The organism is Actinomadura atramentaria DSM 43919, from assembly GCF_000381885.1.
In the GTDB taxonomy this organism is placed as follows: Bacteria; Actinomycetota; Actinomycetes; order Streptosporangiales; family Streptosporangiaceae; genus Spirillospora; species Spirillospora atramentaria.
Genome location: NZ_KB907209.1, coordinates 222,478 through 336,744, shown reverse-complemented (window position 1 = coordinate 336,744; position 114,267 = coordinate 222,478). Strand labels below are relative to the sequence as shown.

Annotated in this window: 110 protein-coding genes and 1 CRISPR repeat array (1 of these 111 only partly in view); of the genes, 49 read left to right on the top strand and 61 right to left on the bottom strand. The window is 72.0% G+C overall.

Annotation, left to right across the window (positions count from 1 at the left end; translation table 11 throughout):
* The 5 genes from G339_RS0105520 to G339_RS0105500 all read left to right on the top strand — a co-directional run.
* Positions 1–458: the 3' end of a S9 family peptidase gene (locus G339_RS0105520; protein WP_019630084.1), read on the top strand. 1,621 nt of this gene lie to the left of the window's left edge; the window shows 458 of its 2,079 coding nt (coding positions 1,622–2,079); its start codon lies off the left edge, out of view; its stop codon occupies positions 456–458.
* A 218-nt stretch (positions 459–676) separates the two neighbouring features.
* Complete coding sequence (locus tag G339_RS0105515; RefSeq protein WP_019630083.1) at positions 677–1,942, top strand: PP2C family protein-serine/threonine phosphatase; 1,266 nt, start codon at positions 677–679, stop codon at positions 1,940–1,942.
* A gap of 188 nt (positions 1,943–2,130) precedes the next feature.
* Positions 2,131–2,820, top strand: a complete 690-nt coding sequence (locus tag G339_RS0105510; RefSeq protein ID WP_026341162.1) for a succinate dehydrogenase cytochrome b subunit — start codon at positions 2,131–2,133, stop codon at positions 2,818–2,820.
* Positions 2,821–2,822: 2 nt separating this feature from the next.
* The gene (locus tag G339_RS0105505; protein WP_019630081.1) at positions 2,823–4,763 is read left to right on the top strand and encodes a fumarate reductase/succinate dehydrogenase flavoprotein subunit; all 1,941 of its coding nucleotides are present in this window, start codon (positions 2,823–2,825) and stop codon (positions 4,761–4,763) included.
* Positions 4,764–5,516, top strand: a complete 753-nt coding sequence (locus tag G339_RS0105500; RefSeq protein WP_019630080.1) for a succinate dehydrogenase/fumarate reductase iron-sulfur subunit — start codon at positions 4,764–4,766, stop codon at positions 5,514–5,516.
* Positions 5,517–5,568: 52 nt separating this feature from the next.
* On the opposite strand, the gene G339_RS0105495 is transcribed toward G339_RS0105500, so the two are convergent.
* Positions 5,569–6,582: a LysR family transcriptional regulator gene (locus G339_RS0105495; protein WP_026341161.1), complete on the bottom strand. Its 1,014-nt coding sequence runs from the start codon at positions 6,580–6,582 to the stop codon at positions 5,569–5,571.
* A gap of 209 nt (positions 6,583–6,791) precedes the next feature.
* Here G339_RS0105495 and G339_RS0105490 point away from each other — a divergent pair, with 209 nt between their 5' ends.
* Complete coding sequence (locus tag G339_RS0105490; RefSeq protein ID WP_033322326.1) at positions 6,792–7,559, top strand: hypothetical protein; 768 nt, start codon at positions 6,792–6,794, stop codon at positions 7,557–7,559.
* Between the two features lie 267 nt (positions 7,560–7,826).
* Here G339_RS0105490 and G339_RS0105485 read toward each other — a convergent pair whose 3' ends face one another.
* The 5 genes from G339_RS0105485 to G339_RS36440 all read right to left on the bottom strand — a co-directional run bounded on the left by G339_RS0105485 (position 7,827) and on the right by G339_RS36440 (position 14,345).
* A complete protein-coding gene (locus tag G339_RS0105485; RefSeq protein ID WP_019630077.1) occupies positions 7,827–8,510 on the bottom strand; it encodes a Crp/Fnr family transcriptional regulator in 684 nt (227 codons plus the stop codon).
* Positions 8,511–8,839: 329 nt separating this feature from the next.
* On the bottom strand, positions 8,840–9,610 hold the full coding sequence (locus G339_RS0105480; protein WP_019630076.1) for a succinate dehydrogenase/fumarate reductase iron-sulfur subunit: 771 nt from the start codon (positions 9,608–9,610) through the stop codon (positions 8,840–8,842).
* Positions 9,607–11,523 carry a fumarate reductase/succinate dehydrogenase flavoprotein subunit gene (locus tag G339_RS0105475; RefSeq protein ID WP_019630075.1) on the bottom strand — a complete coding sequence of 639 codons (1,917 nt, stop codon included), beginning with the start codon at positions 11,521–11,523 and terminating at the stop codon, positions 9,607–9,609. The genes G339_RS0105480 and G339_RS0105475 overlap by 4 nt, the downstream gene beginning before the upstream one ends.
* Before the next feature lie 16 nt (positions 11,524–11,539).
* Positions 11,540–12,370, bottom strand: coding sequence for a hypothetical protein (locus tag G339_RS0105470; RefSeq protein WP_019630074.1), 831 nt, complete (start codon positions 12,368–12,370; stop codon positions 11,540–11,542).
* 592 nt (positions 12,371–12,962) lie between these two features.
* On the bottom strand, positions 12,963–14,345 hold the full coding sequence (locus G339_RS36440) for a glycosyltransferase 87 family protein (RefSeq protein ID WP_019630073.1): 1,383 nt from the start codon (positions 14,343–14,345) through the stop codon (positions 12,963–12,965).
* 155 nt (positions 14,346–14,500) lie between these two features.
* On the opposite strand from G339_RS36440, the gene G339_RS0105460 reads away from it, so the two are divergent.
* The 8 genes from G339_RS0105460 (at position 14,501) to G339_RS32650 (ending at position 22,519) form a co-directional block, all read left to right on the top strand.
* Complete coding sequence (locus G339_RS0105460) at positions 14,501–15,658, top strand: sensor histidine kinase (RefSeq protein WP_019630072.1); 1,158 nt, start codon at positions 14,501–14,503, stop codon at positions 15,656–15,658.
* Entirely contained in the window at positions 15,655–16,305 is a 651-nt protein-coding gene (locus G339_RS0105455) for a response regulator (RefSeq protein WP_019630071.1), read from the top strand. The genes G339_RS0105460 and G339_RS0105455 overlap by 4 nt, the downstream gene beginning before the upstream one ends.
* Positions 16,306–16,371: 66 nt before the next feature.
* Positions 16,372–18,237, top strand: coding sequence for a hypothetical protein (locus tag G339_RS36435; protein ID WP_026341160.1), 1,866 nt, complete (start codon positions 16,372–16,374; stop codon positions 18,235–18,237).
* Positions 18,238–18,253: 16 nt separating this feature from the next.
* Positions 18,254–19,285 carry a hypothetical protein gene (locus G339_RS0105445; protein WP_019630070.1) on the top strand — a complete coding sequence of 344 codons (1,032 nt, stop codon included), beginning with the start codon at positions 18,254–18,256 and terminating at the stop codon, positions 19,283–19,285.
* A 60-nt stretch (positions 19,286–19,345) separates the two neighbouring features.
* Positions 19,346–19,867 (top strand): DUF2243 domain-containing protein, encoded by a 522-nt coding sequence (locus tag G339_RS0105440; RefSeq protein WP_019630069.1) that lies wholly within the window; start codon positions 19,346–19,348, stop codon positions 19,865–19,867.
* A complete protein-coding gene (locus tag G339_RS0105435; RefSeq protein ID WP_019630068.1) occupies positions 19,864–20,631 on the top strand; it encodes a cytochrome c oxidase assembly protein in 768 nt (255 codons plus the stop codon). The genes G339_RS0105440 and G339_RS0105435 overlap by 4 nt, the downstream gene beginning before the upstream one ends.
* Positions 20,632–20,702: 71 nt before the next feature.
* Positions 20,703–21,365 (top strand): TetR/AcrR family transcriptional regulator, encoded by a 663-nt coding sequence (locus G339_RS32655; RefSeq protein ID WP_051107776.1) that lies wholly within the window; start codon positions 20,703–20,705, stop codon positions 21,363–21,365.
* Positions 21,362–22,519: a serine hydrolase domain-containing protein gene (locus tag G339_RS32650; protein WP_019630066.1), complete on the top strand. Its 1,158-nt coding sequence runs from the start codon at positions 21,362–21,364 to the stop codon at positions 22,517–22,519. The genes G339_RS32655 and G339_RS32650 overlap by 4 nt, the downstream gene beginning before the upstream one ends.
* 65 nt (positions 22,520–22,584) lie before the next feature.
* On the opposite strand, the gene G339_RS0105420 is transcribed toward G339_RS32650, so the two are convergent.
* The 21 genes from G339_RS0105420 to G339_RS0105320 all read right to left on the bottom strand — a co-directional run bounded on the left by G339_RS0105420 (position 22,585) and on the right by G339_RS0105320 (position 43,771).
* On the bottom strand, positions 22,585–23,142 hold the full coding sequence (locus G339_RS0105420) for a hypothetical protein (protein ID WP_019630065.1): 558 nt from the start codon (positions 23,140–23,142) through the stop codon (positions 22,585–22,587).
* Between the two features lie 156 nt (positions 23,143–23,298).
* Entirely contained in the window at positions 23,299–24,006 is a 708-nt protein-coding gene (locus G339_RS0105415; protein WP_240489748.1) for a hypothetical protein, read from the bottom strand.
* 183 nt (positions 24,007–24,189) lie between these two features.
* Positions 24,190–24,993 carry a hypothetical protein gene (locus tag G339_RS36430; RefSeq protein ID WP_019630063.1) on the bottom strand — a complete coding sequence of 268 codons (804 nt, stop codon included), beginning with the start codon at positions 24,991–24,993 and terminating at the stop codon, positions 24,190–24,192.
* Positions 24,994–25,097: 104 nt separating this feature from the next.
* On the bottom strand, positions 25,098–25,919 hold the full coding sequence (locus G339_RS0105405; RefSeq protein ID WP_019630062.1) for a hypothetical protein: 822 nt from the start codon (positions 25,917–25,919) through the stop codon (positions 25,098–25,100).
* A gap of 199 nt (positions 25,920–26,118) precedes the next feature.
* The gene (locus G339_RS36425) at positions 26,119–26,940 is read right to left on the bottom strand and encodes a hypothetical protein (protein WP_019630061.1); all 822 of its coding nucleotides are present in this window, start codon (positions 26,938–26,940) and stop codon (positions 26,119–26,121) included.
* A gap of 84 nt (positions 26,941–27,024) precedes the next feature.
* Positions 27,025–28,962 carry a DUF6801 domain-containing protein gene (locus G339_RS0105395; RefSeq protein ID WP_157407362.1) on the bottom strand — a complete coding sequence of 646 codons (1,938 nt, stop codon included), beginning with the start codon at positions 28,960–28,962 and terminating at the stop codon, positions 27,025–27,027.
* Between the two features lie 222 nt (positions 28,963–29,184).
* A complete protein-coding gene (locus tag G339_RS0105390; protein ID WP_019630059.1) occupies positions 29,185–29,820 on the bottom strand; it encodes a hypothetical protein in 636 nt (211 codons plus the stop codon).
* A gap of 720 nt (positions 29,821–30,540) precedes the next feature.
* Positions 30,541–31,173, bottom strand: a complete 633-nt coding sequence (locus G339_RS38560) for a hypothetical protein (protein ID WP_157407361.1) — start codon at positions 31,171–31,173, stop codon at positions 30,541–30,543.
* A gap of 269 nt (positions 31,174–31,442) precedes the next feature.
* Positions 31,443–31,994 (bottom strand): hypothetical protein, encoded by a 552-nt coding sequence (locus G339_RS32635; RefSeq protein ID WP_019630056.1) that lies wholly within the window; start codon positions 31,992–31,994, stop codon positions 31,443–31,445.
* A gap of 15 nt (positions 31,995–32,009) precedes the next feature.
* Positions 32,010–32,753: a nuclear transport factor 2 family protein gene (locus tag G339_RS0105375; RefSeq protein WP_019630055.1), complete on the bottom strand. Its 744-nt coding sequence runs from the start codon at positions 32,751–32,753 to the stop codon at positions 32,010–32,012.
* 18 nt (positions 32,754–32,771) lie between these two features.
* Positions 32,772–33,380 (bottom strand): hypothetical protein, encoded by a 609-nt coding sequence (locus G339_RS0105370; protein ID WP_019630054.1) that lies wholly within the window; start codon positions 33,378–33,380, stop codon positions 32,772–32,774.
* Positions 33,377–34,018, bottom strand: a complete 642-nt coding sequence (locus tag G339_RS36420; RefSeq protein WP_019630053.1) for a hypothetical protein — start codon at positions 34,016–34,018, stop codon at positions 33,377–33,379. Before G339_RS36420 ends, G339_RS0105370 begins: the two co-directional genes overlap by 4 nt.
* The gene (locus G339_RS0105360; RefSeq protein WP_019630052.1) at positions 34,015–35,256 is read right to left on the bottom strand and encodes an MCE family protein; all 1,242 of its coding nucleotides are present in this window, start codon (positions 35,254–35,256) and stop codon (positions 34,015–34,017) included. Before G339_RS0105360 ends, G339_RS36420 begins: the two co-directional genes overlap by 4 nt.
* Positions 35,256–36,515, bottom strand: a complete 1,260-nt coding sequence (locus G339_RS32625) for an MCE family protein (protein ID WP_084693118.1) — start codon at positions 36,513–36,515, stop codon at positions 35,256–35,258. Before G339_RS32625 ends, G339_RS0105360 begins: the two co-directional genes overlap by 1 nt.
* Entirely contained in the window at positions 36,515–37,705 is a 1,191-nt protein-coding gene (locus G339_RS0105350) for an MCE family protein (protein ID WP_019630050.1), read from the bottom strand. Before G339_RS0105350 ends, G339_RS32625 begins: the two co-directional genes overlap by 1 nt.
* On the bottom strand, positions 37,705–38,799 hold the full coding sequence (locus G339_RS0105345; RefSeq protein WP_019630049.1) for an MCE family protein: 1,095 nt from the start codon (positions 38,797–38,799) through the stop codon (positions 37,705–37,707). The genes G339_RS0105350 and G339_RS0105345 overlap by 1 nt, the downstream gene beginning before the upstream one ends.
* Positions 38,796–39,857 (bottom strand): MCE family protein, encoded by a 1,062-nt coding sequence (locus G339_RS0105340; RefSeq protein ID WP_019630048.1) that lies wholly within the window; start codon positions 39,855–39,857, stop codon positions 38,796–38,798. Before G339_RS0105340 ends, G339_RS0105345 begins: the two co-directional genes overlap by 4 nt.
* Complete coding sequence (locus G339_RS0105335; RefSeq protein ID WP_019630047.1) at positions 39,854–41,155, bottom strand: MCE family protein; 1,302 nt, start codon at positions 41,153–41,155, stop codon at positions 39,854–39,856. The genes G339_RS0105340 and G339_RS0105335 overlap by 4 nt, the downstream gene beginning before the upstream one ends.
* Position 41,156: 1 nt before the next feature.
* Complete coding sequence (locus tag G339_RS0105330; RefSeq protein ID WP_019630046.1) at positions 41,157–41,993, bottom strand: MlaE family ABC transporter permease; 837 nt, start codon at positions 41,991–41,993, stop codon at positions 41,157–41,159.
* 3 nt (positions 41,994–41,996) lie between these two features.
* Positions 41,997–42,785 carry an MlaE family ABC transporter permease gene (locus G339_RS0105325; protein WP_019630045.1) on the bottom strand — a complete coding sequence of 263 codons (789 nt, stop codon included), beginning with the start codon at positions 42,783–42,785 and terminating at the stop codon, positions 41,997–41,999.
* Positions 42,782–43,771: an ABC transporter ATP-binding protein gene (locus G339_RS0105320; RefSeq protein WP_026341154.1), complete on the bottom strand. Its 990-nt coding sequence runs from the start codon at positions 43,769–43,771 to the stop codon at positions 42,782–42,784. The genes G339_RS0105325 and G339_RS0105320 overlap by 4 nt, the downstream gene beginning before the upstream one ends.
* Positions 43,772–44,367: 596 nt before the next feature.
* On the opposite strand from G339_RS0105320, the gene G339_RS0105315 reads away from it, so the two are divergent.
* Complete coding sequence (locus tag G339_RS0105315; RefSeq protein ID WP_019630043.1) at positions 44,368–45,588, top strand: PucR-like N-terminal domain-containing protein; 1,221 nt, start codon at positions 44,368–44,370, stop codon at positions 45,586–45,588.
* A gap of 158 nt (positions 45,589–45,746) precedes the next feature.
* Complete coding sequence (locus G339_RS0105310) at positions 45,747–46,409, top strand: TetR/AcrR family transcriptional regulator (RefSeq protein WP_019630042.1); 663 nt, start codon at positions 45,747–45,749, stop codon at positions 46,407–46,409.
* Positions 46,410–46,449: 40 nt separating this feature from the next.
* Here the strand turns inward: G339_RS0105310 and G339_RS0105305 are convergent, their stop codons facing one another.
* The 3 genes from G339_RS0105305 to G339_RS0105295 form a co-directional block, all read right to left on the bottom strand.
* Positions 46,450–46,929, bottom strand: coding sequence for a VOC family protein (locus G339_RS0105305; protein WP_019630041.1), 480 nt, complete (start codon positions 46,927–46,929; stop codon positions 46,450–46,452).
* Positions 46,930–47,056: 127 nt separating this feature from the next.
* Positions 47,057–47,449 (bottom strand): nitroreductase family deazaflavin-dependent oxidoreductase, encoded by a 393-nt coding sequence (locus G339_RS32620; protein ID WP_205625486.1) that lies wholly within the window; start codon positions 47,447–47,449, stop codon positions 47,057–47,059.
* Between the two features lie 1,039 nt (positions 47,450–48,488).
* On the bottom strand, positions 48,489–49,952 hold the full coding sequence (locus tag G339_RS0105295) for a flavin-containing monooxygenase (RefSeq protein WP_019630039.1): 1,464 nt from the start codon (positions 49,950–49,952) through the stop codon (positions 48,489–48,491).
* A gap of 87 nt (positions 49,953–50,039) precedes the next feature.
* Between G339_RS0105295 and G339_RS0105290 the strand changes: the two genes are divergently transcribed.
* A complete protein-coding gene (locus G339_RS0105290; RefSeq protein ID WP_240489747.1) occupies positions 50,040–50,660 on the top strand; it encodes a TetR/AcrR family transcriptional regulator in 621 nt (206 codons plus the stop codon).
* Here the strand turns inward: G339_RS0105290 and G339_RS0105285 are convergent.
* The gene (locus tag G339_RS0105285; RefSeq protein WP_019630037.1) at positions 50,648–51,316 is read right to left on the bottom strand and encodes a TetR/AcrR family transcriptional regulator; all 669 of its coding nucleotides are present in this window, start codon (positions 51,314–51,316) and stop codon (positions 50,648–50,650) included. The genes G339_RS0105290 and G339_RS0105285 overlap by 13 nt on opposite strands.
* Positions 51,317–51,421: 105 nt before the next feature.
* Between G339_RS0105285 and G339_RS0105280 the strand changes: the two genes are divergently transcribed.
* Genes G339_RS0105280 through G339_RS0105270 form a run of 3 tightly spaced genes read left to right on the top strand, consistent with a single transcriptional unit; the run spans position 51,422 to position 54,364 of the window.
* On the top strand, positions 51,422–52,531 hold the full coding sequence (locus G339_RS0105280; protein ID WP_019630036.1) for a ferritin-like domain-containing protein: 1,110 nt from the start codon (positions 51,422–51,424) through the stop codon (positions 52,529–52,531).
* A 2-nt stretch (positions 52,532–52,533) separates the two neighbouring features.
* On the top strand, positions 52,534–53,373 hold the full coding sequence (locus tag G339_RS32615; RefSeq protein ID WP_019630035.1) for an SDR family NAD(P)-dependent oxidoreductase: 840 nt from the start codon (positions 52,534–52,536) through the stop codon (positions 53,371–53,373).
* Positions 53,374–53,404: 31 nt separating this feature from the next.
* Entirely contained in the window at positions 53,405–54,364 is a 960-nt protein-coding gene (locus G339_RS0105270; RefSeq protein WP_019630034.1) for an AurF N-oxygenase family protein, read from the top strand.
* Here G339_RS0105270 and G339_RS0105265 read toward each other — a convergent pair.
* Positions 54,342–55,019 (bottom strand): 4'-phosphopantetheinyl transferase family protein, encoded by a 678-nt coding sequence (locus G339_RS0105265; protein WP_019630033.1) that lies wholly within the window; start codon positions 55,017–55,019, stop codon positions 54,342–54,344. The two genes, G339_RS0105270 and G339_RS0105265, sit on opposite strands and share 23 nt — an antisense overlap.
* 353 nt (positions 55,020–55,372) lie before the next feature.
* Complete coding sequence (locus G339_RS0105260; RefSeq protein ID WP_157407358.1) at positions 55,373–56,089, bottom strand: hypothetical protein; 717 nt, start codon at positions 56,087–56,089, stop codon at positions 55,373–55,375.
* A 131-nt stretch (positions 56,090–56,220) separates the two neighbouring features.
* Between G339_RS0105260 and G339_RS0105255 the strand changes: the two genes are divergently transcribed.
* From G339_RS0105255 to G339_RS0105235, 5 genes are all read left to right on the top strand, one after another.
* Entirely contained in the window at positions 56,221–57,741 is a 1,521-nt protein-coding gene (locus tag G339_RS0105255) for an ATP-dependent DNA ligase (RefSeq protein ID WP_019630031.1), read from the top strand.
* A gap of 45 nt (positions 57,742–57,786) precedes the next feature.
* A complete protein-coding gene (gene cds1, locus G339_RS0105250) occupies positions 57,787–58,893 on the top strand; it encodes an L-cysteine desulfhydrase Cds1 (protein ID WP_019630030.1) in 1,107 nt (368 codons plus the stop codon).
* A gap of 84 nt (positions 58,894–58,977) precedes the next feature.
* Positions 58,978–59,895, top strand: a complete 918-nt coding sequence (locus tag G339_RS38555; protein WP_157407357.1) for a TolB family protein — start codon at positions 58,978–58,980, stop codon at positions 59,893–59,895.
* A gap of 262 nt (positions 59,896–60,157) precedes the next feature.
* The gene (locus tag G339_RS0105240; protein ID WP_019630028.1) at positions 60,158–60,514 is read left to right on the top strand and encodes a VOC family protein; all 357 of its coding nucleotides are present in this window, start codon (positions 60,158–60,160) and stop codon (positions 60,512–60,514) included.
* A gap of 156 nt (positions 60,515–60,670) precedes the next feature.
* Positions 60,671–61,687, top strand: coding sequence for an aldo/keto reductase (locus G339_RS0105235; protein WP_019630027.1), 1,017 nt, complete (start codon positions 60,671–60,673; stop codon positions 61,685–61,687).
* A gap of 164 nt (positions 61,688–61,851) precedes the next feature.
* Positions 61,852–62,345: a CRISPR direct-repeat array (repeat unit 30 nt; unit sequence CCTGCTCATCACCCTGCGAGGGTTCGCAAC).
* A gap of 56 nt (positions 62,346–62,401) precedes the next feature.
* On the opposite strand, the gene G339_RS0105230 is transcribed toward G339_RS0105235, so the two are convergent.
* Positions 62,402–62,833, bottom strand: a complete 432-nt coding sequence (locus G339_RS0105230) for a PPOX class F420-dependent oxidoreductase (protein WP_019630026.1) — start codon at positions 62,831–62,833, stop codon at positions 62,402–62,404.
* A 139-nt stretch (positions 62,834–62,972) separates the two neighbouring features.
* On the opposite strand from G339_RS0105230, the gene G339_RS0105225 reads away from it, so the two are divergent.
* Positions 62,973–63,671 (top strand): TetR/AcrR family transcriptional regulator, encoded by a 699-nt coding sequence (locus G339_RS0105225; RefSeq protein WP_019630025.1) that lies wholly within the window; start codon positions 62,973–62,975, stop codon positions 63,669–63,671.
* Here G339_RS0105225 and G339_RS0105220 read toward each other — a convergent pair.
* Together G339_RS0105220 and G339_RS0105215 are read right to left on the bottom strand one after the other, a co-directional pair.
* Entirely contained in the window at positions 63,668–64,972 is a 1,305-nt protein-coding gene (locus tag G339_RS0105220) for a M50 family metallopeptidase (protein ID WP_019630024.1), read from the bottom strand. The two genes, G339_RS0105225 and G339_RS0105220, sit on opposite strands and share 4 nt — an antisense overlap.
* Before the next feature lie 66 nt (positions 64,973–65,038).
* Complete coding sequence (locus G339_RS0105215; protein WP_019630023.1) at positions 65,039–65,803, bottom strand: FadR/GntR family transcriptional regulator; 765 nt, start codon at positions 65,801–65,803, stop codon at positions 65,039–65,041.
* Between the two features lie 255 nt (positions 65,804–66,058).
* On the opposite strand from G339_RS0105215, the gene G339_RS38550 reads away from it, so the two are divergent.
* A complete protein-coding gene (locus G339_RS38550; RefSeq protein ID WP_019630022.1) occupies positions 66,059–66,421 on the top strand; it encodes a hypothetical protein in 363 nt (120 codons plus the stop codon).
* Positions 66,422–66,515: 94 nt separating this feature from the next.
* A complete protein-coding gene (locus G339_RS0105205) occupies positions 66,516–66,992 on the top strand; it encodes a pyridoxamine 5'-phosphate oxidase family protein (protein WP_019630021.1) in 477 nt (158 codons plus the stop codon).
* A gap of 84 nt (positions 66,993–67,076) precedes the next feature.
* Here G339_RS0105205 and G339_RS0105200 read toward each other — a convergent pair whose 3' ends face one another.
* Together G339_RS0105200 and mca are read right to left on the bottom strand one after the other, a co-directional pair.
* The gene (locus G339_RS0105200; protein ID WP_157407356.1) at positions 67,077–67,325 is read right to left on the bottom strand and encodes a hypothetical protein; all 249 of its coding nucleotides are present in this window, start codon (positions 67,323–67,325) and stop codon (positions 67,077–67,079) included.
* Positions 67,316–68,173, bottom strand: coding sequence for a mycothiol conjugate amidase Mca (gene mca, locus G339_RS0105195; protein ID WP_026341152.1), 858 nt, complete (start codon positions 68,171–68,173; stop codon positions 67,316–67,318). The genes G339_RS0105200 and mca overlap by 10 nt, the downstream gene beginning before the upstream one ends.
* A gap of 197 nt (positions 68,174–68,370) precedes the next feature.
* On the opposite strand from mca, the gene G339_RS0105190 reads away from it, so the two are divergent.
* Both G339_RS0105190 and greA read left to right on the top strand, forming a co-directional pair.
* Positions 68,371–68,817 carry a DUF4307 domain-containing protein gene (locus tag G339_RS0105190; RefSeq protein ID WP_019630018.1) on the top strand — a complete coding sequence of 149 codons (447 nt, stop codon included), beginning with the start codon at positions 68,371–68,373 and terminating at the stop codon, positions 68,815–68,817.
* A gap of 203 nt (positions 68,818–69,020) precedes the next feature.
* Positions 69,021–69,518 carry a transcription elongation factor GreA gene (greA, locus tag G339_RS0105185; protein ID WP_019630017.1) on the top strand — a complete coding sequence of 166 codons (498 nt, stop codon included), beginning with the start codon at positions 69,021–69,023 and terminating at the stop codon, positions 69,516–69,518.
* A 62-nt stretch (positions 69,519–69,580) separates the two neighbouring features.
* Here the strand turns inward: greA and G339_RS0105180 are convergent, their stop codons facing one another.
* Positions 69,581–70,057: an Lrp/AsnC family transcriptional regulator gene (locus tag G339_RS0105180; protein WP_019630016.1), complete on the bottom strand. Its 477-nt coding sequence runs from the start codon at positions 70,055–70,057 to the stop codon at positions 69,581–69,583.
* Between the two features lie 118 nt (positions 70,058–70,175).
* On the opposite strand from G339_RS0105180, the gene hppD reads away from it, so the two are divergent.
* The 6 genes from hppD to G339_RS0105150 all read left to right on the top strand — a co-directional run bounded on the left by hppD (position 70,176) and on the right by G339_RS0105150 (position 77,374).
* Entirely contained in the window at positions 70,176–71,267 is a 1,092-nt protein-coding gene (gene hppD / locus G339_RS0105175) for a 4-hydroxyphenylpyruvate dioxygenase (RefSeq protein ID WP_019630015.1), read from the top strand.
* 81 nt (positions 71,268–71,348) lie between these two features.
* Positions 71,349–71,945, top strand: coding sequence for a DUF4190 domain-containing protein (locus G339_RS32610; RefSeq protein WP_019630014.1), 597 nt, complete (start codon positions 71,349–71,351; stop codon positions 71,943–71,945).
* 63 nt (positions 71,946–72,008) lie between these two features.
* Positions 72,009–73,541, top strand: a complete 1,533-nt coding sequence (locus G339_RS0105165; protein WP_019630013.1) for a M1 family metallopeptidase — start codon at positions 72,009–72,011, stop codon at positions 73,539–73,541.
* Between the two features lie 127 nt (positions 73,542–73,668).
* Positions 73,669–75,057, top strand: coding sequence for a M1 family metallopeptidase (locus G339_RS0105160; protein ID WP_033322421.1), 1,389 nt, complete (start codon positions 73,669–73,671; stop codon positions 75,055–75,057).
* 88 nt (positions 75,058–75,145) lie between these two features.
* On the top strand, positions 75,146–76,570 hold the full coding sequence (locus G339_RS0105155) for a M1 family metallopeptidase (protein WP_026341150.1): 1,425 nt from the start codon (positions 75,146–75,148) through the stop codon (positions 76,568–76,570).
* A gap of 84 nt (positions 76,571–76,654) precedes the next feature.
* On the top strand, positions 76,655–77,374 hold the full coding sequence (locus tag G339_RS0105150; RefSeq protein ID WP_026341149.1) for a cellulose binding domain-containing protein: 720 nt from the start codon (positions 76,655–76,657) through the stop codon (positions 77,372–77,374).
* Positions 77,375–77,386: 12 nt separating this feature from the next.
* Here G339_RS0105150 and G339_RS0105145 read toward each other — a convergent pair whose 3' ends face one another.
* The 3 genes from G339_RS0105145 to G339_RS0105135 are packed head-to-tail and all read right to left on the bottom strand — an operon-like array spanning position 77,387 to position 80,452.
* On the bottom strand, positions 77,387–78,475 hold the full coding sequence (locus G339_RS0105145) for an alcohol dehydrogenase catalytic domain-containing protein (protein WP_033322419.1): 1,089 nt from the start codon (positions 78,473–78,475) through the stop codon (positions 77,387–77,389).
* Positions 78,476–78,497: 22 nt separating this feature from the next.
* Positions 78,498–79,490, bottom strand: coding sequence for a hypothetical protein (locus tag G339_RS0105140; RefSeq protein ID WP_019630009.1), 993 nt, complete (start codon positions 79,488–79,490; stop codon positions 78,498–78,500).
* Between the two features lie 17 nt (positions 79,491–79,507).
* Positions 79,508–80,452: a TAXI family TRAP transporter solute-binding subunit gene (locus G339_RS0105135; protein WP_019630008.1), complete on the bottom strand. Its 945-nt coding sequence runs from the start codon at positions 80,450–80,452 to the stop codon at positions 79,508–79,510.
* A 225-nt stretch (positions 80,453–80,677) separates the two neighbouring features.
* Here G339_RS0105135 and G339_RS0105130 point away from each other — a divergent pair, with 225 nt between their 5' ends.
* Both G339_RS0105130 and G339_RS0105125 read left to right on the top strand, forming a co-directional pair.
* Complete coding sequence (locus G339_RS0105130; RefSeq protein WP_019630007.1) at positions 80,678–81,760, top strand: quinone oxidoreductase family protein; 1,083 nt, start codon at positions 80,678–80,680, stop codon at positions 81,758–81,760.
* 112 nt (positions 81,761–81,872) lie between these two features.
* The gene (locus G339_RS0105125) at positions 81,873–82,151 is read left to right on the top strand and encodes a hypothetical protein (protein WP_157407354.1); all 279 of its coding nucleotides are present in this window, start codon (positions 81,873–81,875) and stop codon (positions 82,149–82,151) included.
* 34 nt (positions 82,152–82,185) lie between these two features.
* Here the strand turns inward: G339_RS0105125 and ilvA are convergent, their stop codons facing one another.
* Positions 82,186–83,409, bottom strand: coding sequence for a threonine ammonia-lyase (gene ilvA, locus G339_RS0105120; RefSeq protein WP_019630005.1), 1,224 nt, complete (start codon positions 83,407–83,409; stop codon positions 82,186–82,188).
* 415 nt (positions 83,410–83,824) lie between these two features.
* On the opposite strand from ilvA, the gene G339_RS0105115 reads away from it, so the two are divergent.
* Both G339_RS0105115 and G339_RS0105110 read left to right on the top strand, forming a co-directional pair.
* Entirely contained in the window at positions 83,825–84,061 is a 237-nt protein-coding gene (locus tag G339_RS0105115) for a hypothetical protein (RefSeq protein ID WP_019630004.1), read from the top strand.
* A gap of 472 nt (positions 84,062–84,533) precedes the next feature.
* Entirely contained in the window at positions 84,534–85,625 is a 1,092-nt protein-coding gene (locus G339_RS0105110) for an MFS transporter (RefSeq protein ID WP_019630003.1), read from the top strand.
* Positions 85,626–85,638: 13 nt separating this feature from the next.
* Here the strand turns inward: G339_RS0105110 and G339_RS0105105 are convergent, their stop codons facing one another.
* Together G339_RS0105105 and G339_RS0105100 are read right to left on the bottom strand one after the other, a co-directional pair.
* Positions 85,639–86,586, bottom strand: coding sequence for an ROK family protein (locus tag G339_RS0105105; protein ID WP_019630002.1), 948 nt, complete (start codon positions 86,584–86,586; stop codon positions 85,639–85,641).
* Positions 86,583–87,752 carry an FIST signal transduction protein gene (locus G339_RS0105100; RefSeq protein WP_019630001.1) on the bottom strand — a complete coding sequence of 390 codons (1,170 nt, stop codon included), beginning with the start codon at positions 87,750–87,752 and terminating at the stop codon, positions 86,583–86,585. The genes G339_RS0105105 and G339_RS0105100 overlap by 4 nt, the downstream gene beginning before the upstream one ends.
* 157 nt (positions 87,753–87,909) lie before the next feature.
* Here G339_RS0105100 and G339_RS0105095 point away from each other — a divergent pair, with 157 nt between their 5' ends.
* From G339_RS0105095 to G339_RS0105085, 3 genes are read left to right on the top strand one after another with little or no spacing between them, the layout of a single operon-like run.
* A complete protein-coding gene (locus G339_RS0105095) occupies positions 87,910–89,319 on the top strand; it encodes a sigma 54-interacting transcriptional regulator (protein ID WP_026341148.1) in 1,410 nt (469 codons plus the stop codon).
* 39 nt (positions 89,320–89,358) lie between these two features.
* Positions 89,359–91,344: a vWA domain-containing protein gene (locus G339_RS0105090; protein WP_019629999.1), complete on the top strand. Its 1,986-nt coding sequence runs from the start codon at positions 89,359–89,361 to the stop codon at positions 91,342–91,344.
* Positions 91,345–91,353: 9 nt separating this feature from the next.
* A complete protein-coding gene (locus G339_RS0105085; protein WP_019629998.1) occupies positions 91,354–91,815 on the top strand; it encodes a hypothetical protein in 462 nt (153 codons plus the stop codon).
* A gap of 40 nt (positions 91,816–91,855) precedes the next feature.
* Here the strand turns inward: G339_RS0105085 and G339_RS0105080 are convergent, their stop codons facing one another.
* The gene (locus G339_RS0105080) at positions 91,856–92,929 is read right to left on the bottom strand and encodes an alpha/beta hydrolase (RefSeq protein ID WP_240489746.1); all 1,074 of its coding nucleotides are present in this window, start codon (positions 92,927–92,929) and stop codon (positions 91,856–91,858) included.
* Between the two features lie 115 nt (positions 92,930–93,044).
* Complete coding sequence (locus tag G339_RS0105075) at positions 93,045–94,193, bottom strand: cystathionine gamma-synthase (RefSeq protein ID WP_019629995.1); 1,149 nt, start codon at positions 94,191–94,193, stop codon at positions 93,045–93,047.
* Positions 94,194–94,363: 170 nt separating this feature from the next.
* Here G339_RS0105075 and G339_RS0105070 point away from each other — a divergent pair, with 170 nt between their 5' ends.
* Positions 94,364–96,523, top strand: a complete 2,160-nt coding sequence (locus G339_RS0105070; RefSeq protein ID WP_019629994.1) for an MMPL family transporter — start codon at positions 94,364–94,366, stop codon at positions 96,521–96,523.
* A gap of 159 nt (positions 96,524–96,682) precedes the next feature.
* Here G339_RS0105070 and G339_RS0105065 read toward each other — a convergent pair whose 3' ends face one another.
* Positions 96,683–97,276 (bottom strand): HD domain-containing protein, encoded by a 594-nt coding sequence (locus G339_RS0105065; RefSeq protein ID WP_019629993.1) that lies wholly within the window; start codon positions 97,274–97,276, stop codon positions 96,683–96,685.
* Between the two features lie 194 nt (positions 97,277–97,470).
* Positions 97,471–97,797, bottom strand: coding sequence for a hypothetical protein (locus G339_RS0105060; RefSeq protein ID WP_026341146.1), 327 nt, complete (start codon positions 97,795–97,797; stop codon positions 97,471–97,473).
* Positions 97,798–98,106: 309 nt separating this feature from the next.
* Between G339_RS0105060 and G339_RS36100 the strand changes: the two genes are divergently transcribed.
* Genes G339_RS36100 through G339_RS0105050 form a run of 3 tightly spaced genes read left to right on the top strand, consistent with a single transcriptional unit; the run spans position 98,107 to position 98,829 of the window.
* Positions 98,107–98,505, top strand: a complete 399-nt coding sequence (locus tag G339_RS36100; RefSeq protein WP_051107775.1) for a dihydrofolate reductase family protein — start codon at positions 98,107–98,109, stop codon at positions 98,503–98,505.
* On the top strand, positions 98,486–98,644 hold the full coding sequence (locus G339_RS38545; RefSeq protein ID WP_157407353.1) for a hypothetical protein: 159 nt from the start codon (positions 98,486–98,488) through the stop codon (positions 98,642–98,644). The genes G339_RS36100 and G339_RS38545 overlap by 20 nt, the downstream gene beginning before the upstream one ends.
* Positions 98,641–98,829, top strand: coding sequence for a hypothetical protein (locus G339_RS0105050; protein ID WP_019629991.1), 189 nt, complete (start codon positions 98,641–98,643; stop codon positions 98,827–98,829). Before G339_RS38545 ends, G339_RS0105050 begins: the two co-directional genes overlap by 4 nt.
* A 2-nt stretch (positions 98,830–98,831) precedes the next feature.
* On the opposite strand, the gene G339_RS0105045 is transcribed toward G339_RS0105050, so the two are convergent.
* Complete coding sequence (locus tag G339_RS0105045) at positions 98,832–100,208, bottom strand: cystathionine beta-synthase (protein ID WP_019629990.1); 1,377 nt, start codon at positions 100,206–100,208, stop codon at positions 98,832–98,834.
* A 200-nt stretch (positions 100,209–100,408) separates the two neighbouring features.
* Between G339_RS0105045 and G339_RS32600 the strand changes: the two genes are divergently transcribed.
* Positions 100,409–101,410: an SGNH/GDSL hydrolase family protein gene (locus G339_RS32600; protein WP_019629989.1), complete on the top strand. Its 1,002-nt coding sequence runs from the start codon at positions 100,409–100,411 to the stop codon at positions 101,408–101,410.
* Between the two features lie 142 nt (positions 101,411–101,552).
* Positions 101,553–102,773, top strand: coding sequence for an acetyl-CoA C-acetyltransferase (locus G339_RS0105035; RefSeq protein ID WP_019629988.1), 1,221 nt, complete (start codon positions 101,553–101,555; stop codon positions 102,771–102,773).
* A gap of 434 nt (positions 102,774–103,207) precedes the next feature.
* Here the strand turns inward: G339_RS0105035 and G339_RS0105030 are convergent, their stop codons facing one another.
* The 11 genes from G339_RS0105030 to G339_RS0104980 form a co-directional block, all read right to left on the bottom strand.
* A complete protein-coding gene (locus tag G339_RS0105030) occupies positions 103,208–103,954 on the bottom strand; it encodes an ABC transporter permease (RefSeq protein WP_019629987.1) in 747 nt (248 codons plus the stop codon).
* Positions 103,955–104,097: 143 nt separating this feature from the next.
* Positions 104,098–105,027 carry a daunorubicin resistance protein DrrA family ABC transporter ATP-binding protein gene (locus G339_RS0105025; protein WP_019629986.1) on the bottom strand — a complete coding sequence of 310 codons (930 nt, stop codon included), beginning with the start codon at positions 105,025–105,027 and terminating at the stop codon, positions 104,098–104,100.
* A complete protein-coding gene (locus G339_RS0105020; RefSeq protein WP_026341144.1) occupies positions 105,024–106,640 on the bottom strand; it encodes a MauE/DoxX family redox-associated membrane protein in 1,617 nt (538 codons plus the stop codon). The genes G339_RS0105025 and G339_RS0105020 overlap by 4 nt, the downstream gene beginning before the upstream one ends.
* A complete protein-coding gene (locus G339_RS39730) occupies positions 106,637–107,620 on the bottom strand; it encodes a lasso peptide biosynthesis B2 protein (RefSeq protein WP_205625499.1) in 984 nt (327 codons plus the stop codon). The genes G339_RS0105020 and G339_RS39730 overlap by 4 nt, the downstream gene beginning before the upstream one ends.
* Positions 107,621–107,622: 2 nt before the next feature.
* A complete protein-coding gene (locus G339_RS0105010; RefSeq protein ID WP_019629984.1) occupies positions 107,623–107,874 on the bottom strand; it encodes a lasso peptide biosynthesis PqqD family chaperone in 252 nt (83 codons plus the stop codon).
* Positions 107,871–109,697: an asparagine synthase-related protein gene (locus G339_RS32590; protein WP_019629983.1), complete on the bottom strand. Its 1,827-nt coding sequence runs from the start codon at positions 109,695–109,697 to the stop codon at positions 107,871–107,873. The genes G339_RS0105010 and G339_RS32590 overlap by 4 nt, the downstream gene beginning before the upstream one ends.
* Positions 109,698–109,784: 87 nt before the next feature.
* Positions 109,785–109,904, bottom strand: coding sequence for a lasso RiPP family leader peptide-containing protein (locus tag G339_RS38540; RefSeq protein ID WP_019629982.1), 120 nt, complete (start codon positions 109,902–109,904; stop codon positions 109,785–109,787).
* Between the two features lie 161 nt (positions 109,905–110,065).
* Complete coding sequence (locus tag G339_RS40820; protein ID WP_019629981.1) at positions 110,066–110,731, bottom strand: response regulator; 666 nt, start codon at positions 110,729–110,731, stop codon at positions 110,066–110,068.
* A complete protein-coding gene (locus G339_RS36415; protein ID WP_157407352.1) occupies positions 110,707–111,819 on the bottom strand; it encodes a hypothetical protein in 1,113 nt (370 codons plus the stop codon). Before G339_RS36415 ends, G339_RS40820 begins: the two co-directional genes overlap by 25 nt.
* Positions 111,816–112,979 carry a sensor histidine kinase gene (locus tag G339_RS32580; RefSeq protein ID WP_019629979.1) on the bottom strand — a complete coding sequence of 388 codons (1,164 nt, stop codon included), beginning with the start codon at positions 112,977–112,979 and terminating at the stop codon, positions 111,816–111,818. The genes G339_RS36415 and G339_RS32580 overlap by 4 nt, the downstream gene beginning before the upstream one ends.
* A gap of 161 nt (positions 112,980–113,140) precedes the next feature.
* Positions 113,141–113,917, bottom strand: a complete 777-nt coding sequence (locus G339_RS0104980) for a Bax inhibitor-1/YccA family protein (RefSeq protein WP_026341142.1) — start codon at positions 113,915–113,917, stop codon at positions 113,141–113,143.
* Positions 113,918–114,267 lie beyond the last annotated feature (350 nt).

Sequence of the window (114,267 nt, the reverse complement as noted above, 5' to 3'; positions counted from 1 at the left end):
AGGCGGCGCGGCGGCACCCCGGCGCGCTCGACCTGGACCGCGTCGGCATCCGCGGCTGGTCGTTCGGCGGCTGGCTGGCGGCGCTCGCCGTGCTGGCCCGGCCGGACGTGTTCCACGCGGGCATCGCGGGCGCGCCCGTCACCGACTGGCGCCTGTACGACACCCACTACACCGAGCGGTATCTGGGACATCCCGACGAGGAGCCCGAGGCGTACGCCGCGCAGTCCCTCATCGACCGCGCGGCCGACCTGGCGCGTCCGCTCATGCTCATCCACGGCCTCGCGGACGACAACGTCGTCGTGGCCCACACGCTGCGGCTCTCCGCGGCGCTGCTGGCGGCGGGCCGCCCGCACACCGTGCTGCCGCTGTCGGGCGTGACGCACATGACGCCGCAGGAGGAGGTCGCGGAGAACCTGCTCCTGGTCCAGGTGGACTTTCTGAAGCGCAATCTGGGCTAGGTTTCCGGCCCGTGTTACGGCCCGTCCGCAGGTGGGAAAACGGGTGTCCCGAGATGCGCGTCCGCGCGCCGAGACGCTAGGGTCGGGGACCGGAGCGATGATCGACTCCGCTCCCCGAGCCGGGTCCGGCGGCCGCCGCGCGCCCGGCGCGGACCCGCCCGCGAGCGGGTCCGGCCCGACGCCCGCGCGCCACTCGCCGACAGTCCGGAAACCATTCTGTGAGCACGCTCAGCCGACAGCCGCACCCGTCCGGTCCGCCGCCCGCCGCCGCCCGGCCGGGCCGGGCCGCCGGGTCGGGCCCCGGCGCGGACGCGGCCGTCGAACTGCTGCTGATCGGGGACGATCCCGCCGACGCGTTCCTGGTCGAGAACGCGCTCGCCGACAGCGGCCTGGACGTCCGGCTGACCGTCGCCCCGGACCTCGACGGCGCGCGCGGCCGCCTCACCCGCCGCACCCGGTGCATCCTGGTGGACCTGTCCGCCCCCGGCATCGACCGGATCGAGGCGCTGCGCGACGTCATCGCGCTGTCGGGCTCCACGGCCGTCGTCGTGCTCACCACCCAGGACGACCAGGACCTCGGCGTCCGCGCCGTCGCGACCGGCGCCGCCGACCACCTGGTCAAACAGGACGTGGACGGCCCGCTGCTGGCCCGCGCGATCCGCTACGCCATCGAGCGCAAGCGCGCCGAGGACACCGAGCGGCGGCTGGTGGAGGCCCGCATCCTCGGCCGCGAGAACGCGCGGCTGGAGCGCGGCCTGCTGCCCGTCCCGCTCATCGACGACCGGGTGCTGCGCCACCACACCCGCTACCGGCCGGGCCGCCGCCGCGCGCTGCTGGGCGGCGACTTCTACGACACCGTCCAGACCGGCGACGGCACCGTCCACCTCATGATCGGCGACGTGTGCGGGCACGGGCCGGACGAGGCGGCGCTGGGCGTGCAGCTCCGCATGGCGTGGCGGACGCTCGTCCTCGCCGGGCACACCGGCGACCAGCTCCTCGCGACGCTCGACACCGTCCTCGGCCACGAGCGCCGCAGCGAGGAGATCTTCACGACGCTCTGCCAGGTCACGGTCGCCCCGTCGCGCCGCACCGCGCGGATGCACCTGGCGGGGCACCCCGCGCCGCTGCTGTTCCGCGAGGGCCCGGACGGCGCGGTGGACGTCGCCGCGCTCCCCGACTACGCGCACGGCCCCGCGCTCGGCCTGGTGCCCGGCGCGGAGTGGCCGACCACCGACGTCGACCTCGGCGAGGCGTGGAGCCTGATGCTCTACACCGACGGCCTCATCGAGGGCCGCGTCGGCGCGGGCCCGGACCGGCTCGGCTCGGACGGCCTCGTCCGGCTGGCGCGCGCCGCCCGCGAGCGCGGCGCGACGGGCCGCGCCCTCATCGACGCGCTCGTCGCGGAGGTCGAGGAGCTGAACGGCGACGCCCTCACCGACGACCTCGCGGTGCTGCTGCTCTCCCACCGCGTGACCTCGGCGTGATCAGAACGTTCTCCCGGCGAAACCCCAGATAGGGGCAAGGTTCCACCGGGACATGTGAAGTCGATCACTCGCCGGGCTCGACGGGGCGTAGGAAAACGCCGTGCTGCACGGCTCATAGCCTCCGGCTATCGAAACGAGTGCTCTCATGACTTGGTGTTCTCGTACCCGCGCGACCTACCGTTCGGGCCGTGGCTATAGCGATACCCAAGGTCTATCGATCGACCGTCGGCAAGAAGGCCGTCATGGCGGTCAGCGGCGCGGTGCTGGTGCTCTTCCTCATCGGGCACATGGTCGGAAACCTCAAGATCTTCTTGGGCGCGGACGACTTCAACCACTACGCGCACTGGCTCCGCACGATGGGCGAGCCGGCCGTCCCCCGCCGGACGCTGCTGACGATCCTGGAGGTCGTCATCTCCGTCGCGGTCGTCCTGCACATCTGGTCGGCGGTCTCCCTCGGGAAGCGCGCCCGCGCGGCCCGCCCGGTCAAGTACCAGGCGCGCAAGAAGTCGCACGCGCAGGGATACGCCGTCCATACGATGCGCTACGGCGGCGTCATCATCCTGCTGTTCGTCATCTGGCACCTGCTGGACCTGACGTTCCTCGTGGTGAACCCGAAGGGCGACGGCTTCACGCCGTACGAGCGCGTCGTCGCCGACTTCGACGCGTCCCGCTGGTACATCACCGTCTGGTACGTCCTCGCGGTGCTGCTGGTCGGCCTGCACCTGCGCCACGGCGTCTGGAGCGCCTTCAACTCCCTCGGCTGGCGCACCCCCCGCAACGACCGCACGCTGCGCGGCCTGGCGTTCGCCGTCGCCGGGGTCGTCACCCTCGGGTTCGTCTCCGTGCCCCTCTCTGTCACGTTCGGATGGGTGAGCTGACCATGAGCGACACCTCCTTCTTCACGCAGGGCGACCCGATCGCCGACGCCAAGGCCCCCGGCGGCCCCATCGAGCAGCGGTGGACGACCCGCAAGTTCGAGGCCAAGCTGGTCAACCCGGCCAACAAGCGCAAGAAGACGATCATCATCATCGGGACGGGCCTGGCGGGCGGCTCCGCCGGCGCCACCCTCGGTGAGGCCGGGTACAAGGTCATCCAGTTCTGCTTCCAGGACAGCCCGCGCCGCGCCCACTCGATCGCCGCGCAGGGCGGCATCAACGCCGCGAAGAACTACCGCAACGACGGCGACAGCGTCCACCGGCTGTTCTACGACACGGTGAAGGGCGGCGACTACCGCTCGCGCGAGTCCAACGTCCACCGCCTCGCGGAGATCTCCACGCAGATCATCGACCAGTGCGTCGCGCAGGGCGTCCCGTTCGCCCGCGAGTACGGCGGCCTGCTCGACAACCGCTCGTTCGGCGGCGCGCAGGTCTCCCGGACGTTCTACGCCCGCGGGCAGACGGGCCAGCAGCTCCTCCTCGGCGCGTACCAGGCGCTGATGCGCCAGGTCGACGCCGGGAACGTCGAGCTGCACCCGCGCCACGAGATGCTCGACCTGATCATGGAGGACGGGCGGGCGCGCGGCGTCGTCGTCCGCAACCTGCTGAACGGCGAGATCAAGCACTACACCGCCGACGCGGTCGTGCTGGCCAGCGGCGGCTACGGCAACGTCTACTTCCTGTCGACGAACGCGATGGGCTCCAACGTCACCGCGACGTGGCGCGCCCACAAGCACGGGGCCTACTTCGCGAACCCCTGCTACACGCAGATCCACCCGACGTGCATCCCCGTCAGCGGCGACCACCAGTCCAAGCTGACGCTGATGTCGGAGTCCCTGCGCAACGACGGCCGCGTCTGGGTGCCGAAGAAGGCCGGCGACACCCGCCGCCCCGCCGACATCCCCGAGGACGAGCGCGACTACTACCTGGAGCGCATCTACCCGGCGTTCGGCAACCTGGTGCCGCGCGACATCGCGTCCCGCGCCGCCAAGAACGTCTGCGACGAGGGCCGCGGCGTCGGCCCCGGCGGGCTCGGCGTCTACCTGGACTTCTCCGGGGCGATCGAGCGGCTGGGCCGCAAGTCCATCGAGGCCAAGTACGGCAACCTGTTCGAGATGTACGAGCGGATCACGGGCGAGAACCCGTACGAGACGCCGATGCGCATCTACCCGGCCGTCCACTACACGATGGGCGGGCTGTGGGTCGACTACGACCTGTCGTCCAACATCCCGGGCCTGTTCGTGACGGGCGAGGCGAACTTCTCCGACCACGGGGCCAACCGGCTCGGCGCGTCCGCGCTGATGCAGGGCCTCGCGGACGGTTACTTCGTCCTGCCGAACACGATCGGCGACTACATCGCGCAGACCAAGCTCCCGCCGGTCGCCGAGTCGGCGATCACGGAGGCCGAGCAGCGCGTCCGCTCGCAGATCGAGACGTTCCTGTCGATCGACGGCGACCGCTCCGTGGACTCCTTCCACCGCGAACTCGGCCACATCATGTGGGAGTACTGCGGCATGGAGCGCACCGAGGAGGGCCTGAAGAAGGCGCTGGAGCTGATCCCCGCGCTCCGCAAGGAGTTCTGGGAGCGCGTCAAGGTCACGGGCAAGGGCGAGGAGCTGAACCAGCAGCTCGAGAAGGCGGGCCGCGTCGCGGACTTCCTGGAGCTGGCCGAGCTCATGGTGATCGACGCCCTGCACCGCACCGAGTCCTGCGGCGGCCACTTCCGCGCCGAGAGCCAGGACGAGGAGGGCGAGGCCAAGCGCGACGACGCGAACTTCTCCTACGTCGCCGCCTGGGAGTGGGCCGGGGAGGGCGAGAAGCCGATCCTCCACAAGGAAGCCCTCGAATTCGAATACGTTCACCCGACGCAGAGGTCGTACAAGTAAATGAAGCTCACACTGCGCGTCTGGCGGCAGAGCGGACCGGACGACAAGGGCAGGATGGTCGAGTATCCCGTCGACGGGATCTCGGAGGACGCGTCGTTCCTGGAGATGCTCGACGTCCTCAACGAGGAGCTGATCGCCAGGGGCGAGGAGCCCGTCGCGTTCGACCACGACTGCCGCGAGGGCATCTGCGGCATGTGCTCGCTGGTCATCAACGGGACGCCGCACGGCCCCGAGCGCAACACGACCACGTGCCAGCTCCACATGCGCAAGTTCAAGGACGGCGAGGTCATCGACGTCGAGCCGTGGCGCGCGAAGGCGTTCCCGGTCGTCAAGGACCTCGTGGTGGACCGCAGCGCGTTCGACCGGATCATCAAGTCCGGCGGCTACATCTCCGCGCCGACCGGCGCCGCGCCGGAGGCGCACTCGGTGCCCGTCCCCAAGCCGGACGCGGACCGCGCGTTCGAGGCGGCGGAGTGCATCGGCTGCGGCGCGTGCGTCGCGGCGTGCCCGAACGGGTCGGCGTCGCTGTTCCTCGGCGCGAAGGTCACCCACCTCGGCCTGCTGCCGCAGGGCCAGCCCGAGCGCTGGGACCGGGTCGTGTCGATGCTCGAGACGCACGACTCCGAGGGCTTCGGCGGCTGCACCAACACCGGGGAATGCACGGTGGCGTGCCCGAAGGGCATTCCGCTGGACGTCATCGGACGGCTGAACCACGACTACATCAAGGCCACCGCGGGCGGGGCCAAGAAGTAGCAATCCGGTATCAACCGGACAGACCGGGCGGTCCTTCGGGGCCGCCCGGCCTTCACCGTTCCAGCAGCGTCTCCACGCCCGCCGGGAGGCTGTCGGCCAGCGCCGCCTCCACCAGGAACGTCATCAGCGTGTCCTGGAACGCGCGCGCCGCATGCGTCAGGCTGACGTCCTTGCGGTGCGCGAGCGCGATCGTCCGCAGCAGCGACGGGTGCCCGCCCTCCCCGTCCCGCAGGACGAGCGGCGTGCCGCGCAGCATCGGCCGCCCCGCCAGCACCATGCTCGGCACGACCGCGATGCCGAGGCCCGCCTCGACGAACCGCAGCACGGCGTCCATCTCGCCGCCCTCCACCGCGAAGCGCGGCTCGAAGCCCTCCGCGCGGCACGCGCTGATCGTCGCCTCCCGCAGGTCGTAGCCGGAGCGGAACATCACCATCGGCCGGTTGCGCAGGTCCGCGATGCGCAGCGTCGCACGGCGGGGAACGCCGGTCGCCGGGCGGCGCGGCGGCATCCGCCCGCCCGGCGGCGCGGGCGCCGGCCGCTCGTCGGCCGCCACGGGCGACGCGACGACGAGCCGTTCCCGCAGGATCGGGGTCGTGTCCAGCGGCGGGTCGCCGTGCAGCGGCAGGATCACCAGCGCCAGGTCCAGCGAGCCGCGCGTCAGCTCCCGGACGAGGTCGCGCGAGCCGCCCTCCTCGACCAGGATCTCGATGCCCGCGTACGCGTCGTGGAAGCGGCGCAGCACGTCCCCGAGCAGCCCCGCGCACAGCGACGGCGTCGCGCCGAGCCGCACCCGGCCGCGCCGCAGCCCGGCGAGTTCCTGCACCTCGTGCCGCGCGGTGTCGACGTCGGCGAGGATGCGCTTGGCCAGCGGCAGCAGCGCCTCCCCGGCGGGCGTCAGCGTGATGTTGCCGCGCGCGCGGCTGAACAGCGACGCGCCCAGCTCGGTCTCCAGCGCGCGGATCTGCTTGGACAGCGAGGGCTGGGCGACGCGCAGCAGCTCGGCGGCCTGGGTGAAGTGCCGGACCTCGGCGACGGCCACGAAGTAGGCGAGCTGCTGCAACTGCACCCGACCCAGGTTACGGCGCGCCCGAAACGTGACCGGGCGCGGCCCTCGCCCCCACGTTCTGTCACGTTCCAGCGGACGCTCGCATTTCTTGTCACTCCCGGATGAAAGCGTGCGCCACCATCCTGAACTTTTCTCATGAAGTGCGCTAGATCACCAGGTGAGGCGGTCATTACGGTGAGCCGACCCGCCCACCCCTCTTTGGAGCCCGTATGAAGCGTGTGTTCCGCCGCGCCCGCGTCACGGCCGGCCTCGGCGCGCTGGCGCTGACCGCCGGTCTCGCCGCGACCGCCCCCGCCGCGAGCGCCGGCACCGGCTACCAGCCGAGCGCCGCCGACTTCGCGAACTGCCCGAAGCTGCCGTCCGGCGCCAGTTCCCTCCTGTGGAACTGCCTGGCCATCGTCATCACCGGCGGCGAGATGAAACTCGGCGGCCTGACGCAGCAGATCACCAAGCCCATCACCATTCCGGTGGCCGTGGGCCTCCAGGACTGGAAGATCCAGCTCCGCACGCCGGACGGCGGCTTCAGGAGCGACCCGCTGGACGTCCCCCCGGAGGCGCTGCCGCTGCCGCTGCCCGGCGTCACCGCGCAGGTCGAGCAGGCCGGCGACATCGCGCCCGGCAAGCTCCTCATCCCCGACGTGCTGCCGATCAAGATCAAGGTGAACAGCCTCCTGTTCGGCAACGACTGCTACATCGGGAGCGACGCCGAGCCGATCGCCCTCAAGCCGGGCCTCGGCGACCTCGGCCTCGCCACCGTGAACGGCCAGTTCGTCATCAAGACGACGATCAGCGACAAGACCTTCGCGGTCCCCGCCGCGAAGAACTGCAGCCTGCTGACGGGCGTCCTCAACAACCTCACGAAGCTCCCGAGCCCCTCCGGCGCCAACAGCGCGACGCTGAACACCGTGATCCGCGTCAAGAACTACGCCTTCGGCGAGGACACGAAGTCCTTCGCAAAAGACCAGGGAATCCACTGACCGACCCCAGCACGCGACCCGTCGACACGACGCGAATGCATTGACGACGGCCCCGACCGGAGTCCACGACCGACCAGCCAGCGGACACGTGCGGCTACACGCGAACGCGCGACCTGACGACCTCGACCACAGCGCGAGTGCGTTAACTGCCGGGCGGGGCGACGCCGGAGGCGAGCTTCGCCCGGCAGATCGCGAAGCGATGCCGCACTCGCACGCAGTCCAGGTAAGCCGCGAGCCGCCAGGCGAGCGGCTTGGCCTGGAGTGCAATTAACGCGCGTGTTTGCGTAGGGCTGCGAGGTCTCGGACGACGAAGCGGCGGCGGCCCGTCTCGATCAGCCCGTGCCGCCGCAGTGTGCCGAGGGCTTTGCTGACGGCTTCGCGGGACGCGCCGACCCAGCCCGCGAGTTCCTCCTGGGAGAGGTTGAGGGTGATGCGGACGCCCCGGCCGCCGGGCTCGCCGTCGGGGACGCCGAAGCGTTCCGCGAGTTCGACGAGCCGCTGCGCGACCCGCCCGGTGGCGTCGAACATGCCGAATTCGACGCGTTTGCGGTCGGCGTCGCGGAACCGCTCGGACAGCGTCCGCATGATGAGCACGGACGCCGCGCCGTGGGTGCGCAGGAACTCCATGAACTGGTCGCCGGTGAACGTCAGCAGCCGCACCGACTCCAGTGCCGCGACGGTCGCGGACCGGGGCTCCCCGTCGATGGCGGCGAGTTCGCCGAGCAGCGCGCCGGGCCCGCGCACGGCGAGCAGCGCCTCGCCGCCCTGCTCCCGGTCGGAGTACGCCTTCACCCGGCCGGCGGTGAGGACCGCGACCCAGGTGGACAGCTCCCCCTCGCGGAAGATCGTCTCGCCGCGCCGGAACGTGCGCGGGTGGCCGATCCGCTCCAGGTCGGCGCGGTCGTCCGGGGACAGTTCGGCGAGGAACGATCCCTTCTCGTAGGGGGGCATGGCACCACGCTAAGGGCCGCGGGCCCGCGCCGCGCACGGCGGGCAATCACGAAAACATCACGCGTTGTGTGAACTTCTCCCTGTTCACACGGTCCAATCCGCGCGACGGTGGGCGTTCGCGGGGAGCGGCGGCGGTGGGCGGCGGTGTCGCGGGGGCACGGCCGCCCGCCCCGGAACGCGCCGCGCTCGTCGGGACCCGGTGCCAGCACCGGTCGTCGGCGGGGGAGCCTGTTACGGCGTTATCTTGCAGAATCCCGAGGCTCTCGTCCTCCTGGACCCCTCCACGCTCGACCGGGGCCGCGACCGTCAGGCCGCGGCCCCGGTCCCGCTCACGCGGGCGGCGTGTCGTGCGGTTTCCGGACGATGCCGAGCTTGCTGCCGAGCCAGACCACCGGGTCGTACTTGCGGCCCGCGACGCGCTCCTTCATCGGGATCAGCGCGTTGTCGGTGATCTTGATGTGCTCCGGACAGACCTCTGTGCAGCACTTGGTGATGTTGCAGAACCCGAGCCCCGCATCGTCCTGCGCGATCTCGCGCCGGTCCAGGACGTCCGCCGGGTTCATCTCCAATTCCGCGATCCGCATCAGGAACCGCGGCCCGGAGAACTTCGGCTTGTTCTCGTCATGGTCGCGGATGACGTGGCACACGTTGTTGCACAGGAAGCACTCGATGCACTTGCGGAACTCCTGCGAGCGCTGGACGTCCACCTGCTTCATGCGGATGTCGCCGGGCGCGACGTCGCCCGGGTCGAACGCGGGGATCTCCCGGGCCTTCTCGTAGTTGAACGACACGTCGGTGACGAGGTCGCGGATCACCGGGAACGTCCGCACGGGCGTGACGGTGATCGTCTCGTCCTCGGTGAACGTGGACATCCGCGTCATGCACATCAGCCGCGGCATCCCGTTGATCTCCGCCGAGCACGACCCGCACTTGCCCGCCTTGCAGTTCCACCGGACGGCCAGGTCGGGGGCCTGGGTCGCCTGCAGCCGGTGGATGATGTCGAGGACGACCTCGCCCTCGTTCACCTCGACGGTGTAGTCGCGCAGCTCGCCGTCCCCGTCGTCGCCGCGCCACACCCGGAACTTCGCGTCGTAGCTCACTGGACCTCCTCCGGCAGTTCCTCGGCGGTGAGGTACTTCTTCAGCTCGGAACTCTCGAACAGCCGGAGGAGGTCGGGGTGCATGGGCTCCATCGGCTGCCGTCTCAGCTCGACGCGCGGGTCGTCGGGGTCGCCGACGAGTCGGCACACCAGGTTCACCTTGCGCCACTCGGCCGACATCTGTGGATGGTCGTCGCGGGTGTGCCCGCCCCGGCTCTCCTCGCGCTCCAGCGCGGACTTGGCGATGGCCTCCGCGACGAGGAGCATGTTGCGCAGGTCGAGCGCGAGGTGCCAGGCCGGGTGGTAGCCGCGTCCGCCGTCGCCCACCGCGACCGGTTCGACGGACACGTTGCGGACGCGTTCGCGCAGCTTGTCGAGCGCTTCGAGCGCCTGCCGCAGCTCGCTCTCCTTGCGGATGATGCCGACGAGGTCGTTCATCGTCTGCTGCAGCTCGGAGTGGACGGCGTACGGGCTCTCGCCGCCCGTCCGGTCCAGCGGCGCGAGCGCCTCGGCGACGGCCTTGTCGACCTCGTCCTGCGCGACGGCGGGCCGCTCGTCGAGGTTGTCGAGGTACTCGGCCGCGCCGATCCCGCAGCGGCGGCCGAACACCAGCAGGTCCGTCAGGGAGTTCCCGCCGAGCCGGTTGGACCCGTGCATCCCGCCGGAGCACTCCCCCGCCGCGAACAGGCCGGGGACGAGCGCCGCGCCGGTGTCCGGGTCGACCTCGACGCCGCCCATGACGTAGTGGCAGGTCGGGCCGACCTCCATCGGCTCGGCGGTGATGTCGACGTCCGCCAGTTCCTTGAACTGATGGTGCATCGCGGGCAGCCGCCGCCGGATCTCCTCCGCGCCGCCGGGCATCCGGCCGACGACGGTGAGGAACACGCCGCCGTGCGGCGACCCGCGTCCGGCCTTGACCTCGGCGTTGATGGCGCGGGCGACCTCGTCGCGGGGCAGCAGCTCGGGCGGGCGGCGGTTGTTGTCGGGGTCGTCGTACCAGCGGTCGGCCTCCTCCTCGGTGGTCGCGTACTGGTTCTTGAAGACCTCGGGGATGTACTCGAACATGAACCGCTTGTCCTCGGAGTTCTTGAGGATGCCGCGGTCGCCGCGCACCGACTCGGTGACGAGGATGCCCTTCACCGAGGGCGGCCAGACCATGCCGGTCGGGTGGAACTGGACGAACTCCATGTTCAGCAGCGTCGCGCCCGCGAGCAGGGCGAGCGCGTGCCCGTCGCCGGTGTACTCCCAGGAGTTGGACGTGACCTTGAACGTCTTGCCGATGCCGCCGGTGGCGAGGATGACGGCGGGCGCCTCGAACACCACGAACTTCCCGGTCTCGCGGACGTAGGCGAAGACGCCCGCGATCCGGTCGCCGTCCAGGAGCAGCCGGGTGACGGTCGTCTCCGCCCAGACCTTGAGCCGGGCCTCGTAGTCGCCGTGCTCGCGGTGGTCCTCCTGCTGGAGGGCGACGATCTTCTGCTGGGTGGTGCGGATCAGCTCCAGGCCGGTGCGGTCGCCGACGTGGGCGAGGCGCGGGTACTCGTGGCCGCCGAAGTTCCGCTGGCTGATCTTGCCGTCCTTGGTGCGGTCGAACAGCGCGCCCCAGTGCTCCAGCTCCCAGACGCGGTCGGGGGCCTCCTTGGCGTGCAGTTCGGCCATCCGCCAGTTGTTGAGGAACTTCCCGCCGCGCATGGTGTCGCGGAAGTGGACCATCCAGTTGTCGTTGGGATTGACGTTCCCCATCGACGCCGCCGCGCCGCCCTCGGCCATCACCGTGTGCGCCTTGCCGAACAGCGACTTGGAGATGACCGCCGTCTTCTTTCCCTGGAGCCGGGCCTCGATCGCGGCGCGCAGCCCGGCGCCCCCGGCGCCGATCACCACGACGTCGTACCGGTGCCGTTCGATCTCCGTCATGAGTCTGTGGCTCCCTCTAGTTGAACAGCCGGGGGTCGGAGAAGGCGCCGCTCGCGACCAGCGCCACGTACAGGTCGGCGACGACGAGCGAGCCGAGCGTGATCAGCGCGAACTGCCCGTGCCGCTGGTTGATCTTGGAGACCTGCTCCCAGAGCCAGTACCGGACGGGGTGCTTGGAGAAGTGCTTGAGGCGGCCGCCGACGATGTGGCGGCACGAGTGGCACGACAGCGTGTACGCCCAGAGCAGGACGACGTTGGCGACCAGGATGATCGTGCCGAGGCCGATGCCGATCCCGCCGTCCGCGCCGTGGAAGGCGCGGATCGCGTCCCAGGTGTTGACGAGCGAGATGAGGACGGCGAGCAGCCAGAAGTACCGGTGCAGGTTCTGGCCGATGAGGGGGAACCGGCGCTCGCCGGTGTACTTCTTGTGGGGCTCGGAGACCGCGCACGCGGGCGGGGACGCCCAGTAGGAGCGGTAGTACGCCTTGCGGTAGTAGTAGCACGTCAGCCGGAACAGCAGCAGGAACGGCAGCGAGATGACGGCGAACGGAATCCAGCCGCGCGTCCCGGCCGGGAGGAAGGTGCCGAATTCCGCGGCGCTGCCGTGGTGCTCGCCCATCGTGACGTTGTTGCAGATCTCGTTGAAGCACGGCGAGTAGAACGGCGTCAGGTAATGGTACTGGGGGACGTAGAAGGCCGATCCCCAGAATGCGCGGATGGTCGCGTAGACCACCCACGCCGTGAAGATGACGAGCGTGGTGACGGGGTAGACGCGCCAGTCGTCCTTGCGGAGCGTCCGTGCCTTGATTCGGGCGCGCGACCGGTCCGGCGCCTCCAGTGTGCTCATTGATCGCCCTCCTGGGCCTCGGGTCTTGACGGTCCCCGTTTCCTGGGCGGTCGCGCGCACGGCCGTCGCGCCGCGGCCCGGAGGCGGCACCGCGTGAGGGGCGGTGACGCCTCGTGTGCGCTACCAGCGAAGCGACCTTACGCCAGGACGCCTCGACTGTGACATACATAACAGCCGGGGATCGGTGTGACTCCGGCCACAGATACACCCGGACCGCTTTGCCCGTGGAACACCGTTTCGGTCATAACCACCGCCTATGGCCGCTGTCTATTGACACGAGCGCTCCGGGGAATGAGCGGGCGCGCCGGGCCGGTCCGTGCCCCGGCCCGGTCCGTCACCGATCCGCGCCCGGCGAAACCTCCCAGCGGTCGATCACCTCCGGCGTGGCCCGCTCCGGGCCGCACCGCATTCCCGGGATCGGGGCCGCCTTTTTCCGCACGCGGCCATTCGCGGCGCCCGGAGATCGCCCGGAGAACCGGGATTCCCGGTTCGCCGCCCGCCGGGCAATGGTGCGGACGCGTCGTTCGGCCCGGGCCGCTCGTCCGCTGCCGGCGGGGCGGGGCGGCGGGGACCGGCTTCGTACCGATCTCGTTTATTCGGCCACGATGTCGGCGGTGTGTGGCATTCTCGACCCTGTCATGACCGACACGATCGAGATCCAGACCCCGGCCGCCGCGTGGCGGCCCCCCTCCGCGACCGGCCCGCTGTGCCTGACGTGCCTCGGCGCGCGGGTCGTCATCACGCCCGGCGCGCGCGGGCGCGTCCGCGCGCCCGCGGTGAACGCGCCCGTGGTCAACCCGCCCGTGGTGACTCCGTGCCCCTCGTGCGCGCCCGCTCCGGCGGCGTGCGCCCGCGCCTGAGCGCGCCCTCCGTTCCCTCGCCCGCGATCCCGCCGTCCGGCGGGGCGCGGGCTTCTCAGTCGCGCGGCCATGTAGCCGACGAACAGCGGCCCGGCGGCGAGATAGGCGTTCGCGGCGAGCGTCGGCACTCCGTGGAACCCGTACTCGGACGGCCCGCCGCCGTGCGGCGTCCACCACGGGACGGCGAGAACGAACAGCGCATATCCGGCGAATGCCAGGCGGTACGCGCCGTCGCGGAGCAGGACGGCGAGCGCGGGCACGACCCACACCCAGTGGTGCGCCCACGAGACGGGCGAGACGAGCAGCCCGGTCACGCCGGTCACCGCCACCGCCGCGAGCCGGTCGCCGCGCCGCGCCCACCGGGCGGCGACGGCGATCCCGGCCGCGCCGAGCAGCGGCGGGACGGCGCCGAACCACGCGCCGACGTCCCCGTGCATGATCCGGACGGCCGCGCCGTACGGCGACTGGTTGCTGATGTAGGGAATGCCGACGCGCGTGGTGTCGTAGAAGACGTCCCGCCAGTAGAGCCAGGACGCGTCGGGCGCGACCGCGAATGCGAGCCCCGTGCAGATCAGGAACGCGGCCGTCGCCGTCACGGCCGCCCGGATGCGTCCGGTGGCCAGGAGCAGCACGACGAAAATGGCGGGCGTCAGTTTGATGGCGGCCGCGATGCCGATTCCCGCCCCGCGCCGGAAATCCGCGAGGACGAGCGCCATCAGGAGAATATTCACCTGCCCGAGAAAGAACGAGTGCCACACGGGTTCGAGCAGGAGTCCGGCCGCGACGGCGGCGGCGAGGTTCGTCCGCGTGACGCGGCGGCCCGCGAGCCGGAGCGTCGACGCGCACGCCCACGCGAACGCGGCGACCGCTCCGACCTGCCAGATCGGCCGCGCCAATGTCAGCGGCAGCGCCGCCAGCGGGACGAACGCCGCCCCGAGGAACGGCGTGTTGGTGTACCAGAGCCCGACGAGCCGTTCCCGGTACAGCCGCGTCCCCTGCGTCACGACCCGGCCGCCCTCCCAATAGATGTGGAAGTCGAGCGAGTCGTAGAACAGCGAGAAAACGACGACCGCCGTGATTTCGACGGCCAGGACGGCATACGCCCAACGGGCCACGGGAACCATTCCTCGGATCGGGGATTCCCACGGTCCCGACCGCGCCGGGCCGAGCGCATCGGGCCGGCGGCGGCATTTCCCTGAACGCGGGTGGCCGTGGGGCGTACGCCTCGCGGCCAATGGGAGGAACGGCGACGGATCGTTACGATCAACGTATGTCGACCTCGTCAGCGCGCCGAGTCGCGGGCACGGCGCTCGCCTGGGGCGGCGCCGCGCTGTACCCGTTCGTCCTGTATCTGACGATGTTCCACGGCAGCCACGGGTTCCAGAGCTACGAAGTCCTGGCCTCGGTCGTGCTCACGCTCGTCACCGCGTCCCTGCTGCGCCGCGCACCGCTGCCCGCCCTCGCGGTGCTGCTGCTGGCGTGGGTCGCGGCCGCGCTCGCGCACCGGCAGACGTACGTCGCGGGCCTGCAGATCGTGGTGGCCGACGCCGCCGTCGCCTACATCGCGGCGACGCGGCGGCGCTGGACCGCGGCGGTCGCCGCCCTGCTGACGCTCGTCACGCAACTGCTCTCGGCGGCGGCGTTCCCGACCGGCCCCGACCTGGCCACGCACGCGCTGCTCGTCGTCGTCCTGCTCGGCGCGGCGTGGACGGCGGGCCGCTCCGTCCACGACCGCCGCGCGCACGAGCGCGAGCTGCGCGCGCGGGCGACCGAGCGGGCCGTGGACGCCGAGCGGCTGCGCATCGCCCGCGAACTGCACGACATGGTCGCGCACAGCATCGGGATCATCGCGATCCAGGCGGGCGTCGGCGGCCGCGTCATCGAGACGCAGCCCGCCGAGGCGCGGCGCGCGCTGAACGCGATCGAGGACACCAGCCGGGAGACGCTGGCCGGGCTGCGCCGGATGCTCGGCGCGCTGCGCCGCACCGAGCCCGCGCCGCTCGACCCCGCGCCGCTCGACCCCGCGCCGCTCGACCCCGCACCGGGCGTCGCGGACCTGGCGCGGCTCGCGGCGGCGACGGCGGACGCGGGCGTCCGGGTGGACCTGCGGTGGCGCGGCGAGCGGCGTCCGCTGCCGCCGGACCTGGACGTGTCGGCGTACCGGATCGTGCAGGAGGCCGTCACCAACGTCGTCCGGCACGCGGGCGTCGCGAGCTGCCGGGTGACGGTCTCGTACGGCCCGGCGGCGCTGTCGGTGGAGGTCGAGGACGACGGGCGCGGCGCGGCCCGCGGCGGCCCCGGCGGCTACGGCCTCACCGGGATGCGCGAGCGCGCCGGGCTGCTCGGCGGGACGCTCGCGGCGGGGCCGCGTCCCGGCGGCGGGTTCCGGGTCGCGGCGCGGCTGCCGCTCCCGGAGGCGGCGGCGTGACCGTCCGCGTCCTGCTGGCCGACGACCAGCCGCTGATCCGCGCGGGCCTGCGCGTCCTCATCGCCGACACCCCGGACCTCGCCGTCGTCGGGGAGGCCGGGACGGGCCGGGAGGCGGTGCGGCTCGCGGCCGAGACCGCGCCCGACGTCGTCGTCATGGACATCCGGATGCCGGACATGGACGGCATCGAGGCCGCCCGCCGCGTCGCGGGCCGCGCCGGGCCGCGCGTGCTGATGCTGACGACGTTCGACGACGACGAGTACGTGTACGCCTCGCTGCGCGCGGGCGCGAGCGGCTTCCTCGTCAAGGACATGGCGCTGGAGGAGATCCTGGGCGCGATCCGCGTCGTCGCGGCCGGGGACGCGCTGCTCGCGCCGGGCGTGACGCGCCGCCTGATCGCGGACTTCGCGGCCCGCCCCGCGGCTCCGCCGCCCGCCCGGCTCTCCCTCGACGGCGTCACCGCGCGCGAGCGGGAGGTCCTTGCCCTCGTCGGCCGCGGAATGTCCAACGCGGAGATCGCCGCCGAGCTGACGATCAGCGCCGCGACGGCGAAGGCGCACGTCGCCCGCCTCCTGGCGAAACTCGCCGCCCGCGACCGCGTCCAACTCGTCATCGCGGCCTACGAAACCGGCCTCGCCACCCCCTGACTACCCGCCCGATTCGCCCCCGATAGGCGATGATCTCCCTAATGCGCGGCGGCGAGAGGAGAGGGTATGGCGGACGATCCCCCGCTGCTGGTCCGAATGGCGTCCCGCCTACGCGGCGAGATCCGCGCCGACACCCTGGAGTCCTTCCGCCGCGCGGGCGGCGTCGCGTACGGCGAGATCCACGCGGCCGAGGAACTGCGCCGCGAGCTGTCAACCGCGGACGCCGACCTGTGGAGGCTGCCGCCCGGCGTCGCGAGCCAACTGCTCTGCGCGTGGAACGCCTTCGTCCTGCAGTCCGTCGGCGAACACCTTCTGGACGCCGACTACGCCGCCGAACCCCGGACGGCCGGGTATGTCCCCGCCGTGACTCACGCACAGGTCGCCGCGTGTTTCGACCGTGTCGAGACGTGGACGTCACGGGCACGCCAGGCGGCGGGCAACCGCGCCTTCGACGTTCGCGACCTCGCCGCGCTCCCGGACGACCTGCCCGCCTGGGCCGAAGCCTCGCCGTGCCCGCTCCCCCACCTGCACGGCATGCTCGCCGCCGCCCGCGCCGTCCGAGGCCACGCCGAAGTCGCCCTCGGCGTCTTCCTCCAGACGGCGGGAACCGGGCACGAGTCCGACCTCGGCCTGCTCCGCCAGCTCGCCGCCGACGCCTCAACCGCCGCCGACTACGCGGAAGGGCTCCTCGAAGCCGACCCCGACCCGGGCCTACACGAAGCCGTCGAAGCCCGCCTCCAGCGAGCGCTGGAGACCTACTACCACCTGGGTCAGCTCGTCGCGATGCCCGCGCTCATCGCCGCCTACCGCAACGACGACCTCGGCATGCGGCCCCCCACCGCCGCACCGCCTGCGCCCACCGCGCCGCGAGCGTCGTTGCCGTCCACCCCGCACCGCGAACCCGCGGCACCGCCCCGCGCGCCCGGGCCGCGCCCCGACCCCGCCGCACCGCACATCTACCCGCCGCCCACTGGTGGCCCGGCGCGCGGGCCCACCGCGCGGCGGCTCCTTTCGCCGTCCGCCGGTGCTCCGGTGCGCCAGGCCGCCGCGCCGGAAGCCCGTTCAGCCGTGTCGCCGACCGCCGATCCGTGGCACCTCACCGCGTCGGACGAGGTCGCGCGGCTCCGCGCCGACCCCGCCGCGTGCGAGGCCGTCCGCGAGATGTGGCGGCACGCCCGGAAGGCGGCGCTCGCCGTGCAGGCCGACGTCGACGCGGCGCTGTGCGCGGGCGCGGTCGAGTACACCGACGACGCCGCGGGACGACCGTTCGGCGCGTACGACGAGTGTCCGTGGACGCCCGTCTACACGGTCGCGCGGCCCGCCGTGATCGGCGGCCGACGCCTGCGCCGCGGCCGCCGGTTCGCCCTGCGGTTCGCCGACGCGCCGGGCGTCGGCCCGCGCCTGGAACTCGTCGTCGGCCGCTTCGAGCCCGGCCCCGACCGGTCGCGCCTCACGGAACCCGCGACGTTCCCCCGCGCCGACGACGACGCCGCGCTGCTCCGGGCCGCGCCCCTGCTCGACGCCGAATCCGATCCCTGGTGCCTGACGTCGCCCCACCTCCTCCCGGCGCTGCTCGACGACCCGTCGCGGAACTACGAGATCGAACGGCTGTGGGCGCGCCACCCCGGCGTCCGGACGACCCTGCGCGTCCAGGCGCTGATCGACACCGCCTGGGAGGCGGGAGCCGTCGACCACGCCGCGACGGACGACGGCGAACTCATCGGCGGCCACGCCGATTGCCCGTGGGGCGCGGTGTACGCGGCGCGGCGCGCGCTGCGGATCTACGGCCGCGACCTGCGCCCGGACCGGACGTTCGTCTTCCGCGTCGGCGTGCGCCCCGACTCCGGCCGCTTCGAACGCGCGATCTCGACCGGCCCCTTCACGCGAGGCGACAGGCTGGGCGGCCTGCTCACCGTCCGGTCCGCCTTCTGACCCCGAGGAGACCCCCATGCCCGGCAAAGCGGACGAGCCTTCCTTCCTGACGCGGGTCGCGTCCCGGTTGAAAGGCGAGGTCCGCGCGGACACCCTCGAATCCTTCCGCCGGGCGGGCGGCGTCGCCTACGGCGAAATCCACGCCGCCGAAGAACTCCGCCGCCGCCTCGCCGCCGAGAACGCCGACCTGTGGACCCTCCCGCCCGGCACCGCGAGCCAACTCCTGTGCGCGTGGAACGCCTTCGTCCTGCAATCCATCGGCGAACACCTCCTGGACGCCGACTACACCGCCGACCCGCGCACGGCCGGGTACGTCCCGGCCGTCACCCACGCGCAGGTCATCGCGTGTTTCGACCGTGTCGAGGAGTGGACGTCGCGGGCGCGGCAGGCGGCGGGCAATCCCGCCCTCGACGTCCGGGACGTCGCCGCGCTCCCCGACGACCTGCCGGAATGGGCCGAGGGACTCCTGGAAGCGGACGCCGAACCCGCCTTGCACGAGGCCGTCGAAACCCGCCTGCAACGCGCGCTGGAGACCTACTACCACCTGGGCCAGCTCGTCGCGATGCCCGCGCTCATCGCCGCGTACGCCAACGAGGGCCTCGGCATGTCGCCGGTCCTGGACCTGCCCGCCCTGGACTCGTCCGCGTTCGACCAGTGGTGCCTGACGTCGCCGCGCGAACGCCAGCACTGGCGGAACGATCTCCGCGCGCGGCGGGCCGTCGAGGAACTGTGGAAACACGATCCCGATCCGCGCCGCACACTCCGCGTCCAGGCCGAGATCGACGCGGCATTCGAGGCCGGGCTGATCGACTACGCGCGCGGGAACGGCACCTACCTCGGCGCGCACTACGCGTGCCCGTGGGGCGCGGTGTACGTCGTCCTGCGCGCCGTGACGATCGACGGCCGCCGCCTGCCGGCGGGCCGCCAGTTCACGTTCGAGGTGAGCGCCGAGGCCGTGCCGCGCGGGGGCCGGTTCGTCCGCAGGCTCTCGGTCGGCTCCTTCACGCCGACGCGCGAGATCGGCTACTCCGGCGGCCCGCGCCGCTGAGGGTTGGGACGCGGAAACGCGGGCACGCCTGCCTTCAAGATCATTTCGGAGGGAGGCGGCATGGCCGCTGTGGACCGCGTCCGCGTGCCGCGCCGCGACATCCGGCTGCCGGGCGTCCTGCTGGGGGTCGGGCTCGGCGGGTTCGTCGACGGCATCCTGCTGCACCAGCTCCTGCAGTGGCACCACATGCTCAGCAGCACCAACACCGACCGCATCGGCGTGAAGTACTACAACCCGCACACGGTGTCGGGGCTGGAGATGAACACGGTGTGGGACGGGCTGTTCCACGTCGTGTGCTGGCTGGCGGTGCTGGGCGGGCTGGCCGTCCTGTACGCGCGCGTCACGCACGACCGGCGGCGGGTGTGGGGGTCGCGGGTGCTGTGGGGCTGGGTGCTCGTCGGGTGGGGGCTGTTCAACCTGGTCGAGGGCGTCATCGACCACGAAATCCTGGGCATCCACCATGTTCGGTCCGGCCCGCACCAGATGTGGTGGGACATCGGGTTCCTGGTCGTCGGCGCGCTGCTCGTCGGCCTCGGTCACCTGGTCCAGCGCGGCGGCCGGGCCGCCGAGGACGCGACGTGACGCACCACGCCGCCGGCCCGCTGGACGCGCTGGCGCCCGGCGCGGCGGTGCTCGTGCTCGCCGCCGCCTATCTGGCGGCCGCCGTCCGCGTCCGCCGCCGCGACCCGGCGCGGCCGTGGAGCACGCCGCGCACGGCCGCGTTCCTCACCGGCTGCGCGCTGCTCGTCCTGGCGGCCGCCGTCCCGGACGCGCACCACGACTTCCGCGCGCACATGCTCCAGCACCTGCTCCTCGGCATGTACGCGCCGCTCGCGCTCGTGCTCGGCGCGCCCGTCACGCTCGCGCTGCGCGCCCTGCCGCCCGCCCGCGCGCGGCGGCTCGTCGCGGTGCTGCGCTCCCGTCCGGCGCGGGCGTTCGCCAACCCGCCGGTCGCGCTGCTGCTCAGCACCGGGTCACTCGCCGTCGTGTACTTCACGCCGCTCTACAACGCGACGGCGGAGCGCCCCGCGCTGCACTTGCTGCTGCACGTCCACTTCGTGCTGTCGGGCTGCCTGTTCGCGTGGGTCGTCGCCGGGCCGGACCCCGCGCCCGCGCGGCCCGGCGTCCCGGCGCGGCTGGTCGTCGTCGGCGTGGCCGTCGCCGCGCACGGCGTGGTCGCCCAGCTCATGTACGGCGGGGTGTTCGTGGACGTCCACGCGCCCGTCGACCAGGTGCGCGGCGGCGCGGAGATCATGTACTACGGCGGGGACGTCGCCGAACTGCTGCTGGCCGCCGCGCTCGTCGCCACCTGGCGGCCCGTCCGCCGGGCGGCGGCCCGCGCGTAGGCACCACGGCCCTTTCGTCGACACGTTCCACCCCTGGACATCAAGTCACCACTGGTGACACCATTGATGACATGAAGGAGCGGTTGACGCGCGAGCGCATCGTGGACGCCGCCGTGGCCATCGCCGCGCGCGGCGAGCCGGACGGCCTCACCGGCCGCGCGCTCGGCGCGGAGCTGGGCGTGGACCGCTCGGCGGTCTGGCGGCACTTCCCCGACAAGGACGCGCTGCTGCTCGCCGTCGGGGACCGGCTGCTCGGCATGGCGGCCGACCGCGCGGCCGACCGCGTCCCGGCGGGGTTCGGCCCGCGCGAGCGGCTGTCCGCACTGGCCCGCGAGGTCGTGCGGGTCTACGTCGCGCACCCGTACGTCGGCGCGGCCGTCGCGTCGCGGACGACGCGCGGTCCCGGCGAGTTCCGGATCGTCGAGGCGATGCTGGCGGCGCTCGCCGAGGTCGGCCTGGCCGAGGCGGACGTCGTCCGCTACTACCGGATGCTCGCGGACACCGTCCTGGCGTACGCGGGCAACCGCGCGCAGTACGCGGTGCTGCCGCCGGACGTCCGGTCGGGCGATGAGCGCGCGTGGCTCGCGGAGTACGCCGCACTGAACCCGGCGGAATTCCCCGAGATCACCGCGCGCGCCCGGCGGCTCGCGGAGGTCACCGACGACACGGTTTTGGACACGTTGCTTGAGGGCCTTTGGCTGGCCGTGAGCGCGAGGGCGGAGGGACGGTCATGAGGTGGCGTCGGATCGCGATCGCTTCGGCGGCCGCCGTGGCGGTGGTCGTCGGCGGCTCGTACGCGGGGACGTCGCTGCTGGCGGTGCCGCCGCCGCACACGCTGTACCGGCTGCTGACGACGCCGACGTCGCAGGTCGGCGGGCTGTATCCGGCGCGGCGCGTGCCCGCGTCGGCGCATCCGCTGCCGTTCGCGGAACGTCCTGGAACGCTCCCGGCGACGGTGCCGTGGAAGGGCCGCCAGATCACGGTCGCGCAGTTCCTGGAGACGACGAAGTCGCGCGCGTTCCTGGTCGTCCGCGACGGCGCGCTCGTCCACGAGTGGTACGCGGACGGCGTGCGGCCGACGGACCGCATGGCGTCCTGGTCGGTGGCGAAGTCGATCGTCTCTCTGCTGGTCGGGCAGGCGATCGGCGAAGGGAGACTGCGCGAGGACGACCGCGTCGCGGACCTGATTCCAGCGGAGCACGTGAATCCGGCCGTCCGCGTCCGGGACCTGCTCGACATGGCGAGCGGCATCGACGTCCCCGAGAACTACCGCGAGTACTGGCCGTTCACCGGCACGGCCCGCATGTACCTGACGCAGGACCTGCCGGGTTTCGTCCGCGACCACAACGGCCTGGAGTTCACGCCCGGCTCGAAGGGCGAATACCGCAGCGTCAACACGCAGATCCTCGGCATGATCCTCGCGAAGGTCGAGGGAAAACCCCTCTCAGAGCTGCTGGGCGAACGGCTGTGGGGACCGATCGGCGCCCAGGACGACGCGACCTGGAACCTCGACCACGACGGCGGAATCGAGAAGGCGTTCTGCTGCGTCAACGCAACAGCGCGCGACTTCGCGAAGATCGGCCGCCTGGTCCTCGACAACGGCCGCGCGGCCGACCATCAGATCGTCCCCGCAGCCTGGATCAAACGAATCTCGACACCAGCCCCGCACCGCGTCTCCGAATGGCAGTACTCGGCCCAATGGTGGCACCCCGGCCACGGCGCCCACTCGGCCCTGGGCGTCTACGGCCAGTACGTCTACACGGACCCGGCCACCAACACGGTGATCGTCAAACTAAGCGACTACGGCGACGAACAGGACGAACAACAAACCTTCGACGTCCTCCACACGATCTCCACCACCGACCTCACAACCCGCCCCGCCTCCTGAAAAAATTGTGCCCTGGCGGTCCCCCCACCCCCCAGGGCCGTGATGGCAGAACCGTCACGGGCGTGTCAGCCCTGAAAACTGCTGTCGACGAGAAACGGGTCGCCGTTTGCGACCATCGTCGGATCGCAGCTCGACGAGACGTTCGTCGCCGCCAGACCGCTCCCGCTGATGTCCAGCGTCATCGCGGCGCCGTCGTACGACGCGGCCGGGGAACCCTCAAGGTCGAAACTGCAGCCCGCGGAGTCATGGACGTGAACGTCGAAACCGGCGAACTCCCCCTGAGCGACGCCGCCGACCGTGCTCGTCACGTTGAACGCCCAGGACGAGATGTTGGTGATGGTCATGACACTTCCCGGAGCAAGGCAACCAACGGGTACTGACGAGTCACTGAACGTCGCGGAGGTGATCATGAGAGGGGGCGGCGTCGGGGAATCGCTTCCCGCGAGGTCGACCGTGTCGCAGGCGAGGGCGATCCCCGTAGACGTGTCGTACAGGACGAACGGGCCCGTACTGGCAAAGAACACCGTGTTGGCAGGTCGCGCGGGCGCGGCCACCGCGACGGACGCCGACGCGCCGACGACCGCGAGCGCCGCCGCGCAGACGGTGAAGAGACGTTCGACCACCGTTCCTCCTCGATCGTGAAGCACGGGACGGCCGCGCCGCCCGGTCGGGTCACCGCCGCGGCGCGGTCGCCGCGGTGGGGCCGTGCCCGCCGGGGTGGCTGAGCGGGCACGGCCCGGTCCGGGGTCACCGCGCCGATCTGGCGCGGCTTCGTCGCGTCAGGAGCCGAGCGCCGTGTACGGCTTCGACGCGATGTACTCGTTGAAGATCATCGTGTTCTTGCCCGCGGCGGACGGCGTCCCCGCGACCTGGTTCACGAACCAGTCGGTGACGCCGGCGCCGAACGCGCAGCCGTTGGCCCCGCCGACGCCGAAGGCGTTGTCGACGTGCTGCGCGGACCGGACGGCGAGCGGCGGCTGCGACAGGACGATCTCGGCGGCCTGGCCCGTGATCGGGGTGTTCGGCGGGGGCGGGCTGGTCGTCCCGGTGCTCAGGTTGAGCGTGATCGGGTCGCTGTTGCTCGCGATGTAGCAGTTGTTGCCGAGCACCGGGTTGATCAGCTTGATCTTGAGCCCGAGCTTGATCTTGAAGTCCGTGCTCGTCGGCTGGTCGAACACGCCCGCGAACTCCGGCTGCGCGTAGACCGCGGTAACGACCGGGTCGCCGAAGAGCCCGGGCTGGACGAGCATCTTGTCGGCGTGCATCGCCCCGAACACGGGGGTGATCTTGCGGGTCGTGACGTTGAACTGGCTGCCGAACGTCATCCGGATCGGCGACGTGATCGACTGGTTGAAGTTGCCGACCTGGAAGGTTCCGCTCGTGACGACGACCGTGACGCACGTCGAACCGGCCGCCTGGTACCCGGGAAGCAGGGCGGGGCAGTCGGAGAAGTCGAAGGAGCTCGGCATCGGGTCCGGGTTCGTCATGGGCAGAGCGGGCGCCGCCTGGGCGCCGCTCGCGGCCACGGCCAGGGCGGCGCCAGCGCCGGCGAAGGGCAGCGCCACGCGCGAGAGCAGGCGGGATTTTCTTCTTGACTTCACGGTTCGGTCCTTTCCAGGGGGAGACAGGAGGCCGGTCGGCCTCCACACGATCCGTAGTCAGGTCAGCCGTCAGGAGCCGAGAGCGCTGTACGAGATATGGGCCGCGTAACCGTTGGCGATCACGGTGTTCCGACCGGCGGCGCTGGGCAGTCCGACCGCCTGGTTCACGGCCGTGTCGAGCGCACCGCCCGTTCCACATCCGGAAGCGCCGTCCACGGCGAACGCGTTGTCGACCTCGGTAATCGAGTAGACGCCGTAGGACGGGTCGGGCGACGTGACGGAGACGGGGAGCGAGCCGCTGATCGGGGTGTTCGGCGGCGGCGGGTTCGTCGTTCCGGTCGTCATGTGCAGCGAGATGGGCGAGCCGTCGCTACCGATATAGCAGTCGTCGCCCAACGCCGGGTTGATCAGCTTGACCTTCAACCCGATGTCCACCGAGCCGCTTCCGCCGTTCGGCATGCCGATCCCGCCCGCATATTCGAGGCGCGCGTAGACCGGACCCGTGACCGACCCTCCGAAAACACTGGAGGGCAGTTGGACGTCGGCGGCGTCGATACCGCCGAACGAGTACACCTGCTTGCGCAGTATGCGATCGTAATAATTGTTCCAGGTGAACGCGACCGGTGACGAGATCGAGTAATCGACGTTTCCGACCTGCACCGATCCGCTCGTGACCACGAGGTTGATGCACAACCCGTTGAGTGTTCCGGCCGGGAGGGCGGGGCAATCGGAGAAGTCGAAGGACGTCGGCATCGGGTCCGAATGGGCGGGCACCGCATTCGCCGTACCCGCTGACAGCGTCAGGGCCGCTGCGGAGACGGCGACCGGCAGGGTCTTCCACGCATTGCGGCGAACGATCTTCGGGAACTGCATTCCAGCCTCCGGTCGATGAAATGTCGATCGTACGGAGTGGTGCTTTCGGTCGGCCGTGCCCGCAGGCAGGTGGACGCCCGCGGGCACGGCCCGTCATCGAGGGGTCAGGACCCCAGCGCGGTGTACGGCTTCGACGCGATGTACTCGTTGTAGACCATCGCGTTGTTGCCGGCAGCGGCGGGCGTTCCGCCGATCTGGTTCACGAGCCAGTCGGCCAGGCCGAGACCGAAGAGGCATCCGTGGGCGCCGGGCACGGCGAAGGCGTTGTCGACGTGCTTGGCCGAGCGGACCGCCAGCGGCGGCTGGGACAGGACGACCGTCGCGGCCTCACCCGAGATCGGCGTGTTCGGCGGCGGCGGATTCGTCGTCCCGGTGCTCAGGTTCAACGTGATCGGATCGCTGTCGCTGCCGAGATAGCAGTTTTCCCCGAGAACCGGATTGACAAGTTTGATCTTGAGACCGATCTTGATCTTAAAGTCGGTACTCGTCGGCTGGTCGAACACCCCGGCGTACTCCGGCTGCGCGTAGACCGCGGTCAGCCCGGTGTCGCCGAACAGGCCGGGAATGACGGGCATCTTGTCGGCGCGGAGCTTCCCGAACACGGGCGTGATCTTGCGCGTCGTCTTGTTGAACTGGCTCGCGAACGTCATGCGGATCGGCGAGGTGAAAGCCTGGTCGAAGTTGCCGAGCTTGAATGTTCCACTCGTCACCACGACCGACACACACGTCGAACCCGCGGCCTGGTACCCGTCCTGCAGCGCCGGGCAATCCGAGAAGTCGAACGAGCTCGGCATCGGATCCGGGTTCAACGCCGGCGCCACCGGTGCGGCCTGGGCGCCGCTCGCGGCAACGGCCAGCGCGGCGCCTCCCCCGGCCAACGGCAGGATCACGCGGGACAGCAGCCGGGAATTCTTGCTGAGTTTCACGGTCGATCCTTTCGGAGTGCGATACAGGAGCCTGAAACGGTTTCCTTCGATCCGTGATGCGGTTTCACGACGGGCCCCCTCGGGGGTCCGTTTCCTCCGGTGAAAGCCTGCAGCGGGGGTGGCCGGACGAGGAGCGGTTCGTGATCGGCCGTGCCCACGGGCGGGTGGATGCGCGCGGGCACGGCCTGTCATCGAGGGGTCAGGACCCCAGGGCGGTGTAGGGCTTCGAGGCGATGTACTCGTTGTAGATCATCGTGTTCTTGCCCGCGGCCGCCGGCGTGCCGGCGATCTCGTTCACGATCCAGTCGGCCACTCCGAGGCCGAACAGGCAGCCGTTCGCGCCCGGCACGGAGAACGCGTTGTCGACGTGCTTGGCGGAGCGGACCGCCAGCGGCGGCTGCGACAGCACGACCGTCGCGGCCTCACCCGAGATCGGCGTGTTCGGGGCCGGCGGGTTCGTCGTGCCCGTGCTGAGGTTCAGCGTGATCGGGTTGCTGTTGCTGCCGAGGTAGCAGTTGTTCCCGAGAACCGGGTTGATCAGCTTGATCTTGAGACCGATCTTGATTTTGAAGTCCGTGCTCGTCGGCTGGTCGAACACCCCGGCGTACTCCGGCTGCGCCTGCACCGAAGTCAGGCCGTACTTGAAGATCAGCCCGGACTGGATGAGCATCTTGTCGGCGCGGAGCTTCCCGAACACCGGCGTGATCTTGCGCGTCGTCTTGTTGAACTGGCTCGCGAACGTCATCCGGATCGGCGAGGTGACCTGCTGGTCGAAGTTGCCGACGGAGAACGTTCCGCTGGTGATCACGACGCTGATGCACGTCGAACCCGCCGCCTGGTACCCGTCCTGCAGCGCCGGACAGTCGGAGAAGTCGAACGAACTCGGCATCGGGTCCGGGTTCAGCGCCGGCAGCGCCGGCGCGGCCTGGGCGCCGCCCGCCGCCATCGCGAGCGCCACACCGGCCCCCGCGAGCGGGAGCGCGACACGGGAGAGCAGGCGATTGCCCTTGGTTGACTTCACAGTGGTTCCTTCCGATATGGGGTGGGTTGAATCACCGGTATGGCGACGCCACGGCGTCGTCAATGGCGATCCTCGGCCGGAAAGTCACGGGCTGGTGATCCTCTGAATCGGGTTGAACGCGAACTTCGCGCTTACATTGTGCACCGCGAAATTGTTCGTGAACCCGGGGATCGAATTGGTGGGACAGCTCGAGTCCGGAGTCGAGTAGAGGTAAGACGGACTGGGGCTCATGATCCCGGTTTCGGGATCGTACTTGCCATTGAACGCGGCGTCGGAGACATCAGTGCGCGGGGGCGGGGGCAGCGGCACCCTGCGCGTCAGACCGAAGCCGATAGTGCAACCGTCGGGCGCCTTCGCCGAAAGCCGCACTCCGTTGATGGTCACATCCCCGCCGGTCGCATAAGTACCGCTGGTGCTGCCGAACACGACATCCGCGAGCGCCGTCACCGTGATCGGCTGCCCCGAAGGCTGGCTCACGCAGCCGTCGAAGGCCATGTCGCCCGTCGCGAGTCCTGCCTGCGGATGCCAACGGCCAGCCCTGAACTTCAACCGCACCGTCGCCGAGTCGCACTCGATGGACCCGCCGGTTCCCGGGATGACGAACGGTTCGGCCTTCGCGACGGATACTCCGCCCGGCGACACCGAAACGGTGCTTACGTCGTACTTCTGGTCGCTGCAGTCCGTCGACGGGGAGCACCAGGCGCCGCTGATCGCACGGACGGTGTTCCCCTCGCCCGACGCGACCGCGTCCAGAAGCGGCGACAGATCCTCGTCGACGCCGCATCCTGCGAACTTCGGAATCGTCAAGGCGATGTCCTTGTCCGTCGTGTACTCACCGCCGTAGGGCAGCTGGGAGTGACCGACGTGCGCGTTGCCCAGGAACCCGTTGAGCTGAAGGAATGCCCGGCCGCTCTCGCACTTGTCACCGAGCGGGACGGCGACTCCGTTGACTCGCGCGCCGACGGCCTGCACCCTGACGAATCCGCGCACCCAGCCCAGGTCATCGCCGTTGCGTGGCAGATTAAAAGCCTGGATCGTGTCACCGCGCAGGTTCGCGACATCGCTTCCCTCAGATTCCGGGCCGGCCACCTGGACGACGCGGGAGACCATGCTGGTCGGCATGAAACCGAATCCAAGCGCGGATCCGCGCGAATCCTTCGTTTCCGCCTTGAGGTAGCCCTCAGACCCGATGTAGTTCTCGCTCTTCGAGGTCCACGAGTACGGATTCATGCGAATATTCGCACTCGCCGCGATGGGAACCGATGCGCCGAGTTTCTTGATGGTCGCGAAGCCAGTCATTTTCGCGCACTCGGGCTGGCCGTCCCCGGCCGCGCCCGGCACGGCGTCGGCCGGCCTTCCCTGGAGGTCGCCCATGCTTAGCTTCGGGTCGGGATTCATACCGCGAAGACGCGTGGCCGGCTGCAGCGCCTCGCAGTTGTACCGAGCCTCCGCCTCGGGCTCGGCCGAGTCGGCGGCGGACACGGCGCGAGCCTGCTCCGAACCCGCGAAGCCGATCGACCCGAGCCGACCGCTTCCGCTCGGGGTGCAGACGAGTTTGGCGATGCCCCCCGCCGCGCCCGCCGGGTCGACATTCAGACTCAGCTCTATCGCGCCTACCGAAAGGGCGACCTCTGCCGGGCGATCGACCGTGAGCGGGGATGGACGCACCGTTCCGACGATGCGCAGCGAGTCGCCGTCAGTGCTCTTCACCCCTGCTACCGAGAACGGCGACCAGTCCAGGCTATCGTCGCCTTCTCCCGTCTGGGCAAGAACACTGAGCCGAGCACTGCCCGTCACGGACGAAAGGTCCTGAGAATGCGATGAGCCATCCTGGACGACGGTCAGCGGAACCGTGACGGCGACCTTGAAGTCGTTCAGTTCGACAGGGTTGCCGATGCTTCCCCTTTTCGGCAGCCGGCCGGAGAGTTCAACGGTCGCTTCATGGGGTCCCGTGGCGGTCGAGCAGGCGTATACGGAATGGGAGTCCACGTCGGCCAGCGCGGAGGGCAGTCCAGTACTCAACGCGAACATTGTCGAAAATCCTGTGAACGCGGCCGCCACTGACAAGGAACGCGGAGTCCAACGCATCTGCCAAGATCCTTCATTTCATAGTGTTCACAGCACGCCCCGACCGATTCCGACCGAGCGCCTGCTCAATGGATTCCCGAGAACCCGATCGATGGCCCCGTGCCCCCACCGGTTCCGGTGGGGGCACGGTTTCTGCGGATCAGTCCGCGGAAATGATCACGCCTTGGAAATGGTCAGCGTCGGGTCGATGACGTAGGCGCCGTCCAGGAAGATGGTGTCGCCGTTGTTTGCCACCGTCGAGTCGCAGTTGTTGGTGTTCGAGATGGTGAGGTCGTTGCCGGAGACGGCCAGCGTCGCGGTCGAGTTGTCGTACGTGCCGTCGATGTTGCCGGTCACGTCGGCCGTGCAGCCGTCGCTGTTGGCGAGGTGGACCTTGACGTTCTGCAGCGTGCCGTAGACGACGCCGCTGGTGACGTGGTCGCCGACGAACGTGAAGGCGTTGGTGCCCGAGTAGTCCGGCGTCATGGTGACGGTGAAGCCGGCGCTGGCCGGGCAGCCGCCGCCGGGCACCGAGGTGTCGGAGAACGTCACGCTGGTGAGCGTGCCGAGCAGGTTGCTCGCGTGCGTGCCGAGGTTCGCGGTGCCGGCCGCGGTGGACGTGTCGCAGGTCACGACGACGTTGGTCTGCTCCTCCAGCGCGTAGAGCGTGTACGCCGGGGTGCCGGTGATCGAAGAGCTGCTGCCGGAGACCGTCCAGTCGCCGGGGCCCGCGAAGGCCGGGGCGGCCATCACGCCGAGGGCGGCGGTGGCGGTGGCGGTGGCGATTCCGGCGGTGCGCATGAACTTACGCATGTCAGTCTGCGTCCCTTCAGGGGGTGGCAAGTGTTGTGAGTCGTAGGAACACTTCGCTAGTAGGGATACTGACCGCGGTACTGCAGAAGCGACTCCTTCAAAATCCGAGAACGGGGCGGGTTCCGGATCGAACCGACTTCTTCAGCCGGTTCATCCTCGGCGCCGGCGGCTCGCTCCCCGGCGTGCCGTCACCAGGAAGATACGACGGCCGCAACCTCGGAATCAATAGCGCATCGACAGTTTTTTCGCGTTTCTGGAACCATCTTGCACCGTTGTCATCAACTTAATTTTTGATCACCGCCATATTGTCACCGGCTTATAACGTCGTTATCGACACGCCCGGCGTCCATGACGTTACCCAGCGGTACCGGGCACTGATCCGCCGCCGGGACGGGCAGTGTTGCCTCTGGTCAGCATGTGCTTGCGCGAGGGAAACTGTGAATTTGCGCCGACGAACACATTCCAACGGTCATCACCGACACGTGAATCGGACGCGTTGGCGTTCTTCCAGTAGGCGGCCGTGGCCGGGTTCAGCCCACACGGCCTTACGGCGACGTGCGACCAGCGCGGTCAGCCCCGGCGGAGCACGCAGTCAATAGGCGAGCCTCGCGCACGGTGTCTCTGCCGACCGGGCGTTCCACGGCGCAGTCCTCGCCCTTCCACGCACGCGAAGCTTTGCGCCGATCGGACCGCCTCGAGCGAACGTGTCCGGACGGCCTATCAGGGACTGGTAACGGTTTGAACCGGATTCACCATGAAGGCGCCATCGACCGTGAACGTGTCACCCACATTGGCGATGGTCCGATCACAATTCGTACTTTCGATTACAGCACCGGTATCAGCGGCGGGTACAACCGTCCCCGTAGAATTCTCATATGTAACCGGAATTCCGCCCGGAAAACCAATATCCGCCACACAGCCGTCACTGAGGTTCGTCACCCGCAGCGAAATTCCCGTGATCCTGCCTTCGACCTTCCCCGATCCGGCGTCATAAGAAGATGCCTGGTATTTCCACGGCAAGTGGAGCGGAGTCAACTGCGCGGTGGATCCGGCGCTTGCTGGGCACCCTACCGACCGGGACGAATCCGCGAATGAGATGGAGTCGATGGAGAGCAGGTCATCGCCGGACAGACCTGAGCCGGCGTGGGCCGTCGAGGATGAAGTCACCGTGTCACAGGTGACGACGATCCCGGTCTGATTCTCCATCACATAAAGCGTATAGGCCTCTGTGGCGTGAATTGTTCCGCCGGGTAGGAATTTCCAGGTCCCGGCCACTCCCGAGGCTGCGGTGGCGAGGATGCTTGCGGTGACGAGGACAGCGGTGGACAGGGCGGTCTTCTTCGTGCCTCTCACTACGGACTCCGATCGCGACGGCTGAGCGGATTCGCACCCTCCGGCGAACCGCCTATATGGAGATGGTATATCAGAATCAACATTTTGGTGCGCGCGGTATTCAAGCTCGAAGTGTCCAGTCTGGAGTATTGGCGGCACTGCGCTTCCACGCGGAGCCGGATTGTCATTCGCCGTGCCGGATTTGGTGTCTAACGCTCCGTCTTCCTGAAAACGTGAGGACCACAGCTGTCGCGGAGGCGGCGACGCGGTCGGCGTCCTCGGCGCGTAGGTCAGGCGTCGAAGGTGTCGATGTTGTTGATCTTCCAGGTTTTGTGGACGTAGAGGGCGTCGATGGCGAAGACCGTGGCGGAGTAGCTCGACTTGTTCTTGTCGGTGCGGGTGTTGGTCTGGTCGGCGAAGATGAGGACTCGGGCGTGGTCGCCGTCGAGGTTGGTGACCGCGGAGTCGGTGACCGTCGTCGTGAGAATCGTCTTCTGCTGCGGGGCCTGCTGGCGGACCAGGGCGAAGAGCTTGTCGTACTGGCGGACCGCGTCGCCGGTGAGGACTTCCTTCGCCGCCTTCTCCGTCTTGGAGACGTCGGCGTAGTTGTAGGAGAAGACCGTGTTCACGGCGGTGGTCATCTGGCCTTTGACCTCGCTGGTGCGGCCGTTGTCGCTTAGGGCGCCGTTCTTCGCGGCGGCGTCGCCGGTCCATTCGTCGGCTTCGGCGGCCGACCAGGCGGCCAGCGAGCCGAAGGCGATCGTCAGGACGCCGAGGAAGGTGACCAGGCGCATCCGGCCCGTCGCGGGAATCACGCGGGTGAGCGCGGAGGGGAGTTTCATGTCGTCAGTTCTCCCTCACTCGCCGACGCCGGTCGGGGCCTGCTGGAGCGCTGAGAGCTTCCAGCCGGTCGGGGTCTTGGTGAGCTGGCCGAGCATGCGCGAGGTGCGGGTGGAACTGCGGCCGCCGTCCGCGGTCACGGTCACGCGGACCGCCGCCATGACGGCCGCCTTGCCCGCGTGCGAGTCCAGTTCCGTCAGCGCGGATTCGAGGATTTTCGCGGAGCTGTTCGTCTTGCCCTTTTGGATACTCGCCCGCATCTCGTCGCGGCCTTGGACGATCTGGTCGTACAGGTCCGCGGTCGTCGAGTCCTGCCAGACCTTCAGGCCGGCGTCGACGCTGCGGTAGTCGAGCGTGTTGAGGTTGATGATGCCCTGGTCCGCGGCGCGCAGGACCTCGTCGCGCGTCCGCGCGTAGGCGATCGTGTCGTCATGCGAGGCCGAGTAATACGACCAGCCGAACCACGCCGCCGCGACGGCCGCGATCACCGTGACCGTGAGCGCGACCAGGACGAGCGGGTCGCGACCGCGCCTCGGCTCCGCCTCTTTCTTTACGGCGGGCTTTTCCTTCTCGGACCCGGCGCGCTCTGCGGCCTCGTCGGTCGCCGCCTCCTTTTCGGGCTCCGCTTCCGTTTCCGCGTCCGCCTCGTCGACATCGGCCACCGCCTCGGGCTCGCGCTCCGGCTCCTCGGCCGCCGTCTCCGCGGCGGGCTTCTCGTCGGCCTCAGGGTCCGACGTCTTCTTCTCCTGCGTTCTGGTCACCTGAATTCCACCCTTTCTTCAGGCGGCCCGAATGTCGCTGATGCGCCATCCGTGGTCGTCGCGGGCGGTGACGACGAGCTGGGCCGCGACCGGCGAACCGGCCGCCTTTCCAGCGCGCGTCGCCTGCTGGTCGAGGAACACGACCAGCACCGCCTCGCCGTCGCGGGTCAATCTGACGAGTCCCGCCCTCGACACCCGCGTGGTGAGGGCGAGTTTCTGGGCCGGGGCCTGCGCGCGGACCTGGCCGAACAGCGTCCGGTACTGGCCCGCGGCGGCCCCGACGAGCACGTCGGTCGCGGCCTGTTCGGTCGCGCCCGGATTCGTGTACGAGTAGGTGAAAATGCGGGCGACGGCGTTCGACACGTCCGCGACGACCTTGTCCGTCGCGCCCTTGTCCACCAGCGCGCGATTCGCCTCGGGGGATTTCTCGACGCGCGCGTCCTTCCAATGCGCGACGCCGAATCCGCCCACCGCGACGGCCACCGCCAGGAGCGCGGGCCAGGCGTGCCGCAGGAACCCGCCGATTGCGGCGGCGATAACCCGCCGACGCGGTTCGCGCCGCTTCTTGCGCTTCTTCGGCGCGGCCTCCGGCGCGTTCTCGTCCGTCTCTTGCTCGGCGATGCTCATCGGCCGCCCTCCCGAGTCGCCTTCCGGGTCGTCTTCGGGCTCGTCTTCGGATGCGTCGTGCGGTGCGGCGTCGGCGCGGCCTTCGGTCCCGCCGTGCCGGCGGTCGGGGTCAGCGCCGTCAGGGAGTTGACCTTCCACGTCCCCGACACCCGCTGCATCCCGACCTCGTACCGTTTGCGCTGCTCGGTCGTCGCCGGGTCACCCGCCTTCGGCGACATGAAGATGCGGACGGACGCGAGCAGCGTCGCGTTGCCCGACGCCGCGTCGAGCTTGGTGATCGCGAGCGCGGTGACGTCGCCGCGCGCCACGCTCTTCTGCTTGCTGAAGATCTGCCGCGCGTTGGCGAGGTCGGCCTGGAGCGCGTCGTGGAACGGGCCGGTGGAGACCTCCACCCAGTGGCCCATGTCGAGGTCGGCGCGCTTGGGGTCGACGCTGTTGAGCAGGGCGACGTCGGCGCGGGCGACCCGGGTCAGCTCGTCGCGCTGCGCGGCGAGGTCGTGCTCCTCGCCGCCGCGCGTCTTCAACAGGCTCCACGTCTGCGCGCCGAGGTAGACGAGCGCGAGGACGAGCAGGACGTATCCGGCGGGCCGCGCCCAGCGGAGCGGCCGCGCCGCCCGGATCAGTCCCGCCGCCGTCACCGTCCGCCTCCCAGGCCGAGCAGCCCGGCCATGTCGGTGGGCTGGCCGCCCGTCAGGTCCGGCAGGCCGAACGCTCCGAGCAGCCGCGAGACCTCGGTGGACGCGGCGGGCTTGACGGCCGCCGGGACGCCCTTGCGCGGGGCGTTCGCGCTGCCGCGCACGTTGATCCCGGACGACGCGGGCTCGGCGCAGTGCGCGGCGGTGTTCCACTTCGGCCCCTTGGACGTGTCCAGGCCGTTGCGGTACTGCGTCCCGCCGTAGCCGCGCGTGCAGGGCTGCGGGTTGAAGAACGTGTTGACGAGCCCGAGCCGCAGCGTCCCGGACGACACGATCGTCGAGCCCATGCCCGCGACCTGCGGCAACCGGACGAACACTTCCTCCAGCGCCGCCTGCCGCGAGTCGAACACGCGCGACGTGGTGAGCAGGTTCGCGACGAGCGGCCCGAAGCCCGGCTCGATGTCGTCCAGCAGCTTGGACATCTCGTCGGCCGCGCCCGGCGTGACCGCGATGAGCCGCCGCAGGTCCGCGTCGGACATCTTGAGCTGCCCGGCGAGCAGCTTGGAGCTGCGTGCGAACGACGTGAACGCGGCGGCCTCCTCGTTCTGCGTCCGCAGCGCGACCGAGCCGTTGTCGAGCAGGCCCTTGGTCTCGGGGAAGTTCTCGTCCGACGCGGTGAGGAACTTGCCGCTGGTGTCGAGGAGCTGCTGGAGGTGCGGGCCCTGCCCGGCGAACGCCAGGCCGAGTTCGTCGATGACCGTCTTGAGGTCGTTGAGCGGCAGCGACGCGGCGAGGTCGTTCACGCTCTTCAACGTCTCGGAGACCGGCGCGGGCGTCGTGGTGACGCTGCGCGGGATCGTGGAGCCCGCCGCGAGGTACGGGCCGGCCGCCGCGTTCGGCTCCAGGTCGACGTACTGCTCGCCGACCGCCGACCGGTCCGCGACGACCGCCTTCAGGTCGCGCGGGATCTTGGGCGCCGAGTTGTCGATCCACAGGTCCGCGATGACGCCGTCGCGCGTGAGGTGCAGCTTGCCGACCTTGCCGACCGTGATGCCCCGGTAGGAGACCGCGGACCCCTCGAACAGGCCGCCGGTCGTGGCCAGGTCGAGCTTAACGGTGTAGGTGCCGCGCATCCCGACGAACCGGCCGAGGTCGGCGTACCGGATTCCGGTGTAGGCGATCACCACGACGGCGATCACCAGGAACAGGACGAGTTTGACGCGGGCGCTGAGCGTCAGCATCAGTTGCCTCCCCCGAGGGTCGGGAGCGGCAGCGCGGGCGCGTCGCCCTGCCTGCCGCCGGGCGGGGTGGACGGGGTGGTCGGGAGACCCGGGGTGGAGGGCGTGGTGGCCGCGGAGTTGACGTCCGTCGCCTTGCCCGTGTTGGGGTCGCTGTCCGGGCAGGGCGTCGGCAGGGGCTCCTGCGGATCGTTGGGGTTGTCGGCGGCGAGCGCTCTGGCGCTCATCTTGGGCACGTCGTCAGCCTTCGTGACACTCGCCGGAATGACGCAGTTCATGTTCGGATCTGCGACCACCGTCAGATACCCGTTCAGGTAATCCCCCTTGATCGCCTTGGTCGCCTCGTCCGTGAACGGATACGTCAGCAGCACCTCAAGCGACTTAGGCAGATCCCGCCCCGAGTCCGCGAGCTTGTCGAGCACGGTCGACAGCGACCGCAGGTCGGCGGCCGTGTTCGCCTCGCTCTTGTTGATCACCTTGACGGCCACGTCGGACAGGTCGTCCAGCTTCCGCAGCATGTCCACGAGCTGCCCGCGCTGCTGCTCCATCACCTTGAGCCCCGGCGACAGGTCGGTCAGGACGGTCGAGACCTGCCCGTCCCGCGCCGCGACGGTGGACGACAGCCGGTTCATGCCGTCGAGCGCGTCGGTGATCGCGGTCCGGTTCTTGTCCAGCGTGGACGTGAGTTTGTTGAGGTTCTCCAGCGCGGACCGGACCTTGTCCTCCCGCCCGTTCAACGCGGAATTCAATTCCTGGTTGATGGTGCGGATCTGCGGCAGCCCGCCCCCGGAAAGCAGCATCGACAGCGCGCCGAAGACCTCTTCCGTGTCCGCGTTGCGCGTGGTGCGGGCGAGGGGGATGGTCGCGCCGTCCGTCAGCGGCTCCGCCGAGGCGTTCACCGGCGGCGCCGCCAGCTTGATGTACTTCTCCCCCAGCAGGCTGGACTGCTCAAGGTTGGCGGTGGCGTTGGCCGGCAGGTGGACGTCGCCGTTGACGATCAGCGTCGCCTGCGCGTGCCACGACCCGCGCGGCAGCGAGATCTTCTTGACCCGGCCGACCGGGACGTCGTTGACCCGCACCGACGCCTGCGGCACGAGGTTGATGACGTCCTCGAACTGGACGTTCACCTCGTACGGGTGCGACCCGAGGTTCGCCCCGCCCGGCAGCGGCAACTGCTCGACGGAAACCTGGGAACACCCGGCCGCGAACGTCGCCGCCACGGCGAGCGTCCCCGCGGCGAGGGCGGTTCTCCTCCTGCGCATCAGCGTTCTCCCTTGCCGGTGTAGACCGTCCCGGCCGGCGGGAACGGCAGCGCCGGAGTGTCGGACGACCCGGTGGACGGCGCGGCCGTCAGCCCGGAGGCCCGCAGCTTGCTGCACTCGGCCCGCAGCTCGCGGGACGCCGAGCTGGCCGTCGCGCACACCGGCCGGGTGTCGGCGGCGGTCGGCGTGAACCCCGGCTGCGCCTTGCCGTACACCTTGGTGATCTCCAGCAGGTTGCCGCGGCTCATCAGCGACCGCGTCTGCGGGTCGTAGGCGTTGAGCGCGTTCTGCGTGAGCAGCGGCGCGGTGTCGAGGACGTCCGCGAGCGCGGCGCGCTGGTCCACGAGCACCTGCGTGATGTCCGCGAGTTTGTCGACGTTCTTGACGAGCTTCGTCCGGTTGTCCTCGACGAGTCCCTTGACCGCGGCGAGCGCGATGGCGAGGTTGCGCAGCGCCCCCGCGAGGTGGTCGCGGTCGTCGGCGAGATATCCGGAGACGTCCGCGAGCTGGTTCTCCGCGTTGCGGATCTGCCCGTCGTTGGCCCGGAGCATCTTGCTGAACTCGTTGAGGTTGCCGATCGTGGCGTAGAGGTCGTCGCTGGAGTCCGCGAGGGTCTGCGACGCCTTGCCGAGGTCCGCGATGGTGTTGTTGAGCGCCTTGCCGTTGCCGCCGAGGTTGGCGGCCCCGACGCGGATGACGTCCGACAGCGCGCCCTGGGCGTTGAGCCCCTGCGGCCCGAGGTCGCCGCTGAACTTGCGGACGCTGTCGTAGAGCGCGTCGAGCTCCAGCGGCGTCGCGGTGCGGGTGACGTCGATGGACGCGCCCGCCGCCATCTTCGGCCCGCCGTTGTAGGCGGGCGCGAGCTGGACGTACCGGTCCGAGACGAGGTTCGGCGCGATGACGACGGCGCGCGCGTCCACCGGCACCGGCACCTTCTTGTCGACCTTCATCTCGACCTTGACCTGGTTGCCGACCGGCTTGATCGAGCTGATCGACCCGACCTTGACGCCGAGGACCCGCACGTCGGAGCCGGGGTAGACCCCGATCGCCGTGGCGAAGTACGCCGTGATCTTCCGGCTCGGCGTGGCCGTGACGACCGGCACGAGCGCGACGGCCACCAGGATCACGAACAGCGCGATGAACACTTCGAGCACGCGGGTCCGGTTGTCGCGCAGCGGTGACAGTGCCATTACCGCCCTCCCGTCAGGTGCGGCGGCTCGCAGCCGGTCGCGGGCGGCGTCCACGGCGGATTGTCGGTCTTCAGGTACTCCTTGGGGACGGTGCCGCACAGGTACCCGTCCACCCAGCGCCCGTTGCCCATCGAGTTGCCGACCTGCGTGATGTACGGCGAGGCGGTGGCGAGGACGCGGTCGAGGTTCTTCTGGTTGCGCTTCAGCGTGTCGGTCACCTGGTTCAGCGAGGTCAGGACGGGGTCGAGCCGCGGCCGCAGGTCGTTCACCAGCTTGATCAGCTCGGCGGACAGGTTCTCGGTGCCGACGAGCAGCGCGTGGACGGCGTCGCGCCGCCGCCGCAGCTCGGCGAGCAGCAGGTTCCCGTCCTTGAACAGCACCTCGAACTGCGCGTTCTGGCTGGACAGCGTGCCGGACAGCTTCTTGGTGCCGTCGAGGAGCTGCGCCAGCTCGGCGTCGCGGGAGGCGATCGTCTTGGAGATCGACGAGAGCCCGTCCAGCGCGGTCCGGACGTCGCCGGGCGTGTCGGCGAACGTCGTGGAGATCGTCTCCAGGCTCTGCGCGAGCTTCTGGGTGTCGACCTGCTGGAACGTGCGGCCGAGGTCCTCGAACGCGGTGGTCACGTCGTACGGCGAGACGGTCCGTTCCAGCGGGATCGGCCGCCTGGGGTCCTGCTTGCCGGACCCGAGCGGGTCCAGCGCGAGGTACTTCGACCCCAGCAGCGTCTTGATCATGATGGTCGCGGTGCTCGCGTCGCCGACCCAGGTGTGCCGCACCCGGAACGTCACCTTGACCTTGTTGCCCTCCAGCGAGACACCGGTGACCTTGCCGACGCGGACGCCCGCGACGCGGACCTCCTGCCCGCCCTTGATCCCGGCCGCCTCGGAGAAGTAGGCGCTGTAGGTGGTGCCGCCGCCGATCAGCGGCAGCCGGTCCGCCCGGTACGCGATGGCGCCGATGACCAGCAGGATCACCAGCCCGACGATCGCGACGGGGATCGGGTTGCGCTCGCGCAGCGGCTTCAGCCGGGGCCGGCCCCGGCGCGCCGCCCGGACGGCGGCCGACGGCTGCGGCTGCGGGGTGGGCGCGGTCATCCCTTGCACCTCGCGTCCTTGATCGGCAGCCCCGTCGGGTCGGCGGGCTGGTCGTCGGCGCCGGTGTCCGCGTAGTGAACGCCGACCAACTTGACCTCGCACTGGTAGAAGTTCATCCACGACCCGTACGAACCGAGGCGGCCGATGGTCGCCATCTTGTTCGGGGCGTTCTGCAGGAACCGCTCGACGAGCGGCTGGTCGCGGTTCAGGTTGTCGCTGAGCCGCCCGAGGTGGTTCACGCTGCTCGCGAGCGGGTCGCGCGTGACGTGCAGCAGGCTCGTCATCGCGGTCGCGAGGTCACCGATGCCTTCGAGCGCCTCGCCGATCGGCCGCCGGTCGGCCGCGAGGCCGGAGGTGAGCTGCCGCAGCGTGGTGACGAGGTCGACGAGCTGGTCGTCCCGGTTGTTGACGGTCCGGACGACCTTGTTGAGGTTCGCGATGACGTCCCCGATCACCTGGTCCTTCGCGGCGATCGTGGTCGTCAGCTCCCCGACCGTGCGCAGCAGGCTCTCGACCGTCCCGCCCTCGCCCTGGAGCACCTTGACGATCGACTCCGAGAGCCGGTTCGCGTCCCCCGGCGACAGCGCCTGCATCAGCGGCTGGAAACCCTGGAACAGTTGCGTCAGGTTCAGCGGCCCGACGGTCCGTTCGACGGGGATCACGCCGTTCTTGCGCAGCACCTGCCCCGGCGTCGCCGTGCCCTCGCCGAGCGCGATGTACCGGCCGCCGACGAGGTTGAGGTACTTCACCGACGCGGTGACCCCGGCGGGCAGCGTCCGGTCCCGGTCGACGGAGAACGTCACGAGCGCGAGCCGCCGGTCCGTCACCTTGATCGACTCGACCTGCCCGACGCGGACGCCCGCGATGCGGATGCCGTCCCCGGCGTGGAGCCCGGCGACGTCGGTGAACTTCGCCTTGTAGGACACGCGGTCGCCGGACGTGGTGTCGGTGATGCTGGCGGCGAGCAGGCTCGTCGCCAGCACCGTCACGACGATGAAGATGAGCGAGGTGGCCAGCGGGACGCCGAGTCCCTTGAGGCCCTGTCCGGCGCGCTTCACTTCAGGTTCACCTGCGCTCCCCGGTAGATGGGGCCGACCAGCACGCTGGACCAGCCGGGAAGCTGCTCGGGGACCTCGTTCACCGAGGGGGCGACGAGTTCGTTCACCATGTCGTTCTCCGAGGCCGAGTTGGCCGGGCCGAGCCCGCTGCCGGACTGCGATCCGGCCCGCTCGACGGTGCCCGCGACGGTCGGCACGCCCCCGGCGGGCAGGACGCGCGGCGCCGCGCCGACCGTGCCGACGTAGGGCACGCTCGGGCAGTGCGGCCCGCCGCCCGCGTTGTAGCGGGGCGTGTCCTTGCCGGGCAGGTACCGGCCCTTGTTCTGGACGGACACGACGGTCGCGTGGACGCCGTGCTCGTTCGTGCCCTTGCCGAGCGCCTTGTTCATCAGCGGGATGAACCCGGACAGCGTCCGGAACGTGCAGGGCGCGGCCGGGGCGTAGCGGGCGGTGAGTTCCAGCGAGGCCCGGCTGTCGGCCGAGAGCTGGATGATGATGTCGCCGAACCGGTTGAAGAAGTCCGTCGCGTTGACGGCCAGGCCCGACACCGACGAGTACACGTCCGCGAGCGCGGCGCGCTGCTGCACGACGGTCCGGCTCGTGGTGGTGAAGTCGGTGAGCGCGTCGAGCAGGTCCGGCGCGGAGTTCGCGAGGTTCTGCGAGAACTTCGCCAGCTCGTTGAGGTTGCGGGTGAGCTGGGGCAGTTCGGGGTTGAGCTTCTTGAGGTAGGCGTCGAGCTGTTCGAAGTTCTGTCCGAGCTGCTCGCCGCGGCCCTGCAGCGCGTACGACATCGCGTTGAGCGTCGCCTGGAGCTGCGCGGGCTGGAGCGTGTTGAGCAGGTCCATCGTGTGGTTGAGCACTTCGGACAGCTCGACGGCGTTCTTGCTGTGGTCCTCCTCGATGACGCCGCCGTCGCGGATCGGCGTCCCCGCCGAGCCCTGGGGCGGGACGAGCGAGACGTACCGCGCGCCGAACACCGTCGTCGGCAGCAACTGCGCCTGCGCGTCGGCGGGGACGAGCTTGGCGAGGTCGGGCTTGAGCGCGAGCGTCAGCTTCGCGCCCGCGCCGTCGCTGGCGATCTCGCGGACCTCGCCGACGACGACGCCGCGGACCTTCACGTCGGCCCGCCGGTGCATCTCGTGCCCGGCGGTGCCCGTCTTGAGCGTCACCATCGTCGCGTCGGTGAACTTCTTCTGGTAGATCGCGATCGACAGCCAGATCAGCAGGATCGGGACCAGCAGGAACGCCACCCCGTTGAGGCGGCGCAGGACGACGCTCGTCGTCGTGGGTTTCGCCATGTCAGCCCGTCACCTTCACGGTCGTCGTCGCGCCCCAGATCGCCAGGCTGACGAAGAAGTCGGTCAGGCTGATGACGACGATCGCGGTGCGGACCGCGCGGCCCACCGCGACGCCCACGCCCGCGGGCCCGCCGACCGCGCGGTAGCCGTAGTAGCAGTGGGCGAGGATCACCATGACGCTGAAGATCAGCACTTTGGCGAACGACAGCACGACGTCCTGTGGGGAAAGGAAGATGTTGAAGTAGTGGTCGTACGTGCCTGCGGATTGCCCGTTGAACCAGAGCGTCACCTGTCTGGACGCGAGGTACGAGCTGAGCAGGCCGACCCCGTACAGGGGGACGATCGCGATCGTCCCGGCGATGATCCGGGTCGTGACCAGGTAGGGCAGCGAGTGGATGCCCATGCCCTCGAGCGCGTCGATCTCCTCGTTGATGCGCATCGCGCCGAGCTGGGCGGTGAAGCCCGCGCCGACGGTCGCCGACAGCGCCAGGCCCGCGACGAGCGGGGCGATCTCGCGGGTGTTGAAGTACGCCGACACGAACCCGGTGAAGGCCGAGGAGCCGATCTGGTCGAGGGCCGCGTAGCCCTGCATGCCGACGACGACGCCGGTGAAGATCGTCATGCCGAACATGACGCCGACCGTGCCGCCGATGACGGCGAGCGCGCCGCTGCCGAACGCGACCTCGCCGAGCAGCCGCAGCGCCTCGGTGAAGTAGCGGCGCAGCGCGCGGGGCGTCCACAGGAGCGCCCGAACGTAGAAACCGAGCTGGTCGCCGGGCTGATCCAGCCACGACACCAGCCGCACCGGCCTGAACCGGCGCGCACCCGACAGTGCCATCGTCTAGGACCCCTTCGGCGGGACGACTTCGAGGTAGATCGCCGTCATCGTGAGGTTCACGAAGAACAGCAGGAGGAAGGTGATGACCACCGACTGGTTGACCGCGTCTCCGACGCCCTTGGGGCCGGGCGCGGGGTTGAGGCCCCGGTAGGACGCGACGATGCCCGCGATGAGGCCGAACAGCAGCGCCTTGGCCTCGCTGACGTACAGGTCGGGGAGCTGCGCGAGGGCGGAGAAGCTCGCCAGGTACGCGCCCGGCGTGCCGTCCTGCATCAGCACGTTGAAGAAGTAGCCGCCCGCGACGCCGACGACCGAGACGAGCCCGTTGAGCAGCACCGACACGCCCACGCACGCCAGCACCCGGGGGACGACGAGGCGCTGGATCGGGGAGACGCCCATGACCTCCATCGCGTCCATCTCCTCCCGGATCGTCCGGGAGCCGAGGTCGGCGCAGATCGCGCTGCCCGCCGCGCCCGAGATGATCAGCGCGACGATCATCGGGCTGGCCTGCTGGACGACCGCGAGGACGCTCGCGCCGCCGGTGAGCGACTGCGCGCCGAGCTGCGTGGCCAGCGACCCGACCTGCAGCGCGATGACGGCGCCGAAGGGGATCGAGACCAGCGCGGTCGGCAGGATCGACACCGACGCGATGAAGTAGAACTGCTGGATCAGCTCGCGGACCTGGAACGGCCTGCGGAACGTCAGCGCGACGACGCTCGCGGCGAGCGTGAACAGCCGCCCGGTCTGCCGGAGCGCGCTCGCGCCCGGCACGGACGTGTCGGGACTGGTCATGTCAGGCCCCCGGTCTGGTTCAGGTGGGCGCGGTTCTCCCGGATCGCGTGCTGGGCGGCGTGCGAGAGCGTCGGGAGGATGGCGTCCACGGCGGCGGCGTGCCGCGCCTCGGCGGCGCGGGCGGGGAGGCCGGGGCTCGGCCGGAGCTGCGGGGGGATGTGGATCGGGCGGACGGGGCCGAGGGTGTCGGCGGCGCGCGCCTCCTCCTCGAGCTTGGCCGCGTCCTTCTCCTCGGTCATGCCGATCGGGCCGTGCCGGTTGCCGCGCAGGAACTGCCCCACCACGGGCTCCTCGCTGGTCAGGAGGACTTCGCGGGGGCCGAAGGCCACGAGGTCGCGCAGGAACAGCATCCCGATGTTGTCGGGGACGGTCGAGGCGATCTCGATGTTGTGGGTGACGATCAGCATCGTCGCGTCGATGCGCGCGTTGACGTCGATGAGCAGTTGCGAGATGTAGGCGGTGCGGACGGGGTCCAGGCCCGAGTCGGGCTCGTCGCACAGGATGATCTCGGGGTCCATCACCAGGGCGCGGGCGAGGCCGGCGCGCTTGCGCATGCCGCCGGAGATCTGGCCGGGGAGCTTGCGCTCCTCGCCGAGCAGGCCGACGACGTCCATCTGCTCCAGGACGATGCGGCGGATCTCCTTCTCGGTCTTGCGCGTGTGCTCGCGGAGCGGGAAGGCGATGTTGTCGTAGAGGTTCATCGACCCGAACATCGCGCCGTCCTGGAACATCAGGCCGAACTTCTTGCGCATCGCGAAGACCTTGCGGTCCGGGTCGTTCACCATGTCGACGCCGTCGACCAGCACGCGTCCCGTCTCGGGCTTGAGCAGCCCGATCAGCGACTTCAGGAAGACGGTCTTGCCCGTGCCCGACGGGCCGAGCATCACGCTCACCTCGCCTGCCGGCAGTGTGAGGGTGACGTCCCGCCAAATGGTCTGCGGGCCGAAGGCTTTCGACAGGCCCTCGACCGTGACCTCAATTCCCAAGGAACACCCCCCAACGCCATGACAAAGCGTGGAATAAACCTGACCCGTGGTGACGGGCCGGTACGGACGCGACCAGCGGGAACCCTGCGCCACTGGTCTGTACGCGAGGACGTTACGGTCGAGTAGGGCCGGAATTCAATAGGGCTTCACAGACTGCAGGACGCAATTCGGTAAATCGCTGCGCGATATTGTCACCGGCTTAGCGTTGGATCTTGGGGGACGCTGCCTCGGTGATTACCAGCGGGTAGGATCGACCCGGGCGGCGGGTGGCGCGCGTCACGCGGACCCGCGTCCGGCCGCACAGGAGCGCCCGTCCGGTTGTCACCGGGCCAACATCGCCGGGCCGGTTTTGTCACCACCGGAGTAAGCGAACGGCGATGTACCGCTGAATCCGCACCAACCGCTTGTCAGCCTCCGGCGGTGACTTTATGTTCACGGTGTTTTCCGTATACCGCCCCGAGGGTGTGAGCTCCCCCGCTCGGACCACCCCCCTGCGACGGCGCACGGACCGCCCGGCCGGCCCGGCCGGACGGACAATGCGCCGCCGCCGCACAGCCGACCCGTTGCGGAGGTTTGCGTTCCGTATGTCGCAGGCATTGGAGCTTTCCGAGACCAGCGAGGGCCACGCCATCATCCCGGCCGAATTCGCCGAACTCCTCAGAGCGCAGCTCGGCGACGTGATCAATGACGTCATCGCCGAGATCCGCCGAACCATCCCCGAGTACAACCGTCCCGAGGATTCCGCCTACGACCAGATCCTGCGGCTCAGCGCCGAGATGCTCTTCAACGGGTTCCTCGACGCCGCCGCGGACCCGGCCGTGTCCTCGACCCAGCGCGACGAGACCTGCCGCGCCCTCGGCCACTTCGAGGCGGTCGAGGGCCGCAGCCTCGACCACCTCCAGGCCGCGTACCGCGTCGCCTTCCACATCGCCTGGCGGCGGACCGTCATCGTCGCCGAGCGCGAGGGCGTCCCGACGTCGGTGGTGTCCGACGCCGTCGACGCGATGCTCGTCTACCTGGACGAGGCCATCGCGCAGGCCCGGATCGGCCACCAGCAGGCCAGCGGCCAGGCCGACCTGCGGCGGCGCGGCGACCGGCGCCGCCTGCTGCAGCTCATCCTCCAGCAGCCCGCCGTCGTGCGGGAGGCGATCGAGGAGGCCGCCAAGACCGCGTGCTGGTGGCCGCTGCCGGAGTCCGCGACGCTCGTCGCCGTCCATCCCGACGGGCACTGCACGCGCTCGGCGCTGGACGCCGACGTGCTCGTCGACCTCGACGACGGCGAGCCGTGCCTGCTCGTCCCCGGCCCGATCACCGAGGCGCGCGCGAGCATGCTGCGCGCGGCACTGTCGGACGCGAGCTGCGTCCTCGGCCTCACGCTGCCGCTGGAGCGCGCGGCGCACTCGCTGCGCTGGGCGCGGCGCGTGCTGGCGCTCGCCGAGGAGGGCATCATCCGCGACGGGTCGCTCATCCCGTGCGAGGAACACCTCGTGACGATGTGGCTGATGTCGGACCCGGCGTTGATGGAGGAACTGGCCCGCCGCCACCTCGCGCCGCTCGACCACATGTCGGACGGGCACCGCCGCCGCCTCATCGAGACGCTGGCCGAGTCCGTCACGACGCACGCCACCGCCGTCGAGATCGGGGAGCGGCTGAAGGTCCACCCGCAGACCGTCCGGTACCGGCTGCGGCAACTGGAGGGCTACCTCGGGGACGGCCTGGAGGACCCCGACTCCCGGTTCTCCCTGGAGGCCGCGCTGCGCGCCACCGCGCTGCGCCGCCGCCGCGCGCTCGGCCGCCGCGGCACCCCGGGCGGCTGACCCGGCCGCTCCCGTCTCCCGTCCCCCCGCCTCCGGCCACGGCCCGCGCGCGATCCGCCGGGCCCGCCGGACGGGGCCGGGCGCGCCTCGCACGTCCCGGCACGGGCCGCTATCCTGACCGTCGGGTTACCGTTCCCTGACGGAAAGTCGAAGGGTCCATGCCAACCTCGACGTGGTTCCGGCTCAACGTGGCCAAGCGCGAGCGCGTGCTCGAGGTGGCCATGCGCGAATTCGGCGAGCACGGCTACTCCACCGGCAGCCTCAACACCATCGCGCGCGAGGCCGGGATCGCCAAGGGCTCCCTGTTCCAGTACTTCACCGACAAGCTGGAGTTCTTCGCGTTCGTCTGCGACGAGACGTCCCGGCGGATTCGCGAGGAGATGGAGCGGCGCATCGCCCGCGTGGACTTCGACCAGCCCTTCGACGGCTGGCTGTTCGACGTCCTGTGCGAGTGGACGGAGTACTGGGACGACCACCCGCTGGAGCGCGCCGTCACCGCCGCGACCAATTTCGAGCTGGACAACAGCGTCCGCTCCGTCGTCCGCGACACCGCCAACCAGCACTACCTCCAGGTCGTCCACCCGGCGCTGGAGCTGTGGCGGGAGCGCGGCGAGATCCGGGCCGACGCGGACGTCGACATCCTCGCGACGCTGCTGCTGATGACGCTGCCGCACCTGGCGCTGTCGCCGTACTACGACGGGCTCGACCCGGTCCTCGGGCTGCGCGGCCGCTCGCCCGCCGAGCAGCGCCCGATCATCCGCCGGATCATCGACGGCATCCGCCCCCTCTTCGAACCCGTCCCGGACGAGAAGCAGCCCTGAGCGCGACGGGGTGCGGGCCGGGCGGCCCGCACCCGGGCCGTCACTCCCCCGCGTGGGCGCGGCGGAGGGCGGCGATGTCCAGCTTGGACATGCCGAACATCGCGCGGGTCGCCCGCGCCGCCTTCTCCGGGTCGGGGTCGGTGATGAGCTCGATGAGCCCGTCCGGGATGACCTGCCACCAGACGCCGAACCGGTCGGCGATCCACCCGCACTCGGCCGCCCGCCCGCCCTCGCCGAGGACGGCCCAGTAGTGGTCGACCTCCGCCTGGTCCTCGCAGTGGATCTCGAACGACACCGCCTCGTCGATCGTGAACTGCGGGCCGCCGTTGAGGCCGACGAACCGCTGCCCGTTGATCGTGAACTCGACCGTCACCACCGACCCGGCCGGGCCGGGGCCGGCCTCGCCGTACCGGACGACCCGCTCGATCTTCCCGTCCGGGAACACCGACACGTAGAACTCGGCGGCCTCCTCGGCCGTCCCGTCGAGCCACAGGCTCGTGGTGAATCCCCGCGCGACCATTCTGGCCTCCTCACTCGTCGCGGCGCGCGCACCTCCGCGCGCGCCACCCGTCGAGAAGGACCCTCCCCACTTCTGAAACTCATCGCGCGCGGAGGAACGAACGGACGTGGGTCAGCGGGCGGACGGATCAGCGCTCTTCGACGTCCGCGACGAGCACGTCCACCCGCCGCAAGGCGGCCCGGACGAGCGGCGGCAGATCGACGTCCTCGCCCTGCTCGGCCTCGACGACGCGCGGCCGGACCACGCGCCGCAGCCGCCCGCCGTACTCGACCCCGCCCCGCTCGGCGACGAGCAGGTTCCGAACCCAGTCGCTGTCGGCCCCGTACGGCAGCGCGATGAAGACGCGCCCACCGCTGAGCAGCGCGACGACGGGCGTCCGGTACTCCCGCCCCGACCGCCGCCCCCTGTGGACGACCACCGCCCACGGCGGCAGGTAGGGCGCCCACACTCCCTGCACCCGGTTGGTGACGACCTTGTTGAACTCCGCGACCCGCCGCGGCACCAGCACCCGACCCATCATCCACCCCACCTCGAACGACCCGTCCGCCATTCCCAACAATACGGAACTTCAAACCGAACCACGGCCACCAATGCCAATAGTGACGTTTCGCGATCGCCCAAAAACAAGCCCCGCCCCACTTGCGCCCCCATTAACCACCGACATACCCTCATCCGCGAAGGAACGAGTGGACTCCCCCTTCGCACTCTCGCCGAACCCGCCGGAGCCGAGCGCCGCAACGCCGCGCCGCCCGCCTGGAACGCTCCCGAGCAAGCCCCCGTCCCCCCACGGACCACGCCGGAACGACGCCGTTCCCAGCCACCCCAGAACAGCCCGGTCACGGCGCCGCCCGACACCCGCCGCCGTGACCGGGCGCCACCCGAAAACACCGGAAACGCACCCGCCAGGCAAGAGAACCCGGCAATCCACACGCCGAACGCAACGCAAAAAAGCGAACCGCCAAGAAGCCCACCCGCCCGACCCGCACAGAAAAAGGCGCCCCCCCCCCCGCGGAGAACCCCCGAAGCGAAGCAAAGCCAGCAAGGGCACCCCACAAACGGCGACCAGCCCAGGGGAAACCCAGGCTCCCCCAAACAGATACACACAACCACCGAGCGGCACCCGCACGCGAACGGCGACCAACCCCCAGGTACGACCACCTCCGCACAGGCAGGAACCACCCGGCTTCCCCAACAGCTCCACACAACCGCCGAGCAGCACCCCGCACACGAACGGCGAGCAACCCCAAGGTGCGACCACCCCCGCGCAGGGCGGGAAACCCAGGGCTCCCCCAACAGCTCCCCACAACCACCGAGCAGTACCCCCGCACGCGAACGGCGAGCAACCCCAGGGGGTGACCACCCCCAAGCGGCGGGCACCCCGGGGGGTCTACACCCAAACAAAGGCGGAAACCCCAGGGGGTGCCCCGCGCGCGCACGGCCGCGAGCCGCCAGGCGAGCGGCCGGGCGCGCGCAGCGCGGAGGATGCACCGGAACGGAGCGCCAGCGGAGTGAGGATGCATGCTCCGCGCCGCGGGGGGCCGTGGGGGGTCGCCCCCCCACTAGTAACTAAGGGTGTAGTCCTCTTCCTTCGCCTTCCGCGTGGACGCCCAGAACTCGAACGTGTGCCCCGGCCACAGCGTCCGGTTGACCCCGTTCTCGTCGAGGTACCAGGACTGGCAGCCGCCTTCGCTCCAGACGGCGCGGCGGAGCCGCCGGTGCATCTTGTCGTTGAAGCTGCGGAGCGCTTCGGGCTTGGGTTCGATGGCGTCGGCGCCCTTGTCCTGGATGAGGCGGAGGCAGCTCAGGACGTGCTGGATCTGCGTCTCGATCATGAAGACGACGGAGTTGTGGCCGAGTCCGGTGTTGGGCCCGAGGAGCATGAAGAGGTTGGGGAATCCGGGAATGGTGGTGCCCCGGTAGACCTCGATCCCGTTCGCGAAGGCTTCCTGGATCTTGAGTCCGTCGCGGCCGACGATGCGCTGTTCGGCGAGTGCGTCGGTGACCTTGAATCCGGTGCCGTAGATGATGCAGTCGACCTCGTATTCGCGGCCGTCCTCGGTGACGATGGAGTGCTCGCGGATCTCGGCGATGGACGACGTCTCGACTTCGACGTTCGGCCGGGCCAGCGCCGGATAGTAGTCGTTGGACAGCAGCACCCGCTTGCACCCGATGGTGTAGTCGGGGGTGACCTTGGCGCGCAGCTCGGGGTCCTTGATCTGCCGGTTGATGTGCCAGCGCGCGAGCTTCTCCATCGGCACGGAGAGGCGCGGGTCGATGGTGAAGCCGACGGCGCGGGCTTCGAGCGTCCAGTAGATGGAGGCGCGGAAGGCGCGGGCCGCGCCGGGGACCTTGGCGAACGCGGCGCGGACGGGTGCGGGGATCGAGCGGTCCGGCTTGGGCTGGATCCACGGCGGCGTCCGCTGGAAGAGCGTGAGGCTCGCGGCCTGCTTGGCGACGCGGGGGACGAACTGGATCGCCGACGCGCCGGTGCCGATGACGGCGACGCGCTTTCCGGTGAGGTCGTAGTCGTGGTTCCACTCGGCGGAGTGGAACGCGGTGCCCTGGAACGTCTCCATGCCGGGCAGGTCCGGGAAGGACGGGATGTGCAGGGCGCCGATGCCGGACACGACGGCCTTGGGCGTGAACACGGTCCCGTCGGAGAGGGTCACGTTCCACCGCTTGGCGGCGTCGTCGTATTCGGCGGACTCGACGGCGCTGTCGAACCGGATGTGGTCGCGGACGCCGTACTTGTCGGCGGTCCGCTCCATGTAGTCGCGGATCTCCGGCTGCGGCGCGAACATCCGCGACCAGTGCGGGTTCAGCTCGAAGGAGAAGGAGTACATGTGCGAGGGGACGTCGCAGGCGCAGCCCGGATAGGTGTTGTCGTGCCAGGTCCCGCCGAGTCCCTTGCTCTTCTCCAGGACGACGAAGTCGTGGAAGTTCGCCTTCTTGAGCTGGATCGCCATGCCGAGCCCGGCGAAGCCCGAGCCGATGATCACGATGGCCGGAGCGCGCTCGCTCATGTCTGCCTACCTTCTCCCGGTAACCTACTCCCGGTAAGTTACCTGGAGTAGGTTACTGACGGTAGGTCCAACAGTTAGGATTTTCGTGTGAGCAGCGCCACGCCCCCGACCCCCCGGACCCGGCGGCGTCGCATGTCGCGCGCCGAACGCGAGCGGCAGATGCTCGACGTCGCCGAAGAGGTCTTCGGCGAGCGCGGCTACCAGGCCACCTCGATGGACGAGATCGCCGAGCGCTGCGGCGTCTCCAAGCCGATGATCTACGAGTACTTCGGCTCCAAGGAGGGCCTGCTCACCGCGTGCATCGCCCGGTCCCGCGCGGAGCTGTACGAGGTCACGCTGAAGGCGATGGCCGGGGTCACCGACCCGCGCGAGATCCTGGAGCGCGGTATGACCGCCTACTTCGAGTTCGTCGGCTCGCACAGCCGCTCGTTCACGATGCTGCTGACCGACCCGCACGGCGGCCCGCCCGCGGGCGCGGCCGCGATCCAGGAGACGCGCCGCCAGCAGAGCGAGCTGATCGCGGGCGTGCTGCGCACGTTCGCCGCGGGCCTCCCCGAGCCGGACCTGGCCGCGTTCACCGAGATCATCATGGGCGCGAGCGAGCGCCTGAGCCTGTGGCAGACCGGCCGCCCGGAGGTCGGCGCCCGCGACGCCGCCCGCTACATGACCGACTTCTGCTGGAACGGCCTCTCGCCCTACGTCACCTGACGCGGCAGCGCGTCGACCGCGCCGAGCAGCAGGTCGAGCCCGAACTCGAAGTCGCCCTCGGGGTCGCTGCGCGCCAGCTCGTCGCCCGCCGCGAGGACGTTCGGGAACCGCGTCGGGTCGAGTTCCCGCGCGGCGAACAGCCCGTCCGGATGCCGGTCGAGGACCTCGGCCATCCCCGCGTCCCGCAGTTGCGCGCCGAGCGTGTACGCCATGAGCGCGCGGGTGATGCGCACGGCGGTGGGTGCGTCGAACCCGGCGTCGTGCGCGATGGCGAACGCGCTCTCGGCCATCCGCAGCCCGACCGTGCCGTCCACCTTGTGCGTGAGGACGATCGTCATGCAGCGCGGGTAGTCGTGCGCGGTCTTGCGGAACGCGCGCGCGAGGGCGCGGGCGCGGTCGGTCCAGTGCTCGGCGGGGTCGCCGGTGAGGTCCATCCCCGCGACGACGTGCTCGGCGACGCCCTCCAGCAGCGCCGCCTTGTTGGGGACGTGGTTGTAGAGCGACATCACCGCGACGCCGAGTTCGGCGGCGACGGCGCGCATCGACAGCGCCCTGGTCCCGTCCCGCTCGATCAGGTCCACGGCGGCCCGGACGACGCGGTCGCGGGTGAGCGCCGGCCGCGGCTCGGGTGTGCCGGACGTCACGCGCCTCGTCATCGCCCGCTCCCTCCGTTCTCGTTGACATGGTAAGTGGGCCGTGACACGGTACGTACAATGTACGCCGGACGTACATCGTACGTAACCGCCCCCTGGAGGCCCCACGTGTCCACCAGAGACCTTTACACCAGTTCCGTCTCCCCCACGACCCACGAGATCCCGCTCGTCGGGGACACCCGGTTCACCTGGGAGTACGACGACGGCCGCGACAAGCTCCTCGCCCTGTACCAGAAGGGCAAGGACCGCCAGTGGGACTCGGTCAAGCGCATCGACTGGGACCTGGAGGTCGACCCGCACGACGTCCTCGGCGTCCCGGACCAGTCGCTCGCGGTCTACGGAACGCGCCACTGGGAGCGCATGAGCGAGCGCGAGCGCGGCGAGCTGCGCCGCCACTCGGTGTCGTGGCAGTTCAGCCAGTTCGTCCACGGCGAGCAGGGCGCGATGATCACGGCGGCGCGGATCGTCGAGACCGTCCCGGACCTGGACTCCAAGTTCTACTCCGCGACGCAGACGATGGACGAGGCCCGCCACGTCGAGGTGTTCTCGCGTTTCCTGCAAGAGAAGATCGGGATGGTCTACCCGATCAACACCAAGCTCCAGGACCTGCTGAACGAGACCCTCACCGACGGCCGCTGGGACATGCCTTACCTCGGCATGCAGGTGCTCATCGAGGGCCTGGCGCTCGCCGCGTTCGGCGTGATGCGCGACGTCACGACCAAGCCGCTGCCCAAGCAGATCCTCGCGTACGTGATGCAGGACGAGGCGCGGCACGTCGCGTTCGGCCGCCTCGCACTGCGCGACTACTACAAGGACCTGTCCGCGTCCGAGATGCGGGAGCGCGAGGAGTTCGTGATCGAGGGCTGCTACCTGATGCGCGACCGCATCCGGGGCCGCGAGATCTGGGAGAACTTCGGGATCGACGCGCGGGAGGTGGACGAGATGGTGGAGAACTCCCCGTACATGCGAATGTTCCAGAGCCTGCTGTTCAGCCGGATCGTCCCCTGCGTCAAGGACATCGGCCTGTGGAGCCCGCGCATCCGGGAGACGTTCGAGGAGATGGGCGTGCTGGACGCGTCCAAGGCCGACCTCGACGCCCTCATGCGCGGCGACGAGGAGATCGCCGAACGCCTGGACGCCGAGCGGTTCGCCGCCGAGGAGGCCGACCGCAAGGCCGAGGTGGACGCGGTGATCGCCGCCGAAGCCGCCGTGTCCTGAGCATGGGCGTCCGACCGTTCGACGGGGCGCTCGCGGTGGTGACCGGCGCGGGCGGCGGCCTCGGCCGCGCGACCGCGCTCGCCCTCGCGGAGCGCGGCGCGCGCGTCGTCGCCGCCGACCTGGACCTGCCGTCCGCCGAGCGCACCGCGGAACTCGTCGGCGGCCCGGCGGCCGCGTACCGGGTGGACGTGTCCGACGCGACCGCGATGGCCGCGTTCGCCGAGACCGTCCGCGCCGACCACCGCGTCCCGGACATCGTCGTGAACAACGCGGGCGTCGCCGCGAGCGGCCCGCTGCTCGACACGCCCGACGCCGTCTGGGAGAAGACGCTCGGCGTGAACCTGTACGGCGTCGTGAACGGCTGCCGCCTGTTCGGGCGGCAGATGGCCGACCGCGTCGCCGCCCTGCCCGCGAGACCGGAGAAACCGAACTTCGGCGGACACATCGTGAACATCGCGTCGATCGCGGCGTTCACCCCGAGCCGCAACCTGCCCGCCTACTGCACGTCCAAGGCGGCCGTGCTGACGCTCAGCGCGTGCCTGCGCGCCGAGCTGGCGTCGTCGCGCATCGGCGTGACGGCCGTCTGCCCCGGCGTGACGCGGACCGGCATCCTCGCCGGCGCCGACCTGCGCCTGCCCCGACACCTGCACGACCGCGCGGACCGGCTGGTCCAGGCGTTCGGGCAGCCGCCCGAGAAGGTCGCGGAGCGGATCGCCGACGCGATCGTCCGCAACCGCGCCGTGGTGCCCGTCGGCCCGGACGCGCGCCTGCTGCGCGTCCTGTCGCGGGCGACGCCGGGCGCGCTGCGGCTGCTGGCCCGCGTGCCCGCCCCCGCGCCGTAGCGGACGCGCCATCCGCAAGGAGGAACCAGACATGTCCACCGCCACCCCCGAGCGCCTCCACCGCGAGACGGCCGTCGTCCGCTGCCTGGACGGCGACCACACGCTCGTCCTGACCGACCGCGAGACCGTCGCGGAGCGGCTGCTGCGGACGTCCCGCAAGCACTCGTTCGACCCCGACACCGACGTGGACTGGGCCGCGCCGCAGGACCCGGACGTCTTCTACCTGCCGCCCGTCCTCGCGTCGCTGTACGAGACGCCGCTGTGGGAGGGCCTGACGCACCGGCAGCGCGTCGAGCTGACCAGGCGGGAGCTGTGCAGCATCGCGTCGTTCGGCATCTGGTCGGAGATGCTGCTGATGCAGGCGCTCGTCCAGCACGCCTACCGGCAGCGCTTCGACAGCGGCCACGTCGCGTACGCGCTCACCGAGATCGCGGACGAGTGCCGCCACTCGGTGATGTTCGGCCGGATGGTGCGCACCTGCGGGCTGCGCACGACGCGCCCGAACGCGCTCCAGTACGGCCTCGGCAAATTCGCCAACACGGTCTACGACCCGCTGGTGAAGTTCGCGGGGACGCTCGTCGTGGAGGAGTTCACCGACTCCTTCCAGCGGCTGACGTTCCCGGACGAGTCGTTGCAGCCGATGGTCCGCCAGGTCACGCGCATCCACGTCATCGAGGAGGCGCGGCACATCAAGTACGCGCGCGAGGAGCTGAAGCGCCTGGTCGCGACCGCGTCCGCGCCGCGCCGCAGGTTCGCGGCGGCGGGTCTGGCGCACGCGACGAAGCTGATGGCGTCGCAGGTCGTCCACCCGTCAGCGTACGCGGCGGTGGGCCTGGACCCGCGCGTCGCGCGGCGCGCGGCGGCGGCGAGCCCGCACCGCCGGGCGACGATGGCGTGGGCGTTCCGCAAATGCACGGCGTTCTTCGAGGAGGTCGGGTTCCTGGACGGCCGGGCGCGCGGGATCTGGGTCAACGCGGGGCTGCTGGAGTGAACTCGCGCTGCTCCACGGGCACGTCGGCGGGATGGTCGAGCAGGGCCAGGCAGGCGGCGTGCCCGGGGCCCGGGTCGAGGCGGCGCAGGGTGAAGCGCTCGGCCAGGCCGGGGCGGCCGGACCACTCCAGCAACCGGGGGGTTTCGGTGGGACCGGAAACCCGCAGGCGCGTCATCGGCTCGCGGAGTCCGTCGCCGGTCGCCTTGAGCAGCGCCTCCTTGCGCGTCCAGTAGGCGAGCAGCTCGGCCTCGCCGGACGCGGCCTCGCCGGGGGCGAGCAGGTGCGCGGCGAGGTCGTCCCCGAGCCGGCCGCTGGCGGCCTCGACGTCCACGCCGAGCGGGCCGTGCGCGGAGACGGCGAGCGCGACGCGGTCGCCGGAGTGCGAAACCGAGAGGTGGAGCGGTCCCGGGACGCGCGGGCGGCCGTGCGGCGCGCCGCAGTCGGGGCAGGTCCGGTCGACCTGAACGCGTTCCGGTTCGACGCCGAGCCGGGCGGCGGCGGTGAGCCGGACCAGGGCCGCGCCGAGCGTGAAGCGGTCCCGGTCGGCGGGCCGCAGATACCGTTCCCGGCGGGCTTTCTCGACGTCGTCCAGGAGTGCGGCGTACTCGGGCCGAACCGCGTCGAGCGCGGCCCACCAGACGGTAACCGGTTCCACCCTGACTCCCTTTCCGGCGGGTCGCGCCGCCCATTCCGCGCCGTTCGTCGGCGACATCCCCGACTATTTCGTATATATCGGACCGGTGGGAAGCACCGGGGCCGCCGAGCCCTCGTGCGCCCGGCGGCCCCGCGGCGGAGTACCCGCCCCTTCACCTGGGGTTATCTACACCCAGGACACTCCTGCCCGCTTCGCGCTCACCACGACGACTCCTCCTCCCCTGACGTGCGTGCGCCGGACCGTCCGTCGACGCGGGGCGGCGGACCGGCGCTTCCCTCCCCTTTACAGGAAACAACCTTAGAAGCGAGAGAGTTCTTATATGCCATGATCGGCCGATTGAGGTCAGAAATGGTTCACCGAAAACCCGCCAGAACGTCCCGTGCCGCCCGCTCCGCGTCCGCGAGGCAGGCCGCCCGCGCGGAGTCCGCGGCGCCGCCGGGGGCCTCCTCGCTGTAGCGGATCTGGACGACCGCGTTGCGGAGGCGGAAGCCGACCGTGGCCGTCACCGTGCCGCCGTGCTCGTCGGGCTCGAACGTCCGGAACGCCTCGTCCCCGAGGCCCCCGAACCGCTGCGGTGCGCGCGCCGAGCCGGGCGCGTGGACGGCCTTCTCCTGGATCGACGCCGCGAGGATGCGCCGGGCGTCGGCCTCGCCCGCCGGGAACAGCATCGCGTCCACCCGCAGCCACCGGTAGTGCTTCTTGGTGACGGTGAACGTGCAGGTCAGGTCGGTCGAACCGGACGACGAGGCGTCCTGCCGCGCGCCCGGGACGAGCCGGTCGAGCGTCCCGCGCGCGACCGCCTTGCACGGGTCGGGCAGCGCGGTGAACGGCGCTTTCCGGGTGGGCGTCGCGGTGGGCGTCGCGGTGGGAGTCGTTATGGGCGGTCTGCCCGGGGACCCGCCGGGCAGCAGCAGGAACACCGCGCCGCCCGCCAGGACGAACGCCAGCGCCCCGACGAAGAGCACGACGCCGCGCGGGCGGCGCGCCATGCGCGGCCGCTCGGGCGGGGAGTACACCCGCTCGAAGCGTTCGGCCGGGCGTTTCGGCCCGATCCCCGGTCCTTTTGCCACCGTCACCCCTTTTGGCGATCCTTACCGGGTTTTTCCCATTGCCATACCCACCGAAAAGGTAATCGGGTCACGATCCGCACGCCCCTCCCCCGCCGGAACGTCCTGTCAGACCCCGCCGACACAATGGGAACGTGCTGCTCATCGAGATCGCGCAGGCGTCCGCGACGGTCGCGGGCACCTCGTCGCGCCGCGCCAAGGCCGACGCGCTCGCCGCCTGCCTGCGCGACGCCGCGCCGGAGGAGGCCCCGGTCGTCGTCGCGTACCTGTCCGGCGAGCTGCCGCAGCGCCAGATCGGCGTGGGTTACGCGGCGCTGCGCGACCCGCCCGCGCCCGCGCCGGACGCCGTCCTGACGGTAGCCGACGTCGACGCCGCGTTCACCGTGATCGGCGCGGTCGCCGGGACGGGCGCGGTCGCCCGGCGGCGCGCGCTCGTCGGGGACCTGTTCGGCCGCGCCACCGCCGTCGAGCAGCGGTTCCTCGCCGGGCTGCTGTCCGGCGAGCTGCGCCAGGGCGCGCTGGAGGGCGTCATGGCCGACGCCATCGCGCGCGCCGCCGAGGTCCCGGCCGCCGCGGTGCGCCGCGCGGTGATGCTGCGCGGGTCGCTGGGCGCGGTCGCCGCCGCCGCGCTGGCGGACGGCGCGGCGGGGCTCGCGGCGTTCCGGCTGGAGGTGGGGCGGCCCGTCCGGCCGATGCTCGCGGCGGCCGCGCCGGACCTGCCCGCCGCGCTCGGCCGGATCGACGGGCCCGCCGCCGTCGAGTGGAAGCTCGACGGCATCCGCGCGCAGATCCACGTCGGCGGCGGCGAGGTGCGCGTGTTCACCCGCACGCTGGACGAGATCACCGTGCGGCTGCCGGAGGTCACGGCCGTCCTCGCGCGGCTGCCCGTCCGGGACGCGGTGCTGGACGGCGAGCTGATCGCGCTCCGGCCGGACGGCCGCCCGCACCCGTTCCAGGTGACGGCCGCCCGCACCGCGACGCGCAACCCGGCGGACCCGGTGCCGCTGTCGGTGTTCCTGTTCGACGTCCTGCACCTCGACGGCGACGACCTGCTGGACCTGCCCGGCGCGGAGCGGCACGCCGCGCTCGCCCGCGTCGCCCCGGAGGAGCTGCGGATGCCGCGCGTCGTCGCCGACGACGCCGAGCGCGCCGCCGACATGTTCGCCGAGGCCGTCGAACGCGGGCACGAGGGCGTGCTGGTGAAGTCGCTGGACACTCCGTACACGACGGGGCGGCGCGGCGCGGGCTGGATCAAGGTGAAGCCCCGGCACACCCTCGACCTGGTCGTCCTGGCCGCCGAGTGGGGGCACGGGCGGCGGCGCGGCTTCCTGTCGAACCTGCATCTGGGCGCGCGCGACCCGGCGACGGGCGGGTTCGTGATGCTCGGCAAGACGTTCAAGGGCCTGACCGACGAGCTGCTGGCGTGGCAGACCGAGCGGCTGCGGGAGCTGGCGGTGTCGGAGGATGCGTGGACGGTCCGGGTCCGTCCCGAACTCGTCGTGGAGATCGCGTTCGACGGCGTCCAGCGCAGCACCCGCTATCCGGGCGGGATGGCGCTGCGGTTCGCGCGCGTCCTGCGGTACCGGCCGGACAAGACGGCCGCCGAGGCGGACACCGTGGCCGCGGTCCGCGCGGTCGCCCCGCTCGTGGACTGAGGGCGGCGCTCCGCCGGGAACGGGCACGTCAGTACGCTTCCGGACATGGGGAACACCGCGGACCGCTGCGATCCGGAGCGGCGCGCGTGGATCGCCGAGGCCGTCCGCGTGGTGGACGCCGACGCGAACCGCAGCGCCGACACGCACCTGCACGTGTTCCCGCTGCCGCCGTCCTGGGGCGTGGACCTGTATCTGAAGGACGAGTCCGTCCACCCGACCGGCTCCCTCAAGCACCGCCTCGCGCGGTCGCTGTTCCTGTACGGGCTGGCGAACGGCTGGATTCGCGAGGACACGACGATCATCGAGGCGTCCAGCGGTTCGACGGCCGTCAGCGAGGCGTACTTCGCGCGGCTGCTCGGGCTGCCGTTCGTCGCGGTGATGCCCGCCTCGACGAGCCCGGAGAAGATCGCGCTGATCGAGTTCTACGGCGGGCGCTGCCATCTGGTGGACGACCCGTCCGCGATCTACGCCGAGTCGCACCGGCTGGCGCGCGAGTGCGGCGGCCACTTCATGGACCAGTTCACCTACGCCGAGCGCGCGACGGACTGGCGCGGCAACAACAACATCGCTGATTCGATCTTCGAGCAGATGCGGTTGGAGCGCTACCCGGAGCCCGCGTGGGTCGTCGTCGGCGCGGGCACCGGCGGCACCTCCGCGACGATCGGCCGCTACGCCCGCTACCGCCGCTTCGCTACCCGCGTCGCCGTCGTGGACCCGGAGGGCTCGGCGTTCTTCGACGCCTACACGCGCGGCGACCGCGACGTCACCGCGCGCGGCTCCCGCATCGAGGGCATCGGACGGCCGCGCGTGGAGCCGTCGTTCCTGCCGAGCGTCATCGACCGGATGGTCCGCGTCCCGGACGCCGCGTCGATCGCCGCGATGCGCTGGGCCGCCGACGTCACGGGCCTCGCGGTCGGCGGTTCCACCGGGACGAACCTGTGGGGCGCGGCCCTGCTCATCTCCGAAATGCGCGAACGCGGCGAACGAGGCAGCGTGGTCACCCTCATCTGCGACGGCGCAGAACGCTACGCCCACACTTACAACTCGGACACGTGGCTAACCACCCAGAACATCGACGTGGACCCATACCTCACCGCCCTCCGCGCCTTCCAACGGACGGGCGTACTCACCGACCCGACCGCCGCGCCATGACGGGGAAGGCCGGGCGGTCCACCTGCGCACGAACGACTTCTGGCGATTCAGCGACCATTCAACTCACTCTCCCGGAGAGCGCCGATGCCGATGATCGCGGCGGGTACACGCGGCCAGTACGCCTGCCTCAGCGGACAGAACGATGGCTCCATGTCACCAGAATTGACCGTCCATCGCGCGGGCGACTTCGACCGCACACACGTCCGTCCCCCGAACGGGTGGCGATGGAATGCGGGTGTCGCCGTCGGCGATGGGACGGTCGTCGCCGACGCCATCATGGCAGACGTTCCCGCGCAGCAGCCGCGGGCCATTTTTGAGGTCACGCCAGGTGACAGCGACCGTCGAACGCCGGCGATTCGAAAGATCACCTGTCCGCCACTGCGGCACTCCATCATTTATGACATGGCTCTTACACCCGGCGCCGCGCATGTACTCATCGTTCTCGATGCGGGAGTCACGGGTCCGGAGGAATATCTTGTCGCCGCTCCGGTGCGCGCTGAAGGGCCTGCGCGCACGTGGGCACTCTCCGATCCCGGCGTCCACGTGCGCGGCGTCTCGGCCGGCCCCGACGGCACGGCCGTCCTCACGGTCGTCGGAGCGCCGGACCGACCGCAGCATCGCCGTGTCCTGCGCTGTCGTCTCGACCGGTCCGACCCGCTCACTGACGCCACAGTGCTGCTCGAAGACGGCGATCAGGACATCTACGAGATCTACTCCGCGGATCTGTCACCGGACGGCTTCCTGCTCGCGGTCGCCTACACATCTGATCTGGGGGCGTTCTTCAACGTTGCGGTCATGCGTGCGGACGGCGGTCCGCTCCGGCGGGTCTGGCGGCGTTCATGCGCCGAGGGCGACCCCGGCACGAGTCCCGTCTCCTTCGACGATACGGGCGAACACCTGCTGTTCGGTTTCGATGACATCGTTCAAATAAGCCTTGACGGCTCACCTCCTCGCACGCTCGCTCGGTCGGTCACCGACCGTTGGCTGCGCGCTGCCTGTTGAGGGCGCCTTCCTCCGTCCACGATCACGACGCGGTGACCGCTCCAGCTCGAGCCGACCGCGGGACGGCCCGTCCCGGTCTCCAATCGCCCGGGTCGTCCGGGGGCAGGTGGGCGCGGACCCCGGACCGCGCGGGTGGTCGGGTGTGGGGCGGACCTGATCGGTCAGGAATCGAGAAGCGGGCCTGACCTGGGCGCGCCTAGCCTGATCTGCATGAGCTCGCGGGATTCCGCGGGGCTCGCGAACCGCGATCACGGAGGCTTGCATGACCACCTCGACCACGCTCGGAATCCAGACCGTGCTGCACCCCGTCACCGACCTCGTGGCGGCCAAGGCGACGTACACCGCGCTGCTCGGCGTCGAGCCGACGACCGACTCGCCCTACTACGTCGGGTACGAGGCGGGCGGGCAGCAGATCGGGCTCGTCCCGGCGGCTGCGGCGCAGGGCATGACCTCGCCCGTCGCGCACTGGCACGTCCAGGACATCAAGGCCAAGATCGACGAGGTGACCGCCGCGGGCGCGACCGTCAAGGACGAGCCGCGCGACGTCGGCGGCGGCCGCCTGGTCGCCACGGTCACCGACCCCGACGGGAACGTCCTCGGGCTCATCCAGGACCGGTGACCGACGCGCCCCGCGCGCGGCGGTCCGCCCGGCCGCGACGCGACGGCCGTTGGACGGTCTGAGCGGCCCGGTGTCCCGCACCGGGCCGCGCGGCCTTCTTTGGAACGCGCCAATCGGCTTGCCTGGAGTGCGCTCCAGGTTCCTAACGTGGCGGCCATGAGCATCGAACGGATCGACACCGCCGAACTCGGACGCGGCGGCCCCGTCGTCGGCGTCCAGGGCTTCGGCGCGATGGGCATCAGCGACGCCTACGGCGAGACGGACGAGGCCGCCGCCCGCGACACCCTCGAAGCCGCCGTCGAGACGGGCGTCACCCTCATCGACACCGCCGACATGTACGGAATCGGCCGCAACGAAGAATTCCTCGCGCCATTCATCGCCGCGCACCGCGACGAACTGGCCGTGGCCACGAAATTCGCCATCGAGCGCCGTGCCGACGACCCGACGTACCGGGCCATCCGCAACGACCCCGCCTACATTCGGACGGCCGTCGAGGCGAGCCTGTGCCGCCTCGGCGTGGACGCGATCGACCTCTATTACATGCACCGCCGCGACCCGGCCGTCCCGCTCGCCGAATCCGTCGGCGCGATGGCCGAACTCGTGCAGGCGGGAAAGGTGAAGCACCTCGGCCTGAGCGAGGTCACGGGTGCGGAACTGCGCGAGGCGCACGCCATCCACCCGATCGCCGCCATCCAATCGGAATGGTCGGTCTTCAGCCGGGACGTGGAGCGCAGCGCCGTGGGCGCAGCCGCCGAACTCGGCGTCGCGTTCGTCCCGTACTCGCCGCTCGGCCGCGGTTTCCTGACGGGCTCCTTCTCCAATGCCGCGGAACTGCAGAACAACGACTTCCGGCGGCTGATGCCGCGCTTCACCGGCGACAACGCCGCCGCGAACGCCGCCCTGCTGACGCCCCTGCGCGAGATCGCCGCCGACCACGACGCGACCATCGCCCAGATCGCCCTCGCCTGGGTGCAGCAGCGCGCGCGGGTCCACGACCTGACCGTCGTCCCCATCCCGGGCACGCGCCGCCGCGCCCGCCTCCTGGAGAACGCCGCCGCGACCCGCATCACCCTGACCGACGACGAACTCAAGAAACTCGAACCGATCGCCGCCCAGGTGGCGGGCGACCGCTGCGCCGACATGAGCCCGACCTCAGCGGCCCGCGAAGACTAAGGTCGTTCCAGACCCGGCGCGCTGCTCAGCAGCGCGTCGGGTCAAACAGACGACCCCGTCTTTTCAGCGAACCTCCCAGGGTTCCTGCACGACCGGAGGTTCATTGCAAAAATGGTCGGCAAGCCCACCCACGGCCCCCTGCCGACCAGCGGCTTTACTCTGGTCCTGCTCATCACCCTGCGAGGGTTCGCAACGAGCCGTCGCGACACACCCCGGACGCCGAGATCGCCCACCTGCTCATCACCCTGCGAGGGTTCGCAACCCGCCGCCGAGCAGTCCGACGGCGACGGCACCGCCTGCTCATCACCCTGCGAGGGTTCGCAACACCTTGAGCAAGTTGCCGATCAGCGACGGGCTGACCCTGCTCATCACCCTGCGAGGGTTCGCAACCATCACCGCCGGGCTCTCCAGGGACGCAGCGATGCTCCTGCTCATCACCCTGCGAGGGTTCGCAACATCGGGTGGTGCGAGCCGAGCGACTGGGAGGCCGCGATCCCTGCTCATCACCCTGCGAGGGTTCGCAACTGTGGCCCGATACGGCCACACGCGACACGACAACCGCCTGCTCATCACCCTGCGAAGGTTCGCAACCTGGCCGGGCCGTGGGTCACGGGCCTGATGATCGGCGCCTGCTCATCACCCTGCGAGGGTTCCAATCTCATGAAGCACAGTGCCGCGCGCCGGTCGGAGACCGGCGCGCGGCGCTGTGTTTCGTCAGGCGATCGTTTCGCCGTAGACATGGTCGACCGCCATCGTCATCAGTACGCGGCGGTCCGCGACCATCACTGTGCGGTACTCGTCCCAGTCCGGGTGCTCTCCGGCCGCGAGGCGGTAGTAGTCCACCAGGGCCTCGACCTCCGGGCCGTGCGGGTCGGTGCCCGGGCCGGTGAGGGTGACCGGGCCCTCGGCGGTCGCCCAGGAGCGGCCGTCGGCGCTCGTGACCTCCAGGGCCGCGCGCGGGTCGCGGCGCAGGTTCGCGGTCTTCGCGCGGCCCTCGGTCATCGAGACGTACAGGACGCCCGCGGCCGCGTCGAAGTACGGCATGACGGGCGAGAGCTGCGGGCGGCCGTCCGACTTGATCGTCGCGAGCACGCCGAGGCGGCTCGCCGCCAGCAGCGCGCGCGGATCGAAGGATGCAGTCGTCATGCCAGCGACAAGCCGCCCGCGCCCGAGGCTATTCCGCGCACCGGGCTGATACTTTGATATGGAGAATGCATCTACGTATCACCGGCACCGGCGGGCACCGCGGGCGGCCGATGAAGCGCGCGACTCCGGGGGAGACATCGTGGATCCGGTCCTGTCCCTGCTCATGGCGTCATCCGAGTCGGAGTCGCTGTTGGAACGCGCCTACGAGGACGCCGTCGAGCGCGCGGACGGCCCCGACGCCTCCCGCGCCAAGATCCTCGACGCCGCCTACGAGCAGTTCTGCCGCACCGGCATCCAGCGGACCACGATGGAGGACGTCGCCCGCCGCGCGAACGTCTCCCGCATCACCGTCTACCGCCGCTTCGCCACCAAGGACGCGCTGGTCGAGCAGGTCGTCCGCCGCGAGTTCCGCCGCTACTTCGACCGTTTCCTGAGCGACATCGAGCGCGCCGGGACCGCCGCCGACCGCGTGGTGCTGGGCTTCGTCAGCTCGCTGAGGGCGATCCGCGGGAACCCGCTGATCGGCGGCCTGATCGAGACGGAACCGGACCTCATCATGCCGTCGATGGTCAACGACGGCGGCCGCACGCTCGCCGTCGTCCGGGAGTTCGTCGCGGGTCAGCTCCGCCGCGAGCAGCGCGCGGGCGACGTGCCCGCCGAGCTGGACGTCGACCTGGTGGCGGAGCTGATGGTCCGCGTCACCGGCTCGTTCCTGGCGATCCCGAGCCGGCTCGTGGACCTGGACGACGACGCGCAGCTCGCGACGGTCGCGCGCCGCTTCCTCGTCCCGCTCCTGGAGCCGTCCCCGCACCGCCTCGACGGCGCGGAACCCGCCTAGCCGGTGAGCCGGATCGGGTTGAACAGGTCCGCGTAGACCAGCAGCCCGCCCATGACGATCAGCACGGCCGCCATGACGTAGGTGACCGGCAGCGCCTTCGCGACGTCCACCGGCCCGGGGTCGGGGCGGCGCAGCGTCCGGGCGAAGAACTTCTTCAGCGCCTCCAGCAGCGCCCCCGCCATGTGCCCGCCGTCGAGCGGCAGCAGCGGGACGAGGTTGAACAGCCCCACCGCGAGGTTCAGCGAGCCGATCAGCCCGATCAGCCCGTAGACCTTGCTCTTGGTCGGCTCGTGGGACGCGGCCAGCTCACCGCCGAGGCGGCTCACCCCGACGACGCCGATCGGCCCGTTCGGGTCGCGCTTCTCGTCGCCGAACGCGGCGTGCCAGACGCCGACCATCTTCTGCGGCATGTGCAGCAGCGCGCCCGCCGTGCGGGACGTCAGCTCGCCCATGTACTTGACGACCGCCACCGGCCCCTGCCGCTCGTACACGACGCGGGTGACGGGCGCGATGCCGAGGTACCCGACCGTGACGGTCTTGTCGAGGTCCTTGAGGTCGGGCATCTGGTTCTCGATGATCGGCGCGTGCAGCGTGACGGTCCGCCCGCCGCGCTCCACGTCGATCGCGACGTTCTTGCCCGCCGACGCGCGGATCTGCTCCTGCACCTCGGTGTAGGACGTGACCTTCCGCCCGTCGAACGCGACGATCCGGTCCCCCGGCTGGAGTCCGGCCCGCGCCGCGGGCGTGGGCTGCGCGCCCGCCGGGCACGACGTCGCCGTGGACGACGCGGGCAGCACGCACTCGGAGACGCTGTTCACGACCGGGTCGGACTTGGCCGTCTGCGCGCCGAACCCCATCAGCAGCACCGCGAACACGATCGCGGCGAGCACCAGGTTCACCGCGGGCCCGGCGAACATGATGATGAGCTTCTGCCACCACTTCTTGCGGTAGAAGACGCGGTCCTCGTCGCCGGGCCGCACCTCTTCCAGCGCCGCGCCGCGCGCCGACTCGATCAGCCCCTGCCAGGGCCCGGAGCTGACGCTGCGCACCCGCCCCTCGGCGTCGCCGCGCCGGGGCGGCAGCATCCCGATCATGCGGATGTACCCGCCGAGCGGTATCCACTTGACGCCGTACTCGGTCTCGCCCCTGGTCTTCGACCACAGCGTCGGCCCGAAGCCGACCATGTACTGCGGGACGCGGACGCCGAACAGCTTGGCGAACGTGAAGTGCCCCAGCTCGTGCAGCGCGATCGAGATCAGCAGGCCGAAGAACAGGATGAGCACACCGGCCAGCCAGATCATGCCCGCGACCCCTTCGTGATCACCGTGGGAACCCACTCAGCGTACGTCATGGCGGGGCGCCGCCGGTCATGTGAGGAAGCCGCGCAGCAGCGCGGCCGTCGCCTCCAGGTGCTCGGTGACGGCGGCCCGCGCGGCGTCGGGGTCGCCGAGCAGGATCGCGTCCACGATGGCGGCGTGCTGGACGGCCGCGTGCTCGATGTTGGGCCCGAGGACGGGGATCGCGTTGAGCAGGTCGGTGACGCGCATCCGGGCGTCGGCGCAGGCGTCGGCGAGCAGCCGTGACCCGGTCAGTTCCGCGATGGTCAGGTGGAAGACGGTGTCGAGTCGGCGGTAGTCGGCGGGCCGCGCCGCGTCGACCTCGGCGAGGCGGCTGCGCAGCAGCGTCCGCTGGTCGGCGGACAGGGCTGTCGCGGCGAGGGCCTGCGCGGCGCCGGTCTCGACGGCCATCCGGAAGGTGAGGGTGTCGGCGAGGCGGTCGCCCATCTCGGCGACGGCGCGGCGCAGGTCGTCCTGGCGGGGCCGGGGCCGCCGGTACACCACGAACGTCCCGCCGGACCGGCCGCGCCGCGACTCGACGTACCCCTCCTGCGCGAGGACGTGGATGGCCTCGCGCAGCGTGACGCGGCCGATGCCGAGCAGCGGCGCGAGCTCCCGCTCGGGCGGCAGCCGGTCGCCGTGGTCGAGGACGCCGAGCTTGATGGCCTGCAGCAGCCGCTCGACGGTCTCCTCGAAGGCGTTGCCGGACCGCACCGGCCGGAACACGGCGGCGGCGGTGACGCCGGCGGGCGGCGGGAGCGGGGCGGGTCCTGCACCGTCGGTCGTCCTCTTCATGGGCGTCCTTGGTCGCTCGGGACCGGGCGGTTCGCCGGGCTTCCTGTCTATCAAGGGCGTCGGGCGGGCTGGAACCCCGCGGACGGCGCGTGTCGTGTGCCGGACGGGCCACGGCGGCGTCGCCCGGCGCGGGGCGGGTGGGACGGATGTGCGCGCGGGTGCTAAAAACCGCGCGCTCCACTTGTACGGAAATGCCTGTACCCGGACGGGGTCGTTCTGGGCATCATGGCGCTCCCACCCCGGAGGAAGGGACTCATGAAGCGCACGTACCTCGCCGTCCTCCCCGCTGCCGCGCTGCTGCTCGCGCTCGGCGGCTGCGGGGGCCCGGACGGCGACAAGAAGGCGGCGTCGGCCGCGCCGTCCGCGCCCGCGTCGTCGCCGCAGGCCGCCGGGACGCCGTCCATCCCGGCGGCGCTGCCCACGATGCCGACCACCAAGGCCGGGCAGAAGGCCGCCGCGACGCGGTTCAACAACTGCATGGAGCAGCACGGCGTGAAGCTGCCGAAGCCGGGTCCGGGCGCGTCCGCGGCGGCGCAGCAGAACAAGGACAAGGTGCAGGCGGCGCTGCGCGAGTGCATCGCGGCGCTGTCCGGGCAGCCGTCCGCGAAGCCCAAATAGCCCGCGGGTCTCCGTCCCCCACCGCGCCGGGGGACGGCGGCCCGCTCCCGAATAAGCGTTTGGTTATCCTGGTCCGACCGACCAGGAGGTAGCCGTGGGGACCAGCAAGCGCGACCGGATCAAGATGACGCCCGAGGAGGTCGGCGCGTTCCTCGCGGCGTCCTTCAAGGTGCAGGTGGCGACGCTCGGCAAGGAGCGCGAGCCGCACCTGGTCACGATGTTCTACACGCTGCTGGACGGCAGGATCGCGTTCTCCACGTACCGCAGCTCGCAGAAGGTCCTGAACCTGCGCCGCGACCCCACCATGACCTGCCTGGTGGAGGACGGGTCGGAGTACTCCGAACTGCGCGGCGTCGCGCTGTACGGCACCGGCCGCATCATCGACGACCCGGACACGCGCCTCAAGGTCGGCGCGGTCGTCGGCGCGCGCCTCGCGGGACTGCCCGTCCCGGAACTCGGCGCGCCCTTGGAGCCGGAGTTCGCCGAGGCCATCGAGCTGGCGATGGCCAAGCGCGTGATCATCGTCATGGAGCCGGACCGCGTCGCGACCTGGGACCACCGCAAGCTCTGACGGCGTCGGCCACCGCGTTGCCCGCCGCGCGGGGCGAGCCCCGCACGGCGGATCGCGAAACGACGCGCGGGCCGAGCCCGCCGTTCAGCTCGCGGACTTCTCCTCGGCGGCGGCCCGGGCGGCCTCGCGGGCCTCCCACTCCTGCTGCTTGAGGTCGGCCTCGCGCGGCAGCTTGATCTTGGCGATGTGCCGGTTCATCGACCGCACCAGGAACACGAGCGCGACGAGCAGCACGACGAAGACCCCGAAGCCGAGCAGGCCCGGGGAGACCGTGTCGTCGTTCAGCGGAATGGCGTGGGCGGGCAGCGCGGCGAGCGGTAGCACTAGAGACACACCTTCTCCCGGACGCCGGCGAACAGGTCGTCCTCCGGCACCTCGGTATCGACCAGGGACCTGGCCAAATGGTAGTCCTCGGTCGGCCAGACCCGGCGCTGGAGGTCCAGCGGGACCTGGAACCAGAAGCCGTTCGGGTCGATCTGGGTGGCGTGCGCGAGCAGCGCCCGGTCGCGGACCTCGAAGAACGCGCCGCACGGGACGCGGGTCGTCACCGGCCACGGCGCCGGGGCCGCGTCGGCGAAGCGCTTCATCCAGTCGCCGTAGGGGGACTCCAGGCCCTCGTCCAGCATCGCCTGGTGTAGCGCCAGCGTCCGCTCGCGCGTGAACGTCATGTGGTAGTAGAGCTTGAGCGGCTGCCACGGCTCGCCCGCGCCGGGGTAGCGGTCGGGGTCGCCCGCCGCGTCGAACGCCTCCACCGACACCTCGTGGCACTTGACGTGGTCGGGGTGGGGGTAGCCGCCCTTCTCGTCGTAGGTGAGGACGACGTGCGGACGGAACTCGCGCATGGCGCGCACCAGCGGCTCGGCGGCCGACTCCAGCGGCTCCAGCGCGAAGCACCCGTCCGGCAGGGGCGGCGGCGGGTCGCCCTCGGGGAAGCCGGAGTCGACGAAGCCCAGCCAGCGCTGCCCGACGCCGAGGATCTCGCGGGCGCGCGCCATCTCCTCGGTGCGGACGCGGCCGATGTCGGCCTTGATCTCGGGACGGTCCATCGCCGGGTTGAGGATCGACCCGCGCTCCCCGCCGGTGCAGGTGACGACGAGGACCTCCACGCCCTCGGCCGCGTAGCGCGCCATCGTGGCCGCGCCCTTGCTGGACTCGTCGTCGGGGTGCGCGTGTACGGCCATCAGCCGGAGCCCGGTCCCGCCGGACGGCTCGGCGGCGGCTCGGTCCAGGGCCTCGGTCACCAGGGGACTCCCTCTTCGTGCGGGGTGCTGCGGAACGGGACGGACGCGCCGAAGGGGTACCCCGGTTCGGAGCATCCGGCACGACCGACGAGAATTGTCCCTGACAACGCCCGAACCCCGCAGAGAGATTCCCCGCGATGGCCCTCAGCGCACCGACCGGACCGGCGAGCGACCCGGCGGGCGACGCGTCGCCCCGCTCCGCCGCCGCCGACGCCGCCGCCACCGAGGCGGCCCGGCGCGGCCTCGGCCCGCTCGGGTGGATCGTGATCGGCGGGCTCACCACCGTCCTGGCCGCCGGGTTCGGAATCCTCTACATGCACGTCGGGCAGACGCCGGGCATCTCCGCGCAGACGACCACCTGGAATGTTCGCGACGCCTCGACCGTTGAGGTCTCGTACGAGGTCAGCAAGCCCGAGGGCGAGCGGGTCCGCTGCACGGTGGACGCGTTCGACGGGAACTTCGAGGTGATCGCGCAGCGGCAGATCGTCGTCCCGGCGGGCCGCAAGCGGATCGCCGGGGTGGAGACGCTGACCACGCCGCGCAGGGCCAACGGCGCCCGCGTCCGGGACTGCGCGGCGGCCTGACGGGGACCGCCCCGCCCGGACGGGACCGCGAAAACGCCAGGTGAAGCCGTTCACCGTTGGCGGATTGCGGGCCACCTGTTCAGGGAACCTTTACCCGCACGCACCGGATAGGCTTGAGGTTTCACCCGGCCGCACTTCATGTCGTTGTGGAACCCGCCCGTCCCGGGGCGCGCGACGATCGCACCATGTGATGAGGAGTACCCGTGACCGAGACCCGTGCTGACAACGTCACCTGGCTGACCCAGGAGGCGTACGACCGGCTCAAGGCCGAGCTGGACCACCTGTCGGGCCCGGGCCGTACCGAGATCGCCAAGAAGATCGAGGCCGCTCGGGAAGAGGGCGACCTCCGCGAGAACGGCGGCTACCACGCGGCGAAGGAGGAGCAGGGCAAGATCGAGGGCCGCATCCTCCAGCTCCAGGGCATCCTCGAGAACGCCAAGATCGGCGAGGCCCCGCGCGCCGAGGGCGTGGTCGGGCCGGGCATGACGGTCACCGTCGCGTTCGAGGGCGACGACGAGGAGGTCACGTTCCTGCTCGCGTCGCGCGAGGAGAGCGGGCCGATCGACGTCTACTCCCCCAAGTCCCCGCTCGGCGCGGCCATCAACGGCAAGAAGGTCGGCGACAAGGCCACCTACTCGCTGCCGAACGGCCGCAGCATGACCGTCGAGATCATCGACGCGACCCCGTACGTCGGCGGCTGACCGCCGCCCCCGCGGCTCGCGCAGGGCCCGCCGTCCCCCGGGACGGCGGGCCCTGCGTCGTCTCAGCCGCGCGCGGCGGCGCGGACGAGCGGGAGCGTGCGGTGCCGGATCTGGTCGGCCAGCGAGATGACGGTGGACGCCCGCTCGACGCCCCGCACGTCCACGATCATGTCGATGACGCGCTGCAGGTCGCGGTTGCTGCGCGCGACGACGCGGCACAGCATGTCGGCGGACCCGGTGATCGTGTGCGCCTCGATGACCTCGGGGACGGCCGCGAGCCGCGCCGCGACGGGATCGTGGCCGCCGCCCTGCGCGAGCTGGAGCGTCACGAACGCGGTGACGGCGTAGCCGAGCGCGGCCGGGTCGATCTCCGGGCCGTAGCCGCGGACGACGCCGGTCCGCGCGAGCCGGTCGAGCCGGGCCTGGACGGTGCCGCGCGCGACGCCGAGCCGCCGGGACGCCTCCAGCACCCCGACGCGGGGCTCGGCGGCGAACAGCTCGACGATCCGGGCGTCGAGGGCGTCGATGGGGGCGGTCATGCTGCTCCTCGCTCATCCTGTGCAGAACGTCCGGCGCTTCGGCCGTTTCACTGGTCAGATTGCGCAGTGATCCAGGCTACTCTTGCGCACTCTGCGGGCCGTTGTCGACATTGAGGTCATGGATGACTTCCCGGTGAAGGGCATGGACGCCGTCGTCTTCGCGGTCGGCAACGCCCGGCAGGCCGCCCACTACTACTCGACCGCCTTCGGGATGCGCCGGGTCGCCTACCGCGGCCCGGAGAACGGCAGCCCGGACGAGGCGGTCCACGTCCTGGAGTCGGGCGGCGCCCGGTTCGTCTTCCGCGGGCCGACGCGCGCCGGGACGGCCCTCGGCGCGCACGTCGCCGCGCACGGCGACGGCGTCACGGACCTGGCGATCGAGGTGCCGGACGCCGTGGCCGCCTACCGGTACGCGCTCGCGCACGGCGCGACGGGGATCGAGGAGCCGCACGTCCTGGAGGACGAGCACGGCAAGGTGACGGTCGCGGCCATCGCGACGTACGGCGAGACGCGGCACTCGCTCGTCGACCGCTCCCTGTACGACGGGCCGTACCTGCCGGGCTTCCGCGCGGCGGACCCGATCGTCGCGCCGCCGGAGAAGCGGTACTTCCAGGCGATCGACCACTGCGTCGGCAACGTCGAGCGGATGGACGAGTGGGCCGACTTCTACCACCGCGTCATGGGCTTCACCGACATGGCGGAGTTCGTGGGCGACGACATCGCGACCGAGTACTCGGCGCTGATGTCGAAGGTCGTCGCGGACGGCACGCGCAAGGTGAAGTTCCCGCTGAACGAGCCCGCCACCGGTCCGCGCAAGTCGCAGATCGAGGAGTACCTGGAGTTCTACGGCGGGCCGGGCGTGCAGCACATCGCGCTCGCGACGAACGACATCGTCGCGTCGGTGGACGCGATGAGCGCGGCGGGCGTGGAGTTCCTGCGCACGCCGGACTCCTACTACGAGGACCCGGAGCTGCGGGCGCGCATCGGGAACGTGCGGGTGCCCGTCGAGGAACTGCAGAAGCGTGGCATCCTCGTGGACCGCGACGAGGACGGCTACCTGCTCCAGATCTTCACCGCGAACGTCCAGGACCGGCCGACCGTCTTCTACGAGCTGATCGAGCGGCACGGGTCCCTCGGGTTCGGGAAGGGCAACTTCAAGGCGCTGTTCGAGGCGATCGAGCGGGAGCAGGAGGCGCGCGGCAACCTGTGAGGGCAACCTTTGCCCCAGCAGGGGCGAAAGTCCTGTTAAACGGGTGCCACCGGGCATTCGCGGCGGGGGACTTCTAGCGACATGACGCAACCTCCGCACGATTCCGGAGACCGCGAACCCGGCGGCCAGAGGCCCGGCGAGCAGGGGGGCGGGGAGCCGCCGCCGCAGCCGCTGCCGCCGTCGCAGGCCAAGCCCGGCGGCGAGCCGCCGTACGGGCGCGACCCGTACGGCGGCTGGCAGCAGGGCCAGCAGGGGCAGCAGCAGGGCCAGGGCCAGGCCGATCCCGGTCAGGGCGGCTGGAACCAGGGCGGCTACGGCGGCGAGCAGCAGCAACCGCCGCAGTACGGCGCGTACGGCGAGCAGCAGCCGCCCTACGGCAACCCGTACTACGGCCAGCAGCCGCCGTACGGCTCCGGGCCGGGCGGCGGGACGAACACGCTGTCGATCTGGAGCCTCATCGCGGGCATCGTCGGCCTGTTCACCTGCGGTGTCATCTCGCTGGCCGCCGTGATCATCGGCCACATGTCGCTGCGGCAGATCGCCGCGACGGGCCAGCGCGGGCGCGGCATGGCGCTGACCGGGCTGATCCTCGGCTACGTCGCGCTCGTCGGCTGGATCATCTACTGGATCGTGTCGCTGATCTTCGTCGGCACGGGACACCACGGCCGCGGCTACTAGCGGCGGTTCGTCGGTAGTTCACCCGAGTTGCCGCGCCTGTCGGGTACCGGGCAGGCTTGGCCCGTGCCGAACCCACGAAGCGCGCAGCGCCGCGCCGCCGCGACCGCCGCGCTCCTCGCCGTCGCCGCGCTGCCCGGCTGCCGGATCGTCGCGGACGACCCGACGACGAGCGAGCCGCCGCCGGAGGTCGCGGCCGGGCCGGGCGGCCAGGTCTCCGTGGGCGACCCGTACACGCCGGGCGACGGCAACGGCGGCTACGACGTCCAGCACTACAAGCTGACGCTGAACATCACGCCCGGTGCGGCGAAGGAGCTGGACGCCACCGCCGAGATCACGGCGAAGGCCACCGAGCGGATGAACCGCTTCGACCTGGACCTGACGGGCCTGGACGTCTCGGCGGTGACGGTGGACGGCGCGCCCGCGCGGAACGTCCGCGACGGCAGCGAGCTGGTGATCAGCCCGGCGAAGCCGCTGGAGAAGGGCGCGACGTTCGTCACGACGGTGAAGTACTCGGGCACGCCGCGCGCCGTCCGCGACCCGGTGCTCGGCACGTACGGGTGGGTCCGGACGTCCGACGGGGTGTTCGTGGCGTGCCAGCCGAGCGGGGCGCACACGTGGTTCCCGTCCAACGACCACCCGTCCGACAAGGCGACGTTCGAGTTCGTCATCACGGTGCCCGAGGGGCTGACGGCCCTCGCCAACGGCGAGCCGACGACCCCGGTGACCAGCAGCGGCGGCGGCACGCCCGGCCTGCCGCAGCAGCCCGGCGGGGAGCCGACCCCGCCCGGCGACGGCCCGGGGGTCGTGCCCGCCGGGTTCCGGCGCGGGCCGACGACGACCACGTGGAAGGTCACCGACCCGATGCAGACGTACCTGGCGACGGTCGACGTCGGCCGCTTCCAGGTGCGCACCGGTAAGACGCCCGGCGGCATCCCGGTGATCACGGCGGTGGACCCGACCGTCCCGAGCGCGGACCTGTCGGCGTTCCACGCGCTCAACGCGGCCGTCACCGACGAGTGGAGCAAGCGGTTCGGCCCGTACCCGTTCACCTCGACGGGCGGGATCATCGACAACGCGTCGGTGGGCTTCGCGCTGGAGACACAGACGCGCCCGGTGTACGGGTCGTTCGAGCTGCAGCAGTCGATCGTCGCGCACGAGCTGGCGCACCAGTGGTTCGGCGACAGCGTCGGGCTGACGCGCTGGCAGGACATCTGGCTGAACGAGGGCTTCGCGACGTACGCCGAGTGGATGTGGAACGAGAAGGCCGGCGGCCCCACGGTGCAGCGGCAGTTCGAAAACGTGTACGGCGCGGTGGGCGCGTCCGAGCTGTGGGACGTCCCGCCGGGCAACCCGGGCCGCACCCGCATGTTCGACCGGTCGGTGTACGACCGGGGCGCGGCGACGCTGCACGCGCTGCGGCTGAAGATCGGCGACGAGGCGTTCTTCCGCCTGCTGCGGACGTGGGCGCAGGACCACCGGCACGGCAGCGCGACCACGGCGCAGTTCACCGCCACGGCCGAGAAGATCTCCGGGAAGGATCTGGACGGGTTCTTCAAGTCCTGGCTCTACGAGCGGGGCCGTCCCAAGCTCTCCTAATCGGCGGGCAAGGGAACGGGAAAGACCGTCCGATGCCGGGGACAGGCCGGTAGCCGCGTGGCCACGCTGTTGACCGCGCTCCGGACAAGCCGGGCGCGGTCTACGGAAAGGCCCGCAACCCGTGGTGATGCACTCCGCGCTCGCCGCCGCCGTCGCGGCGGCGCTCCTGCCCCTCTCGCTCGCCCCGTCCGGCGCGTCCCCGGGGTTACCGGGGTTCACGCCGGGCGCGCCCGGCGCGGGCGACCCGTACTTCCCGAAGGCGGGCAACGGCGGGTTCGACGTCGCCGCGTACGACATCGCGCTGACGTACACGCCGAAGGGCCGCCGGATCGCCGCGACGACCCGCGTGACGGCGACGGCGACGCAGAACCTGTCGCGGTTCGACCTGGACTTCACGGGCAACACCGTCCGGTCGGTGACGGTGGACGGGGCGAAGGCCGCGTTCCGCCGCGACGGCGGCGAACTCGTCGTCACGCCCGCGCGCGGCCTGCCGAAGGGGCGGCGGTTCACGGTCGCCGTCGCCTACACGGGCGCGCCCGCGACGGACAAGGACCCCGAACTCGGCAAGACGGGCTGGATTCCGACGAAGGACGGCGCGGTGACGCTGTCCGAGCCGACCGGGTCCTCGACGTGGTTCCCGGTGAGCGACCACCCGTCCGACAAGGCGCGGTTCTCCTACGCGATCACGGTGCCGAAGGGCCTGCGCGTCGTCGCCAACGGCGAGCCCGTCGGGACGGCCGAGCGCCGCGCGGCGACGACGTACCGGTGGCGGACGGCGCAGCCGATGGCCCCCTACCTGGCGCTGGTCGCGATCGGGAAGTTCGACGTCCGCGACGGGCGCTCGCCGGGCGGCGTCCGGACGATCACGGCCGCCGACCCGGCGCTGCGCGTGAAGGCCGCCGACTTCCAGCGCGACACGGCCGCCGTCACCGACTGGGAGACGAAGCTGTTCGGCCGGTTCCCGTTCGACTCGACGGGCGGGGTCGTGGACAACGTGGGCGTCGGATACGCGTTGGAGACCCAGAACCGGCCCGTCTACCCGAACCCGGCGAACGACATCCTGCTCGTCCACGAGCTGGCGCACCAGTGGTTCGGCGACAGCGTCTCGGTGGCGCGGTGGAAGGACATCTGGCTGAACGAGGGCTTCGCGACGTACGCGGAGTGGCTGTGGCGCGAGAAGCACGGCAAGCAGACGTCCGACGACCGCTTCGCGAAGCTGTACGCCAAGCCCGCGTCGAGCCCGGCGTGGAAGATCAAGACCGGTGAGCCCGGCAAGGCGGGCATGTTCGACGAGTTCGCGATCTACGACCGGGGCGCGATGACGCTCCACGCGCTGCGCAGGAAGGTCGGCGACGCGGTGTTCTTCCGCATCCTGCGCGAGTGGCCCGCCCGCTTCGCGCACCGCAACGCCACCAGCGAGGACTTCATCGCCTTCGCCGAGCGCGTCTCCGGCACCGACCTGGACGGCCTGTTCGACGCCTGGCTCTTCACCGCCGCGAAACCGCCGAAGCCCTGACGAAGTCGAGACCGAACCGCGCTTGATCACCGCGCGTCCGCCGGAAAACCTGGAGGGGAACGACCTCTTCTCCAAGGGCGGACCGCGCATGAGCAGCAGATTTCTCCGATCGACGGCCGCGCTGGCGCTGAGCGTCGGCGCGGCCGTCGCCGTCACGGCGGCGCCCGCGGGCGCCGCCGTGACGCGTTTCACGCCGGGCGCGCCGGGGGCGGGCGACCCGTACTTCCCGGACATGGGCAACGGCGGGTACGACGTCGCGCACTACGACGTCGACCTCGCGTACGACCCGGCGTCCAAGGGCATCCGTGCCGTCACGACGATCGACGCGACCGCGACGCAGAACCTGTCCCGGTTCGATCTGGACTTCCTCGGCCCGCTGCGCATCTCGTCCCTGACTGTGGACGGCCGCGCCGCGACGTGGGACCGGACGGGCGCGCAGGAACTCCGCATCACGCCGCGTTCGGGCCTGCGCGCGCACCACCGCTTCCGCGTCCGCGTCGCGTACGCGGGCGTGCCGCAGACCGTGGACGACCCGGCGCTGGGCGTGTCCGGCTGGGTGCCGACCGCCGACGGCGGCGTCATGCTGAACCAGCCGACCGGCGCGGCGACCGTCTACCCGGTGAACGACACCCCCGCCGACAAGGCGACGTACACGTTCACGCTGACCGCACCGAAGGATCTGACGACGCTCGCGAACGGCGAACCGCTCGGCGCGGCGACCCGGCACGGCCTGACGACGACGCGCTGGGCGATGCGCAGCCCGATGGCCAGCGAACTGGCGATGATCGCGATCGGCAAGTACGACGTGGTCCGCACGAAGGCGCGGGGCCGCGCGAACATCACCGCGACCGACCGCGCGATGGCGATCACGCCCGAGAACGCGAAGGCGTTCAACACCCAGACCGCCGACGTCGTGGCGTTCCTGGAATCGAACTTCGGCCGCTACCCGTTCGCCTCGACGGGCGGGATCGTCGTGAAGGCGGGCGTCGGGTACGCGCTGGAGACGCAGGGCCGCCCGGTCTACGACCTCGGCCGCCGCCCCGGCTCGATCCCGGCCGGGGACCTGCTCGCGCACGAGCTGGCGCACCAGTGGTTCGGCGACGCGGTGTCGCCCGCGAAGTGGGCGGACATCTGGCTGAACGAGGGCTTCGCGACGTACGCCGAGTGGCTGTACGCGGAGAAGTACCAGGGCGTCCCGGTGCGGCAGAGCTTCGACAAGGTCTACGCGACGCCCGCCGACGACGACCTCTGGAACGCGAAGACCGCCGACCCGGGCCGCGACGGGATCTTCGACGCGACCGTCTACGACCGGGGAGCGATGACGCTCCAGGCGCTGCGCGAGGCGATCGGCGACCGGGCGTTCTTCCGGCTGCTGAGGGAGTGGCCCGCGCGGTACGGCGGCGGGAACGCGTCCACGGCCGACTTCATCCGGTTCGCCGAGCGGATCTCGGGCCGTGACCTGGACCGTCTCTTCACGACGTGGCTCTACACGCCGAGCAAGCCGAAACTATGAAAATCCCTCGCGATCCGCCGCTGGCCTGCTAGATTTTCGTCACTTTCGTGACATGCGGGGCGCGGCGGTAGCAGGGGGACGCACGTGGAAGAAGTCGCCGAACGCGGACGGCGCGGCGGCGGGCGGCGGCGGCCCGGACGCCGCCGCCGCCCCGACGACGGTCCCCGCCGCGGCCGGGTCGTGCTGCTCTCGACCATCGCGGGGGTCGCCGCGTTCGGCCTGACGGTCGGCGGGCTGCACGCGCTGTTCGGCGGCGGCGACGAGGCGGCGGCGGGCGGCGGGGGCGACTGCGCGGACGGCTGCGTCCTCGAACCGGTCGCCGTCCCGTCCGCCGAGCCGACCGTCGCCGACAGCGTGCCGCCGCGCAGCCCGTCCGCCACGCCCTCCGCGAGCGCGAGCCGGACGCCGGGCCCTACACCTTCCGCCCGGCGCACCGACCGCCCCGACCGCACCGACCGCCCCCGGCCCGGCGACCGCCACGGCCGCCCCGAGCGGCCCGGCGGCGCGCTCGCCGCGACCTACGCGATCGGGCGGCGCTGGGACTCGGGCTTCATCGGGCAGGTCACCGTCGTCAACCGGGGCGACGAGACCGTCCCGTCCTGGCGGCTCACCGTCGTCTTCCCCGGCACGCGCATCACGACGGGCTGGGCGTCGCTCGGCGGCGTCGGCACCGACTACGCGGGCGGCCGCCTCACCGGCTCCGGCGGCGGCCTCGCCCCCGGCGACGCGGTGACGCTCGGCTTCCAGGCGGAGGGCCGGCCCGGCCCGCCCTCCGCCTGCACCCTGAACGGGAGCCCCTGCTGAGTCAGCGGCTGATCAGGGGTGGAGCACCGTCATCCACATCGGTTCGCTGCGCGTCTGCATCGCCGTGAGGGCCTCGCGGACGTCGGTCAGCGCGAACCGGTGCGTGACCAGGTCGTCCACGTTGAGCGCGCCCGAGCCGAGCAGCGACAGCACCTCCAGCGCGTCGGTGCGCGTGCAGGCGCGCGTGCCGACGAACTTCCAGCAGCGGACCATCATGTCGCCGGGCAGCACCCCGAACGGCGTCCGGTTCGCGCCCATGTGGACGAGCGACCCGCCGGTGCGCATCGCGGACATCGCCTGCGTCAGCATCACGCCGGTCGGCACGTAGTCCAGCACCGCGTGGACGCCGCCGGGCACCAGTTCGAGGATGCGCCGGGTGAGGCCGCCGGTGGTCTCCCAGTCGTCCGGCAGGTCCTCCGTCGCGACCGTCTCGGCGGGCAGCGCGCTGATCGCGGCGACGTCCGCGAGCCGCGCGGCGGACCGGCCGACCAGGATCAGCCGCCCGACGCCGAAGAACGGCGCGAGCTTCACCGTCGCGGTGCCCATCATGCCGGTCGCCGCGTTCACGACGATCGTCGCGCCGGGCGCCAGGTCCGCGAGCTTGAGCGCGCGGACGGCGTCCGCGAGGTCGTGGATCTTCGCGCCGACGTCGAAGTTGACCCGGTCCGGCAGCGGGTCCACCAGCCACTGCGGCGCGCGGACGTACTCCGCGAGCCCGCCGTCGTGGTACTCGTCGTACAGCGGCATCGGCACCCGCGCGAACGCGGCGTGCCCCATCATCGCCTGCTGCGCGCACATCATCTCCCGGTCGGTGCGGCAGTACTCGCACGACCGGCAGGTGAGGTTGGGGTGGACGCGCACGCGCGCGCCGACCTCGAACCCGGTGACCTGGTCACCGACCGCCGCGACCGTCCCGGCGGCCTCGTGGCCGAGCGTCGTCGGCAGGTGCCCGAACGCGCCCATCTCCAGCAGCCGCATCATCCCGGGCGCGAGTCCGGCCGACGCGACGCGGACCAGCACGTCCTGCGGCCCCGGCTCGGGCACGGCGATCCGCTCGACGTGCAGGTCGAGGGAGTCGCGGTGCGCGCGCACCGCCAGCATCTCGTTCAACGGCTCGTTCTCCTCAGGCACGGCGCGCGGCGGCGACGCGGTCGGGGGTTGCGGGGTCGGCGTGCCGGGCGGTCTCGGCGACCTGCGGCAGTTCGGTGGAGGACAGGACGCGGATGTGCTCGGTGTCGCCGGAGGCGACCGAGGTGTACGCGACGCCGAGCGGAATACGGACGAAGTCGCCGGGGCCGAGGTCCGCGACGCCGCGCTGGGTGATGAGCGTCCGCGTCCCGGAGACCTGGTACTGGACCTCGTCGGTGTCCAGGTTGCGCCGGTAGACGGCCCGCTCGGCGGGGTCGGTCGCGGCGAGCCGGACGACGGCGAGGCGGAACCCGGGCGACCGGTACAGCGGGGTGGTGCCGTACCCGTCGGCGGGGCGCAGGACGTGCAGCCGGTCCTTCTCGCGGTGGACCTGGTCGAGCACCGCGCGCTCGTCGATGGGGAAGACGGCGGTGTCGTGGCCGCCCGCGCCCAGGCAGGACGTCACGGCCTCGTTCACCGCGCCCGCCTCCCAGCCGGGGAACGGCGGCATGACCGGCGCGGACGTCCGCTCGGGCTCCCGCTCCTCGGCGACGGACGCGGGCGTGTAGAAGAGCAGGTGGCTGTCCTTGCGCCCGTAGTTGTCGTGCGCGAGCCCGCGCGGCAGCCGCACGAAGTCGCCGGGGCTGTGCTCCAGCACGCCCCACTCGGTCATCAGGGTGCGCTCGCCCGCGATCTGGAAGCCGATCTCGTCCACGTCGCAGTTGCGGTGGTAGAAGGGCTGCCGGTTGTCCATCGTCTGCCACTCGACGCGCAGCGCGCCGCTCTCGTAGACGCCGCGCGGCGGCGCGAACGGCTGCGCCCGGTACTCCTGCGGGAAGTGGACGACGGTCAGCGGCGCGTGGTCGCGCCACAGCTTCATCGGGCCGGGGTGCGGCGGCGCGAGCAGCGCGTCCTCGTCGCGCTCGATCCGGCGCGGCGACCCGGCGTCCTCGGCGGTGACGACGAGGTCTTCCCAGACGGTCCCCATTGCGTGGTCTCCTCGGGTCAGAGCTGGTCGAAGTAGGCGGCGGCCCCCGGGTGCAGCGGGACCGGCGTGCGGCCGATCGCGACCGGGTCCAGCGGATACGTGACGGGGCTGCGCTCCGGCGGGATGTGCCGGTACTGCCGCTCGATGACCTCGCGGGTCTCGCCGAGCACCCACGCGACGGCGTACGCGACGTCCTCGGGCAGGTCCGAGCGGGTCAGGACGAGGAAGTCGGAGAAGTCCAGCGTCCGGAACGCGGGCGCGCCGGGGAAGAAGCCCTCCGCGACGTCGGACGCGGGCCACGCGAAGTCGGCCCACAGCGAGTCCAAGACGTCCGGCTCGACCTCCAGGAAGTTCATGTCCGCGCCGAACTGCTGCCAGGCCGGGAGCATGACGGCCTCGTGGACGATCGCGTCCGCGCGGCCCTCCAGCACGTGGTCGAACGACTCGAACGGCCGCTCGTCGGACAGGAACTCCCCGCCCCAGCCGACGATGTCCGCGCCCGCGCGGTCGAGGACGGCGTGCGCGGCCAGGCCGACGTGGTTCCCGCCGTCGTTGACCGACGTCGCGACGCGCAGCGCGGGCTTGGCGGCGCGCAGCTCGGCGAAGGTGGACACGCCGAACGAGCGGCGGACCGCGACGACGAGCCGGTCGCGCTGCGGGAGGACGCCGAGCGCGCGCAGCTCCGGGTAGTGCTCGTCGGCGTAGATGCCGCGCCCGTCGAGGGCGGCGGTCGCGAACGCGGCGGGGGTCGTCATCGCGATGTCGACCTCGCCCCGGCCGACGGCGTGGACGGCGTCGGCCATGCCGCGGCTGTTCCACGTCGCGATGCGGGTGTGGGGCCCGCAGCGGTCCGCGAGTTCCTGGGCGATCCAGCCGCAGATGCGGTGCAGGTTCGCCGCTCCCCAGTCGCCGCGCAGGTGCAGGGTGAGGGACCGTTCGATCTTCGGCTCTCGGGGGGCCACCACACGCCTCCTGTAGTCCCGTATAAGAGGACATAGATTGTGTAATACAGGACAGACTAGGCTCGGAGTGACGTGGATCGCAAGCGTTCCCTCATGGATACCTTGCTGCGAAACACCTGATGAACAGCGGGTCGGACCGGCCAATGGCACGCCTCGCGGGCGCGCGCGCGAACCTCTGTATGTTACGCAGGACACATGTCCCACATAACGGGAGTTGAGGTTCCAGTGGACCTGCCCACCACCACGAAGGCCGTCCGCGTCCACACGCCCGGCGGCCCCGAGGCCCTCGTCTACGACGACTACCCGCTGGAGGAGGTCGGCCCCGGCGACGTGCTCGTCGAGATCGACACCGCCTCGGTGTCCGGCTGGGACGTCAAGTACCGCGCCGGACTGCTGTCGGGGATCACCCTGCCCGGCCGCCGCGCGCTCCCCCTCCCCCAGCAGCTCGGCCGCGAGGGCGCGGGGACCGTCGTCGCGACCGGCGCGGCGGTGACCCGGTTCCGCCCCGGCGACCGCGTCGCGGCCGTCGTCCACCCCGAGAACCCCGACAGCCTGGAGACGATCCGGGGCCTCGGCAACCTCTCCAAGGGCATCGACGTGCCCGGCCACGCGTCGTTCGGGTCGTACGCCAAGCACGTCGTGCGCGACGAGCGGATGTGGTTCCCGCTCCCCGACCACGTGGACCTGGAGCAGGCCGCCGTCACGCTGTGGCCGTACGGCACCTCGCACCGGCTGCTGCGCGACCGGCTGCGCGTCGGGCTCGGGGACACGCTGCTGGTCTGCGGCGCGTCCGGCGGGATGGGCGAGGCGACGATCCGACTGGCGCGGCTCGCGGGCGCGCGCGTCGTCGCCACGACCCGGCACGCCGCCAAGGCCGACGGACTGCGCGAACTCGGCGCGGAGGAGGTCGTCGTCACCGAGGACCCGGAGGCGGCCGTCGCGGCGATCCGCGCCTGGTCGGGGACGGACGGCGTCAGCCACGCCGTCGACTACACCGGCAACGCGACGCTGCTGCGGCTCGCGATCGACGCGCTGCGGCTCGGCGGCGCGCTGTGCCCGGCGTCCGGCGCGCAGGTCCCGCCCGGCCCGTCGCCGTTCACCGTCAACGACTTCACCCGGCTGGAGATGACGGTCGTGGGCGTGCGCGGCGCACGGCACGCCGACGCCCTGGCCGTCCTCGACCTGCTCGCGCACGGCCGCATCTCCAACCGCATCGCCGCGCGCTTCCCCCTCGCCGAAGCCGCCAAGGCCCACGCGCTGCTGGAGCAGAGCACCGACCTCGTCGGCCGCGTCGTCCTCAAGCCGTGACGCCCGAGAAGCAGGGACGTTGACGGCATGTCCGTCATCGGACAACGGCCCGCGCCGCGCCGCGCGCCCCGGTAAACCTGGCCCGACGAAATCCGCAGGACCAGGAGAGCCATTGCCCAGGAGAACCCTCGTCGCCCTCGCGACGGCCGGAGTCGTGACGCTCGGCGCCGCCGCCCCCGCGGTCGCCGCGCCCGCCCACACCGGAACGGTCGCCGTCGCCAAGACGTGCAAGGCGCAGAAGAAGGCGCACAAGTCCTACTGGGTGTGCGTCACCCCCGGCTCGTACTGCCCCAAGGCCGCGCACAAGCGGTACGGGTACGCGTACAAGACGAACAAGCGGTACCGGTGCGTGAAGTACAGCAACGGCCGCTGGCGGTGGAAGCGCGCCTGAGCACGTCCGCCCTGGCGCGCGCCGCGTGCGCGCGTCAGGGCGTCGCGACCGTGTAGCCCCGGGCGCGCAGGTGCGCGACGACCTGCTCGCTGTGGTCGCTGCCGCGCGTCTCCAGGTGCATGACGACCTCGGCCTCCTCGACGGGCAGCCGCGCGGCGACGCGCTCGTGCATCACGTCCAGGACGTTGACGCCGAGGTCGGCGACGTCCCCGAGCAGCGTCACGAGCGCGCCCGGCTTGTCCTTCAGCCGGCACCGGACGACCAGGTACCGCCCCGCCCCGGCCAGGCCGTGCCGCAGCACCTTCGCCAGCAGCACCGGGTCGATGTTGCCGCCCGACAGCACCACCACCGCCGGGGTCCGCACCGCGTACGCGTGCTCCAGCAGCGCCGCGACCCCGGCCGCGCCCGCGGGCTCGACGACCTGCTTGGCGCGTTCGAGGCAGATCAGCAGCGCCTGCGACAGCGACTCCTCGGTGACCGTGACGACCGCGTCCACCACGTCGGTGACCAGGTCGTAGGTGAGGTCGCCGGGGCGGCCCACCGCGATGCCGTCCGCCATCGTCGGCCGCACCTCGACGCGGACCGGCCGCCCGGCCGCCAGTGACGGCGGGAACGCCGCCGCCCGCTTGGCCTGCACCCCGACGATCTTGACCGGCGGGCCGCCGCGCTCGGCCGTCAGCGCCGACACCGCCGCGCCGATCCCCGACATCAGCCCGCCGCCGCCGATCGCGCCGAGGATCGTCGCGACGCCGGGGAGCTGCTCGACGATCTCCAGCCCGATCGTCCCCTGCCCCGCCACGACCGCCGGGTGGTCGAACGGGTGGATGAACACCGCGCCGGTCTCGGCGGCGTGCCGCTCGGCCGCGACCAGGCACTCGTCCACGGTCGGGCCGGGGAAGCGGACCTCCGCGCCGTACCCGCGCGTCGCCGCGATCTTGGGCAGCGGGGCGCCGCGCGGCATGAACACCGTCGCGTGGCAGCCGAGCACCGACGCGGCGAGGGCGACGCCCTGCGCGTGGTTCCCGGCGCTCGCCGCGACGACGCCGCGCGCCCGCTCGGCCTCGCTCAGCCCGGCGATCCGCAGGTACGCGCCGCGGATCTTGAACGAGCCGGTGCGCTGCAGGTTCTCGCACTTGAGGTAGACGGGCCCGCCGATCAGCTCCGACAGCGCGCGCGAGTGCAGCAGCGGCGTCGGGACGACGACGTCGTGCAGCAGCTCCCGGGCCGCCCTTACGTCGTCGAGGGAGACTGGTGCCATTCCCCGATCCTCCCACGCGGCCCCCGCCGCGCGGCCGCCGGACGGGCCCGTTCCCGGGCGCGGATCAATGTCCGGACAATCGCCTTTTCCGCCGCCGGGACGGTATTTCGCTTTCCGTACCGAAGGCACGGACCCGTCCCGACTCGGGGACGGCGGCGCGGCGCCGCGGCGCCCACGACCACAGATCCCCTTTTCCGCGCCCCCGCCACCGGGAGACAAGGCGTCCCGGTTCACCCCGCGGCCGCCCTCTGGGAAATCCGGTGGATTCCCTGTACTCACTGGCGGCGTGAGGGTCGCGTCGATTTCCCGTGAATATTTGCTCACCGTCAATCAACGGCGAAGGCATTGCCTGACCCGGCGGCCGGTACCACCCTTGTTTCAGTGGGGGAAATTTTTCCCACATAAAAGGAGGGCATTGCCGACCAAATCAGCGCACCGCCGCCCGGGGGGCCGCGCCGCCGCCCGCGCCCCGCGCCGCGGGCCGCGCGGGGACCGGTCCGCGCGCCGCCGCGACCGGGACGGCGGCGCGCGGACCGGCCGCGACGGCGCGGTCCCGGCGGCCCCGCCCGCGCACGATCCCGACCCCAGCACCGCGCGACCGATCCGCGACCGGGCGAACGCCCCGGTCAGCACCCCGAAGGAGGAAGAATGACCGTTCTGCCGAATTCGGCGCGGGGCTCGTTCCCGCCGCCGTCCGTCCGGTGCGCGGCCGTCCACGCCGCGACGGCCCGCGCCTCACCGGACCCCGCCCCCGGCGAAAATGGAACGTGCCACAACGCCCGTGCAATCCGCCGCGAGACCGGCGCGCGAATGGCGCGCCGCCGTGCCCGCACGGAGCGCCGCACCGTTCCCGACACCCCGGATGAGCCCGGACGGCCCCCGCGCGCAGAAAGCGGCGGCCGATTCCGGGAAATCCACCGCCCCACCCGGCGGGAATACCGCGCACATTCCTCCCGCACCCGCGTGGGCGGCGCGGAGCACGGTGCCGCGCGCACCGTCCGCGCCGCCGCCGCGACGCCGCCGCCCGGGCGCCGCCCCGGCGGCGCGACGGATCACCGGGAAACCCGCCGATGACCGGCCGGCGACCGATGACCGAGCCCGAAGGCGACGGATATGGAGGCCGTGTGCTCGAAACAGAAGAAAGAGAGATCGGTGGCGCCGCGGGCCGGGCGACCACCGCCGCCTACTTCCTGTGCTTCGGCATGGTGGGCGTCGTGTCCGCGATGCTCGGACCGTCCCTCCCCGTGCTCGCCGACACGACCGGCTCGTCGGCGACCGCGCTGGCGGTGCTGTTCACGGCGGACTCGGTCGGGGCGGTGTGCGGCGCGCTGCTCGCGGGCCGCGTGTTCGACCGCGTCGACCCGCACTCCCAGGCGATCCTCGCGCTGACCGGGCTCGCGGCGGTCACCGCCGCGATGCCGATGCTGCGCGAGACGGTCCTGCTCGTCTTCGCCTGGTGGGCGCTCGGCACGGCCAAGACCGTGCTGATCGTCACCGCGAACACGCTGCTGATCCGGCAGCGCGGCGAGGGCGCGGCCCCGTACGTCAACGCGGGCCAGTTCTTCGCGGGGCTCGGCTCGCTGCTGATGCCGATCCTCATCGCCCAGTCCATCAACGGGACCGGCGGGCTGCACCTGTCGTACTGGGCGGTGAGCGCGCTCGCGCTGTGGATGGTCGTCCGCATCCGCGCGCTGCCCGCGCCGCTCGGGCCCGAGCCGCCGATCGAGCCGGAGCGGCGCGTCCAGCACCGCAGGCTCGTGATCGCGGTCGCGGTCCTGTTCTTCTTCTACGAGGGCGCGGAGATCGGGTTCTCCGGCTGGCTGCCCTCGTTCACCCTGGACCAGGGCATCACGAACTCGTCGGGATCGGCGGCGTACTACACGTCGATCTTCTGGGTCGCGATGACGACCGGGCGGCTGCTGGCCCTGCCGGTCGCGCGGCGGACCCCGGCCGAGCGCATCCTGGCCGCGAGCCTGGCCGCGTGCTGCGCGACCCTCGGCGCGCTGCTGCTGTTCGGCTCCACGCCGATGTTCGTGTCCCTGTGGACGTTCCTGTTCGGGCTGTCGATGGCGCCGATCTTCCCCGCGGCGTTCAACATGCTCAACCAGCACGCGGCGATGAACGGGAGGGTGAACTCGGTCTGCATGTTCGCCGCGAGCGGCGGCGCGATGTTCTTCCCGCTGGTGATCGGCCAGTTCATCACGCTGCACCGGTGACACCGGCCCCCGATCAGGGCTCGGCCCAGTACCGGTCCCCGGCCAGGACCAGGGCCGCCGCCCCGATCAGCCCGGACGCGGCGCCGAACGCCGTCCGCCCCACCTGGACGCGGGCGGCGAACGGCATCCGGGCGCGGGCGCGCAGCGCGTCGCGCAGCGGCCCGAACAGCGGCGGCCCGGCCTCGGCGATGCCGCCGCCGAGCGCGACGACGTCGAGGTCGCACACGTGCGTCACCGACGCGATGGCGGTGCCGAGCGCGGTGCCGGCCCGGTGGAACGCGCGCAGCGCGGTCGGGTCGCCGCGCCGCGCGTCGGCCGCCAGGTCGACGCCGGTGGCGTCCGCGCCGGTCCGCCAGCCGTGCGCCTGCGCCCACGCGACGAGCGCGGGCCCGCGCGCGACCGCCTCCAGGCAGCCGCGCCCGCCGCAGGCGCACGGCGGCCCGTCGGGGTCGACGGTGACGTGCCCGACGTGCCCGGCGTTGCCGCTGGACCCGTTGACCAGCCGGTCGTCCAGGATCAGCCCGCCGCCGACGCCCGTCGAGACGACCATCCCGAGGACGTTGCGGTGGCCGCGCGCCGCGCCGCGCCAGTGCTCGGCCACCGCGACGCACACCGCGTCGTTGTGCAGCCGCACGGGCAGGCCCGCGTACCGCTCGGCGAGCCGGGCGCGCAGCGGGAACCGCCGCCACGCGGGGATGTTGAGCGGCGAGACCTCGCCGTCCGGCCAGATCATCGGGCCGCCGCAGCCGACGCCGACGCCGGTCACCTCGGCGTCGCCCGCCGCCGCGTCGAGGAGTTCGGTGAGGGCGCGCCACAGGTCCTCGGCCTCGACGTAGCGTCCGGCGGGCGTCGCGGCGCGCAGCGCGCGCACCACCCCGCCGGACTCGTCGACCAGCCCGGCGGCGAGTTTCGTGCCGCCGACGTCGAGGGCGAGGACGTGCCCGCTCCCCCGCCCGCTCACTCGGCCTCCCCCGGCGCGCCGAACGCCAGGATCGACGCCGTGTACCCGTGGACGTGGTTGCGCCCCCCGACCGGCCCGATCTCGCCCGCCGCGAAGAACCCGCCGACGCCCGCGCCCGCGAACGCGCGCCCGAGCAGCCGCGCGTCGTGCCCGGAGTCGGCGAACGTCGCCCGGCCGCGCCCGTTGCAGGAGAACAGCAGCGCGCCCTCGACGGCGAGGCCGAACCGGTCGAGCAGGGCGGTCAGGTCGTGGTCGGCGGCGTCGGCGTCGCGGACCTGGAAGCGGACGGTCCGGCCGACGTCCACGACGTCCCCGATCGCGAGCGCGCCCGCGTCGGTGTCCGCGCCGACGACGCCGCGGACGAGGAAGTCGCCGCGCTCGTGCTCGTCGGCGTACTCGTCCATCGCGACGCCGATGAGCAGCCCCCGCGTGGCCAGCTCGCGGTCCGCGTCGGACAGGTCCAGGACGATCTCCTCCAGCTTCTCCAGCGCGGGCGCGCCCGCCAGCTCGTACAGCACGTTCTCCTCGGCGCGCGTCACGACCATGTCGGGGCCGATCGGCCGCGCGCCCTGGCTGACGACCGTCGCCGCCGTGACCGGTCCGCCGATGATGACGCCGATCGCGCCGTCCTCCAGCACCTCGCCGCCGGAGAACAGCCGGACCTCGCCGCGCTCCCCGTCCGCGAGCCCGCCGACGAGCGGCAGGCCGGGCAGCGCCTCGGCGGAACGCTCCACGAACGCGTCCACCGGGAAGCTGTACGGGTCCGCGAGCAGCACGCCGACGACGTCGTCCTCCCGCGTCTCGGGCATCCCGACGACGATCAGCCGGTCCTCGGCCTTCAGCGTCTCCAGCCGGAACGGCTCCAGCCGCGCGCCCGGCAGCACCGCCGCCCACGCGCTGACCGCCGACGCGCCCTCAACGCCGCGCCCGTCCCCGATGACGCCGCCGGAGCTGCACCCGAGCACGACGCGCGCGCCCGCGACGGCCGCCGCGCGCCGCGCCGCTTCCGCGACCCGGTCGCCGCCGCCCGCGTCCTCGCCGCCGGAGACGAACACGAACAGCAGGTCGGGCGGCCCGTCCAGGCCGTCCACCGCCTGCCGCACCGCGACCTCGGCCGCCGCCGTGAGGTCCGGCCCGACGGCCAGCCCATCACCGAACCGCGCCATCGGCGCCTCCCCCGCGTGCTCTCCGGAACCCGTTCACCGTCCTAGTCTCCCCGCTGGGCCGCCTGCGCCCAAACACGCCCGAGCCCGTCCGCGCGGGTCCGGAACCGCCCGTACGAAAGGGTGCGATCCGCCGCGACCGCGACGTAGTGTCGTTCGCGTGTCCCCAACCACAACCACGCTCGGCCGGCTCCGCGCCGACGGCCACGTCCAGCGGTCGGTGAAGGCGGAGATCCGCGACAACCTGCTCGCCCGGCTGCGGTCCGGCGAGCCGCGCTTCCCCGGGATCGTCGGGTTCGACGACACCGTGCTCCCGCACCTCGAACGCGCCCTGCTCGCCGGGCACGACCTGGTCCTGCTGGGCGAGCGCGGGCAGGGCAAGACGCGGCTGATCCGCACGCTCGTCGGCCTGCTCGACGAGTGGACGCCCGTCGTCGCGGGCTGCGAGATCAACGACCACCCGTACGCGCCGGTCTGCGTGCGCTGCGTCCGCCTCGCCGCCGAGCTGGGCGACGACCTGCCCGTCTCCTGGAAGCACCGCGACGACCGGTTCGGCGAGAAGCTGGCGACGCCCGACACCGCCGTGGGCGACCTCATCGGCGACGTCGACCCGGTGAAGGTCGCCGAGGGCCGCACGCTCGGCGACCCCGAGACCGTCCACTACGGGCTGGTGCCGCGCACCAACCGGGGCGTCTTCGCGATCAACGAGCTGCCCGACCTCGCCGAGCGCATCCAGGTGTCGCTGCTGAACGTGCTGGAGGAGCGGGACGTCCAGATCCGCGGCTACGCGCTGCGGCTGCCGCTGGACGTGCTGCTCGTCGCGTCCGCCAACCCCGAGGACTACACCAACCGCGGCCGGATCATCACCCCGCTCAAGGACCGCTTCGGCGCGGAGATCCGCACCCACTACCCGCTGGCGCTGGACGCCGAGCTGGCGCTGATCCGCCAGGAGGCCGACTTCGCCGACCTCGGCGGCGCGCCCGCCGAGGTGCCCGACCACCTGGTCGAGATCGTCGCGCGGTTCACCCGGCTCGTCCGCGAGTCCCCGGCCGTCGACGCGCGGTCCGGGGTGTCGGCGCGGTTCGCGCTCGCCGGGGCCGAGACGGTCGCGGCGGGGGCGGTGCGCCGCGCCGCGCTGACCGGCGAGGAGCGCGCGGTCGCCCGCGTCTGCGACCTGCCCGCCGTCGTCCCGTCGCTGATGGGCAAGGTGGAGTTCGAGGTCAGCGAGGAGGGCCGCGAGCAGGAGGTGCTGGAGCACCTGCTGCGCCGCGCGGTCGCCGAGACGTTCCGGCGGACGCTGGGCGCCGCCGACCTCGACGGGCTGCGCGCCCGGTTCGAGTCCGGCGAGCAGGTCGAGTCCGGCGAGCTGGTCCCGGCCGGGGAGCTGCTGCGCCGCGTCGGCCCGGTTCCGGGCCTCGGCCGGATGATGGAGCGCCTCGGCCTCGGCGGCGACTCGCCCGGCCAGGCCGCGGCGGCCGTCGAGTTCGCGCTGGAGGGCCTGTTCCTGACCCGCCAGCTCTCCAAGGACGTCAGCGACGGCCCGGACGGGACGGCCACCTACCGCACCTGACGCAGGACACCGCACACCGACGACCGCGGGGAGCCGCACATGAGCCGTTACCGCTACGGGGCGTACCACGACGGGCCGGACCCGCTGGCCGCGCCGTACGACGTGCGGTCCGCGCTCGACGCGGTCGGCGACGCCGTGCTGGACGGCGCGCGCCCCGACGAGGCGCTGCGCGACCTGCTGCGCCGGGGCCTGCCCGGCGCGGCGGGGCGGCGCGGCCTGGACGACCTGCTGCGCGAGGTCCGCGCGCGCCGCCGCGAGATCCGCGACCGGGGCCGCCTGGACGGGATGCTGGAGCAGGTCCGGGCGCTGCTCGACACGGCGGTCGGGCAGGAGCGCGCGGAGCTGTTCCCCGACCCGTCCGACGACGCGCGGCTGCGCGAGGCCGAGCTGGCGGCGCTGCCGGACGACACCGCGCAGGCCGTCCGGCAGCTCTCGGACTACCGGTGGAAGTCCGACGCGGCCCGCGCGACGTTCGAGAAGCTGAAGGACCTGCTGCGCCGCGACGTCCTCGACGCGCAGTTCCAGGGCATCCGCGACGCGATGCGCGACCCGGACCCCCGCGCGATGGAGCGCGTCAAGGACATGATGGCCGCGCTCAACCGGATGCTCGACCGGGAGTCGCGCGGCGAGCACAACCCCGAGGACTTCGCCCGCTTCATGGAGGAGTACGGCGACTTCTTCCCCGAGAACCCGCGCGACCTCGAAGAACTGGTGGACGCGCTCGCGCGCCGCGCCGCCGCGATGGACCGCCTGATGGCGTCCCTGTCGCCCGAGCAGCGCGCCGAGCTGGCCGACCTGATGGACCAGGTCATGCAGGACGCGGGCCTCGCGCTGGAGATGTCCCGCCTCGGGGACGCGCTGCGCGCCCGGCGGCCCGACCTCGGCTGGGGCACCCCCGAGCGGATGACCGGCGACTCCCCGCTCGGCGTCGGGGACGCCACGACCGCGCTCGCCGAACTGGCCGACCTCGCCGAACTGGAGTCCGCGCTCGCGCAGGACTACCCCGGCGCGCGGCTCGACGACATCGACGAGGACGCGGTCCGCCGCGCCCTCGGCCGCCCCGCCGTGGACGACCTCGCCGCGCTGCGCCGCATCGAGGCCGAGCTGGAGCGCCAGGGCTACCTGCGGCGCGGCGGCGGGAAGCTGGAGCTGACGCCCAAGGCCGTCCGGCGGCTCGGCGAGACCGCGCTGCGCCGCGTGTTCGCGCGGCTCGACGGCGGTCGGCGGGGCGACCACGACCAGCGCGACGCGGGCAAGGCCGGCGACCCGACCGGCGCGACGCGCCCCTGGCGGTTCGGCGACGAGCAGCCGCTCGACGTCGTCCGGACGGTGTCCAACGCGATCCGCCGCACCGCCGGGGACCGCGCCGGCGGCCCGGTGAAGCTCGCCGTGGACGACTTCGAGGTCCAGGAGACCGAGCGGCGCGCGGGCGCGGCGGTGTGCCTGCTGGTGGACCTGTCGTACTCGATGGTCCTGCGCGGGACGTGGGCCGTGGCCAAGCAGACCGCGCTCGCGCTGCACTCCCTCGTCACCACCGGTTATCCACAGGACGCCATCCAGATCATCGGGTTCTCCAACTACGCGCGGACCCTGCACCCCGCCGAGATGGCCGCCCTCGACTGGGACATGGTCCAGGGCACCAACCTCCACCACGCGCTGATGATCGCCGGACGGCACCTGGACAGCCACCCCGACTTCGAGCCGATCGTCCTCATCGTCACCGACGGCGAACCCACCGCGCACCTGCTCCCGGACGGCCGCTCCCGGTTCGACTACCCGCCGTCCCCCGACACGCTCGTCCTCACGATGGCCGAGGTCGACAAGATGACGCGGCGCGGCGCGGGCATGAACTTCTTCATGCTCGCCGACGACCGCCGCCTCGTGTCGTTCGTGGAGGAGGTCGCGCGCCGCAACGGCGGCCGCGTGTTCGCGCCGGACGCCGACCGCCTCGGCGAATACGTCGTCAGCGACTACCTGCGCGTGCGGCGGGGCGGCCGGTGGGGGGCGCGGCGCGCCGCAGGCTAGGTTGGCAGCATGTCCAGCTCCGATCGCCTCCTGCTCATCCTCCACATCGGTTTCGCGATCTTCACGCTCGGCCCGCTGACGGCCGCGACGATGTCCACGCCGCGCTACATCCGGCAGGGCAACGCGACCGTCGTCCACTACCTGCAGCGGACGACGCAGATCTACGGCCTCGGGTCGCTCGGGGTGCTGCTGTTCGGCCTGTTCCTGGCGTCCGGGAAGTTCGCGCAGGCGTGGCTGTCGGCGTCGATGACGCTGTTCATCGTGGCGCTGGTGCTGCTGCTCGTCATCGCGCGGGACCAGGGCAAGGCCGTCAAGCTGCTGACCGACGCGAAGGCGCCCGCCGCCGAAGACGACGAGGCGGCCGCGCCGTCCGGCGACGTCGCGGCCGTCGAGCGCGGCCGGATCGCCGCGATCTCCGGCATCGTCGCGCTGCTGTGGATCGTGATCCTCGTCCTGATGGTCTGGCACTGAGCGACCGGCCGGGCCGCGCGGCGGCCCGGCCGGTCCCCGGTCAGCGCGTGCGCGCCTTCAGGAACGCCAGGATGCGCGGGTAGACCTGCGGGTCGGTGAGCTGCCCGGTGCCGTGCCCGACGTGCGGGACCGTCTTCACCGTGACGCTCACCCCGTCCGCGCGCAGCGCGCTCGCCAGGCCGGTGCTGTGCGCGACTGGCACGAAGTCGTCGGCGGCGTGCATGAGCAGCATCGGCGCGTCCCCGGTGGACGCGTGCGTCGCGGAGTCGGCGTCGGTGACGCGGCTCCAGCACTCCTCGTCCTCCGGCGACGGCGTGCAGCCGACCAGGTCGATGACGGCGCGGCGCAGCTTGCGCTGCCGCGCGTCGGCCGTCGGCACGCCGCCGTCCTCGTACGCCAGGTACGGGTTGTTGACGGGCGACAGCGCGACCACGCCGCGCACCAGCGACCCGCCCTCGCCGTACGTGCCGAGCTGCGTCGCGAGCATCCCGCCCGCCGACGAGCCCACCACCACGATCCTGTCCGGGTCGACGTTCCAGCGCCCGGCGTTCTTCTTCACGAACTCCAGCGCCGACAGCGCGTCGTCGCGCTGCGCGGGCCACACCGCGTCCGCGCCCGTCCCGGCGAGGCGGTAGTCGGACGCGAACACCGCGAAGCCCTCGTCGGTGAGGCGGCGCGCGAAGTACGTCCAGCCGCTCTTGTCGCCCTCCAGCCAGTACCCGCCGTGCAGCAGCAGGACGGCGGGGCGGGGCTTCTCCCCCGGCGCCGTGCTGACGGCGACGCGCCGGTCGTCCCCGGCGTCGGTCTTCGGCCTGGCGTCCTTGGCGGTCGGCCGCCAGTACGCGTCGATCCGCTGCCGCCTGTCGTGCCCGAAGGAGTACGTGCCGAACTTCGGCAGGCTCGGCGTCACCATCACGGCCGACCCCGAGGTCACCGACCCGTCCGCGCGGTCCGGCGACCGCCGCGTCCGCGCGGTGTCGGCCGCCGTGCCCGGCGCGGCCGCCGGGCTGATCGTCGCGGGGGAAGGCTCCGCGGGCGCGGCCTGCGGCGACCACACCACCACGGAGACGCACGTCGCGGCCAACGCCGCGCCGCACACCACTGCTTTGCGCACTCCCGGCCCTTTCCTGGAGGGAACCTGGCGCGCACCAGCATAGATGTTTGATCAAGTTTTGGGCGGGGAGGACAGCCGGTTTGATCCCCGCCCGGCTCGCCGGGCGGGGGCCGGATCAGCTCAGGGCACGTTCCAGGTCGCGGAGCAGGTCGCCCGCGTCCTCGATGCCGACCGACAGGCGGACCAGGTCGGCGGGGACCTCCAGCGGCGAGCCCGCCGCCGACGCGTGCGTCATCCGGTGCGGGTGCTCGATCAGCGACTCGACGCCGCCCAGCGACTCCCCGAGCGTGAACAGCTTCGTGCTCTCGCAGACGCGGACGGCCTCGTCCTCCGAGCCCATCCGGAACGACACCATGCCGCCGAACCGCGCCATCTGCTTAACCGCAACGTCGTGGCCGGGATGCGACGGCAGGCCCGGGTACAGGACCTCGCGGACCTTCGGGTGCGCGTCCAGCATCGCCGCGATGCGCTCGGCGTTCGCGCTGTGCCGGTCCATCCGGACGGCGAGCGTCTTCACGCCGCGCAGCGTCAGCCACGCGTCGAACGGCCCCGCGACCGCGCCCATCGCGTTCTGGTGGAACGCGAGCTGGTCGCCCAGCACGCGGTCGGCCGCGACCAGCGCGCCGCCGACGACGTCGGAGTGGCCGCCGATGTACTTCGTCGTCGAGTGGACGACGACGTCCGCGCCGAGCGCCAGCGGACGCTGCAGGTACGGCGACGCGAACGTGTTGTCCACGGCCAGCAGCGCGCCCGCCTCGTGCGCGACGCTCGCCAGCACCGCGATGTCGGCGATGCCGAGCAGCGGGTTGGTGGGCGTCTCCGCCCAGATCAGCGCCGTCTCCGGGCGGATCGCCGCGCGCACCGCCGCGACGTCGCCGAGCGGTACCGGGTCGAACGACACGCCCCACGGCTCCGCGACCTTCGCGATGAGCCGGTACGTGCCGCCGTACGCGTCGTTCGGGATGACGATGTGCGACCCGGGCTTGCAGACCGCGCGCAGCAGCGCGTCCTCGGCCGCCAGGCCGGACGCGAACGCCAGCCCGCGCGCGCCGCCCTCCAGCTCGGCCAGGCACGACTCCAGCGCCGTCCGGGTCGGGTTGGCCGAGCGCGAGTACTCGTAGCCGCCGCGCAGGCCGCCGATGCCGTCCTGCTTGTACGTCGACACCTGGTAGATCGGCGGGACGACCGCGCCCGTCGTCGGGTCCGGTTCCTGCCCGGCGTGGATGGCCAGCGTCTCGAAGGAACGCCGCACGTCGTTGTCCATGCGTATGAGGCTAGCGACTGAGACCGGGCGGCCCGCCGCCCTCCCGGAGGATGAGGCGCGTACGCCCCTGGTAGCACGTCGAAGATGCGCTTCTGGGGTGAGTCGCCGGAACTGATCGTTCTTTACCGTTGGTGGAGTCGCCCAACCCCCCTCAAACATAAGGACCGAGCATGTTCGCTGGTCTCGCGCGCTTCGTCGTGCGACATCCGTGGTGGACCATCCTGAGCTGGCTGGTCGTCGCGGCCGTCGTGATCGCCTTCGCGCCGAAGCTCTCGACGAACTCCGACCAGGCCGACTTCCTTCCCTCCAAGTACGAGTCCGCGCAGGCCACGAAGATCGCGCAGAAGGCGTTCCCGCAGCAGGCGGACTCGCTGACGCTCGTCATCGTCAAGCGCTCCGACGGGCACGCCCTGACGCAGGCCGACGTCGCCAAGGTCGGCACGGTCGCCAAGGCGCTGGACGCGAAGAAGTACCCGACCGTGACCGGCGTCGCCGCGTCGCCCGAGTCCGTCGCCCCGAACAAGGCCGTCGAGGTCGTGTCGGTGCCGATGAAGGGCCTCGACAGCGACGCGCAGAAGAAGCAGTCCGACACGGTGAAGGACATCCGGGTCCAACTGCCCAAGCTGCTGTCCGGCAGCGGGCTGGAGGCGAAGGTCGGCGGTGACGTCGCCGGGTTCGTCGACAACGAGGACTCGTTCAACCAGTCCCTGGAGATCGTCGGCATCGCGACGTTCGTCCTGATCATCGGGCTGATCCTGCTGATCTTCCGGGCGCCCATCGCCGCCGTGCTGCCGATCGTCGTGATCATGGCGACGATGCAGGTCGTGACCGGCCTCATCGGCCTCGCGTCCAAGGCGTTCAATTTCTCCGGCGACGACAGCCTGAGCATCATCATCCTGATCGTGCTGTTCGGCGTCGGCGCCGACTACTACCTGTTCCTGCTGTTCCGGTACCGCGAACGGCTACGGGCCGGCGAGGACAAGAAGACCGCGATGATCACCGCGGTGACGCGGGTCGGCGAGGTCATCGCCTCGGCCGCCGCCGCCATCGCCGTGACGTTCCTCGTCCTGCTCCTCGCGACGTTCGGCGCGTTCAAGGCGTGGGGTCCGTCGCTGGCCATCGCGGTCGTGTTCATGGGCATCACGTCCCTGACCCTGTTCCCGGCGATCATCTCGCTGCTCGGCACGGCCGTGTTCTGGCCGTCCAAGGCGTGGAAGAAGCAGCCCAAGGCGCGGATCTCCGCCGCCGTCGGGCGCGGCGTCGGCCGGCGGCCGTGGCTCGCCGCGCTCGCCGCGGGCGGCATCATGGTCGTCCTCGCGCTCGGGGTGTTCTCCTTCAAGGCCAACTACGACTTCGCGTCCGGGTTCCCGCAGGACACCGAGTCCGCGCAGGCCACCAAGGACATGGAGAAGGGCTTCCCGCCCGGCCTCACCAAGCCCGTCCAGGTGCTGCTGAAGACCGACGACGGATCGCCCGTGACGGACGCGCAGGTCAAGCAGTTCCAGACCGCCGTGACCGGTGCGCCGGGCGTCGGGAAGGTGCAGGACCCGATCCCCGCGCCGGGCGACAGGAGCGTCACCCGCGTCGACCTGCTGCTGAAGAAGAACCCGGTCTCCAACGAGTCGGTGACGCTGCTCAAGAACGAGCTGACGCCCGCCGTCCACAAGGCGGCCCCGGACGGAGTGCGCGCCTACGTCGGCGGTGAGACGGCCCTGTGGGCCGACATCAACACCGTCAACAACCGGGACCTGTCGGTGACGCTGCCCGTCGCGGCCGCGCTCATCGCGCTGATCCTCGCGCTGCTCCTGCGGTCGGTGGTCGCACCGGTGTACCTGGTCGCGGCGGTGCTGCTCGGCTTCGGGTCCACGCTCGGCGCGGCCGTCTTCACCTTCCAGGACGGCATGGGCGAGGACGGGGTGACGTTCCAGCTCCCGATCATCCTCTACCTGTTCGTGCTGGCGATCGGGACGGACTACAACATCCTCATGACGGCGCGGCTCCGCGAGGAGGCCAAGAACGGCCACCCGCCGAAGAAGGCGGCCGAGCTGGCCGTCCGCCACGGCGGCCCGACCGTCGCGGCGGCGGGGCTCATCCTCGCCGGGACGTTCTCGGTGATGATGCTGGCGAAGGTGTCCTTCCTCCAGCAGATGGGCTTCTCGGTGGCGCTGGGCATCTCGATCGCCGCGTTCGTGATGTCGCTGTTCCTCGTGCCCGGCCTGACGGCCCTGCTCGGACACGTCGCCTGGTGGCCCGGCCACGGCGACGCCCCACGCAAGGACGCCTCGACCGGCCCCCACGACGACCGCCTCCCGGAGATGGCCCGCCGCTGACTCCCCGACAGGGACGGCCCCGCCCGGCCGCCCCGCTGAAGCCCCCCGGCGCCTCATTCGGCACCGGGGGGCTTTTCCTTCGCCCCCGTGCCGCTTGCCTTCGGAACGTTCCACCCGATGGGGTGCGTCTTCCGAGTCGGTCACCGGCGCCGCGCTGAGTCAGGTCAGGGTGTGGCCGTGGGCCGTTACGACGGGGGTCAGGTCGGGGGTGCCGAATTTTTCGGTGAGGCGGGCGAACTCGGTCACCTTGTCCTCGCCGAAGCGGCGGACGTGCGTGAGGAAGGTCGGGCCGCTCACGAACGTCGGCGGGGTGGTCTTGCTGTGGAACTTGTCGGCGTACATGACGAGTTCTTCCTCGTCCGTTTGCGCGACGTAGTCGGCTAGGGGAAGCGGGAGGCCCTGGCGTTCCACGTCGGCGCGGGTGATGCCCATTCCGGTGTGGCAGGAGCAGAAGCGGCACAGTTCTTCAGTGAAGCCTTCGGCGGCGAGGATTTCGTGGCCGAGGACGCCGTGGCGGATGTAGTCCGCGCCGTCGAACCGCCCGTCCGGGCCGTACAGCCGGTACACGCCGATGTCGTGCAGCAGGCAGCCCGCCCGCACCAGGTCGGCGTCCAAGCCGGACGCGCGGGCGAGAAGCTGGTCGGCGATCTCCCGGACGATCTCGCAGTGCGTGAACACGAGGTCGAACGCCGCTCGCGTCGGCGCGTACTTCATGTGCAGCGCGCGGATCTCCACGTCCGACGGAATGCGCATCCCGCGAGTCTAGGCGTTACTTATGAAGTCCCGGCCTGCGGCCCTCGCCTGGCGGCTCGGGCCTCACCGGGCCTGTGCGAGCGCGGCATCGCTTCGCGATCTGGCTGGGGAAGCTCGCCTCCGGCGTCGCTTCCCCAGCCGGGTAACGCACTCGCGCTGAGGCACTTTGCGCGCGGCGGCTGACAGCGAAGCGGTCAGCTCGTGCGTACCGAACCGTCGCGGGTCACCGTGACGGACCCCTCGTAGGTGATCGCGGGGCAGCCCTTCGGGCCGACGCGGTGGGCCTTCGCGGTCACGGGGCGGTTCACCAGGGCGACGCCGTCGGCGGTCGTCACGATGACCCGGAGCCGTATCGGCTCGCCGTCGTACGGCAGGCTGATCCCCGGCCCGCCGTCGCCCGTCGCGCTCGGCCCGCCGGGCGAACGCGCCGTGATCGGGACGCACCGGTTCGCCGCGCACAGGCGCCGGGCCTCGGGGTGGGCGGCGGCGTACGGCTCGGCACCGACCGTGATGCTGCTCATCCGCCTGATCATCGGACACACGTGACCGTCGTCGGAGCCGCATCCGGAAACGAGGAGGATCAAGGGGAGCGTCAGGGCGGCGAGGCGGCCGCGCGTCGCACGGGGAAGGGTCATGGCGATCAATCCCGGAGTCGACAGGGTCAGCGGCGCAGCCGCGTCCGGATGAGCCGCACAGGAGCGCCGATAAGACGCACCGCGCGCCGAACGGGTTCCGGCGAAAAGACCGCTGAATTCGTGCGTCACCAGAAGTCACCAGGAGCACCACGAACAGCGGAGGCGAGAATGGCACGAATGCTCTAGGCGGCCACGATGTCCCTGGACGGCTGCATCGCCGGCCCGGGCGGGGACATGTCCTGGCTCACCGAATTCCCCGGTCCCGATCCGGCGATGGACGAGGTCGTCGCGACGATCGGCGCGCTGCTCGTCGGCCGGACCACCTTCGGCGGCGACGACCCGCACCGCGGCACTGAGAAGGCGGGCGAGCCGTTCGGCGGCGGCTGGCGCGGCCCGCAGTTCGCCCGTCGCCCGCTGGAACACCGGGACGTCCACGACCCACCGCTTCCGCGTCCGCCCGTGAGACGGCGGTCGGGACGGTCCGCTCCGCCGGAAACGGTCGTCTCGCGGTGGTCCGTCCGCGTCTTACGTCAAGGGTTCGCAAAGATCGCCGCCGCTGACGTAGCGTCCAGGCATGCCTTACACCGGGTGTGAGCGATGCGGCGGCCGCGGGACCGTCACCGTCGAGCGCCGCCGCGACGTGACCGCCGGCGACGGCCGCCCGGCGACGGTGACGCAGCCCGTCACCGAGGAGTGCAAGGGCTGCCGGGGCGCCGGGGTGATCCCGCGATGATCCCCGCCGGGCTGCACATGCTCTGCCCGTCCTGCGGCGGCGCGGGCGTCCGCCCCGTGCCGCGCGCGGCCGTCCAGGCGGGCGAGATCGTCAGCGCGGTGTCGCCGGAGAACTGCCGCCCCTGCGACGGCACCGGCTGGCTCCCGCCCAAGCACGACGACCCCGCCCCGACGCGGGACGACTGACGTCAGGCGGACGCGGCGGCCAGGAACGCGATCAGGTCCTGCCGGGTGACGAGCCCCTTGGGCCTGCCGTCCACCAGGACGACCGCCGCGCCGGACGACTCCAGCAGCTCCACCGCCCGGCTCACCGGCTCCCCCGACCCGATCGTCGGCAGCGGCGGCGACATGTGCGACTCCAGCGGCTCGGCCAGCTTCTCCCGGCCCTTGACCAGCAGGTCCAGCAGGTCGCTCTCCACGATCGACCCGACGACCTCGGCCGCCATGACCGGCGGCTCCTCCTTCATCACCGGGAGCTGCGACACCTCGTACTCGCGCATGATGTCGATGGCCGTCCGCACGCTCTCGTGCGGGTGGACGTGGACGAACTCCGGCAGCGTCCCGCCCTTGCGGGTGAGGACGTCGCCGACGCGCGCCTCCTCCGTCGACGGGGTGAGGAACCCGTACTCGGCCATCCAGGAGTCGTTGAAGATCTTGCTGAGGTAGCCGCGGCCGCCGTCCGGGAGCAGCACGACGATCACCGAGTCGGGCGGCGCGGTCTCGGCGACGCGCAGCGCGGCGACGACGGCCATCCCGCAGGAGCCGCCGACCAGCAGGCCCTCCTCGCGGGCGAGGCGGCGCGTCATGAGGAACGAGTCCTTGTCGGACACCGCGATGACGTCGTCGCAGATCGTCCGGTCGTAGGTGTCCGGCCAGATGTCCTCCCCGACGCCCTCGGTGAGGTACGGGCGGCCGCTGCCGCCGGAGTACACCGAGCCCTCCGGGTCCGCGCCGATGATCTGGACGCGGCCGCCGGAGACCTCCTTGAGGTAGCGGCCGGTGCCGGTGATGGTGCCGCCGGTGCCGATGCCCGCGACGAAGTGGGTGACCGCGCCGTCCGTCTGCTTCCAGATCTCCGGGCCGGTCGTCTCGTAGTGGGAACGCGGATTGTTCTGGTTCGCGTACTGGTTCGGCTTCCACGCGTTCGGGATTTCGGCGGCGAGCCGGTCGGACACCGAGTAGTACGACTCCGGATGGTCGGGCGCGACGGCGGTCGGGCAGACGACGACCTCCGCGCCGTACGCGCGCAGCACGTCGATCTTGTCGCGGGCGACCTTGTCGGGGCAGACGAACACGCACCGGTAGCCGCGCTCCTGCGCGACGATCGCCAGCCCCACGCCGGTGTTCCCGGACGTCGGCTCGACGATCGTCCCGCCCGCCGCCAGCTCCCCGGACGCCTCCGCCGCGTCGATCATCCGGACGGCGATGCGGTCCTTCACCGAGCCGCCGGGGTTGAAGTACTCGACCTTGGCCAGCACCTGCGGGCTCGGCGACGCGACGACGCTGCGCAGCCGGACCAGCGGGGTGTTCCCCATCAGCTCGACGAGCGAATCGTTCACCTGCACCGGGCGGTCCCCCTGACGGTCCGAGGCGCCCCCGGGTCGGGCCGCGCCGTACGTTTCCTCGCGATGCGTCCCTGTTCGGCCCGCGTGTACTGCGGAAGCCGGGGATGCGAAACCGGATAGATTCCAATTCCCGACGGTAGCCCAGAACGGCGTTCGCGGGCATCACCACCGTACGGGGGGCGCTGGCGGGAGGTAGCGGGATGTTGCTGAGGGCTCTGCGGGCACGGCGGATCGCGGCGGCGGCCGCGTACGGCGGCGGGGGGATCACGGCCGTCGGCGGCCTGACGGTCGGGCTGCTGGTGGTCGAGGCGCGGATGGCGAAGAAGCTCATCCAGGCGACGCCGAGCGCGCCGCCGCCCGTCGCGGACGGCCTGTACGGCTCCGGGCCCGGCGAGCCGCTGTCGTTCGTCATGCTCGGCGACTCCACGGCGGCGGGGCTCGGCGTCCACGAGCCCGACGAGACCCCGGCGGCGCTGCTGGCGGCGGGGTTGTCGGCCATCGCGGGGCGGCCCGTCCGGCTGACGAACGTCGCGCTGTCGGGTTCCCGGTCGGCGGCGCTGCCCGGCCAGGTCGAGCAGGCGCTCGCGGCGCGGCCCGACGTCGCCGTCATCATGATCGGCGCGAACGACGTGACGGCGCGGGTGTCGCCCGCCGAGTCCGTCGGGTACCTCGCGGCGGCCGTGGAGAAGCTGCGCGAGGCGGGCTGCCAGGTCGTCGTCGGAACGTGCCCGGACCTCGGCTCGGTGAAGCCGCTGTGGCAGCCGCTGCGCTGGGTCGCGCGCAACGCCAGCCGGCGGCTCGCCGCCGCGCAGACGATCGTGGTGGTCGAGCGCGGCGGGCGGTCGGTGTCGCTGGGCGACCTGCTCGGCCGCGAGTTCGCGGCGGACCCGCTGGAGATGTTCAGCGCGGACCGGTACCACCCGTCCGCGCGCGGCTACGCGGCCGCCGCGGCGGCGGTGCTGCCGTCGATGGCGGCGGCGCTGGACCTGGAGCCCGAGCCGGAGGCGCTGCCCGACCCGCGGCGCGGCATGGGCGTCCTGCCGGTGTACCTCGCGGCGGCGGAGGCGGCGGACGAGCCGGGCACCGAGGTCGCCGGAACGCACGTCGCCGGGCGCGACCGGGGGCCGCGCGGCCGGTGGGCGACGCTGCTGCGGCGCGGGCAGGTGCCGCGCGACGAGGTGGAGGCCGCGCCGACGGCGTGATCCGCTCACTCCACTGTTGGACTGAGTGTCAACGATGTGGTCCACCCGATATGTACGCGCCGGTCCGGGGAACGCTAGATTCAAGGTGACCGGCAAGTAACACAGGTCGCCGCCCAAGGCCAACGACTAGGGAGTACCCGACATGCCCGAGGCAGTCATCGTCGCAACCGCGCGCTCGCCGATCGGCCGCGCGTTCAAGGGGTCGCTCAAGGACATGCGCGGTGACCTGCTGACCGCGCAGATGGTCAGCGCCGCGATGGAGAAGGTCCCGCAGCTCAACGCGAGCCACATCGACGACCTGCTGCTCGGCTGCGGCCTCCCCGGCGGGGAGCAGGGTTACAACATGGGCCGCGTGGTGTCCGTGCTGCTCGGCTGGGACAGCGTGCCCGGCGCGACCATCACGCGCTACTGCTCGTCCTCGCTCCAGACCACCCGCATGGCGCTGCACGCCATCAAGGCCGGCGAGGCCGACGTCATCGTCTCCGCGGGCGTCGAGACCGTCAGCCGCTTCGTCAAGGGCAGCAGCGACGGCCTCCCCGACACCGAGAACCCGCTGTTCGACGACGCCAAGGCGCGCACCGCCAAGACCGCCGAGGGCGGCGCGGGCGTGTGGCACGACCCGCGCGAGGACGACCAGATCCCGGACGTCTACATCGCGATGGGGCAGACCGCCGAGAACGTCGCGGGCCTCAAGGGCGTCAGCCGCCAGGCGCAGGACGAGTTCGGCGTCCGCTCCCAGAACCTCGCCGAGAAGGCCCTCGCCAACGGCTTCTGGCAGCAGGACATCACCCCGGTGACGCTGCCCGACGGCTCCGTCGTGAGCGCCGACGACGGCCCCCGGCCCGGCACCACCTACGAGAAGGTGTCGCAGCTCCAGCCGGTGTTCCGCCCGGACGGCACCATCACGGCCGGCAACTGCTGCCCGCTGAACGACGGCGCCGCCGCCGTCATCGTCATGAGCGACACCAAGGCCGCCGAGCTGGGCATCACGCCCCTCGCGCGCGTCGTGTCCACGGGCGTGACGGGCCTGTCCCCGGAGATCATGGGCCTCGGCCCGGTGGAGGCGTCCCGCAAGGCCCTCGCCAAGGCCGGCCTGACCATCGACGACATCGACCTCGTCGAGATCAACGAGGCGTTCGCCGCGCAGGTGCTCCCGTCCGCCGACGAGCTGGGCATCGACATCGACAAGCTGAACGTCAACGGCGGCGCCATCGCCATCGGTCACCCCTTCGGCCAGACCGGCGCCCGCATCACCTCCACGCTGATCAACAGCCTCAAGTTCCACGACAAGCAGTTCGGTCTGGAGACCATGTGCGTCGGCGGCGGCCAGGGCATGGCGATGGTGCTGGAGCGCCTGAGCTGACCCCTTCTGCTCGCCCCTGAGAACGGCCCCCGACGCACCAACGGGGGCCGTTCTCCTTCCCGGGCAGCGACCTCGGAAGCGCCCGCGCCGACGCCGACGGGCGCCGGGCATCTGGCTGCTGAGCCCGTGGGTACCGGGCCCGTGGACGGCAAGCACGTGGACGGCGGGCCCGTGAACGCCGGGCGTGTGGACGCCGGGCGTGTGGACGCCGGGCGTGTGGACGCCGGGCGCGTGGGTGCCGAGCTGCCGGTGCCGGGCCTCTCGGCGCCGGGCCTTTCAGGCAGACTGCGGACGGCGAGAGTAACGCCAGAGTCGCGACGGCCGAGCCGGTGGCGAGGACGCCAAGGAACCCGACGCCGGTGGGCGTTGGGCCATGTGTGGCGTCGATGCTGTCAGCACGGGACGCAGTCGGGAACGCGGGTCGCGGGTAGGGGTCAGCGGGGGCGGGCCAGGCCGCGTACGGCGAGGGGGATCATCAGGGTCGCGACGGCCAGGCCGGTGATGACGGCGGCGAGGACGCCGGGGCCTGCGGTGCCCGTGAGGGACAGGTCGCGTGCGGCGTCGATGCCGTAGGTGACGGGGTTGGCGCGGGCGATCCAGCGCAGCCACTCGGGCAGCCCCGCCACGGGGACGAACGCGTCCGAGGCGAACATCAGCGGGAACATCACCAGCCCGGCGGCGGCGTGCAGCGGCTCGGCGCGGTCGATCCAGCAGGCCAGCGCGATGAACACCCAGCCCAGGCTCCACCCGACCGCCAGACACAGCGCGACGGCCGCCGCCAGCCCGACCGCGCCCCCGGTCGGCCGGTGCCCGAACACGCACCGGGCCAGCGTGAGCAGGATGACGAGCCGCAACGTACCGCGCACCAACCCGTCCAGGCTGCGCGCGACGAGCACCGCGACGGGCTGGACGGGCATCGTCCGCAACCGCGTGAGCAACCCGCCGCGCAGGTCGTCCACCAGTCCGGTCCCGGCCTGAACCCCGCTCTGCAACGCGGTCGTGAGCAGCAGCGCGGGCAGGAGGAAGTCGAGATAGCGCACCCCCGCCGGAAACCCCGGCGCATGCGCGAGCCCGGACAGCACCTGCCCGAACGCCGTCAACATCACCAGCGGCTCGATCAGGCTGACGACCAGCAACCGCCGATCCGCGACGAACGCCCGCACCGACCGAGCCGTGAGCACCCGGACCTGCGCCCCCGCCCCGATCCCGCACCATCCACCCGACTCCCCGAACGACAATCCACGGGCATCGGCTCGAGATCGCCCGGCGGCGTTGGCCGGGGGGCTCCCAGGGTCGTCGGCGGTGGAGGGAGCTGCGGGGGCGGTCATCGGGCCTCCGTCCGCGCGGTCAGTGCCAGGTAGACCTCGTCGAGGCCGGGTTCGGCGACGGTGAGGCGGTCGGGTTCCACGGCGGCGGCGTCCAAGGCGCGAACGACGGCGGTGAGGTCGCTGTCGCGGGTCAGGGCGGTCGTGAGGGTTCGGCCGTCGCGGACCGGTCGGAGGTCTGCTCGGCGGAGTGCGGTCTCCGCCGCGTCGGCGTCGGGGTCGGTGCTGAGCTGGACGGTGGCGGTGCGGCGTCCGACGCGTGCTTTCAGGTCCGCGGGCGAGCCGGACGCGATGATCCGGCCGCCCGCGAGGACGACGATCGCGTCGGCGAGGCGGTCGGCCTCCTCCAGGTGCTGGGTGGTGAGGACGACCGTTGTGCCGGTGCCGGTGAGCTGGCGCACCATGTCCCAGAGGTCGAGGCGGCTGACCGGGTCCAGTCCGGTGCCGGGCTCGTCGAGGAACAGCACCTCGGGCCGCCGCACCAGGGTGGCGGCGAGGTCGAGGCGGCGGCGCATCCCGCCGGAGTAGGTGCGGGCGGGCCGGTCCGCGGCGGCGGCGAGGCCGAACAGGTCCAGCAGGTGGTCGGCGCGGGCGCGGGCCTGGCGGCGTCCGGCCCCGAGCAGCCGCGCGACGAGCAGCAGGTTGTCGCGCCCCGACATGGTGAGGTCGAGCGTGGCCTGCTGCCCGGTGACGCCGATGCTCCGCCGCACCCGCGCGGCCTGCCGGACGACGTCGTGCCCCGCGACCCGCGCCGTCCCGGACGTGGGCCGCAGCAGCGTCGCCAGGACGTGGACGAGCGTGCTCTTCCCCGCCCCGTTGTGCCCGAGCAGTCCGAGCACGCTTCCGGCGGGCACGGCCAGATCGACCCCGTCCAACGCCGCGACCGCCCCGAACCGCCGCCCGAGCCCGACCGCCTCGATGGCGTTCATCCGGTTCCCTCCCCGACGACGTCCTGTGCGGCGTGCTCGACGGCGCGCTCGACGACCGGTGCGGGCCGGGCTGCCGGGAGTTCGGCCGCCGGGCCCGATGCGGCGCGTCGGGTGTGGCCGGCGCCGGAGATGGGGTCGGTGCCGGAGGTATGGGCAGTGCCGGAGGTGGGGTCACTACTGGAGGTGGGGTTGGTGCCGGAGGTGGGGTTGGTGCCGGAGGTGGGGTTCGTGCCGGAGGTGGGGTTCGTGCCGGACGTGGGGTTCGTGCCGGACGTGGGGTTCGTGCCGGACGTGGGGTTCGTGCCGGACGTGTGACCGGTGGGCTCTGTGCCGGACGTCGGCTTGGGGTCCGGGCAGGTGCCGTGGCCGGGGGTGGCTACGGTGCCGGAGATTGCGGCGGTGTCAGGGGTGTTGTCGGTGCCAGGGGTGACGTTGGCGTCGATGTCGAGGATGGGGTTGGCGCCGGAGATGAAGTCGGTGCCGGGGGTCGCGTCGGCGCCGCGGGCCGCGTCGGTACCCAGAGTCGCGTCGGCGCCGAGGGCCGCGTTAGCGCCGAGGACGGCGTCGGTCCCAAGGGCCGCGTCAGCGCCAAGGGTCTCATCAGCGCCGAGGGTCGCGTCGGTGCCGTAGGTTGCGTCGGTACCAGGGATCGGGTCAGTCCCGGGGGTCGCGTCGGTCCCGGGGGCGGCGTTGGCGTCGGGGGTCGCCTCAGCGCCGCGCGCCGCGTTGGCGCCGGGGCTCGCATCAGCTCTGCGAGTGGCGTCGGCGCTGGGGGCCGCGTCGGTTCCAGGGGCGGCGTTGGCGTCGGGCGTCGCGTCAGCGCCGCGCGCCGCGTTGGCGCCGGGGCTCGCATCAGCTCTGCGAGTGGCGTCGGCGCTGGGGGCCGCGTCGGTCCCGGGGGCCGCGTCAGCGCCGGGGGTCGCATTGACGCCGGAAGTCGCGTCAGCTCTGCGGGTGGCGCCGGTGTTAGGGGTCGTGTCGGTCCCAGGGGGCGCGTTGGCGCCGGAGGTCGCGTCGGTGTTGATCTCGGGGGCGGGGGTAGTTGTGTCGGTGGGGGTTTGCTGAGCGGTGCGGAGGTCGGCGGTGTGGATGCGGTGGAGGATCGCCGTTACCGTTCGGTCGTAGGCGCTGAGCAGGGTTGATGCCGCGATGAGGCCGGTGGTCAGAGCTGCGGCGTGGCCCAGGGGGTCGAGGGGGGAGCGTGGTTCGGCCAGGGCCGCGCCCGCCAGGGCGAGTGCGAGCAGGGCGATGTTCCGGACGAGCAGCGGGTAGCTCATGATCGAGCTGCGGCGGCCGAAGCAGCCGCATTCGGCGAAGACGCGGCCGCGTACCGCGCGGAAGACCACGCCGACGAACAGCGCGAGCAGCGCCGACGCCACCCAGAAGCCGACCCGCGCGGTGACCGGGACGGCGACCAGGACCGCCGTGCTGGCCTCCAGAATCGCGAACGCCGCCGCCAGCGCCGTCGTCGCGGGGCCGTCGCGCATCAGCAGCCGTCGCACCGTCATGACGAACCGGCCGAAGTCCTCCCGGCCGCGCAGCTTGGCGAACGCGGCGGCGGCGAACACCCCGGCCGTCAAACACTGCGCGACCAGCGCCGCGTACTCCCTCACCGGCCCCACCTCCCCCGGACACGACTCCGCACGTTGCGCCTCCCGCCCGCGCGACTCCCATCCGCGCGACTCCCATCCGCGCGACTCCCATCCGCGCGACTCTTGTCCGCGCGAATCCCTTCCGCGCCACTGCCGCCCGCACGGCTCCTGTCCGCACGGCTCCTGTCCGTGCGGCTTCCCTCCACGTGACTCCCGCCCACGCGAGTCCCGCCCGCGCGGCTTCCCTCCACGTGACTCCCGCCCGCGCGACTTCCATCCGCGCGACTTCCATCCGCGTGACTCCCGCCCGCGCGACTCTTGTCCGCGCGACTCTTGTCCGCGCGACTCCCACCCGCACGTCTCTTGTCCGCGCGACTCTTGTCCGCGCGGCTTCCCTCCACGTGATTTCCCTCCGCGCGGCGACCGTCGGCGCGGTTCTCCGCTGCGCGGCTCTCCTGGGCGGAGGTCGTCTCGGCGCGGCTCTCCTCGGTGGAGTCGCCGACGCCCCGCTTTCCGCGAGCGTGCGTGCCCCGGATGCGGCTGCGGACGGCGCGGCTGCCGCCGGAAGGACGTTCCCGGGGATGTCGGCGGCGGGTGGCGGCGCGGACCGTCATCGTCAGGTGGAACAGCCGCGTGTCGTCCGGTTCGCCGATCGGCGCGCCCTCGGCCTCGACCCACGCGTGGGCGCGGAACGGGTCGGTGCGGACCCCGGTACACCAGTCGGGCCACGTCCCGCCGAACCGGCACAGCAGCGCCACCGCGATCGAGCGGCGCAGGCAGCCCTGTCCGGCGCAGCGCACGCTGACCGCGACGACCGCGCGCCGCGCGGCCAGCGTGCGGGCCGCGCTCGCCGGGCGCGCGCCGCACCGGGCGACGCCGAGCACCCAGCGCAGCCGGCGCGGCGGAAGGCGCTCCACCAGTGCGGCCAGCGCGACCGCCGGGCGGGCGGCCGCGCGGTGCAGCAGCGGCACGGGGCCCGTCTCCTCCAACGTCACCGGCATCGTCACGGGACCACCACCTTGGCCGCGAGCAGCGAGCGGACGAGCGCGTCCACGTCGCGGTCGATCCGGTCGGCGAACTCGGGGAACCGCCGCGCGAGGTCGGCGGCGGCCTCCTGCGGCCCGCGCCCCGCCAGCAGCAGCCGCAGGACGGCGCGGCCGGTGGGGTTGAGGGTGAAGTAGCGGCCGGTCCGCTCGTCGAGCAGGACCAGTCCCGCGCCGGTCTCGGTGGCGGTCACGTCGGGCGACAGTCTCATCGGACCCCTCCCAGGGGTGCGGTGGAGCGGGCGGCGGGCAGCGAGCGCAGCCACGCCTCGCAGGCGAAGGTGCCGAGCAGCGGCAGCAGCCGCAGCGAGAAGGGCGGCGGGGCGAGCAGCAGTTCGCGCAGCGCGGCGGCGTCGACGAGCCCGCGGTCGGCCAGCGCCATCCCGTCGCACAGGTCGAGCAGTTCGGCGCGGTGCCGCCGCAGGCCCGCGTAGACGTCCGCGCTGAACTCGGCCTTGGAGCGGCGGCCGAGGCTGGCGGCCGGGACGACGCCGCGCATCGCCTCGACCAGCGCGGGCTTGTACCGGTCGGCGCGGACGGTGTCGGCGTAGTCGATCGCGAGCGCGGCCTCGACGACCCGGTCGTCCAGGAACGGGGCCTCGGTGGCGACGCCGTGCCGCGCGGTGAGCCGGTCGACGCGGCGGACCAGCGCCCCGCCCTCCCGGACGCACTGCAGCGTCAGATGCCGTCCGCGCAGCGGCGACAGCGGCGCCGCGCCCGACGCGGCCGCGGTGAGCGCGTCGCGGACGGCGGCGACCGCGTCGGGCGTCGCCCACTCGGGCATCCGGTGCGCCGCGCCCCAGCCGCCGAGCGGCGCGTCGTTGACACCCCGGATCGGCGCGGTCAGCTCGCGGCCGACGTCGCGGCCGAGCCAGTCGGCGAACGAGGTGCGGTCGAGCAGCGCGCGAACGGTGGGCCGCAGCGGCCACCGGTACACCGACCGGTGCGCGCGGACCTGCCGGACGGCCCGCAGCGGCGCGCGGCGCAGCAGGTCCCACAGGTAGCCGGTCGCGGGATAGAACAGCTCGTCGCCGCCATACCCGGTCAGGTGCCGGTCGGTCCCGGCGGCGGCGGTCCGCCGGGCGTGCTCGACGAGCATCGCGCGGACGCGCAGCGCGGGGAACGGGCCCTCGACGTCGGGGTCGGGCGCGAGCAGCCCGGCGAAGTTGCCCGGATAGGTGCCCGCCCGGTGGACCTCGTGCTGCGCGTTGGGCAGTGCGGCGGCCGCGAGCGCGGCCCACCGCCCGTCGTCGCTGCCCGGGTCGGCGGACTCCTGGAGCACGGTCCGCAGCCGCGCGACGTGCGGGGCCGCCAGGAAGCACACGCTGGTGGAGTCCATTCCGCCCGACAGGTCGGCGCTGAGCGCGCCCCGGCCGTGCGCGCGGACCGCGACGGCCTCCGCGAGCGCGCGCCAGACCCGTTCCGCGCCCGCCGCGAGCGGGACGTCCGGCTCGGGCGGGGGGCGCCGCGGTTCGGTCCGCGCGCGCCCGTCCGGTTCGAGCAGCAGCCGGTGCCCCGCCGGGACGGTCTCCACGCCGTTCCACAGGCTGCGTTCCGCGAGCGGCCAGACCGGGCTCGGGGCCAGCAGCCGGATCGGCAGCAGGTCCTCCCGGATGTCGGCGCCGGTCAGCGCGGCGAGCGCGTCGGGCCGGTCGGCCGCGACGGTCGCCGGTCCGACGCGGGCGTGGAAGACCTCCCGGACCGTGGACAGGCTGCCCTGGACGGCGGTGACGCCGTCCAGGGCGGCGACCGCGTGGAAGCTGCCGGGCAGGTCCGCCGACAGCGCGTCCAGCCCGGCCGTCCCGCCGAGCCCGGCGGCGAACCGCGCCAGCCACGGCCGGGTCGCCGCCGAGCGGCCGAGGACCGCGATCCGCCGCCGGCCGGCGGCGGCCCAGGCGGCCTCGTCGTCGGCCCAGCGGCCGACGATCCACGGCCGCCCCGACGCGTGCGGGATCGTCCGCGACCCCTCGCGGCCGAGCAGCGACGACACCGCGGCCTCGCCCGCCGCGCTGTCGGGGACGACGAAGAATCGCATGGCCTCTCCTCACGCCGCGGTCGGCGGAACGGTCGGTGGAGAGGCCGGGGAACGATGCGGGAGGTCACGTTCCCCGGCCCGGTCCGGTCAGACGCAGTGCAGCCACAGGCACTGGTTGGCGTTGTCCCAGCCCCAGGTGCCCTTGCCCAGCGTGACCTCGCGGAGGTCGCCGATCTCGACGAGCGCGGGCGGTTCGTACGCCTGCATGTCCCTCACCTCTTTCTCGGGTGATCGAATGGGTGGTTCCGGCCACCGGACGCTTTGCCTGCGCCGTTCGGTGGCCTGCCGATAACGTTAAGCGGCCGTTCCCCGCGTCGCATGACCCCCGTTCAAGGAACACCGATTCCCGACAAATCCAGGAATGGCGGTTAATCGGTCGACGCCGCGGACCGATATCCCACGATCTCGTCCGGCCGGATCAGCCCGTCCTCGAAGGCCCGCGCCAGCATGTCCGCCTTCGTCGGTGCCGGCCGCCCCGCCCGCGCGTACTTCACTCGCGCCCGTTTCACGTACATCTCGACCGTGTGGACCGAAACGCCCATCCGCCGCGCGACCGACGCCTTCGACATCGACTGGAACCACAGCAGCAGCGCCGTCCGCTCCCGCTCCGACAGCGGCGCCGCGTCCGGCCGCCGGTCGCTGGCCAGCACCCCGGCGGCGGTCGGCGTCACGTACGGCCGGTCGGCGGCGACGGTGCGGACCGCCGCCAGCAGGTGCGCGCTCCCCTCGTTCTTGGCGACGAACTCGCACGCGCCCGCGTCCAGCGCCGCCAGCACCATCTCCCGCTCGGTGAACTGGGAGAACGTGATGACGCGCTGCCCGGCGGCGGCCAGCCGCGCCAGCTCGTCCAGCACGAGCCGGCCGTGCAGGTTCAGGTCGAGGATCAGCACGTCCAGGCCGCACGGCACGTCCTCGACCGTGTCCGCGACGTGCCCGACCTCGATCCCCGGATCGCGCGCCAGCCACGTCCGCACGCCCTCGATGACGACCGGGTGGTCGTCGATGACGCCTACGGCGATCCGGGCGGATTCCACCGCGTCTCCACCCACAGGCGGCCCTCCTCTCGGTCGAGCACGACGGACAGCGGGCCGTCCGCGCGCACCGGTACCTCCACGTCCGCGTCGGCGACGACGCTGACCACGACCTCGTCCGGCCCGGCGACGACGGCGAGCCGCGCCCAGCTCGCCGCGCCCGCCAGGACGAGCAGCGGCGCCTCGGCCAGCGCCCGCCGGACCGGCGTCGGCAGCGGCGGCACGTCCCCGTAGCTGAGCAGCGTGACGGCCACCGCGCGCCGCTCGGCGACGTCCGCGCACGCCCGCAGCTCGTGCAGCAGCGGGTGCGGGGTGTCGTCGGTCTCGGCGAACAGGCGGCGCAGCCGGGCCGCCTCGATCGCGGTGCGCCGCCGGACGGCGTCGTCGTCCGGCCGCAGCCGCGCCTCCGCCAGCCCGCGCAGCAGCGGCTCGACGCGCGCCTGGAGGTACTCGTAGCGGCGGCGGCGCTCGGCGTGGACGGCCTCCTCCGCCGCGCTGCGCGCGAGGCCCGCCGACCAGCGGCCCGCCGACTCGGTGGCCTGCCGGGCGGCCTCGTGCAGGCGGCGGCCGAGCCAGGCGAAGATGAGCTGGATGCCCGCCGTGGTGTACGCGACGGTGATCAGCCGCGTCGCGCCGACCTGGCCGAGCGTCCCGTCCGCCGCCATGTGCGCGGCCGTGCAGCCGACGTCGACCGCCATGAAGACGCCCAGTTCGCCGAGGGGGCGCCGCACCAGCAGCAGCACGCCCGTCCATCCGACGGTGTTGGCCGCCCAGCTCACGTCGCTGATCGCCGCGCCCGGCGGGTACGCCGCGCCCGCCAGCTCCCCGGCGGCCAGCGCGACCGCCGCGAGCGCGCGGGCCCGCGCTGCGTCCAGCTCGGAGCGCAGCAGCAGCACCGCGCCCGCGGTCTGGACGGCGGCGAGCAGAACCCACGCGGCGAACACCGCCGCGACCGGGTCGTAGCCGCCGACGCTCCGCGCGATGATCACGACGTCGTAGCCGAGGTGCCAGACGGCGACGACCCCGATGACCGTCCAGCGGAACGCCCGCGCGTACCGGACCGCGACGGGCCGCTCCGCCGCCCGCGTCATGCGGGGCGCGGCGCGGGCCACCGCAGCACGACGCGCGTACCGCCGCCCGGTCGGGTCACGACCTCCGCGCGCCCGCCGACCGAGCGCATCCGGCCGCAGACCGACTCGCGCAGCCCCCTCCGCTGCGCGGGCACGGCCGCCGGGTCGAACCCGCGCCCGTCGTCGGCGACGGTGACGACGACGCCCGCCGCCTGCTCGACGCGGATCTCGGCCGAGTCCGTCCCCGCGTGCCGGGCGACGTTCGTCAGCGCCTCCTCGACGCTGCGCGCGAGCGCGCCGACGACCTCGCGCGGCAGTTCGCACGGCGGCGTGTCGAACGCGACGCGCAGCGGCGGCAGGCCGGGCCGCGGCGCGCCCGCCGCCGCCCGCAGCGCCAGGTCGAGCCGCGCGGTCGGCGCGGGCTCGCCCGCGTCCGCGCGCAGCGCCTCGATGACGCCGAGGTCGGCGGCAGCGCGCAGCGACAGGATCGGCGAGAACCCGTTGATGCCGCCCGCGCCGACCATCGTCAGGGTCGCCAGGACGGTGTCGTGGAGCCGCCGCTGCTGGTCGCGCTCGTCCGCGCGGGCCGCCGCCCGCGCCGACACCCGGGCGGCCGCGGCGGCGCGGTCGGCCAGTTCGCGGTCGGCGGCGCGCGCCTCGCGGCGCAGCAGCCCGACGAGCGTCGCGGCGAGCCCGCCCTGCAGCACCAGGACGGCCGGCGCCTCGCGCAACCCCGGCGTCCCCGCCGCGTACACGGCGGCGGTGAGGACGGCCGCCGCCATCCCGAACGGCTGCCGCAGCGAGAACTGGGCGACGAAGACGCCGCTGCTGGCGACGACGTCCACCCAGCCCGTGCCCGCGCTGGCGCGCAGCACCTGATCAGGGACGAGCGCCCGGTGCAGCACGCACAGCGCGAGGACGACCGCGACGTCCCCGGACGCCAGCCACACCGACGGCCCCGCCGCGAGCATCGCGACCACGAACACCGCGCCCCACGCCACCAGGACGACGACGCAGGCCGTCACCCAGTCGGGCCGGGCGGCCGAGCTGCGCCCGGCGAACGCGACGACGGCGCTCATGACGCAGCTCGACGCGCGGAGGACGACCATGAACTGCACGGACTTGCGGCGCACGCCGAGCTGCGCCGGTCCCGCCGCCGCCCATCCGGGCAGAACGCTCAAGACTTCCCCCACGGATACACTTCGGAGCGATTCAGTCGCACACCGTATCCATCCCAGGGCGTGGCCTGCCCGGAAGATCCGACGACGGATAGCGGAACGTAACAGCACCGACAGTGCGACCGCCCGCCGCCTTCCGGCGGCGGGCGGTCGTGGGGGGACGCTCAGTCGCGTCCGCTGAAGTACGACAGCAGCCGCAGGATCTCCAGGTAGATCCACACGAGGCTGAGCGTGAGGCCGAACGCGCAGTACCAGGCGAAGTTCTCGGGCACGCCCTGCCGGACGCCCTGCTCGACGGCGTCGAAGTCGAGCAGCAGGAAGAAGCAGCCGACGAGGATCGCGGCGACGCTGAACACGTACGCGAGCGGGCTGGACGCGTCGCGGATGCCGATCCCCTCGGGCGAGCCGAACGCCGAGACGAGCAGGTTGACGAGCATCAGCCCGACGAGCCCGAGCCCCGCCGCGACGACGAACCGCACGAACTTCGGCGTCACCCGCACGATGCGCAGCGCGTACACGGCGAGTGTCGCGCCGAACGCGAGCGCGGTCCCGACGACGGCCTGGAACACGACGCCGTTGTAGACGTCGTTGTACGCGTGGCTGATGATCCCGACCGCGACGCCGTACACCGCCGCGAAAGCGAGCACGAGCGGCGCGTTCGCCTTCCGCCCGAACGTGATGAACGCCCAGATCCCGATCTCCGCGATCACCGCGATCGTCAGCACGGGCCGCGCGGACGCGGTCGGCACGAACGCCCACGCGAGCGCCGCCGCGACGACCAGCGTCCCGAGCGTGAAGAACGAGCGGACGACGACGTCGTCGATCGTCATGGCCCGCGCGACCCGCGCTGACGACCTCGGCAGAACCCCGCCGCCGTACCCGTAACCTCCCGCCCGCTGCCGAAAAGTCTGTCCCCGGAACGCGGGGTTGCTGCTCTGCACGATTCCTCCACCTGGACTGCCACTGGGGGTCTACAACGCAAGACGCCACACGAATGCCGTTAGTTCCCCGCTCCCAGGAGACCTATGACACCGAAAAAGAACCCGACGGGACAAAGCCACACCCAACAGCAAAAACACCGGCACCCCTCAAAGAAGCACAACCCGAACCCTAAAGAACGAGGTCGCGAGAAGGCCCCGAAGCGAAGCAAGCGAAGCCACCCCCGCGAACGGCGAGCAACCGAAGGGGGTGACCACCCCAAGGGGCGGGCACGACAGGGGACTACACCCGAACAACAACGGAAACCACGGGGGGTTGCCCGCGCGCGCACGGCCGCGAGCCGCCAGGCGAG

Coding starts and splice junctions, on each gene's coding strand:
- G339_RS0105505 (WP_019630081.1), top strand. CDS start 2,823: ATGAGCGACACCTCCTTCTTCACGCAGGGCGACCCGATCGCCGACGCC.
- G339_RS0105500 (WP_019630080.1), top strand. CDS start 4,764: ATGAAGCTCACACTGCGCGTCTGGCGGCAGAGCGGACCGGACGACAAG.
- G339_RS0105490 (WP_033322326.1), top strand. CDS start 6,792: ATGAAGCGTGTGTTCCGCCGCGCCCGCGTCACGGCCGGCCTCGGCGCG.
- G339_RS0105485 (WP_019630077.1), bottom strand. CDS start 8,510: ATGCCCCCCTACGAGAAGGGATCGTTCCTCGCCGAACTGTCCCCGGAC.
- G339_RS0105475 (WP_019630075.1), bottom strand. CDS start 11,523: ATGACGGAGATCGAACGGCACCGGTACGACGTCGTGGTGATCGGCGCC.
- G339_RS0105470 (WP_019630074.1), bottom strand. CDS start 12,370: ATGAGCACACTGGAGGCGCCGGACCGGTCGCGCGCCCGAATCAAGGCA.
- G339_RS0105460 (WP_019630072.1), top strand. CDS start 14,501: ATGTCGACCTCGTCAGCGCGCCGAGTCGCGGGCACGGCGCTCGCCTGG.
- G339_RS36435 (WP_026341160.1), top strand. CDS start 16,372: ATGGCGGACGATCCCCCGCTGCTGGTCCGAATGGCGTCCCGCCTACGC.
- G339_RS0105445 (WP_019630070.1), top strand. CDS start 18,254: ATGCCCGGCAAAGCGGACGAGCCTTCCTTCCTGACGCGGGTCGCGTCC.
- G339_RS0105440 (WP_019630069.1), top strand. CDS start 19,346: ATGGCCGCTGTGGACCGCGTCCGCGTGCCGCGCCGCGACATCCGGCTG.
- G339_RS32655 (WP_051107776.1), top strand. CDS start 20,703: ATGAAGGAGCGGTTGACGCGCGAGCGCATCGTGGACGCCGCCGTGGCC.
- G339_RS32650 (WP_019630066.1), top strand. CDS start 21,362: ATGAGGTGGCGTCGGATCGCGATCGCTTCGGCGGCCGCCGTGGCGGTG.
- G339_RS0105415 (WP_240489748.1), bottom strand. CDS start 24,006: ATGACGAACCCGGACCCGATGCCGAGCTCCTTCGACTTCTCCGACTGC.
- G339_RS36430 (WP_019630063.1), bottom strand. CDS start 24,993: ATGCAGTTCCCGAAGATCGTTCGCCGCAATGCGTGGAAGACCCTGCCG.
- G339_RS0105390 (WP_019630059.1), bottom strand. CDS start 29,820: ATGCGTAAGTTCATGCGCACCGCCGGAATCGCCACCGCCACCGCCACC.
- G339_RS32635 (WP_019630056.1), bottom strand. CDS start 31,994: ATGAAACTCCCCTCCGCGCTCACCCGCGTGATTCCCGCGACGGGCCGG.
- G339_RS0105370 (WP_019630054.1), bottom strand. CDS start 33,380: ATGAGCATCGCCGAGCAAGAGACGGACGAGAACGCGCCGGAGGCCGCG.
- G339_RS0105360 (WP_019630052.1), bottom strand. CDS start 35,256: ATGCTGACGCTCAGCGCCCGCGTCAAACTCGTCCTGTTCCTGGTGATC.
- G339_RS32625 (WP_084693118.1), bottom strand. CDS start 36,515: ATGCGCAGGAGGAGAACCGCCCTCGCCGCGGGGACGCTCGCCGTGGCG.
- G339_RS0105350 (WP_019630050.1), bottom strand. CDS start 37,705: ATGGCACTGTCACCGCTGCGCGACAACCGGACCCGCGTGCTCGAAGTG.
- G339_RS0105345 (WP_019630049.1), bottom strand. CDS start 38,799: ATGACCGCGCCCACCCCGCAGCCGCAGCCGTCGGCCGCCGTCCGGGCG.
- G339_RS0105335 (WP_019630047.1), bottom strand. CDS start 41,155: ATGGCGAAACCCACGACGACGAGCGTCGTCCTGCGCCGCCTCAACGGG.
- G339_RS0105330 (WP_019630046.1), bottom strand. CDS start 41,993: ATGGCACTGTCGGGTGCGCGCCGGTTCAGGCCGGTGCGGCTGGTGTCG.
- G339_RS0105325 (WP_019630045.1), bottom strand. CDS start 42,785: ATGACCAGTCCCGACACGTCCGTGCCGGGCGCGAGCGCGCTCCGGCAG.
- G339_RS0105310 (WP_019630042.1), top strand. CDS start 45,747: ATGCCAACCTCGACGTGGTTCCGGCTCAACGTGGCCAAGCGCGAGCGC.
- G339_RS0105305 (WP_019630041.1), bottom strand. CDS start 46,929: ATGGTCGCGCGGGGATTCACCACGAGCCTGTGGCTCGACGGGACGGCC.
- G339_RS32620 (WP_205625486.1), bottom strand. CDS start 47,449: ATGATGGGTCGGGTGCTGGTGCCGCGGCGGGTCGCGGAGTTCAACAAG.
- G339_RS0105295 (WP_019630039.1), bottom strand. CDS start 49,952: ATGAGCGAGCGCGCTCCGGCCATCGTGATCATCGGCTCGGGCTTCGCC.
- G339_RS0105285 (WP_019630037.1), bottom strand. CDS start 51,316: ATGACGAGGCGCGTGACGTCCGGCACACCCGAGCCGCGGCCGGCGCTC.
- G339_RS32615 (WP_019630035.1), top strand. CDS start 52,534: ATGGGCGTCCGACCGTTCGACGGGGCGCTCGCGGTGGTGACCGGCGCG.
- G339_RS0105270 (WP_019630034.1), top strand. CDS start 53,405: ATGTCCACCGCCACCCCCGAGCGCCTCCACCGCGAGACGGCCGTCGTC.
- cds1 (WP_019630030.1), top strand. CDS start 57,787: ATGGGGAACACCGCGGACCGCTGCGATCCGGAGCGGCGCGCGTGGATC.
- G339_RS38555 (WP_157407357.1), top strand. CDS start 58,978: ATGCCGATGATCGCGGCGGGTACACGCGGCCAGTACGCCTGCCTCAGC.
- G339_RS0105240 (WP_019630028.1), top strand. CDS start 60,158: ATGACCACCTCGACCACGCTCGGAATCCAGACCGTGCTGCACCCCGTC.
- G339_RS0105235 (WP_019630027.1), top strand. CDS start 60,671: ATGAGCATCGAACGGATCGACACCGCCGAACTCGGACGCGGCGGCCCC.
- G339_RS0105230 (WP_019630026.1), bottom strand. CDS start 62,833: ATGACGACTGCATCCTTCGATCCGCGCGCGCTGCTGGCGGCGAGCCGC.
- G339_RS0105220 (WP_019630024.1), bottom strand. CDS start 64,972: ATGATCTGGCTGGCCGGTGTGCTCATCCTGTTCTTCGGCCTGCTGATC.
- G339_RS0105215 (WP_019630023.1), bottom strand. CDS start 65,803: ATGAAGAGGACGACCGACGGTGCAGGACCCGCCCCGCTCCCGCCGCCC.
- G339_RS38550 (WP_019630022.1), top strand. CDS start 66,059: ATGAAGCGCACGTACCTCGCCGTCCTCCCCGCTGCCGCGCTGCTGCTC.
- mca (WP_026341152.1), bottom strand. CDS start 68,173: ATGGCCGTACACGCGCACCCCGACGACGAGTCCAGCAAGGGCGCGGCC.
- G339_RS0105190 (WP_019630018.1), top strand. CDS start 68,371: ATGGCCCTCAGCGCACCGACCGGACCGGCGAGCGACCCGGCGGGCGAC.
- G339_RS0105180 (WP_019630016.1), bottom strand. CDS start 70,057: ATGACCGCCCCCATCGACGCCCTCGACGCCCGGATCGTCGAGCTGTTC.
- hppD (WP_019630015.1), top strand. CDS start 70,176: ATGGATGACTTCCCGGTGAAGGGCATGGACGCCGTCGTCTTCGCGGTC.
- G339_RS32610 (WP_019630014.1), top strand. CDS start 71,349: ATGACGCAACCTCCGCACGATTCCGGAGACCGCGAACCCGGCGGCCAG.
- G339_RS0105160 (WP_033322421.1), top strand. CDS start 73,669: ATGCACTCCGCGCTCGCCGCCGCCGTCGCGGCGGCGCTCCTGCCCCTC.
- G339_RS0105155 (WP_026341150.1), top strand. CDS start 75,146: ATGAGCAGCAGATTTCTCCGATCGACGGCCGCGCTGGCGCTGAGCGTC.
- G339_RS0105145 (WP_033322419.1), bottom strand. CDS start 78,475: ATGCTGGCGGTGCGCGCGCACCGCGACTCCCTCGACCTGCACGTCGAG.
- G339_RS0105140 (WP_019630009.1), bottom strand. CDS start 79,490: ATGGGGACCGTCTGGGAAGACCTCGTCGTCACCGCCGAGGACGCCGGG.
- ilvA (WP_019630005.1), bottom strand. CDS start 83,409: ATGGCACCAGTCTCCCTCGACGACGTAAGGGCGGCCCGGGAGCTGCTG.
- G339_RS0105100 (WP_019630001.1), bottom strand. CDS start 87,752: ATGGCGCGGTTCGGTGATGGGCTGGCCGTCGGGCCGGACCTCACGGCG.
- G339_RS0105090 (WP_019629999.1), top strand. CDS start 89,359: ATGAGCCGTTACCGCTACGGGGCGTACCACGACGGGCCGGACCCGCTG.
- G339_RS0105085 (WP_019629998.1), top strand. CDS start 91,354: ATGTCCAGCTCCGATCGCCTCCTGCTCATCCTCCACATCGGTTTCGCG.
- G339_RS0105075 (WP_019629995.1), bottom strand. CDS start 94,193: ATGGACAACGACGTGCGGCGTTCCTTCGAGACGCTGGCCATCCACGCC.
- G339_RS0105070 (WP_019629994.1), top strand. CDS start 94,364: ATGTTCGCTGGTCTCGCGCGCTTCGTCGTGCGACATCCGTGGTGGACC.
- G339_RS0105065 (WP_019629993.1), bottom strand. CDS start 97,276: ATGCGCATTCCGTCGGACGTGGAGATCCGCGCGCTGCACATGAAGTAC.
- G339_RS0105060 (WP_026341146.1), bottom strand. CDS start 97,797: ATGAGCAGCATCACGGTCGGTGCCGAGCCGTACGCCGCCGCCCACCCC.
- G339_RS36100 (WP_051107775.1), top strand. CDS start 98,107: ATGTCCCTGGACGGCTGCATCGCCGGCCCGGGCGGGGACATGTCCTGG.
- G339_RS38545 (WP_157407353.1), top strand. CDS start 98,486: ATGCCTTACACCGGGTGTGAGCGATGCGGCGGCCGCGGGACCGTCACC.
- G339_RS0105050 (WP_019629991.1), top strand. CDS start 98,641: ATGATCCCCGCCGGGCTGCACATGCTCTGCCCGTCCTGCGGCGGCGCG.
- G339_RS32600 (WP_019629989.1), top strand. CDS start 100,409: ATGTTGCTGAGGGCTCTGCGGGCACGGCGGATCGCGGCGGCGGCCGCG.
- G339_RS0105035 (WP_019629988.1), top strand. CDS start 101,553: ATGCCCGAGGCAGTCATCGTCGCAACCGCGCGCTCGCCGATCGGCCGC.
- G339_RS0105025 (WP_019629986.1), bottom strand. CDS start 105,027: ATGAACGCCATCGAGGCGGTCGGGCTCGGGCGGCGGTTCGGGGCGGTC.
- G339_RS39730 (WP_205625499.1), bottom strand. CDS start 107,620: ATGCCGGTGACGTTGGAGGAGACGGGCCCCGTGCCGCTGCTGCACCGC.
- G339_RS0105010 (WP_019629984.1), bottom strand. CDS start 107,874: ATGAGACTGTCGCCCGACGTGACCGCCACCGAGACCGGCGCGGGACTG.
- G339_RS32590 (WP_019629983.1), bottom strand. CDS start 109,697: ATGCGATTCTTCGTCGTCCCCGACAGCGCGGCGGGCGAGGCCGCGGTG.
- G339_RS38540 (WP_019629982.1), bottom strand. CDS start 109,904: ATGCAGGCGTACGAACCGCCCGCGCTCGTCGAGATCGGCGACCTCCGC.
- G339_RS36415 (WP_157407352.1), bottom strand. CDS start 111,819: ATGACGCGGGCGGCGGAGCGGCCCGTCGCGGTCCGGTACGCGCGGGCG.